General features: G+C 31.1%; 119 protein-coding genes, 6 tRNA genes, 3 rRNA genes, 1 pseudogene and 1 riboswitch (2 of these 130 only partly in view). Of the genes and pseudogenes, 79 read left to right on the forward strand and 50 right to left on the reverse strand.

Translation table 11 applies throughout. The features are described 5' to 3' along the window. The 10 genes from KK2020170_RS12445 to KK2020170_RS12490 form a co-directional block, all read left to right on the forward strand. Positions 1-840: the final stretch of a sensor histidine kinase gene (locus KK2020170_RS12445; RefSeq protein ID WP_221258647.1), read on the forward strand. 858 nt of this gene lie to the left of the window's left edge; 840 of the gene's 1,698 nt are visible here — the last part of the coding sequence; its start codon lies off the left edge, out of view; its stop codon occupies positions 838-840. 161 nt (positions 841-1,001) lie between these two features. Further along, complete coding sequence (locus tag KK2020170_RS12450; RefSeq protein WP_221258648.1) at positions 1,002-1,541, forward strand: hypothetical protein; 540 nt, start codon at positions 1,002-1,004, stop codon at positions 1,539-1,541. A gap of 14 nt (positions 1,542-1,555) precedes the next feature. After that, entirely contained in the window at positions 1,556-2,176 is a 621-nt protein-coding gene (locus KK2020170_RS12455) for a porin family protein (protein WP_221258649.1), read from the forward strand. Positions 2,177-2,195: 19 nt separating this feature from the next. Then, a complete protein-coding gene (locus tag KK2020170_RS12460) occupies positions 2,196-2,351 on the forward strand; it encodes a lmo0937 family membrane protein (RefSeq protein ID WP_221258650.1) in 156 nt (51 codons plus the stop codon). An 11-nt stretch (positions 2,352-2,362) separates the two neighbouring features. Continuing rightward, positions 2,363-2,599, forward strand: a complete 237-nt coding sequence (locus KK2020170_RS12465; protein ID WP_221258651.1) for a YtxH domain-containing protein — start codon at positions 2,363-2,365, stop codon at positions 2,597-2,599. A gap of 6 nt (positions 2,600-2,605) precedes the next feature. Further along, a complete protein-coding gene (locus KK2020170_RS12470; RefSeq protein ID WP_221258652.1) occupies positions 2,606-2,968 on the forward strand; it encodes a hypothetical protein in 363 nt (120 codons plus the stop codon). Continuing rightward, positions 2,949-3,290, forward strand: coding sequence for a hypothetical protein (locus tag KK2020170_RS12475; protein ID WP_221258653.1), 342 nt, complete (start codon positions 2,949-2,951; stop codon positions 3,288-3,290). Before KK2020170_RS12470 ends, KK2020170_RS12475 begins: the two co-directional genes overlap by 20 nt. 10 nt (positions 3,291-3,300) lie before the next feature. Then, positions 3,301-3,951, forward strand: a complete 651-nt coding sequence (locus KK2020170_RS12480) for a DUF6565 domain-containing protein (RefSeq protein WP_221258654.1) — start codon at positions 3,301-3,303, stop codon at positions 3,949-3,951. 41 nt (positions 3,952-3,992) lie between these two features. Further along, positions 3,993-4,457, forward strand: a complete 465-nt coding sequence (locus KK2020170_RS12485; RefSeq protein ID WP_221258655.1) for a lipocalin family protein — start codon at positions 3,993-3,995, stop codon at positions 4,455-4,457. 47 nt (positions 4,458-4,504) lie between these two features. Beyond that, on the forward strand, positions 4,505-5,185 hold the full coding sequence (locus tag KK2020170_RS12490) for a YiaD family glycine zipper/OmpA-like lipoprotein (RefSeq protein WP_221258656.1): 681 nt from the start codon (positions 4,505-4,507) through the stop codon (positions 5,183-5,185). Positions 5,186-5,223: 38 nt separating this feature from the next. Here the strand turns inward: KK2020170_RS12490 and prfA are convergent, their stop codons facing one another. Further along, a complete protein-coding gene (gene prfA / locus KK2020170_RS12495; protein WP_221258657.1) occupies positions 5,224-6,297 on the reverse strand; it encodes a peptide chain release factor 1 in 1,074 nt (357 codons plus the stop codon). 189 nt (positions 6,298-6,486) lie between these two features. Between prfA and KK2020170_RS12500 the strand changes: the two genes are divergently transcribed. The 11 genes from KK2020170_RS12500 (at position 6,487) to KK2020170_RS12550 (ending at position 17,188) form a co-directional block, all read left to right on the forward strand. After that, entirely contained in the window at positions 6,487-8,655 is a 2,169-nt protein-coding gene (locus KK2020170_RS12500; protein WP_221258658.1) for a TonB-dependent siderophore receptor, read from the forward strand. Positions 8,656-8,661: 6 nt separating this feature from the next. Beyond that, the gene (locus KK2020170_RS12505) at positions 8,662-9,210 is read left to right on the forward strand and encodes a PepSY-associated TM helix domain-containing protein (RefSeq protein WP_221258659.1); all 549 of its coding nucleotides are present in this window, start codon (positions 8,662-8,664) and stop codon (positions 9,208-9,210) included. Between the two features lie 79 nt (positions 9,211-9,289). After that, positions 9,290-9,757: a hypothetical protein gene (locus KK2020170_RS12510; protein ID WP_221258660.1), complete on the forward strand. Its 468-nt coding sequence runs from the start codon at positions 9,290-9,292 to the stop codon at positions 9,755-9,757. Between the two features lie 10 nt (positions 9,758-9,767). Next, positions 9,768-10,235: a hypothetical protein gene (locus tag KK2020170_RS12515; protein WP_221258661.1), complete on the forward strand. Its 468-nt coding sequence runs from the start codon at positions 9,768-9,770 to the stop codon at positions 10,233-10,235. A 183-nt stretch (positions 10,236-10,418) separates the two neighbouring features. Continuing rightward, positions 10,419-11,366: a hypothetical protein gene (locus KK2020170_RS12520; RefSeq protein ID WP_221258662.1), complete on the forward strand. Its 948-nt coding sequence runs from the start codon at positions 10,419-10,421 to the stop codon at positions 11,364-11,366. A gap of 55 nt (positions 11,367-11,421) precedes the next feature. Further along, on the forward strand, positions 11,422-11,811 hold the full coding sequence (locus KK2020170_RS12525) for a DUF1801 domain-containing protein (RefSeq protein WP_221258663.1): 390 nt from the start codon (positions 11,422-11,424) through the stop codon (positions 11,809-11,811). Between the two features lie 520 nt (positions 11,812-12,331). Then, positions 12,332-14,002 carry a hypothetical protein gene (locus KK2020170_RS12530; RefSeq protein ID WP_221258664.1) on the forward strand — a complete coding sequence of 557 codons (1,671 nt, stop codon included), beginning with the start codon at positions 12,332-12,334 and terminating at the stop codon, positions 14,000-14,002. Positions 14,003-14,214: 212 nt separating this feature from the next. After that, complete coding sequence (locus tag KK2020170_RS12535; protein WP_221258665.1) at positions 14,215-14,601, forward strand: hypothetical protein; 387 nt, start codon at positions 14,215-14,217, stop codon at positions 14,599-14,601. 169 nt (positions 14,602-14,770) lie between these two features. Beyond that, on the forward strand, positions 14,771-15,463 hold the full coding sequence (locus KK2020170_RS12540; RefSeq protein ID WP_221258666.1) for a DUF4272 domain-containing protein: 693 nt from the start codon (positions 14,771-14,773) through the stop codon (positions 15,461-15,463). Positions 15,464-15,771: 308 nt separating this feature from the next. Beyond that, the gene (locus KK2020170_RS12545; protein ID WP_221258667.1) at positions 15,772-16,155 is read left to right on the forward strand and encodes a hypothetical protein; all 384 of its coding nucleotides are present in this window, start codon (positions 15,772-15,774) and stop codon (positions 16,153-16,155) included. A gap of 508 nt (positions 16,156-16,663) precedes the next feature. Further along, positions 16,664-17,188, forward strand: a complete 525-nt coding sequence (locus KK2020170_RS12550) for a GNAT family N-acetyltransferase (protein ID WP_221258668.1) — start codon at positions 16,664-16,666, stop codon at positions 17,186-17,188. A gap of 249 nt (positions 17,189-17,437) precedes the next feature. Here the strand turns inward: KK2020170_RS12550 and KK2020170_RS12555 are convergent, their stop codons facing one another. Further along, positions 17,438-18,901: an aminoacyl-histidine dipeptidase gene (locus KK2020170_RS12555; protein ID WP_221258669.1), complete on the reverse strand. Its 1,464-nt coding sequence runs from the start codon at positions 18,899-18,901 to the stop codon at positions 17,438-17,440. 101 nt (positions 18,902-19,002) lie between these two features. On the opposite strand from KK2020170_RS12555, the gene KK2020170_RS12560 reads away from it, so the two are divergent. Continuing rightward, a complete protein-coding gene (locus KK2020170_RS12560) occupies positions 19,003-20,064 on the forward strand; it encodes a DUF3810 domain-containing protein (protein WP_221258670.1) in 1,062 nt (353 codons plus the stop codon). Positions 20,065-20,090: 26 nt separating this feature from the next. Here the strand turns inward: KK2020170_RS12560 and KK2020170_RS12565 are convergent, their stop codons facing one another. Further along, positions 20,091-20,447, reverse strand: coding sequence for a hypothetical protein (locus KK2020170_RS12565; protein WP_221258671.1), 357 nt, complete (start codon positions 20,445-20,447; stop codon positions 20,091-20,093). Between the two features lie 79 nt (positions 20,448-20,526). Continuing rightward, positions 20,527-21,831, reverse strand: coding sequence for an NAD(P)/FAD-dependent oxidoreductase (locus KK2020170_RS12570; protein ID WP_221258672.1), 1,305 nt, complete (start codon positions 21,829-21,831; stop codon positions 20,527-20,529). Positions 21,832-21,968: 137 nt separating this feature from the next. Here KK2020170_RS12570 and KK2020170_RS12575 point away from each other — a divergent pair, with 137 nt between their 5' ends. Genes KK2020170_RS12575 through KK2020170_RS12585 form a run of 3 tightly spaced genes read left to right on the forward strand, consistent with a single transcriptional unit; the run spans position 21,969 to position 24,001 of the window. Beyond that, complete coding sequence (locus KK2020170_RS12575; protein ID WP_221258673.1) at positions 21,969-22,463, forward strand: RNA polymerase sigma factor; 495 nt, start codon at positions 21,969-21,971, stop codon at positions 22,461-22,463. A 4-nt stretch (positions 22,464-22,467) separates the two neighbouring features. Further along, complete coding sequence (locus KK2020170_RS12580) at positions 22,468-23,112, forward strand: hypothetical protein (protein WP_221258674.1); 645 nt, start codon at positions 22,468-22,470, stop codon at positions 23,110-23,112. A 10-nt stretch (positions 23,113-23,122) separates the two neighbouring features. Then, a complete protein-coding gene (locus tag KK2020170_RS12585) occupies positions 23,123-24,001 on the forward strand; it encodes a TraB/GumN family protein (protein ID WP_221258675.1) in 879 nt (292 codons plus the stop codon). Between the two features lie 31 nt (positions 24,002-24,032). On the opposite strand, the gene KK2020170_RS12590 is transcribed toward KK2020170_RS12585, so the two are convergent. Beyond that, positions 24,033-24,848: a lysophospholipid acyltransferase family protein gene (locus tag KK2020170_RS12590; protein WP_221258676.1), complete on the reverse strand. Its 816-nt coding sequence runs from the start codon at positions 24,846-24,848 to the stop codon at positions 24,033-24,035. Between the two features lie 60 nt (positions 24,849-24,908). Then, a complete protein-coding gene (locus KK2020170_RS12595) occupies positions 24,909-25,556 on the reverse strand; it encodes an NUDIX hydrolase (protein ID WP_221258677.1) in 648 nt (215 codons plus the stop codon). Between the two features lie 66 nt (positions 25,557-25,622). Between KK2020170_RS12595 and KK2020170_RS12600 the strand changes: the two genes are divergently transcribed. From KK2020170_RS12600 to KK2020170_RS12625, 6 genes are all read left to right on the forward strand, one after another. Then, the gene (locus tag KK2020170_RS12600) at positions 25,623-26,066 is read left to right on the forward strand and encodes a DUF4268 domain-containing protein (protein ID WP_221258678.1); all 444 of its coding nucleotides are present in this window, start codon (positions 25,623-25,625) and stop codon (positions 26,064-26,066) included. A 71-nt stretch (positions 26,067-26,137) separates the two neighbouring features. Then, positions 26,138-26,605 carry a peptide-methionine (R)-S-oxide reductase MsrB gene (msrB, locus tag KK2020170_RS12605; RefSeq protein ID WP_221258679.1) on the forward strand — a complete coding sequence of 156 codons (468 nt, stop codon included), beginning with the start codon at positions 26,138-26,140 and terminating at the stop codon, positions 26,603-26,605. A gap of 5 nt (positions 26,606-26,610) precedes the next feature. After that, positions 26,611-26,991, forward strand: a complete 381-nt coding sequence (locus KK2020170_RS12610; protein ID WP_221258680.1) for a DoxX family protein — start codon at positions 26,611-26,613, stop codon at positions 26,989-26,991. Between the two features lie 4 nt (positions 26,992-26,995). Further along, positions 26,996-27,484: a DinB family protein gene (locus KK2020170_RS12615; protein WP_221258681.1), complete on the forward strand. Its 489-nt coding sequence runs from the start codon at positions 26,996-26,998 to the stop codon at positions 27,482-27,484. Continuing rightward, the gene (locus KK2020170_RS12620; protein ID WP_221258682.1) at positions 27,472-28,143 is read left to right on the forward strand and encodes an NRDE family protein; all 672 of its coding nucleotides are present in this window, start codon (positions 27,472-27,474) and stop codon (positions 28,141-28,143) included. Before KK2020170_RS12615 ends, KK2020170_RS12620 begins: the two co-directional genes overlap by 13 nt. Further along, a complete protein-coding gene (locus KK2020170_RS12625; protein WP_221258683.1) occupies positions 28,140-29,180 on the forward strand; it encodes an ATP-grasp domain-containing protein in 1,041 nt (346 codons plus the stop codon). The genes KK2020170_RS12620 and KK2020170_RS12625 overlap by 4 nt, the downstream gene beginning before the upstream one ends. Before the next feature lie 685 nt (positions 29,181-29,865). Here KK2020170_RS12625 and rrf read toward each other — a convergent pair. The 5 genes from rrf to KK2020170_RS12650 form a co-directional block, all read right to left on the reverse strand. Further along, positions 29,866-29,975 (reverse strand): 5S ribosomal RNA (gene rrf, locus KK2020170_RS12630). Between the two features lie 167 nt (positions 29,976-30,142). After that, positions 30,143-33,015, reverse strand: a 23S ribosomal RNA gene (locus KK2020170_RS12635). Between the two features lie 107 nt (positions 33,016-33,122). Further along, positions 33,123-33,196, reverse strand: a tRNA-Ala gene (locus KK2020170_RS12640). A gap of 86 nt (positions 33,197-33,282) precedes the next feature. Next, positions 33,283-33,356: transfer RNA gene (locus KK2020170_RS12645), tRNA-Ile, on the reverse strand. Positions 33,357-33,443: 87 nt separating this feature from the next. Next, positions 33,444-34,959 (reverse strand): 16S ribosomal RNA (locus KK2020170_RS12650). The 16S, 23S and 5S rRNA genes sit together here with 2 tRNA genes alongside, the layout of an rRNA operon. A gap of 714 nt (positions 34,960-35,673) precedes the next feature. On the opposite strand from KK2020170_RS12650, the gene thrS reads away from it, so the two are divergent. The 4 genes from thrS to rplT all read left to right on the forward strand — a co-directional run bounded on the left by thrS (position 35,674) and on the right by rplT (position 38,893). Beyond that, positions 35,674-37,614 carry a threonine--tRNA ligase gene (thrS, locus tag KK2020170_RS12655; RefSeq protein WP_221258684.1) on the forward strand — a complete coding sequence of 647 codons (1,941 nt, stop codon included), beginning with the start codon at positions 35,674-35,676 and terminating at the stop codon, positions 37,612-37,614. A gap of 34 nt (positions 37,615-37,648) precedes the next feature. Beyond that, a complete protein-coding gene (gene infC, locus KK2020170_RS12660) occupies positions 37,649-38,203 on the forward strand; it encodes a translation initiation factor IF-3 (protein ID WP_255567352.1) in 555 nt (184 codons plus the stop codon). Positions 38,204-38,227: 24 nt separating this feature from the next. Then, a complete protein-coding gene (gene rpmI, locus KK2020170_RS12665) occupies positions 38,228-38,425 on the forward strand; it encodes a 50S ribosomal protein L35 (RefSeq protein ID WP_221258685.1) in 198 nt (65 codons plus the stop codon). A gap of 123 nt (positions 38,426-38,548) precedes the next feature. After that, positions 38,549-38,893, forward strand: a complete 345-nt coding sequence (gene rplT, locus KK2020170_RS12670; protein WP_221258686.1) for a 50S ribosomal protein L20 — start codon at positions 38,549-38,551, stop codon at positions 38,891-38,893. A gap of 329 nt (positions 38,894-39,222) precedes the next feature. Here rplT and KK2020170_RS12675 read toward each other — a convergent pair whose 3' ends face one another. From KK2020170_RS12675 to tgt, 6 genes are all read right to left on the reverse strand, one after another. Next, positions 39,223-40,500, reverse strand: a complete 1,278-nt coding sequence (locus KK2020170_RS12675; protein ID WP_221258687.1) for an asparagine synthetase B — start codon at positions 40,498-40,500, stop codon at positions 39,223-39,225. 57 nt (positions 40,501-40,557) lie between these two features. Beyond that, a complete protein-coding gene (dnaB, locus tag KK2020170_RS12680; protein ID WP_221258688.1) occupies positions 40,558-42,111 on the reverse strand; it encodes a replicative DNA helicase in 1,554 nt (517 codons plus the stop codon). 151 nt (positions 42,112-42,262) lie between these two features. Continuing rightward, the gene (locus tag KK2020170_RS12685) at positions 42,263-43,216 is read right to left on the reverse strand and encodes an acetyl-CoA carboxylase carboxyltransferase subunit alpha (RefSeq protein WP_221258689.1); all 954 of its coding nucleotides are present in this window, start codon (positions 43,214-43,216) and stop codon (positions 42,263-42,265) included. A gap of 61 nt (positions 43,217-43,277) precedes the next feature. Continuing rightward, entirely contained in the window at positions 43,278-44,177 is a 900-nt protein-coding gene (locus KK2020170_RS12690; RefSeq protein WP_221258690.1) for a DMT family transporter, read from the reverse strand. Beyond that, on the reverse strand, positions 44,164-45,249 hold the full coding sequence (locus KK2020170_RS12695) for an LptF/LptG family permease (protein ID WP_221258691.1): 1,086 nt from the start codon (positions 45,247-45,249) through the stop codon (positions 44,164-44,166). The genes KK2020170_RS12690 and KK2020170_RS12695 overlap by 14 nt, the downstream gene beginning before the upstream one ends. A gap of 3 nt (positions 45,250-45,252) precedes the next feature. Continuing rightward, positions 45,253-46,383: a tRNA guanosine(34) transglycosylase Tgt gene (gene tgt / locus KK2020170_RS12700; RefSeq protein WP_221258692.1), complete on the reverse strand. Its 1,131-nt coding sequence runs from the start codon at positions 46,381-46,383 to the stop codon at positions 45,253-45,255. Between the two features lie 184 nt (positions 46,384-46,567). Here tgt and KK2020170_RS12705 point away from each other — a divergent pair, with 184 nt between their 5' ends. From KK2020170_RS12705 to KK2020170_RS12730, 6 genes are all read left to right on the forward strand, one after another. Next, positions 46,568-47,416 carry a transketolase gene (locus KK2020170_RS12705; RefSeq protein ID WP_221258693.1) on the forward strand — a complete coding sequence of 283 codons (849 nt, stop codon included), beginning with the start codon at positions 46,568-46,570 and terminating at the stop codon, positions 47,414-47,416. Between the two features lie 19 nt (positions 47,417-47,435). Beyond that, a complete protein-coding gene (locus KK2020170_RS12710) occupies positions 47,436-48,389 on the forward strand; it encodes a transketolase family protein (protein ID WP_221258694.1) in 954 nt (317 codons plus the stop codon). A 116-nt stretch (positions 48,390-48,505) separates the two neighbouring features. Continuing rightward, positions 48,506-49,021 carry an RNA polymerase sigma factor gene (locus tag KK2020170_RS12715; RefSeq protein ID WP_221258695.1) on the forward strand — a complete coding sequence of 172 codons (516 nt, stop codon included), beginning with the start codon at positions 48,506-48,508 and terminating at the stop codon, positions 49,019-49,021. Continuing rightward, on the forward strand, positions 49,002-49,442 hold the full coding sequence (locus KK2020170_RS12720) for an anti-sigma factor (protein WP_221258696.1): 441 nt from the start codon (positions 49,002-49,004) through the stop codon (positions 49,440-49,442). Before KK2020170_RS12715 ends, KK2020170_RS12720 begins: the two co-directional genes overlap by 20 nt. 8 nt (positions 49,443-49,450) lie before the next feature. Beyond that, on the forward strand, positions 49,451-49,984 hold the full coding sequence (locus KK2020170_RS12725) for a DUF4252 domain-containing protein (RefSeq protein ID WP_221258697.1): 534 nt from the start codon (positions 49,451-49,453) through the stop codon (positions 49,982-49,984). A 3-nt stretch (positions 49,985-49,987) separates the two neighbouring features. Beyond that, positions 49,988-50,521, forward strand: a complete 534-nt coding sequence (locus KK2020170_RS12730; RefSeq protein WP_221258698.1) for a DUF4252 domain-containing protein — start codon at positions 49,988-49,990, stop codon at positions 50,519-50,521. 50 nt (positions 50,522-50,571) lie between these two features. Here KK2020170_RS12730 and KK2020170_RS12735 read toward each other — a convergent pair. The 3 genes from KK2020170_RS12735 to KK2020170_RS12745 form a co-directional block, all read right to left on the reverse strand. Further along, positions 50,572-50,653: transfer RNA gene (locus KK2020170_RS12735), tRNA-Leu, on the reverse strand. 51 nt (positions 50,654-50,704) lie between these two features. Continuing rightward, positions 50,705-50,777 (reverse strand) — tRNA-Lys (locus tag KK2020170_RS12740). A 28-nt stretch (positions 50,778-50,805) separates the two neighbouring features. Further along, a tRNA-Lys gene (locus tag KK2020170_RS12745) sits at positions 50,806-50,878 on the reverse strand. A 134-nt stretch (positions 50,879-51,012) separates the two neighbouring features. Here KK2020170_RS12745 and KK2020170_RS12750 point away from each other — a divergent pair. Continuing rightward, complete coding sequence (locus tag KK2020170_RS12750) at positions 51,013-51,528, forward strand: shikimate kinase (protein ID WP_255567318.1); 516 nt, start codon at positions 51,013-51,015, stop codon at positions 51,526-51,528. On the opposite strand, the gene KK2020170_RS12755 is transcribed toward KK2020170_RS12750, so the two are convergent. Genes KK2020170_RS12755 through KK2020170_RS12765 form a run of 3 tightly spaced genes read right to left on the reverse strand, consistent with a single transcriptional unit; the run spans position 51,520 to position 52,975 of the window. Then, on the reverse strand, positions 51,520-52,014 hold the full coding sequence (locus KK2020170_RS12755; RefSeq protein WP_221258699.1) for a phosphoribosyltransferase family protein: 495 nt from the start codon (positions 52,012-52,014) through the stop codon (positions 51,520-51,522). The genes KK2020170_RS12750 and KK2020170_RS12755 overlap by 9 nt on opposite strands. Before the next feature lie 9 nt (positions 52,015-52,023). After that, on the reverse strand, positions 52,024-52,605 hold the full coding sequence (locus KK2020170_RS12760; protein ID WP_221258700.1) for a methyltransferase domain-containing protein: 582 nt from the start codon (positions 52,603-52,605) through the stop codon (positions 52,024-52,026). Continuing rightward, positions 52,589-52,975, reverse strand: a complete 387-nt coding sequence (locus tag KK2020170_RS12765; protein WP_221258701.1) for an RNA-binding S4 domain-containing protein — start codon at positions 52,973-52,975, stop codon at positions 52,589-52,591. The genes KK2020170_RS12760 and KK2020170_RS12765 overlap by 17 nt, the downstream gene beginning before the upstream one ends. Positions 52,976-53,049: 74 nt before the next feature. On the opposite strand from KK2020170_RS12765, the gene KK2020170_RS12770 reads away from it, so the two are divergent. After that, complete coding sequence (locus KK2020170_RS12770; RefSeq protein WP_221258702.1) at positions 53,050-54,009, forward strand: FKBP-type peptidyl-prolyl cis-trans isomerase; 960 nt, start codon at positions 53,050-53,052, stop codon at positions 54,007-54,009. Positions 54,010-54,056: 47 nt separating this feature from the next. On the opposite strand, the gene KK2020170_RS12775 is transcribed toward KK2020170_RS12770, so the two are convergent. After that, positions 54,057-56,000, reverse strand: coding sequence for a TonB-dependent receptor plug domain-containing protein (locus KK2020170_RS12775; protein ID WP_221258703.1), 1,944 nt, complete (start codon positions 55,998-56,000; stop codon positions 54,057-54,059). Positions 56,001-56,078: 78 nt separating this feature from the next. Beyond that, a riboswitch (cobalamin riboswitch) is annotated at positions 56,079-56,275 on the reverse strand. Between the two features lie 223 nt (positions 56,276-56,498). Between KK2020170_RS12775 and KK2020170_RS12780 the strand changes: the two genes are divergently transcribed. From KK2020170_RS12780 to KK2020170_RS12795, 4 genes are read left to right on the forward strand one after another with little or no spacing between them, the layout of a single operon-like run. Continuing rightward, complete coding sequence (locus KK2020170_RS12780) at positions 56,499-57,626, forward strand: ABC transporter substrate-binding protein (protein WP_221258704.1); 1,128 nt, start codon at positions 56,499-56,501, stop codon at positions 57,624-57,626. Then, on the forward strand, positions 57,626-58,657 hold the full coding sequence (locus KK2020170_RS12785) for an iron ABC transporter permease (protein ID WP_221258705.1): 1,032 nt from the start codon (positions 57,626-57,628) through the stop codon (positions 58,655-58,657). Before KK2020170_RS12780 ends, KK2020170_RS12785 begins: the two co-directional genes overlap by 1 nt. After that, complete coding sequence (locus tag KK2020170_RS12790) at positions 58,657-59,436, forward strand: ABC transporter ATP-binding protein (protein ID WP_221258706.1); 780 nt, start codon at positions 58,657-58,659, stop codon at positions 59,434-59,436. The genes KK2020170_RS12785 and KK2020170_RS12790 overlap by 1 nt, the downstream gene beginning before the upstream one ends. 45 nt (positions 59,437-59,481) lie before the next feature. Next, positions 59,482-60,243, forward strand: a complete 762-nt coding sequence (locus KK2020170_RS12795) for a dienelactone hydrolase family protein (RefSeq protein ID WP_221258707.1) — start codon at positions 59,482-59,484, stop codon at positions 60,241-60,243. 38 nt (positions 60,244-60,281) lie between these two features. On the opposite strand, the gene KK2020170_RS12800 is transcribed toward KK2020170_RS12795, so the two are convergent. Together KK2020170_RS12800 and KK2020170_RS12805 are read right to left on the reverse strand one after the other, a co-directional pair. Further along, positions 60,282-60,851: a pseudouridine synthase gene (locus KK2020170_RS12800; protein ID WP_221258708.1), complete on the reverse strand. Its 570-nt coding sequence runs from the start codon at positions 60,849-60,851 to the stop codon at positions 60,282-60,284. Positions 60,852-60,898: 47 nt separating this feature from the next. After that, entirely contained in the window at positions 60,899-61,624 is a 726-nt protein-coding gene (locus KK2020170_RS12805) for a hypothetical protein (protein ID WP_221258709.1), read from the reverse strand. A gap of 486 nt (positions 61,625-62,110) precedes the next feature. On the opposite strand from KK2020170_RS12805, the gene KK2020170_RS12810 reads away from it, so the two are divergent. Genes KK2020170_RS12810 through KK2020170_RS12825 form a run of 4 tightly spaced genes read left to right on the forward strand, consistent with a single transcriptional unit; the run spans position 62,111 to position 65,947 of the window. Continuing rightward, positions 62,111-63,619 (forward strand): reverse transcriptase domain-containing protein, encoded by a 1,509-nt coding sequence (locus KK2020170_RS12810; protein WP_221258710.1) that lies wholly within the window; start codon positions 62,111-62,113, stop codon positions 63,617-63,619. A 21-nt stretch (positions 63,620-63,640) separates the two neighbouring features. Next, complete coding sequence (locus KK2020170_RS12815) at positions 63,641-65,017, forward strand: DNA recombination protein RmuC (RefSeq protein ID WP_221258711.1); 1,377 nt, start codon at positions 63,641-63,643, stop codon at positions 65,015-65,017. An 8-nt stretch (positions 65,018-65,025) separates the two neighbouring features. After that, positions 65,026-65,418 carry a 6-phosphogluconate dehydrogenase gene (locus tag KK2020170_RS12820; protein WP_255567319.1) on the forward strand — a complete coding sequence of 131 codons (393 nt, stop codon included), beginning with the start codon at positions 65,026-65,028 and terminating at the stop codon, positions 65,416-65,418. Beyond that, positions 65,405-65,947, forward strand: a complete 543-nt coding sequence (locus KK2020170_RS12825; RefSeq protein WP_221258712.1) for an acyl-CoA thioesterase — start codon at positions 65,405-65,407, stop codon at positions 65,945-65,947. Before KK2020170_RS12820 ends, KK2020170_RS12825 begins: the two co-directional genes overlap by 14 nt. Positions 65,948-65,950: 3 nt before the next feature. Here the strand turns inward: KK2020170_RS12825 and mtaB are convergent, their stop codons facing one another. Next, a complete protein-coding gene (gene mtaB / locus KK2020170_RS12830; RefSeq protein WP_221258713.1) occupies positions 65,951-67,279 on the reverse strand; it encodes a tRNA (N(6)-L-threonylcarbamoyladenosine(37)-C(2))-methylthiotransferase MtaB in 1,329 nt (442 codons plus the stop codon). 235 nt (positions 67,280-67,514) lie between these two features. Continuing rightward, on the reverse strand, positions 67,515-69,305 hold the full coding sequence (locus KK2020170_RS12835) for a T9SS type A sorting domain-containing protein (RefSeq protein ID WP_221258714.1): 1,791 nt from the start codon (positions 69,303-69,305) through the stop codon (positions 67,515-67,517). A gap of 174 nt (positions 69,306-69,479) precedes the next feature. Here KK2020170_RS12835 and KK2020170_RS12840 point away from each other — a divergent pair, with 174 nt between their 5' ends. Genes KK2020170_RS12840 through KK2020170_RS12850 form a run of 3 tightly spaced genes read left to right on the forward strand, consistent with a single transcriptional unit; the run spans position 69,480 to position 72,372 of the window. Further along, the gene (locus KK2020170_RS12840) at positions 69,480-71,282 is read left to right on the forward strand and encodes a histidine kinase (protein ID WP_221258715.1); all 1,803 of its coding nucleotides are present in this window, start codon (positions 69,480-69,482) and stop codon (positions 71,280-71,282) included. Between the two features lies 1 nt (position 71,283). Continuing rightward, positions 71,284-72,024: a LytR/AlgR family response regulator transcription factor gene (locus KK2020170_RS12845; protein ID WP_221258716.1), complete on the forward strand. Its 741-nt coding sequence runs from the start codon at positions 71,284-71,286 to the stop codon at positions 72,022-72,024. 42 nt (positions 72,025-72,066) lie between these two features. Then, complete coding sequence (locus KK2020170_RS12850; protein ID WP_221258717.1) at positions 72,067-72,372, forward strand: hypothetical protein; 306 nt, start codon at positions 72,067-72,069, stop codon at positions 72,370-72,372. On the opposite strand, the gene KK2020170_RS12855 is transcribed toward KK2020170_RS12850, so the two are convergent. Together KK2020170_RS12855 and KK2020170_RS12860 are read right to left on the reverse strand one after the other, a co-directional pair. Further along, on the reverse strand, positions 72,373-73,548 hold the full coding sequence (locus tag KK2020170_RS12855) for a GlmU family protein (protein ID WP_221258718.1): 1,176 nt from the start codon (positions 73,546-73,548) through the stop codon (positions 72,373-72,375). Between the two features lie 306 nt (positions 73,549-73,854). Next, on the reverse strand, positions 73,855-74,106 hold the full coding sequence (locus KK2020170_RS12860; RefSeq protein ID WP_072780351.1) for a type B 50S ribosomal protein L31: 252 nt from the start codon (positions 74,104-74,106) through the stop codon (positions 73,855-73,857). A 225-nt stretch (positions 74,107-74,331) separates the two neighbouring features. On the opposite strand from KK2020170_RS12860, the gene KK2020170_RS12865 reads away from it, so the two are divergent. From KK2020170_RS12865 to KK2020170_RS12885, 5 genes are read left to right on the forward strand one after another with little or no spacing between them, the layout of a single operon-like run. Continuing rightward, a complete protein-coding gene (locus tag KK2020170_RS12865; RefSeq protein WP_221258719.1) occupies positions 74,332-74,862 on the forward strand; it encodes a DUF4199 domain-containing protein in 531 nt (176 codons plus the stop codon). Positions 74,863-74,865: 3 nt separating this feature from the next. Then, the gene (locus KK2020170_RS12870) at positions 74,866-75,816 is read left to right on the forward strand and encodes a glycosyltransferase family 2 protein (RefSeq protein WP_221258720.1); all 951 of its coding nucleotides are present in this window, start codon (positions 74,866-74,868) and stop codon (positions 75,814-75,816) included. Positions 75,817-75,860: 44 nt separating this feature from the next. Continuing rightward, the gene (locus KK2020170_RS12875; protein WP_221258721.1) at positions 75,861-77,588 is read left to right on the forward strand and encodes a phospho-sugar mutase; all 1,728 of its coding nucleotides are present in this window, start codon (positions 75,861-75,863) and stop codon (positions 77,586-77,588) included. Further along, the gene (locus tag KK2020170_RS12880) at positions 77,588-79,417 is read left to right on the forward strand and encodes an ABC transporter ATP-binding protein (protein ID WP_221258722.1); all 1,830 of its coding nucleotides are present in this window, start codon (positions 77,588-77,590) and stop codon (positions 79,415-79,417) included. Before KK2020170_RS12875 ends, KK2020170_RS12880 begins: the two co-directional genes overlap by 1 nt. A gap of 60 nt (positions 79,418-79,477) precedes the next feature. Continuing rightward, entirely contained in the window at positions 79,478-80,179 is a 702-nt protein-coding gene (locus tag KK2020170_RS12885; RefSeq protein WP_221258723.1) for a hypothetical protein, read from the forward strand. 347 nt (positions 80,180-80,526) lie between these two features. Here KK2020170_RS12885 and KK2020170_RS12890 read toward each other — a convergent pair whose 3' ends face one another. From KK2020170_RS12890 to KK2020170_RS12905, 4 genes are read right to left on the reverse strand one after another with little or no spacing between them, the layout of a single operon-like run. Further along, entirely contained in the window at positions 80,527-80,982 is a 456-nt protein-coding gene (locus tag KK2020170_RS12890; RefSeq protein WP_221258724.1) for a hypothetical protein, read from the reverse strand. Between the two features lie 10 nt (positions 80,983-80,992). Continuing rightward, the gene (locus KK2020170_RS12895) at positions 80,993-81,727 is read right to left on the reverse strand and encodes a CREC-EF hand family protein (RefSeq protein WP_221258725.1); all 735 of its coding nucleotides are present in this window, start codon (positions 81,725-81,727) and stop codon (positions 80,993-80,995) included. Between the two features lie 44 nt (positions 81,728-81,771). Next, a complete protein-coding gene (locus KK2020170_RS12900; protein ID WP_221258726.1) occupies positions 81,772-84,228 on the reverse strand; it encodes a TonB-dependent receptor plug domain-containing protein in 2,457 nt (818 codons plus the stop codon). 10 nt (positions 84,229-84,238) lie between these two features. Further along, positions 84,239-85,927: a M23 family metallopeptidase gene (locus tag KK2020170_RS12905; RefSeq protein ID WP_221258727.1), complete on the reverse strand. Its 1,689-nt coding sequence runs from the start codon at positions 85,925-85,927 to the stop codon at positions 84,239-84,241. Positions 85,928-86,122: 195 nt separating this feature from the next. Here KK2020170_RS12905 and KK2020170_RS12910 point away from each other — a divergent pair, with 195 nt between their 5' ends. From KK2020170_RS12910 to rny, 3 genes are all read left to right on the forward strand, one after another. Then, positions 86,123-86,413: a hypothetical protein gene (locus KK2020170_RS12910; protein WP_221258728.1), complete on the forward strand. Its 291-nt coding sequence runs from the start codon at positions 86,123-86,125 to the stop codon at positions 86,411-86,413. A 7-nt stretch (positions 86,414-86,420) separates the two neighbouring features. Next, positions 86,421-86,714: a cell division protein ZapA gene (locus tag KK2020170_RS12915; protein ID WP_221258729.1), complete on the forward strand. Its 294-nt coding sequence runs from the start codon at positions 86,421-86,423 to the stop codon at positions 86,712-86,714. Between the two features lie 207 nt (positions 86,715-86,921). Further along, complete coding sequence (rny, locus tag KK2020170_RS12920; RefSeq protein ID WP_221258730.1) at positions 86,922-88,484, forward strand: ribonuclease Y; 1,563 nt, start codon at positions 86,922-86,924, stop codon at positions 88,482-88,484. A 49-nt stretch (positions 88,485-88,533) separates the two neighbouring features. On the opposite strand, the gene xerD is transcribed toward rny, so the two are convergent. The 3 genes from xerD to KK2020170_RS12935 all read right to left on the reverse strand — a co-directional run bounded on the left by xerD (position 88,534) and on the right by KK2020170_RS12935 (position 90,774). Continuing rightward, the gene (xerD, locus tag KK2020170_RS12925; RefSeq protein ID WP_221258731.1) at positions 88,534-89,433 is read right to left on the reverse strand and encodes a site-specific tyrosine recombinase XerD; all 900 of its coding nucleotides are present in this window, start codon (positions 89,431-89,433) and stop codon (positions 88,534-88,536) included. An 87-nt stretch (positions 89,434-89,520) separates the two neighbouring features. Beyond that, positions 89,521-90,042, reverse strand: coding sequence for a porin family protein (locus KK2020170_RS12930; RefSeq protein ID WP_221258732.1), 522 nt, complete (start codon positions 90,040-90,042; stop codon positions 89,521-89,523). A gap of 138 nt (positions 90,043-90,180) precedes the next feature. Further along, complete coding sequence (locus KK2020170_RS12935; protein WP_221258733.1) at positions 90,181-90,774, reverse strand: outer membrane beta-barrel protein; 594 nt, start codon at positions 90,772-90,774, stop codon at positions 90,181-90,183. Positions 90,775-91,176: 402 nt separating this feature from the next. Here KK2020170_RS12935 and aroQ point away from each other — a divergent pair, with 402 nt between their 5' ends. Genes aroQ through KK2020170_RS12950 form a run of 3 tightly spaced genes read left to right on the forward strand, consistent with a single transcriptional unit; the run spans position 91,177 to position 94,555 of the window. Further along, complete coding sequence (gene aroQ / locus KK2020170_RS12940) at positions 91,177-91,599, forward strand: type II 3-dehydroquinate dehydratase (RefSeq protein ID WP_221258734.1); 423 nt, start codon at positions 91,177-91,179, stop codon at positions 91,597-91,599. A gap of 7 nt (positions 91,600-91,606) precedes the next feature. After that, the gene (locus tag KK2020170_RS12945; RefSeq protein ID WP_221258735.1) at positions 91,607-94,078 is read left to right on the forward strand and encodes a DUF5686 and carboxypeptidase regulatory-like domain-containing protein; all 2,472 of its coding nucleotides are present in this window, start codon (positions 91,607-91,609) and stop codon (positions 94,076-94,078) included. Positions 94,079-94,132: 54 nt separating this feature from the next. Then, entirely contained in the window at positions 94,133-94,555 is a 423-nt protein-coding gene (locus tag KK2020170_RS12950) for a hypothetical protein (protein ID WP_221258736.1), read from the forward strand. A 100-nt stretch (positions 94,556-94,655) separates the two neighbouring features. On the opposite strand, the gene KK2020170_RS12955 is transcribed toward KK2020170_RS12950, so the two are convergent. Genes KK2020170_RS12955 through KK2020170_RS12970 form a run of 4 tightly spaced genes read right to left on the reverse strand, consistent with a single transcriptional unit; the run spans position 94,656 to position 97,750 of the window. Further along, positions 94,656-95,420 carry a sulfite exporter TauE/SafE family protein gene (locus KK2020170_RS12955; protein ID WP_221258737.1) on the reverse strand — a complete coding sequence of 255 codons (765 nt, stop codon included), beginning with the start codon at positions 95,418-95,420 and terminating at the stop codon, positions 94,656-94,658. Positions 95,421-95,458: 38 nt separating this feature from the next. Then, complete coding sequence (gene murA, locus KK2020170_RS12960) at positions 95,459-96,769, reverse strand: UDP-N-acetylglucosamine 1-carboxyvinyltransferase (protein ID WP_221258738.1); 1,311 nt, start codon at positions 96,767-96,769, stop codon at positions 95,459-95,461. Between the two features lie 5 nt (positions 96,770-96,774). Then, positions 96,775-97,458 carry a DUF4290 domain-containing protein gene (locus tag KK2020170_RS12965; protein WP_221258739.1) on the reverse strand — a complete coding sequence of 228 codons (684 nt, stop codon included), beginning with the start codon at positions 97,456-97,458 and terminating at the stop codon, positions 96,775-96,777. A gap of 7 nt (positions 97,459-97,465) precedes the next feature. Continuing rightward, positions 97,466-97,750 (reverse strand): DUF493 family protein, encoded by a 285-nt coding sequence (locus KK2020170_RS12970; protein WP_221258740.1) that lies wholly within the window; start codon positions 97,748-97,750, stop codon positions 97,466-97,468. 125 nt (positions 97,751-97,875) lie between these two features. Here KK2020170_RS12970 and KK2020170_RS12975 point away from each other — a divergent pair, with 125 nt between their 5' ends. The 5 genes from KK2020170_RS12975 (at position 97,876) to KK2020170_RS12995 (ending at position 102,380) form a co-directional block, all read left to right on the forward strand. Next, the gene (locus KK2020170_RS12975) at positions 97,876-98,415 is read left to right on the forward strand and encodes an AAA family ATPase (RefSeq protein WP_221258741.1); all 540 of its coding nucleotides are present in this window, start codon (positions 97,876-97,878) and stop codon (positions 98,413-98,415) included. 3 nt (positions 98,416-98,418) lie between these two features. Then, positions 98,419-100,305, forward strand: coding sequence for a RecQ family ATP-dependent DNA helicase (locus tag KK2020170_RS12980; protein ID WP_221258742.1), 1,887 nt, complete (start codon positions 98,419-98,421; stop codon positions 100,303-100,305). Continuing rightward, complete coding sequence (fmt, locus tag KK2020170_RS12985) at positions 100,305-101,252, forward strand: methionyl-tRNA formyltransferase (protein ID WP_221258743.1); 948 nt, start codon at positions 100,305-100,307, stop codon at positions 101,250-101,252. Before KK2020170_RS12980 ends, fmt begins: the two co-directional genes overlap by 1 nt. Before the next feature lie 173 nt (positions 101,253-101,425). Continuing rightward, positions 101,426-101,704 carry an HU family DNA-binding protein gene (locus KK2020170_RS12990; RefSeq protein WP_221258744.1) on the forward strand — a complete coding sequence of 93 codons (279 nt, stop codon included), beginning with the start codon at positions 101,426-101,428 and terminating at the stop codon, positions 101,702-101,704. 115 nt (positions 101,705-101,819) lie between these two features. Continuing rightward, positions 101,820-102,380: a YqgE/AlgH family protein gene (locus KK2020170_RS12995; RefSeq protein ID WP_221258745.1), complete on the forward strand. Its 561-nt coding sequence runs from the start codon at positions 101,820-101,822 to the stop codon at positions 102,378-102,380. Here KK2020170_RS12995 and KK2020170_RS13000 read toward each other — a convergent pair. Beyond that, positions 102,373-103,212: an aminotransferase class IV gene (locus KK2020170_RS13000; protein WP_221258746.1), complete on the reverse strand. Its 840-nt coding sequence runs from the start codon at positions 103,210-103,212 to the stop codon at positions 102,373-102,375. The two genes, KK2020170_RS12995 and KK2020170_RS13000, sit on opposite strands and share 8 nt — an antisense overlap. Before the next feature lie 57 nt (positions 103,213-103,269). Then, positions 103,270-103,662, reverse strand: a complete 393-nt coding sequence (locus tag KK2020170_RS13005; protein ID WP_221258747.1) for an START-like domain-containing protein — start codon at positions 103,660-103,662, stop codon at positions 103,270-103,272. A gap of 157 nt (positions 103,663-103,819) precedes the next feature. On the opposite strand from KK2020170_RS13005, the gene KK2020170_RS13010 reads away from it, so the two are divergent. Further along, positions 103,820-103,893, forward strand: a tRNA-Met gene (locus KK2020170_RS13010). A 115-nt stretch (positions 103,894-104,008) separates the two neighbouring features. Here the strand turns inward: KK2020170_RS13010 and KK2020170_RS13015 are convergent. Next, entirely contained in the window at positions 104,009-105,277 is a 1,269-nt protein-coding gene (locus KK2020170_RS13015) for a tyrosine-type recombinase/integrase (protein ID WP_221258748.1), read from the reverse strand. After that, on the reverse strand, positions 105,274-105,639 hold the full coding sequence (locus KK2020170_RS13020) for a hypothetical protein (protein WP_221258749.1): 366 nt from the start codon (positions 105,637-105,639) through the stop codon (positions 105,274-105,276). The genes KK2020170_RS13015 and KK2020170_RS13020 overlap by 4 nt, the downstream gene beginning before the upstream one ends. A gap of 379 nt (positions 105,640-106,018) precedes the next feature. Between KK2020170_RS13020 and KK2020170_RS13025 the strand changes: the two genes are divergently transcribed. The 4 genes from KK2020170_RS13025 to KK2020170_RS13040 all read left to right on the forward strand — a co-directional run bounded on the left by KK2020170_RS13025 (position 106,019) and on the right by KK2020170_RS13040 (position 107,381). Next, on the forward strand, positions 106,019-106,603 hold the full coding sequence (locus KK2020170_RS13025) for a hypothetical protein (RefSeq protein ID WP_221258750.1): 585 nt from the start codon (positions 106,019-106,021) through the stop codon (positions 106,601-106,603). Positions 106,604-106,605: 2 nt separating this feature from the next. Next, the gene (locus KK2020170_RS13030) at positions 106,606-106,815 is read left to right on the forward strand and encodes a hypothetical protein (protein WP_221258751.1); all 210 of its coding nucleotides are present in this window, start codon (positions 106,606-106,608) and stop codon (positions 106,813-106,815) included. 252 nt (positions 106,816-107,067) lie between these two features. Beyond that, positions 107,068-107,235 carry a hypothetical protein gene (locus tag KK2020170_RS13035; RefSeq protein ID WP_221258752.1) on the forward strand — a complete coding sequence of 56 codons (168 nt, stop codon included), beginning with the start codon at positions 107,068-107,070 and terminating at the stop codon, positions 107,233-107,235. 2 nt (positions 107,236-107,237) lie between these two features. Continuing rightward, positions 107,238-107,381 carry a hypothetical protein gene (locus KK2020170_RS13040; protein WP_221258753.1) on the forward strand — a complete coding sequence of 48 codons (144 nt, stop codon included), beginning with the start codon at positions 107,238-107,240 and terminating at the stop codon, positions 107,379-107,381. A gap of 250 nt (positions 107,382-107,631) precedes the next feature. On the opposite strand, the gene KK2020170_RS13045 is transcribed toward KK2020170_RS13040, so the two are convergent. From KK2020170_RS13045 to KK2020170_RS13060, 4 genes are all read right to left on the reverse strand, one after another. Continuing rightward, positions 107,632-108,255: a recombinase family protein gene (locus tag KK2020170_RS13045; protein WP_221258754.1), complete on the reverse strand. Its 624-nt coding sequence runs from the start codon at positions 108,253-108,255 to the stop codon at positions 107,632-107,634. A 191-nt stretch (positions 108,256-108,446) separates the two neighbouring features. Continuing rightward, positions 108,447-109,103, reverse strand: a complete 657-nt coding sequence (locus KK2020170_RS13050) for an HIRAN domain-containing protein (RefSeq protein ID WP_221258755.1) — start codon at positions 109,101-109,103, stop codon at positions 108,447-108,449. Next, positions 109,104-110,177, reverse strand: coding sequence for a HipA domain-containing protein (locus tag KK2020170_RS13055; RefSeq protein ID WP_221258756.1), 1,074 nt, complete (start codon positions 110,175-110,177; stop codon positions 109,104-109,106). After that, entirely contained in the window at positions 110,177-113,350 is a 3,174-nt protein-coding gene (locus tag KK2020170_RS13060; RefSeq protein ID WP_221258757.1) for a type ISP restriction/modification enzyme, read from the reverse strand. The genes KK2020170_RS13055 and KK2020170_RS13060 overlap by 1 nt, the downstream gene beginning before the upstream one ends. Positions 113,351-113,729: 379 nt before the next feature. Here KK2020170_RS13060 and KK2020170_RS13065 point away from each other — a divergent pair, with 379 nt between their 5' ends. The 3 genes and pseudogenes from KK2020170_RS13065 (at position 113,730) to KK2020170_RS13075 (ending at position 114,564) form a co-directional block, all read left to right on the forward strand. Beyond that, positions 113,730-114,101 carry a hypothetical protein gene (locus tag KK2020170_RS13065; protein WP_221258758.1) on the forward strand — a complete coding sequence of 124 codons (372 nt, stop codon included), beginning with the start codon at positions 113,730-113,732 and terminating at the stop codon, positions 114,099-114,101. A gap of 10 nt (positions 114,102-114,111) precedes the next feature. Further along, positions 114,112-114,402 (forward strand): hypothetical protein, encoded by a 291-nt coding sequence (locus tag KK2020170_RS13070; protein ID WP_221258759.1) that lies wholly within the window; start codon positions 114,112-114,114, stop codon positions 114,400-114,402. 53 nt (positions 114,403-114,455) lie between these two features. After that, positions 114,456-114,564: pseudogene (locus tag KK2020170_RS13075) on the forward strand. 35 nt (positions 114,565-114,599) lie between these two features. Here KK2020170_RS13075 and KK2020170_RS13080 read toward each other — a convergent pair. Then, positions 114,600-114,944: a hypothetical protein gene (locus KK2020170_RS13080; protein ID WP_221258760.1), complete on the reverse strand. Its 345-nt coding sequence runs from the start codon at positions 114,942-114,944 to the stop codon at positions 114,600-114,602. A 308-nt stretch (positions 114,945-115,252) separates the two neighbouring features. Here KK2020170_RS13080 and KK2020170_RS13085 point away from each other — a divergent pair, with 308 nt between their 5' ends. Beyond that, positions 115,253-115,343, forward strand: partial view of a PKD-like domain-containing protein gene (locus KK2020170_RS13085; RefSeq protein WP_221258761.1) — the 5' portion only. It continues 3,965 nt past the right edge of the window; the window shows 91 of its 4,056 coding nt (coding positions 1-91); its start codon is at positions 115,253-115,255; the stop codon falls past the right edge of the window.

A 115,343-nucleotide genomic window follows, 5' to 3' on the forward strand; every position in this document is an offset into this window, starting at 1 on the left:
CTTAGAGTTAAAAGCAAAATGTTCACAACTTTAAATGGAGATAAAATATTAATTGGAGCAACAAGAGATATTACAGAGGAATATGAAAGTACACAAATAATTGAAGAGCGCAATATTGAACTTGAAAAAACTGTAAAAGAGTTAACAGAGTTTAATCATGTAGCAAGCCACGATTTACAAGAACCTTTACGCAAAATTCAAACCTTTATTTCAAGAATTGAAGATAAAGAACTCGATAAATTATCAGATAATGGTAAAGCTTACTTTGATAGAATTAAAAGTGCTGCTTCTAGAATGCGAATCTTAATAGATGATTTATTACAATATTCGCGTACAAGCCGTTCTAAAAATGATTTTGAAAAAGTTAATCTAAACGATGTAATTGAGAACATAGTTATTGAATTATCTGAACCTATAAAAGATAAAAAAGCTACTATTGAAATTAAAAAGCTACCAAAAATAAAAGGAGTTGTTTTTCAGCTCAACCAACTATTTACAAACTTAATTAGTAATAGTTTAAAATATTCGAAAGAAGATATTTCGCCTATAATTGAAATTAATAGTAAAAAGGTCAGTTCTAAAACTGATACTAAAATTCCAGAAAATGATTCAAGAAAATTCTATCGAATCACTTTCACAGATAACGGAATAGGTTTTGAACAAGAACATGCAGAAAAAATTTTCAACTTGTTTCAAAGGCTTCATGGCAAAACAGATTATCCTGGAACTGGTGTTGGATTAGCCATTTGTAAAAAAATAGTAGACAATCACAAAGGGTATATCTTTGCTGAAAGTACACCTGGCGAAGGAGCCACTTTCCTACTTTATTTACCAGCATAAATTAAGGATAAAAAGATTGTAAAAGAGCATTTGTTAAGGTAACAAATGCTCTTTTTTTATTGCCTCTTGTGAAAATTTTATAAGAATGCATTAAAATCTTATAACACAAACGCACTCATCATTTCTGAACTTTGTAATATAAAATTGATAGAAATAGTTAGATGAGATATTTAATTAAAAAAATTGTGCTTTTAAACCTAATGTTGTTACTCTTCATTTCATGTAAAAAAGAAGATAAAAAGAATAATGTGATTTTAGAAATAATTAATGAAGACATTAACAATAAAGTTAATACTCAATTTTTAAACGATATAACAAGTTTAAACTTAAAAATTGTTGGGATTACACAATTAACAAATGATAGTTTATTAGATCAAAAGACAAAAAAAATAATTGCAGATATAAAGATTAATCATATAAAAATGAATAAACGTATAAAATCGATTGCAAAGAAAAATCTAATAATAATTCCAGATACAACATATGAAGAAGGCTTAATTAATATTAATGACAGTTTAGCTAAAAATAGAAACTATGTTTATCTAGTGGCTTTAGAAAAACTGATTAAAGAGGAAGTTGAAGAATATGAATTAATAAAAGAAAATACAAATAATGTTGAAATTGAAAAATTAGCTTCAAATTCAATAGAAGAATTAAACAGTTCACTCAGTGAAATCGATTTTGCTCTAAATAATTACTAATTAAAAAAAATGCTATGAAAAAGAGAATTTTAATTGCCTTATGCTTATTCGGAATAACATTGGCAAATGCACAGGAAACAAACACAAAAACATCGAATGCTAGATTTGGATTTAAAGGTGGTTTAAACTTTACGAATCTTTATGTAGATGAAGTTGATGATACTAATATGCTTACAAGTTTTCATGCAGGTATGTTTGTAGAATTACCATTAACACAAGGAGTAGCAATTGTGCCAGAGGTTAATTTCTCAAGAAAAGGTTCAGAAGTACAAAACACAATTTTGGGAGAAACTTACAAATCAAAATTTAAACTTAGTTATTTGGAAGTACCCGTACTATTAAAATTAAATGTTGTGCCTAATTTTAATTTACATGCCGGTCCTTATTTTGCCTACTTGTTAGATGCAAAAACTGATGTTGTAAATGAGAGTGGAGAAAACGTAAGTACGTTAACTTATGATACTGACGATTTTAACAAACTAGATTATGGTTTATCTGCCGGATTAGGATTCGACTTTAATACAATATCTATAGGAGCTCGTTACAATTACGGACTAAACGATATTGATAAAAATGACAACTTTAATGGTGCTAAAAATAGCGCATGGAACTTGTATTTAGCACTAAAATTTTAACCCTCAAAAATTTAATGCCATGGGAAATTTATTGTATTTAATCGCAATAGTCCTAATTATACTTTGGGCATTAGGACTATACGTAGGAAGTTTTGGAAACTTAATTCACCTATTACTCGCTATAGCTGTAGTAGCTATACTATTAAGAATTATTAACGGAAGTAGAAAAATTTAAAATTTAAAATTATGAAAAATAGTAATGTATTATTAGGAATCTTAGGCGGTGTTGCTGCAGGAGCAATTGCAGGAATTTTATTGGCACCAGACAAAGGTTCTAAAACTAGAAAAAAAATTAAACAAAAAGCCTCAAACATTAAGTCAGATTTACAAACAGAATTTGATGAATTCATAGAAAAAATGGAAGGCAAGTATGAACAGTTAGCCGAAAAAGCAGAAGATATAAAAGAGGCTGCAAAAAAATAAGAAATCATGAAAGATCAAAAAATTGTATTAGAAGAAGTATTTGAAAAAGTTGAAAACTACACAAGAACAACTTTTGAGTTACATAAACTAAAGTTTATTGGTAAATCAAGTTCTGTTGTTTCAATATTATTATTATACGTAACACTTTTTATAATTACACTATTCTTTGTGTCTTTCATCAACATTGCACTAGCCTTATTGGTTGGAAAATGGATTGGCAGTTATTATTTAGGCTTTCTAATTGTTTCGTTTTTTTATCTTTTAATTGCATGTTTAGTTTATATTTTTAAAGATGAAATCTCAAACAAACTTCAAGATACCATTCTTTTAAAAATCTTAATCACACCAGATGAAGAAGAAGAAAAGTAGAATAGAGAAACTCGAAGAAAGAATAGTTATACTTGAAGCACAACAAAAAAGTGATTTTGAAGCGCTTAAAGAACAGCTAGAAATAACTTATGAAAGCCTAAAGCCAACCCATATTGTTTCCAATATTATTGATAACGCTTTAAGCAATAAGAAACTAAAAAATTCAATCTTTAAGATAGGATTGCGTTCAACATTGAGTTATCTCATAAAAAGAATGATTTTTAAAAACTCAAATTCAATTATGAGTAACATAACCTCTTCTATTTTAAAATCTATTATATACAAAAAGGTTCAAACCTTTTTACAATCAAATAATCATTAAAAAAAATGCTATGAAAAATTTAAAATTAACAGTAGGAACTTTATTACTAGCAACTGCATTTGTTGCCTGTGATAACACTAAAGAAAAAGAAGCTCAAAAATTAGTTTCCGAATATACAACTTACGTAGACTCGGTTAGTGATTTAAGTATGGAAAATTCATCATCTAACTGGGATGTTATTGCCGCAGAGTATGATACTAAAAAAATGAAAGCCGAAAGCGCTATAGTTGGTGTAGAAGATAAAACAAAAGCTGAAAATGAAATTGAATCAGCTTCTATGACCTTTGAAACCTATCAAATGGAAGTTCAAAAAACGAAAGCAAAAATGCACAAAGAAGAGTTAAGAAATTCATTGTTTGGAATGAATAAAGTTGGCGATGATATGTCTTTTGCTTGGGTAAACAAAGATAACATTCTAAGTGTGTATGAAAACTTTGTAAATACAGTTAAAGAAAACAAAGACAGTTATTCACGTGAAGATTGGGATGAAATTAAATTATTGTATGAGGCTTTAGACACTCGTAAAAACACGGTTGAAAATGAAGGTTTATCAACTGAAGATAACTTAAAAATTGCAGCTTTAAAAGTAGAATTTAGTCCAATGTACACCGTAAATCGTATGGGAGCAAAAGCTGAAGAAAACAATGAAGCTAAAGAATAATTAAAAGGCTCAATTATGAGCCTTTTTTTAAAATTAATACTATGAAAAATATTGTATTTATAATTATTGCTTCAGTATTCTTCATTAGCTGTAAATCAACATCGGCTGTTGATAATTATGTAGATTATGAAGCACAACGAAATGTAAAAGGAGATTGGATCATTTCAAACATTGAATATCCCAATTCAAATTATATTCAAGTAAATCATTTTGATATTGCTAAGAGCGATTGTTTTACAAATAGTACTTGGAACTTTGTTTCAAACAATAATAAAGGAACAGTAGTTTTTCCAAACAATTGTGCAGCTACTCGAAACATTACTTGGTATATCAATAGAGACGGACAAATGGTTCTGAAGTTTTTAAATTCAGAATCCAGTAGAAAAACAGAAACTGGCTATGTGGTAGATTATATTCCCGTAAATGCTAATTCATTTATTCTAAGAGATAAAGCTATGATTTCAAATAGTACAGTTCAAATAGAAATAACTTTTACACGTATTTAGTCATGAATTCAAATATTCACACATATAAAAAAATAAAATGTATACTAATGAGTAAAAAATTAGCTATACTATTATTAAGTGCAACTATGCTGGTTCAATGTAAATCGGTTAAAAATGCAAATAACACTCAAAAAGGAGCTGTGATAGGTGCTACCGGAGGTGCAATTCTTGGTGGTGTTTTAGGCAATAACCTTGGAAAAGGTGGACGCGGTGCAGAAGGTGCCATCATAGGTGGTGTAGTCGGTGGTATTACGGGCGGACTTATTGGTAGACAAATGGATAAACAAGCTCGTGAGATTGAACAACAATTACCTAGTGCAAAAGTTGAGCGCGTTGGAGAAGGTATTAAATTAACGCTTAATGAAAACTCTGTTAATTTCGATTTAAACAAATCGTCTTTAACCTCAACTGCAAAAGCAAACTTAGATAAATTAGTCGGAGTTTTTAAAGATTACCCAGATACTAATATTATTATCTATGGTCATACAGATAGTACAGGTGATGAAAGTTACAACATGAATTTATCTGTAGATCGAGCAGAATCTGTAAAAAATTACTTGTCGTCTAAAGGATTAGTAAGGTCTAGATTTGAAATCGTAGGAATGGGTGAAACAGAACCTATTGATTCTAATGAAACAACAAGCGGTAGAGCAAACAATCGTAGGGTTGAGTTTGCCATACTTGCCAACAATAAAATGATTGAAGATGCCGAAAAACAAGCACAATAATCATAAAAAAAGCTAGCAAATTGCTAGCTTTTTTATTTTTAGAATACTTCCGATTCTTTTAATTTTTCTGTATTGGCAACAAGCTGAAGTTCATCAATAAACTTCTGAATTTTTCCATTCATAACGCCATCCATATCAAAAATATCCATTCCAATTCTGTGATCGGTTACACGTCCTTGTGGATAGTTGTAGGTTCTAATTTTAGCCGAACGGTCACCAGAGCTTACTTGCGAATTACGTTTCTTAGCGTCTTCTTCTTGCTTTTTCGCTAATTCCATTTCATATAAACGTGAACGTAATACTTGTAAAGCTTTATCTTTATTTTTGTGCTGTGATTTTTCATCCTGACATTGTGCAACTAATCCTGTTGGAATGTGCGTCATACGAACAGCAGATTTCGTTGTATTTACCGATTGCCCTCCAGGACCAGACGAACAGAATAAATCGATTCGAACATCATTCATATCAATTTGTACATCAAATTCTTCCGCTTCAGGTAAAACCATAACAGTTGCCGCCGATGTATGAACACGTCCTTGAGTTTCCGTTTGAGGTACACGTTGTACACGGTGCACACCCGCTTCATATTTCAAAGTTCCGTAAACATCTTCACCTGTAACTTCAAAAATAACTTCTTTATATCCTCCAGCTGTTCCTTCGTTTAAATCTACAACCGAAGTTCTCCAACCTTTAGATTCGCAATAACGTGTGTACATTTTAAATAAATCACCTGCAAAAATAGAAGCTTCATCCCCACCCGTTCCAGCACGAATCTCAACCATTACGTTTTTCGCATCTTCCGGATCTTTAGGAATCAACATGAATTTGATTTCATCCTCTAATTCTGGTAATCTATCTTGTGCTTCGTCTAATTGCATTTTTGCCATTTCAACCATTTCCGCATCCGAACCGTCTGCAATGATTTCTTTAGCCTCAGCAATATTTCCCGTTACATTAATATATTCTTCGCGTTTTTCAACAAGCGCTTTTAAATCTTTATATTCTTTATTCAACTGTACATAACGCTTCTGGTCAGCAATAACATCCGGTTGGATAATTAAATCTGACACTTCATCGAAACGTTGTTTTACATATTGTAATCTCTCTAACATTGTGTTTGATAATTTTAGGAGTGCAAATTTACGTAAAATTCTGTTTACTTCATCTATTACACTTATGGTTTAATATTTTTTTGTAAATCAATCAGTTATAAATTTTATTTAAAATTAATCTAAATAAACTTTGTAGATTAAAAATTCAGTTATATTTTTGCGTCGTTATTTTAAATAAATCTAAATAAAATGAAAATATATTTAACAGCACTAACAACAGCAGTATTCAGCACAATTGGATTATCACAAGAACATTTTGAAGCCAAAAAGGTAGAATTAACTATTGAAAACGACACTGTTAAGGTAAAGAAATACAACTTAAATGAAGTAGTAGTAGATGGCAAAAATAAAGACAAAGAATTAACTAGTGGCAAAGCAAAAATTAAAGAAATGGACTTACCACAAGCTTCTTCAATTGTTACTTCTGAAGTTTTAAAGCAACAACAAGTTACTACATTAACAGATGTATTGAAAAATGCCAATGGTGTATATATAATGGGAACAACTGGTGGTTACCAAGAAGAAATTGCATCTCGTGGATTCAATTTAGGTAGCAATAATACTTTCAAAAACGGTATTCGTTATTACAACGGAATGATGATTGAAACTTCTGGTTTAGAAAAAGTTGAATTCTTAAAAGGTAGTACTGCTATGTTATATGGTAACGTTGCTCCTGGTGGAATTATGAACTTGGTTACCAAGAAACCTAAATACGAATTTGGTGGTGAAGCTGGTTTTGCACAAAGCAGTTTTAATACGTACCAACCTTCTTTTGATGTATACAATGCTATTGGTAAAAACAAAAAAGTTGCTTTTCGTGTAAATGGAAGCTATACCAATGGAGAAAGCTTTAGAAACTTTGTACAATCGGAACGTTACTATTTCAACCCATCGTTTGAAGTTAAGCTAAACGAAAAAACAAAATTATTAGTTGAAGCTGATTATATAAACGATTCAAGAACTCCCGATTTTGGTGCTGGCGTAATTGATTATGAAGTAGTTGATTTACCTCGCGATAGATTTTTAGGAGTAACTTGGGGATATTACGATTCAGAGCAATTCTCGAATACTATAACACTTACTCATAAAATTAACGATGCTTGGAATATTAACTTCATTAATGGTATTCGTTATTTTAAAACTGAATTATTCTCAAATACTCGCCCTAACACAAGTGGTGGAGGTGTTTTAGCTAATGGAGATTGGGACAGAAGTATTCAAAAAGCGGATGCTAAAGACAATTATTTTACACAACAAGCTAACTTAAATGGTTTATTTGCAACAGGAAAAATCGAACATAATTTCTTATTTGGTGCTGATGTAGAAAACTTCAAAAACTATGCAACACGTTATCAAAATGTTGCTTACGATCAAATTAACATTTTTGAAGAATACGATCCTTCATTAGAAGAAGCAATTCCTACTATGACAGCTACAACTTTAACAACTGCTCCAACAAGTCGTTTCGGAGTTTATGTTCAAGATTTAGTTACTTTATCAGAAAAATGGAAAGTATTAGCGGGTGTTCGCTATACGTATCAAGATACTGAAAGTAATGTATTTACATATAGCACAAATAAAAATGAGCCTTCAAATCAATATGATGATGCTTTTTCACCAAGATTTGGTTTAATTTATCAACCAACAAAAAACCACACATTATTTGCGACTTATTCCAATTCATTTGAGACAAATTCTGGACAAGACGAAAATGGTAAGGCTTTAGAACCTTCAATTATTGATCAATATGAAATTGGTGTAAAAAACAAATTCTTCAACAATAAATTAGGATTTAATGTTATTGCTTACCAAATCACAAATGATAAGAATTACCAACAATCGTTAGCAAATAATAACTCCTACAATTACATTAAAGTTTTAGCAGGAACAGTAAGAAGTCAAGGTGTAGAAATCGATGTAAATTATAGTGCTTTCAAAGGTTTCTCTATAATTGCTGGATATAGTTTTAACGAAACTAAATTCTTAGATAGCGAATATTATGTAGAAGGAAGTTTATTACGTTACAATCCTAAAAACACAGCCAACTTAAGTTTCAACTACGAGTTTTTAGATGGTTCATTAAAAGGATTAAGCTTCGGATTAATTAATACGTATTTCGGAACGCGTTATGCAGGTCGTTCTACAAGAGTTCAAGTAAATAATGATTCGAGACAATTAATTTACTTAAGCGATTATTTTCAATCAGATGCTACAGCAAGTTACACTATTAAAAGCTTTACTTTAAGAGCAAAATTGGGTAACATCTTTAACGAATTAAACTATAATGCACACGACGATAATAGCTTAAACCCTATTGCCCCAAGAAACTATTCATTAGCATTAGCTTATAATTTTTAAACAGAAATGAAAGCACAAAAAATTAGAGACTTACATCGCGATTTAGGTTATTTCTATCTTGGATTAATTGTAACATTTGCTTTTTCTGGAATATTAATGAATCACAGAGAACATTGGCATCCAGAAAAAATTACTATCGAAAGTAAACCTGTCGAATTGCAATTGCCTAAAAGTGAAAGTGAAATAACCGAAGAATTTGCTCAAAAAACGGCTAGTGATTTAGGATTAGTTGGAAAAGTTCGTCGCCATATGGTTCGTAAAGGAACTTTAAGAATACAACTAGAAAGTGCTGAAATTGAAGTGGATGTAAAAACAGGTAAAGGCGAAATGGTACAATTCATAAAAACACCTATTGTAAGTCAAGCTATGAAGTTGCACAAAAATACTTCAGCGTGGTGGATTTACTTTTCTGATATTTTTGGAATTTCATTAATTATAATTGCCATAACAGGTGCCATGATGGTAAAACATGGAAAACACATCTTTAAGCGCTACGGTTGGAAATTAACGCTAATCGGAATGCTTTTCCCTATCATTTTCTTGTTAGTTTTTTAAAGTTAAAAATCCCAACTTCTAGAAGTTGGGATTTTTGTTTTTTATTTATATTTGAAATCATATTTTAAAAATTCATTTCTTGAAATATCTCAAAATAATTAGTGTTATTACTTTTATCGTTGCGTTATTTTATTTAGCATTTTACAAAACCGACAAAATAAATATTGAAGGTAATTGGGATCCTGAAGAAATAGTACTTAACAATAAAAAGGTTTTTCCAAATAGTATAATTGATAGTATTTTTAAAGATATTAGTCGAGAGCAAATATCTATAAGCGATTGGACAGATTCTATTTATTTACATCAAGAAAAAATTAGTGCTCATTTTTCAATAAGAAAGGAAAACAATAAAAAGATAATTTCATTATCATCTAATGAAAGGGCTTTGAATGGCGATTTTGAATTAAAAGTAGACACCATATATTTTGATGATAAAAGTTATCAAATTAAAGTTGAAATTCTTTCAGAATCTACTTATCTCAAATTTTATAAGAACTTACATATTTTACCTTGGAAACCTCAAATTCCAAGAAAAGGCCTTCCTTAATTAAACTACCATGAAAAAAAGAATTTCCACGAACTTAAGATGGGTTCGTTTTATACCAGCTGTAGTGTTTATGGCACTTCTATATAGTATTGTAAACTTAATTAACAGCCATAATAGAGAAAATGAAGCACTTATTGGCATTTGCATTTCAGCAATTGTTTGTGTGCTACTTTATTTTATTTTCGACAGTGCTAAAAAAGTTGAATTCGATCAAAATCATATGTTTATTACAAGCAAAAATGGAGAAGAACGTATTCCGCTTAAAAACATTCATGTAATTAAACTGACTTCACTTGAAATTAACAAACGTAAAATGTGGAAAATAAAATATACAGATAACTATGTAACAGAGAAATCTGTACGAATTCTTCCTAGGCTATTCAATAATGAATTTGAAAAATTCAAAGATGCTGTTTATAAAGCCAATAATAAAGTCTTAATTCAAAAATGGACACATACTTTCGATTTCGATCAATAAGCTAAAATATTTTAATAAACTCGAAGCTATGATAAAATTACTTTGCAAGTTAGATAATATACCGAACGTTATGGATTGTAGTATTTTGTTTAACTTTAAACCAGAAAAAAACAAACAGCACTATAATAGAAACAAAAAAACGATGTTATATAGTTAATTATAATATCGTAAATCACAAAAACTATGAAAGCAAATTTTTTAAAAATTGAAAAGCCTTGTGAAGAGAAATGGGAAAATATGACTCCAAATGATAACGGCAGTTTTTGTGATTTATGTTCTAAAAACGTTATCGATTTTACACAATTAAGTCAAATTGAAATCTCAAAAATTCTTTCAAAATCGAAAGGTAACATATATGCTCGAGTTACGAGTGATCAATTAAAAATGCCTTTACTCGATACCAAGCCAACACATGAAATTAATTTCCCTTTTAAAAATGTTGCAGCGGGTATAATGATAGCTTCAACTTTAATTGGATGCCAAAATACTACAAAAGGAAAAGTTAGTGTAGAAACCGAACAAATCGCGTCAACTAACTCTTCAAATCAATTGGAAAACAAAAAAACAAAAACTAAACCAGAACAACCTACTGTACCGAACGTTACTACATTTAAAGGCAAAGTAACTTCTGAAAAAACGGGTAAACCTATTGAAAATGCCGAAATCATTTTTGCTAATGCACAAAAGCAATTTAGAGTATATACTGATTTTGATGGTACTTTTTCGATGGAAATTCCAAATGAATTAATAGACGATGACAATGTAGTTCGAGTTCTTTACTGGAATGCCAAAAAAACGGAAGAAAAAGAATCACAATTTGGTTACCAAGGTGCCGATTACATTTTGACAAAATCCGAATTAAAATCTGATTTCAATATTAAAGCAACAAAGCTCGAAATATATCTTGGAGGTATTATTGGTTATCCTGCAGATTATAGCCCGATTGTATTAGTAAACGGAAAGGAAACCAGTTATAAAGAATTTCAAAAAGCCCAAGAAGGGAAAAAAAGTACGTGCGACATCAACAACAAAGACTTTTTATTTTTTGAATCTAAAGAAGCCATCGCTATTTATGGTAAACGAGCAAAAGATGGGTTATACATTTTAACGGATAAGAAAAGGGATAAGTAACTAGTAATTAGTAACTCATAATTCATAATTCGTAATTTTTAACTACTTTTAAATTATGAACCAAGAGATTGCATATTACCATAACAACCTATCGCCTACCGAAAAAGAAATTTGCGATACGTTATACCACATTATTAACGAAAACCTGTTAAAAGCCGAACATAAGATTTGGCATGCGCACCCCGTTTGGTTTTTAGACGGCAACCCTATTGTAGGCTATAGCAAACAAAAAGCAGGTATACGCTTGATGTTTTGGAGCGGTGCCGACTTTGATGAACCGCAACTTAACGTATTAGGTAAAAAGTTTAAAGATGCTTCGTTGTTTTACACCAACGAAACCGAAATTAACGAAACCGACCTGAAACGCTGGCTACAAAAAGCTACGACTATACAATATGATTATAAAAATATTGTAAAACGTAAAGGTATCTTGGTGAAGTTGTGAATTTATTTTTATATTTGATTTTGTTTGCAAAAACAAAAAAAACTAGTAAACCCTTCGCCAATCTTGCCAATATGGTATGATAGTAGTCCGAAATCTTCGCATATAAACAAGTTAGAACACATTCAGCTAAAGCTGACTTTTGTTGCTATATTTTGCTGCGCTAAATCCCACCCCAAAAGAAATGTGTTCTAACGACCTGCTAAACCAAATTGCTTGGAATATTTGCTATAATACAGCTTTAACTGCCCATCGAGGGAAAACGTGTACTAACATAAGCTAAAAGCAATTTGGCTCTATAATTTTTGCTCCCAATAACCGAAATTTGAACCAATAACGTAAACTACGTTTACTATTGGACAATCAATTATCCGATTGGTAAACGGAAGTCCTTTAATCGGATAATTGCTCAACAAATTTCTTATATTTACGCAAAAATCATAGAACTGCGTTTAGCAGGTCGTTGTAGGCTATATTTGCTCAACTAAACCTTTAATAAATTAGTAACTTAACAACGTTAATTATGAAGAACAAATTCAAATTTTTAATTGCAAGTCTTTCTATTGCAATGTTATTTCTTTCATCCTGCGAAAAAGAAATCTATGATGATGCTATTTACAAATCGCAACAACCACAAAATTTAAGTATTAGTAAAATTAGTTTTAAAGAACTTAAATCTAATAAAAATGTGGTTGAAAAAATTAAAAGTGTAATGACTAAAAAACTGCCAACTTCAATTGCAAATCGTGCAGTTTATAATGAAGATTTTGGGGTTTTAATAGACACTACAAATATTGTTCAAATGACAAGTGCTACTGAACAATCTATAACTTTTAACATTGTTGATTATACTGATTCAACAAAAAAAGAAAACTTAGTGTTAGTTTCTAAAAACGACGGAAACTTTGAAGCTTATATTGCTGAATATAATTTAACGCAACAAGATTTAGATATTTTAGCAAGTGGTGGAACGCTTCAAAATATTCAACCAACAAGTATTTCAGAAATCGAAAACGCTTCTAAAATTGCCGTATCTGGTGCATGTGTTTCTTCATATACCTATACTTATAGCGCTTGCTATAATTCAAGTGGTGATATTATTTTTAATAATGGAGAATTAGGAAATGGTTGTGTTGGAATGGGTTTTGATTATGAAATGCAAGTAATAACTATAGATATGGCTTGTCTTGCAGATGGTGGAGGCGGAGGAACTTCTGGCACATCAGGTACAAGTGGTACAGGTACAAGCGGAACAGGAACCACAGGTTCTGGGCCTACTGGAGGTTCAACTAATACAGGAAGTAACAACCCTAATCCTAATCAAAGTATTTTAGATTTATTTAATACAACTTTTGTACCCTGCACTTCATGTTTAGAATTTAACCAAACTCTAAGCAACTTTTTAGTAGATTTATCTCCAGAACAATTAGAGTATTGGAATGATTTATCAGCATATCCAAGAATTCAACAAACAATTGTTGATTATTTAGAAGCAAATAATAGTTCTACTCAAAGTATAGCATTTGCAATTAATGCAATTGAAGATTTGAACAATAATGAATGTACAATATTACCTTCTGTAACAAATCCATTAGATATTGTTGCTAATTTTGATTCAAGTTTTTTTGGAAGTTATCCAGAAGATCAAATTGAACATGATCATGATGCAATTCAACAACAATTTAATATTATCAGAAGTACACAAGGAAATTTAGCAGCTGTTACTTATTTGATAAATATTTACGATTTAAATAACTTTCGTAATGGCTATTATGTTAACACTAACTACACTATCACTTTTGAAAATGGATTATCTAATGGAGCACATGCTAATGCGATAAGACAGTTTACAAATGGTGTTTTAACTTCATGTAATCTTGAAATTGATACTAATCTATTTTCAATTTCTGATTTTGGATATATAACAAGAGTAATTAAACATGAATTACTTCATGTATTGCAAGGCGAAATTCATGGTCAAACTCAATCTGTTGCCCTTCAAGAATTTCAAGCTTATTACAATCAACTTTTTGGTTTTACCGATTTAAAAAAATTACAAGATGTTGGGATTGTTGAAGGTTTGTTAGATAAATTGATTGAAAATATGAATCAATTAAGTGATTCTGAAAAATTACAAAATAAACGTCAAATAGATTTTATAAAACTACATTATCCTGAATTATGCAAAAGATAATTAAACAATCTCTTTTATATGTATTTATCACTTTTTTTATTTTTGGGTGTAAAACACACACAAGTAAAATTGAAGGTGAGTATTTTAATGATCTAGATTTTGACCATATAAAAAATCTAACAAAAAATGTTAATTTAGATAGTATTAGGTCAAATACCTCTGATTTTTACGACATTGAAATTTGTTCGAAACCAAATAAAAAGGTTTTTAATTTGGAAGAGAAAAAACTATTTTCAATGCAGATAACAAACTATGGAACAAAAGAATTATATCTACCTGAGTGGTTTAGAAATAATAAAGATTATAATAATGTAGAAATGACTTTCGAAATCTATAAAAAAGAAAAAGATAAGTATATAAAATACATTCAAAAAAGAATGAAAACCGACATTTTTAGACATCCAGCAATAAACCATCCAAAAAGAGTTATTTTTGAAACAAACAAAGGTAAACACATAGCTTATGAGAATATATGGTTTGACATTTACCAAAAAATAGTTGATGAAGGTTCATATAACGCAAAAATTTATATTGACCTTTCAAACTTTGGATATTTTAAGATACTTGAAACAGAATTATTTTTTGAAGTAAAAGAATAAATACAGCCTACAACCACAGTTTGTAGCAATAGCGACTTTCAGGATAAACTGAAAGTCGTTTTTGTAATTGTAAAGGTTCATGATTTATTAAAAGTTTTGGTATATTTGATCGCTACTGATACAAGCTGTATAACGTTAGCGCCAATTTTAAAACGACACCAGCAGAACAATGGGAATATTTGACATTTTTAAGAAGCCTAACAACGGAAGCAATCCCAAAACGGCTGAACAGAGAAAGAAACAAACCGAAAAATACTTAAAATCTTTAAACATTCCATTCATTGACCATTTACCATTGATTGAAGAAGAAAGTGAAGTAAAAATCAGGACAGCCCAAGAAATTGCTGAACGAATTTTAGTTTTGGTTTATCTTGCATACGTTTCCGAAGTTCCTGATGAAACAGAAAGCATAATTGACTTTTTAAAAACAAATTCACTTTGGGATAAAGTTTCGCCAGACGAGAAAGAACTATTTCAAAAAGAAGAACTGACAGAACAAGAAACTGCAAATATTTCTTGGCGTTCAGAAGGAGTATGGCTATTGCTTTGGACAATCAAAAAAGTTGACAAACTTGAATTACCGACCGAACAAGTTCAGATACCAGAAATTGTTTCACGACTTCCTGAGTTTCTAACTGACCCGACTGAATTTATTAAAAATGCCAAGGTTAGACGGACAACAGAAATACTTGATGAGTCAGATTTGATTTATAGACTACATTGGGCGACAAGAAACTCTAACTTAAATAATCAACAAATGCCTGCAAATTTGGATTTGGGTATAATAATGGAAAGACATTATGCGATTAATTGGGTAACATTTTACGCCGACGAATGGGACGAAATATCAACAGACACATAATAAAAACTGGTGCTAACAGCCGTTTATTGCAATTGCTAGGCTCGGTGTGTGTTCGGAATTTTCTCCGAAAATTCCACGAGGAGTTTTGTACTTGTAATCTTTTATTATAAATTTACGCAACTGCCACAAGCGGCAACACGTTAGGCAACATTTGAAAAATGACCGAAAACCAAAAAAAATCCGACAGACAATACGCTGCTTATATGGCTCGGAAATTTTTTAGTGGAGCAATTTCAAAGCACCAGATTTTAGACAGTTTTCCTGACTTTGAAAATGATTATAAGATAAAACGACTTTATAATCGGATAATGAATAAGCCGAAAAAAAGCTGGTTGTTTGGAATCTCTGAAACTAAATACCAAACTTTTATGAATGAAACTTATGAACTAATTGACGAGCTCGAAACTGGACGATTGAGATTGGATATTATGAAAAGACTATTTAAGGAATTATGGTTGCATTCGGACAATTGTGCTGAACCTATTGAACATATATGGTTTTCAATTAGTGAAGTTGCTAAATCAACAAATGAATCGAGAGAAGAAATTAGAACGCGATATCTGAATTTTCTAATTGAAAATGGAATTGTGGAATTAGTATCGTGGGAACCATTGAAACATAGATTTACGGAACTTGGGAAAAAGATAAAAACCGAATCTGATATTGAAAATTTAATAAAAAACGTTGCCTAACAATGTATAACCGCAATTACGGCGGATTCGACTACGTCCGAATCCACTCGGAATTGCGAGTGTCAGTGCTTAACCGAATATTAACGCATATTAACCCGTAACTGACGGTTATACGAGACCGTTAGAACACATTCAGCTAAAGCTGACTTTTGTTGCTATATTTTGCTGCGCTAAATCCCACCCCAAAAGAAATGTGTTCTAACGACCTGCTAAACCAAATTGCTTGGAATATTTGCTATAATACAGCTTTAGCTGCCCATCGAGGGAAAACGTGTACTAACATAAGCTAAAAGCAATTTGGTCCTATAATTTTTGCTCCCAATAACCGAAATTTGAACCAATAACGTAAACTGCGTTTACTATTGGACAATCAATTATCCGATTGTTAAGCGGAAGTCCTTTAATCGGATAATTGCTCAGCAAATTTCTTATATTTACGCAAAAATCATAGAACTGCGTTTAGCAGGTCGTTAGTGGCAACCTTAAAAAAAGACACAGTACAGAGAAAATGACTGACATAGAAATACAAAGAGTGACGCTTAATGACATTGACCAATTGCAAAAAATTGGCAGACAGACTTTTTATGAAACATTTTCAGCAGGAAATTCCCAAGAGAATATGACAAAATATTTAGACGAAGGATTTTCCATTGAAAAACTGACGGCTGAACTTAGCGACAACAACGCTGAATTTTATTTTGCTACACTTGACGACAACGTAATTGGTTATTTAAAACTAAACTTTGGACAATCTCAAACAGAACTACAGGACGACAATGCACTTGAAATTGAACGTATTTATGTTTTAAAGGACTTTCACGGAAAAAGCGTTGGACAAATCCTTTACGACAAAGCAATAAAAATCGCAAGACAGAAAAACACTGACTATGTTTGGTTAGGTGTTTGGGAAGAAAATCCGCGAGCAATAAACTTTTACAAAAAAAATGGTTTCGTAGAATTTGACAAACACGTTTTCAAGTTAGGTAATGACGAGCAGACCGACATTATGATGAAACTAAAATTGAAGAACTAATGCGGACAACAAGAAAGGCAGCCACTAACAGCCGTTTTGCAAAAGCGGGGGTTTCGTGCTTCTATGACAGTGAAGTGCTAAATTCAAGCTTTGTGCATCTAATGAAGTTTAGTGCTGAAAATCCCCGCCTTCGCAAAGCCTGGGAACGTTAGAACAGATATTTATGGCTACTCAGCATTTTTAGAGTTCAATAAAAAACTCCCAAGCTTCGCTTGGGAGTTTTACTATCTACTAATTTCTAATCACTAATTACTTCGCTGGAATATTCGCTAAAATTTCCAACACAAATTTCCAATATTTTTGTGCAGAAGAAATGCTTGCTCTTTCATCTGGGCTGTGTGCGCCTTTAATCGTTGGTCCAAACGAAATCATGTCCATTCCTGGATAGTTTTGGCCTAAAATACCACATTCTAATCCAGCATGGCACGCTACAACGTGTGCTTTGCTTCCGTTTTGTTTTTCGTAAATCGCCGTTAACACATCTAAAATCTCCGAATTAGGATTTGGTGTCCAACCTGGGTAACTTCCCGAGAAGGTCACTTCGCATCCCATTAACTCAAACGCAGAGCGTAAGGCATTCGCTAAATCAAACTTAGAACTCTCTACTGAAGAACGTGTTAAACATTCAATTTTTAAGTTGCCACCGCCTACAGTTACTTTCGCAATATTGTTAGACGTTTCTACCAAGTTATCAAAATCGGCACTCATTCGATACACACCATTATGCGCGGTGTATAACGCACGAACCAAATAAAACTGCGCCATAGAAGGCAACACTTTTGCAGGAACTTGGTCTAATTTTTCAATTACAATTTGTAAGTTCGGTTCTGTCGTTTTGAATTCGGCTTTAATATCATTAATGATTTCTTGCATGTCGAACTCAAACGCTTCGTCGTACATTTCGGCAATAATTACTTCGGCAACACTCTCACGAGGAATCGCATTACGTAAACTTCCACCATTGATTTTAGAAATTTGTAAACCAAAATCTTCGTAACCGCTATACAATAAACGGTTCATAATTTTATTGGCATTTCCTAAACCTTCGTGTATTTGCATTCCCGAGTGACCTCCGTTTAAACCTTTCACGGTAATTCTATAACCCACAGAATCCGCTGGAGCGTCTTCTTCGTCATATTCGGCAACAGCCGTTACATCTACTCCACCGGCACATCCAATATCGATTTCATCGTCTTCTTCGGTATCTAAATTCAATAAGATTTGACCTTCTAACAATCCACCTTTTAAGCCCATTGCGCCTGTCATTCCTGTTTCTTCATCAATCGTAAACAAAGCTTCAATCGCAGGATGAGGAATATCAGTACTTTCTAAAATTGCCATTATCGTTGCTACACCTAAACCGTTATCGGCACCAAGCGTAGTTCCTTTGGCACGAACCCAATCACCATCTACATACATTTCGATGCCTTGAGTATCAAAATCGAAAGTTGTATCGTTGTTTTTTTGGTGTACCATATCTAAATGCGATTGCATTACAATGGTTTTACGGTTTTCCATTCCAGCAGTAGCCGGTTTTTTAATGATTACGTTTCCTACTTCATCTTTGATGGTTTCAAAACCTAATTTTTTACCAAAATCCATCATGAAAGCAATGACTCTTTCTTCTTTTTTCGACGGACGTGGCACCGCATTTAAGTCGGCAAATTTATTCCAAAGCGCTTTTGGCTCTAAGTTTCTAACTTCTTGACTCATTATTTTAAGTTTGTTGTTTTTATTACGAAAGGCACAAAGTTACAAAGTATATTTTCTTTGAAATTAGATTTTGAATTATATTTACGATAAAATTGCACACTTTGAAACGAAAATACCTACTTCCTTTATTCCTTATTGTTCAAATCGTTATTGTGAAAACACTTGGCCGTTTTCCAGTATTTATTGAGGAATATTACAGCAAAGGTTGGTATGAAAAAGTTGCTTGGTTCAGCCGAACGATTTTTGGTAGCATTCCGTTTTCGTTTGGCGATATCATTTACAGTGTCTTGATTATTTTATTGATTCGCTGGATTTGGAAGAACAGAAAAGGATTTTTTAAAAATTGGAAAACCAACGGATTGACGGTTTTAAGTTGGATTTCTGTTTTCTATTTCTTCTTTCACGTGTTATGGGGCATGAATTATTATCGTATTCCGTTACATGAAAAACTACACATTGAAAAAGAATACACCGAAGAAGAATTAGTCGCTTTTACCGAAAAGATGATTACCAAAACCAATGCCTTACAACAACAAATTACCGGAAATGATTCTACCGCTGTAAAAGTACCATATTCAGATGAAGAAGTGTTTGCCATGGCACAAAACGGTTATGCTAAACTTCCCAAATCTTTACAAGAATTTCACTACGAGAATGAAAGTATTAAGCCTTCACTTTTACGCTATTTATTAAGTTATATGGGATTTGGTGGTTATTTGAATCCATTTACAAATGAAGCGCAAGTGAACACCTTAAAACCCAACTTTACTTTACCGATGACGACTTGCCACGAAATGGGTCACCAAGTAGGAATAGGCAGCGAAAGTGAATGTAATTTTATTGGTTTTGTGGCGGCAACGCACAATGACGATTTGTATTTTCAATATTCGGCCTATAGTATTATCACTCGCTATTGCTTAGCGAATTTGGAACAAATGGAAGAAGGAAAAGGCAAAGCTTATTTTGAAAAACTAAACAAAGGTGTTATCAAAAACTACGAAGAACACGAAGCTTTTTGGGATGGTTACCACACGCCTATTGATACGTTTTTTGAGTTTTTCTATGACAACTTTTTAAAAGCCAACCAACAAGAAGGGATTATTAGTTACAGCCGTTTTGTGGGATTAGCGATTGGGTATTCTAAAGTTGACAGTGTTCAGTAAACAGTATTCAGTTTTTTGACTCTAAACTATTCCATCTTAAAATGAATTGGAACAAACATTTTAATATTTTGCTGCTTTATTTTCAAATCATCACAATCTAAATTATCGAGAATTTCAGGTTCAATTTTGTCCATATTTTTCAATACAGATTTATTGAATGAAACTAACTTTCCTTCCTTAAAAATTTTAATCTCAATAATATCGCATTCTTTGTTTACAATAAACGAAATTAAAACTCTATCTGATTTAATATCTTTTTCTAAAGCCTCAGAAAACACATCATCAGTTATAACACTCGAACTAAGGTATATAACTTCTTTTTTAACTTCTTGTCCAAAAAAGAATGTAGTTATGAAAAAAGTAAATAATAAATAAAATTTCATAGTAATACTATCTATTAGAACTTATCAAATATTATTTCAAGAATACTGATTACTCAAAACTGAATACTGAACACTAAAACTATATCTCATCACTAACAAAACTTTCAATTTTCTTCTTCTTATACGGACGAATTATTAATCGTGCTTCTCTATCGAAACGAATGTAATTGTACACCCAATTTAAGAATACAACAGCTTTATTTTTAAATCCGATTAGAGAAAACAAATGCACAAACATCCATACAAACCATGCAAAAACACCACTAAATTGAAACTTAGGTAAATCGACTACCGCTTTATTACGACCAATAGTTGCCATTGAACCTTTATCTTTATATTCAAAAGGTTTCATTTCTTTTTTATTGACCAATCGAACAATGTTCTCTGCTAAATGTCGGCCTTGTTGCATAGCGGGTTGCGCCATCATTGGATGTCCTTGAGGATATTCTTCAGAAGACATTAACGCAATATCGCCAATTGCAAAAATAGAATCGTAACCTTCCACTTGGTTGAAAGCGTTTACTTTAATTCTATCCGCTCTTTCAACTAACGCATGTCCGTCTAAACCTGCCACTAATGCACCTTGTACGCCAGCTGTCCAAATTACAGTTGCTGCTTCAAAACTTAAATCAGAATTAGTCATCACCACTTTTCCATCATAACTGGTAACACGAACATTTTTCCAAACTTCAACACCTAAATCAATCAAGAATTTTTCGGCTTTTTCAGAGGCATTTTCACTCATCGTATTCAAAATGCGATCACCACTTTGAATTAAGTTGATTTCCATTTTACGAATATCTAAATCGGGATAATCTTTCGGTAAAATAGCTTTTTTCATTTCGGCTAATGCACCAGCAAGTTCTACACCCGTTGGTCCACCACCCACTAAAACGAAATTCATCAAACTATGTCGTTCGTTAATATCGTTTGTAAGAAGTGCTTGTTCAAAATTCTCTAAAATTAAACTACGGATATTTAATGATTGCGGAATGGTTTTCATCGCCATAGCATTGCGTTCCATTTCTTTGTTGCCAAAGAAATTTGTTTTTGAACCTGTTGCAATCACTAAGTAATCATATTTTAATTCACCTATATCGGCAATTACTTTTTTCTTATCTGTATTAATTTCCTTTACATCGGCCAAACGAAAGTAAAAATCTTCATATTCTTGTACCACTTTTCGAATAGGATACGCAATAGAATCGGGTTCCAATCCTCCCGTAGCCACTTGATACATTAAGGGTTGAAAATTGTGGTAATTGTGCTTGTCTAAAAGGACAACTTGAAGTTTTTTATTACGAAGTTTTTTGGCAAACGATATTCCGGCAAATCCTCCACCTATAATTACTACACGTGGAAAACTACATTGAGGTATGTTCATTTTGTAATACTGATTAGTACTTTCAAAGATACGATTTTGATTTGAAAATTTGTTGATTCGTTAATTTGTAATTCGTAATTTTCAATTCGTAATTTATTTTTTGTAACGAAAAAGAAAAAACTCCTACTTATAGCCATATGAAATCATCTTCAGAAGCAGAATTTGTAAAACAATTACAAGAAAATCAGAATATAATTCACAAGATTTGTCGGTTATATACTTCTGATGAAGATGCTCATAACGATTTGTTTCAAGAGATTACGATTCAACTTTGGAAAGCTTATCCAAATTTTAGAGGTGATTCGAAATTTACTACTTGGGCCTATCGTGTTGGACTGAATACTGCTATTACCTTATACCGCAAAAAGAAAAAAACACTCGACACTATCGAATTTCAAAGTAGTTATCATTTGATTAAACAAGAAGACTACAACTTTGAAGAAGAAGAGCAATTGAAATTATTGTACAGCGCTATTAGCGAATTAAATGACATTGAGAAAGCTTTAGTGTTTTTATATTTAGAAGATAAAGATTACGCAGAAATATCGGAAACTTTAGGGATTAGTGAGGTAAATGCACGAGTAAAAATGAATCGTGTAAAAGGAAAATTGAAAAAAATATTAAATCCGTAAGCGTATGGATGAGTTAGAAATATTAAAACGCGATTGGAAGAAAAAAGAAAATTCTTTTAATCAAGTTAGTGAAAAAGAAATTTATGGAATGCTACACAAACGTTCCTCTTCCATCGTGAAGTGGATTTTAATTATTAGTATTCTAGAGATATTGTTTTGGGTAAGTTTAAGTTTTTTTATGGGCGATGATGAATATAAAAAAACATTAGAAATGTATCATTTAAATAAGGTTTTACCTGTAATTACTTATGCAAATTATATTGTAATTGCCTATTTTATTTACTTGTTTTATAAGAACTTTAAAAACATTAATACTACTGAAACAGTTAAGAAATTAATGCAAAGGATTTTACAAACTCGAAAAACTGTAAAATATTATGTTTGGTACAATTTAGCCATGACGTTTTTCTCATTTATGTTAGTTTTTATTTTTCAATTAAAATATGATCCTAACTTGGAAAAAGCCTACGAAAAAGCTATTGAAAATATTGGCCCGAATTTATTTTATGCCATCTTAATTCTTGTTTATCTGTTAATTAGTGTTGTTGTAGTTGGATTAATCTGGCTATTCTACAAATTATTGTATGGTATTTTAATGAAACGCCTTCACAACAATTACAAGGAATTAGAAAAAATGGATTTTAATTAATTTTTAAAATATGAATCAAATTATCATTAAAGTAACTCAGTTTGTAATCGCAGCAACTTTATTTCTTTTTAGTTGTGTAATTAATGCTCAAAAACTAGACAACACTTTACTTTGGAAGATTTCTGGTAAAGGTTTGGAAAAACCTTCGTATTTGTATGGAACCATGCATGCCGTTTGTGAAACTAACATTGATGATGATGTTTTAAAAGCTTTTGAAGAAACCAATCAGTTGTATTTAGAAGTAGATATGGACGATCCTAATCTTCAAATGGCAATGATGAGTGGAATCCAAATGAAAAATGGAACTACTATTTCATCTTTTTTAAATGAAGACGAAGTAAAATTAGTTGATGGTTTTCTACAGAATAATGTTGGTGTTTCATTAAAAATGGTAGATTCGTTTAAGCCATCTTTACTTTCTTCTATGTATTTACCAAAACTTTTAGATTGCCCAATGAAAGCTGTTGATATGGAATTGATGAATATTTCTAAAGAGCAAAATGAAGAAATTTTTGGTTTAGAAACAATTCAAGATCAATTAAATGTTTTTGATAAAATTCCTTACGATGTTCAAGTAAAAGAATTATTAAAATCTGTAAAATCTGGACTTGCTAAAGACAGAGAAGAAATTCAAAAAATGTTATCAATTTATAAAAGCGAAAACATTGAAAAAATGCTAAGTAACTCTAAAGAAGCTGAAAATAAAATGCTAGCAGATTATGAAGAAGATTTATTGTTAAAAAGAAATAGAAACTGGATTCCTGTTATCGAAAAAGCTGCAAAAGAAAACCCAACTTTCTTTGGTGTTGGAGCAGCACATTTAGCAGGCGAAGAAGGTGTTATAAAACTTTTACGCAAACAAGGCTATACAGTAGAACCTATTCAATAAAAAAAGAGGCGATTTTAATCGCCTCTTTTTTTTAATATTTCCACTGTCTTTCTTTATCTAATTTTGCTTGCTCTTCTAAAACTTCTTCTGGAATAACTTTTAATAAAGAAGGATGTTGTTCAATTGCAAATTCGATTTTTTCAACTAAACTATCAACAGTTTCATTTTCATAGTCAATTTGAAGTGGTTCTTTAATTACGAAAGATTGTAAAATACCTTTCTTTTTAATTCGTAATCCTTTTCTATCAAACGAACGTCTAAAACCATCAATAACAATTGGAACAACAATTGGCTTATGATGTAAAATAATGTGAGCTGTACCTTTACGCACAGGTTTAAACGAACGTGTTGTGCCTTGAGGAAAAGTAATAACCCAGCCATCATTTAAAGCTATTTCAATATTTCTAAAATCAGAAAGTTTAACTTGTTTTTGCTCATGCTTTTCTAAATCCTTTCCTTCTGCTCTCCAAGTTCTTTCTACTGAAATTGAACCTGCATAGGCTAAAATTTTTGGTAATAATCCAGACTGCATTGTTTCTTTTGCAGCAACATAATACATATTCAATTTAGGTTGCCATAAATAACCAACATTCTTAATATTGTTTTCTCTACCCTTTAGGGACGCATTAAAAACATGAAACATTGCAACAACATCAGCAAAATACGTTTGATGATTAGAAATAAAAAGAACGTTTGTTTCGGGTAAGTTTCTTATAATTTCAGAACCTTCAATATGAAGTTCATTAAATCCTCTATATCGTTTATGTGTTAAAGTACCTGCAATACGGATTAACCATTTTTTTAGAAATAATATGTGTCCAAAAGGATTTCGTTTAAATAATCCCATGATTTATAATTATTTGGTAAGGGGTGCAAATGTATAAAAACTTTTTTTTACTAGACAAAGTTAAACACTATTTAAAACAATTTTAATGGTTTCTTTCAACTCACTCATCATCATTGCTGTAGCTCCCCAAACAATGTATTTATCAACCATAAAAGCAGGAACTTCTATATCTGTTGCATATGATGTTGTCATCTTAACTCTTGTAATTCTATTCTCGTCTAAAAACTGAACTAAAGGAAATTCTAAAACTCTTTTAACTTCATCTAAATCTGGAATAAAAGATAATTCATGATGTGAAATCCCCATAAATGGAGACACTAAAAAGTTACTAGGAGGAATATAAATCTTACTAAAAGGTTTAATAATTTCAACTTTATCAGGGGAAACACCTACTTCTTCATGAGTTTCTCGTAATGCAGTTTCTTCAAGGTTTTTATCAGTCAATTCTACTTTACCACCAGGAAACCCTATTTGTGAAGAGTGAACACCTGGATAAGTGTTTCTAACAATTAATGCTAAATGAGTTTCTTTATCTTTTGGATAAAACAACATTAAAACTGCTGCTTCTCTTGGGTTTTTATCTATATAATTTTCCTCTTTTAAAAAAGAAATTCGTTCAAGAGGCGCCATTTTTGCGTGCGCATCTTCTGCTAAAAGCTTTTCTTTTTCTATTTTTGGAATATATTTTATAAAATCTTGAAACTGCATAATTTTAAGTTCTCAACTTATAAAGTTAGATTAAATTTTGAAAATCATCAAATAAAGTAGCTGAAAATGTTTAGTAAGGAAGAAGCAAAACAAATAAAAAGAGCGTTTTGGATAAACTTTGCAGAGGAATATCCTCGCAAATGGTTGTTATATAATACAAAAATTAAAAACCTTAGTTTCAAATTTTACGTAGATAATAAAAAAGCACAAGTATTACTTGAAATTGAACCTGAAGATGAAGAGCTTCGCAAAATTTATTATGAAAAAATTGAATCTTTGAAAACAATTTTACTTGAAGAGTTTATTGAAGATGCAATTTTTGAAAGAAATTACTATTTAGAAAATGGTAAATTGGTCAGTAGAATTTGGGTCGAATTAGAAAATGTAAGTGTAAACAATAAAAAAACTTGGTCTACAATTTTTGATTTTTTCAATGAAAAAATGTCGGCTTTTGAATTGTTTTTTTATGAGTATGAAGACTACATTAAAGATTTAGAAACAAATACGTAAAAATAAGTTTTGTAAAATAGCTAACATTTGTTTAATGCGAGTAATTGTAATTTTGAATAAAATAAATTGCTATGAATAAATTATTAATTATACTAAGTTTAAGTTTTTTAACCTCTTGTAACTCACAAAATAAAAAAACTATGGATTTTGAATTAAAAAAAACAAATGCAGAATGGAAAGCAAAACTCTCTGATGAAGAATATCGAATATTAAGAGAAAAAGGTACTGAAAGAGCTTTTACTGGAGAATATTACGATCATTTTGAAAAGGGAATTTATGTTTGTGCAGGTTGTGGGAATAAACTCTTCGAATCAGACACAAAATTTGATTCACATTGTGGTTGGCCTTCATTTGACAAAGCAATTAAAGGCTCAGTAATATATGAAAGAGATTTAAGCTTTGGTATGGTTCGTACAGAAGTTATGTGCGCAAAATGTGGCGGACATTTAGGCCATGTTTTTGATGATGGTCCTGAAGAAACAACTGGTAAAAGGTATTGTACCAACTCGGTTTCAATTAAATTTATTCCAGAAAAATAAGTATAATGAAAGTGCTATTTTATTGGATAATTCGAATTGTCCCTGCCTTAATAATGCTCCAAACTTTATTTTTTAAGTTTTCTGCTGCTCCTAAAAGTGTTGCTATTTTTTCAAAATTAGGAATGGAACCTTATGGAAGAATAGGAATCGGCATAATAGAATTAATTGCTGCTGTACTAATTTTAATTCCTAATAAATCAAAATTTGGTGCTTTGCTTGGTTTTGGAACAATGGCTGGTGCCATTGCTTCACATTTATTTGTATTAGGCATTGAAGTTAATGACGATGGCGGTAAATTGTTTATATTGGCGTTAATAACTTTAATAGCTTGTGCTATAGTTCTTTTTGAAGAACGAAATAAATTTAGTATTTTTCAAAAAAGTTAATCGTATGCTTGTTATTTCCGTTCAAAACAATCTTAAAGAAATTATTGATTTACTTCATCAATTAACGGATGAACAGTTTTCGTTCAAGCATCATGAATTAAGTAACGCAAGTATTGGCGAACACACGCGACATATTATTGAATTGTATCAATGTTTGATTAGTAATTATAATAATGGAATAATTAATTACGATTTAAGAGAACGAAATCCTATAATTCAAACACAAACATCAGAAGCTATAAAGGCAATTGAAACCATTTTAAACAAAGTTGAGAAAGAAAATAAAAGTTTAAAAATTGAACAAGGTAAAGATGAATGTTTATTATCAATAGAGACCAATTATTTTAGAGAATTACTTTATAATTTAGAACATTCAATACATCATCAAGCTTTAATAAAAGTTGCTATTTTAAAGTTTCCAGAAATTAAAATCTGTGATAACTTTGGAGTTGCCAGTTCTACAATCGAATACCGTTTACAATGTGCACAGTAACTTTTGTACCTACGAATGAAGGATGTATCCTTACTTCAAATAGAGATGAAACTACTTTAAGAGGAAGAGCAATTGCACCAAAAGAATATAATGGAAAACATAAAAATTTAGTATATCCAAAAGATCCTAAAGCAAATGGAACATGGATTGTACACGATTATTCAAATTGTGCAATTCTATTAAATGGAGCAGAAGAAAAACATCATCACAGAAATGATTATCGTAAAAGTAGAGGTTTAATTTTATTAGATATTTTCGATTCAAAAAATGCAATTAAAGAATGGGATGCAATTGATTTAGATAATATTGAACCATTCACTATTGTATTATTCCATCAACAAGAATTATTTCAGTTACGATGGAATGAGATTGAAAAATCAAAAATAAAATTATTAAATACTGAACATCATATTTGGTCTTCGTCTACTTTATATTCAAAAGAGATAAGAGAACACAGACAGTTTTTATTTAATCAACATCTAAAAAAATCTAATTATACTTCCAATGAAATTTTAGATTTTCATCAATTTAAAGATGAAGAAGATACAAATAACACAATTATTATAAAGAGGACTGAACATTTAAAAACTGTTAGTATTACACAGTTTACAATTGAGAATACTCAAATTGAACTAAACTATATTGATTTATACGAATGAATCTTCGATTAGCTTGGCATAAACTAACCCATTGGGAATATTGGCCATACCAAGTGGTGTATACACCTATATATTTTCAATATTTATATTACGCTTTAAGAACACGTTCTTTTTTTTATTTTAATGCCTCTAATCCAACAATTAGAAATGGAGGTTTTTTCATGGAATCAAAAAAAGAAATTTATGATTTAATACCAGAGGCATATTATCCAAAAACTGTTTTGATAAAATCAGGAACAAGTTTAGAAGAAGTAAATGATGTCATAATTAAAAATAAAATTGAATTTCCTTTTATTACTAAGCCAGATATTGGATTACGTGGAACTGCAGTAAAAAAAATTGATACAGAAGAAGACTTAATTAATTATACTTCAAAAGCAAATTTCGATTTTTTAATTCAAGAATTTATTTCATACCCTAATGAAATAGGTTTATTTTATGTAAAATTACCAAACCAAATAAATGGTAAAATTACAGGAATTGTTTCAAAAGAATTCTTAATAATAAAAGGCAACGGAAAGAATTCTATAAAAGAATTACTTTTAAAAGATCCACGATACGAATTTCAACTAGGAGTACTACAAAAAGAATATGGAGATAAATTAAATCAAATTTTACCTGAAAATGAATCTCTTAATTTAGTTCCTTATGGCAATCACTGTAGAGGTACAAAATTTATCGATTTTAGCCATTATATTACACCAAGATTAGAAGAAACCTTTACCCAAATTTGTAATCAAATAAATGGATTTTATTATGGCCGTATGGATATAATGTTTGATTCGTTTGAAAAACTTGAAGAAGGTAAAAACTTCCAAATAGTTGAAATTAATGGTGCAATTAGCGAACCAACACACATTTACGACCCTAATCATTCTTTATTATTCGGTTGGAAAGAATTAATACGTCATTTCCATTACTTATATAAAATTAGCAAACACAACAAAAAAAATGGAGCTACTTATTTGAGTTTTAAAGATGGGGTTTCTGAATTAAAAAAACATAATCAATTTTATAATCGAATATTGAAGTTTTAAAATATACAAAGAAATTCTCTATTTAATTTTTTTAGTATCGTCAGAGATTTGTTCTTTGATTAAAAGTAAACTCAAAATTATAATTATAAATATCCCATAAAATAGTAATCCATACTTTATTAATCCAGTTATTATAAATGTAACAAACCCGTTATAGCGAAGTTTATTTGTCTTTTCAAGTAGATAAGGTATTATGTTGGAATTTTCTAATAAGAAAAAAATTACAATACAACATAAACCAATTATATATTGTTTAACAATTTTTAAATTCCTATTAGTCATAACACGTTTATAATATTGATTTTATGTTTATATAACATTCAAAAATAAACACTCCGTTTAGTTAACGATTTAAATTTAGTGATAAAAATTTTAATGTAGACTCACGCAGATTTAAAATCCATGGAAAAATCAAAAGCAAATTTCTTACATCTTACAGTTATAATCAAAACGCTATAAAAACAAAAAACCTATCATAACTGATAGAGTTTTCAAAAGACTCGAGGGCTTCACCCGACTGAGCGAAGCTAAAGGTGGTGACATACTCTCCTACCGAATGGCAGTACCATCTGCGCAATCGTCCCGAAGTTTCGGGATTAACTTCTCTGTTCGATATCTTTAATTAATTTTTTTCAAAAATTATACATAACAAAAAACCCTATCCAATTGGATAGGGTTTTCAAAAGAAAGGCGGCGACATACTCTCCCACCGGATGGCAGTACCATCTGCGCAATCGGGCTTAACTTCTCTGTTCGGAATGGGAAGAGGTGAGCCCCGACGCAATAACCACCTTAAGTTTTAAGTCTAAAGTTAAAAGTTACAAGTCAAAAAGTATATCTTACTTTGGACTTTTGTCTTTCGACTTTTGACTGCAACCATGGTTGCCAATATCTTAACATACTGAGAAAAGAATCTATTTGATTCAGAAAGAAAGTGTCCCCGCCCTAAAGCGGGGAGACGCGTACATAAGCTTACGGGTTATTAGTACTACTCGACTATGACATTACTGCCTTTACATCTATAGCCTATCAACCTAGTCATCTTCTAGGACCCTTAAAAGAAATCTCATCTTGTGGTGGGTTTCGCGCTTATATGCTTTCAGCGCTTATCCCTTCCCAACGTAGCTACTCAGCAGTGCCCCTGGCGAGACAACTGATACACCAGCGGTTAGTCCAATTCGGTCCTCTCGTACTAGAATCAGATCCACTCAAATTTCTAACGCCCGCAGTAGATAGAGACCGAACTGTCTCACGACGTTCTGAACCCAGCTCGCGTGCCACTTTAATGGGCGAACAGCCCAACCCTTGGGACCTTCTCCAGCCCCAGGATGTGACGAGCCGACATCGAGGTGCCAAACCCCCCCGTCGATGTGAGCTCTTGGGGGAGATCAGCCTGTTATCCCCGGCGTACCTTTTATCCTTTGAGCGATGGCCCTTCCATGCGGAACCACCGGATCACTATGCTCTACTTTCGTACCTGATCGACCTGTATGTCTCTCAGTCAAGCTCCCTTATACCATTGCACTCTACGCACGGTTACCAAGCGTGCTGAGGGAACCTTTAGAAGCCTCCGTTACTCTTTTGGAGGCGACCACCCCAGTCAAACTACCCACCAAGCAATGTCCCCCGAATCATCGGGGTTAGGCCTCAGACAAGCAAAGGGTGGTATTTCAACAATGACTCCACAACGCCTAGCGACGCCACTTCAAAGTCTCCCACCTATCCTACACATCACGTGTCCAAGGTCAATACTAAGCTATAGTAAAGGTGCACAGGGTCTTTTCGTCCCACTGCGGGTAATCGGCATCTTCACCGATACTACAATTTCACCGAGCTCATGGCTGAGACAGTGTCCAGATCGTTACACCATTCGTGCAGGTCGGAACTTACCCGACAAGGAATTTCGCTACCTTAGGACCGTTATAGTTACGGCCGCCGTTTACTGGGGCTTCAATTCAATGCTTCTCCGAAGATAACATCTCCTCTTAACCTTCCAGCACCGGGCAGGTGTCAGGCCCTATACATCATCTTACGATTTAGCAGAGCCCTGTGTTTTTGATAAACAGTCGCCTGGACCTTTTCACTGCGGCCAGCATTGCTGCTGGCGACCTTTCTCCCGAAGTTACAGGTCTATTTTGCCTAATTCCTTAGCCATGAATCTCTCGAGCACCTTAGGATTCTCTCCTCAACTACCTGTGTCGGTTTACGGTACGGGTACTTATCATCTAAGTTTAGAAACTTTTCTTGGAAGCCCTTAGGCACACTATCCCTTTGTCCGAAGACTCCGAGTACTATCGTATCTCACCAAAATCTACGGATTTGCCTATAGATCTTATAGCTACATACTTCAACGAACTATTCCGTCAGTTCGCGGTGCTTTCATCACTCCGTCATTCCATCACAATGATAAGTAGTACGGGAATATTAACCCGTTGGCCATCGACTACTCCTTTCGGATTCGCCTTAGGACCCGACTAACCCTCAGCTGATTAGCATAGCTGAGGAAACCTTAGTTTTTCGGTGTGCGGGTTTCTCGCCCGCATTATCGTTACTTATGCCTACATTTGCTTTTCTAAACAGTCCAGCCAACCTCACAGTCAACCTTCAACCCAGTTTAGAATGCTCCCCTACCACAGTTTCCTGTCCATAGCTTCGGTAGTATACTTATGCCCGATTATTATCCATGCTCGCCCGCTCGACTAGTGAGCTGTTACGCACTCTTTAAATGAATGGCTGCTTCCAAGCCAACATCCTAGCTGTCTAAGCAGGCAAACCGCGTTTTTTCAACTTAGCATACATTTGGGGACCTTAGCTGATGGTCTGGGTTCTTTCCCTCTCGGACATGGACCTTAGCACCCATGCCCTCACTGCTTACAATCATTTACTAGCATTCGGAGTTTGTCAGGAATTGGTAGGTGGTGAAACCCCCGCATCCAATCAGTAGCTCTACCTCTAGTAAACTAAATAAGCGCTGCCCCTAAAGGCATTTCGGGGAGTACGAGCTATTTCCGAGTTTGATTGGCCTTTCACCCCTACCCACAGGTCATCCGAAGACTTTTCAACGTCAACCGGTTCGGTCCTCCACTATGTGTTACCACAGCTTCAACCTGCCCATGGGTAGATCACACGGTTTCGCGTCTACCACTACTGACTAAAGCGCCCTATTCAGACTCGCTTTCGCTACGGATCCAGTACTTAATACCTTATCCTTGCCAGCAACGGTAACTCGTAGGCTCATTATGCAAAAGGCACGCCGTCACCCCAAAAGGGCTCCGACCGCTTGTAAGCGTATGGTTTCAGGATCTATTTCACTCCGTTATTCACGGTTCTTTTCACCTTTCCCTCACGGTACTGGTTCACTATCGGTCTCTCAGGAGTATTTAGCCTTAGCGGATGGTCCCGCCAGATTCACACAGGGTTTCACGTGCCCCGCGCTACTCAGGATACCACTATTCTTATCTTTTCTTACTTGTACGGGACTATCACCCTCTATGGTTAACCTTTCCAGGTTATTCTAATTCAATCCGCAAGAAATATCGTGGTCCTACAACCCCAGCATTGCCGTAACAACACTGGTTTGGGCTAATCCGCGTTCGCTCGCCACTACTTACGGAATCACTTTTGTTTTCTTCTCCTCCGCCTACTTAGATGTTTCAGTTCAGCGGGTTCGCCCTCCTATCGGAGTAATGCATCTTCAATGCATTGGGTTGCCCCATTCGGATATCTACGGATATAACGGATATGTGCTCCTCCCCGTAGCTTTTCGCAGCTTATCACGTCCTTCTTCGCCTCTGAGAGCCTAGGCATCCCCCATACGCCCTTATTTTGCTTATTGTACTTATTTAGCTTTACATTATAAAATGCAAAACTGTGCTTTCTATTCTACTTATTATATTTTTTCTTTTCTCAATATGTCAATGAACGGTTATCCTTTCGGATATGTGGAGAATATCGGAGTCGAACCGATGACCTCCTGCGTGCAAGGCAGGCGCTCTAGCCAGCTGAGCTAATCCCCCATTCTTAAATTCAGAATTATGAATTCAGAATTACGAATTTTGAATTCTCAACTTCCAGAATTTCCTTAAAAAAAACTCAAAAATAGTAGTCCCGGGCAGACTCGAACTGCCGACCCCTACATTATCAGTGTAGTACTCTAACCAGCTGAGCTACGAGACTCTGTATTTTTAGCTTTTTCATTAAATTTTTGAACTAACAGCGAGAGTAAAACTCATCTCCAAACAAACCATCTTATCATTTCTCTAGAAAGGAGGTGTTCCAGCCGCACCTTCCGGTACGGCTACCTTGTTACGACTTAGCCCCAGTTACCAGTTTTACCCTAGGCAGCTCCTTGCGGTCACCGACTTCAGGTACCCCCAGCTTCCATGGCTTGACGGGCGGTGTGTACAAGGCCCGGGAACGTATTCACCGGATCATGGCTGATATCCGATTACTAGCGATTCCAGCTTCATAGAGTCGAGTTGCAGACTCCAATCCGAACTGAGACAGGTTTTATAGATTCGCTCCTTATCGCTAAGTGGCTGCTCTCTGTACCTGCCATTGTAGCACGTGTGTGGCCCAGGACGTAAGGGCCGTGATGATTTGACGTCATCCCCACCTTCCTCACGGTTTACACCGGCAGTCTTGCTAGAGTTCCCGACATTACTCGCTGGCAACTAACAACAGGGGTTGCGCTCGTTATAGGACTTAACCTGACACCTCACGGCACGAGCTGACGACAACCATGCAGCACCTTGAAAGACGTCCGAAGAAAGTCTAGTTTCCTAAACTGTCGTCTCCCATTTAAGCCCTGGTAAGGTTCCTCGCGTATCATCGAATTAAACCACATGCTCCACCGCTTGTGCGGGCCCCCGTCAATTCCTTTGAGTTTCACACTTGCGTGCGTACTCCCCAGGTGGGATACTTATCACTTTCGCTTAGCCACTCAGTTTGCACCGAACAGCTAGTATCCATCGTTTACGGCGTGGACTACCAGGGTATCTAATCCTGTTCGCTCCCCACGCTTTCGTCCATCAGCGTCAATCGTTTGTTAGTAACCTGCCTTCGCAATTGGTATTCCATGTAATATCTAAGCATTTCACCGCTACACTACATATTCTAGTTACTTCACAAAAATTCAAGCCCTACAGTATCAATGGCAGTTTCCTAGTTGAGCTAGGAGATTTCACCACTGACTTATAAGGCCGCCTACGGACCCTTTAAACCCAATGATTCCGGATAACGCTTGGATCCTCCGTATTACCGCGGCTGCTGGCACGGAGTTAGCCGATCCTTATTCTTACGGTACCGTCAAGCTCCTACACGTAGGAGTGTTTCTTCCCGTACAAAAGCAGTTTACAACCCATAGGGCCGTCTTCCTGCACGCGGCATGGCTGGGTCAGAGTTGCCTCCATTGCCCAATATTCCTCACTGCTGCCTCCCGTAGGAGTCTGGTCCGTGTCTCAGTACCAGTGTGGGGGATCTCCCTCTCAGGACCCCTACCCATCATCGTCTTGGTGTGCCGTTACCACACCAACTAACTAATGGGACGCATGCTCATCTTGTACCGTTGGAACTTTAATAATTTGAAGATGCCTTCAAAAGATACTATGAGGTATTAATCCAAATTTCTCTGGGCTATCCCTCTGTACAAGGTAGATTGCATACGCGTTACGCACCCGTGCGCCGGTCTCAAGTTAGCAAGCTAACTCTACCCCTCGACTTGCATGTGTTAGGCCTGCCGCTAGCGTTCATCCTGAGCCAGGATCAAACTCTTCATCGTAGTTTTTAAATATTGTACGATAAGTGCTAGGTTTATTTAATTTCAATTCGCCTTACTCTCTTAATTTTTACAACTTACATCTCTGTAAGTCGTGCTGTCAATCCAATATGTCTATGAACGTGTCTTCTATTCTTTTCGCCTCTCTCTCGATTAGCGGGTGCAAAAGTACAACCTTTTTTTTATCTCGCAAATGTTTTTGAAACTTTTTTTGAAAAAATTTTAAAACCTTACCAAACACTAAAAAAACTAAGAACTCTTACTCACTCTTCCCTTATTTAGGGACGGCAAAGATACTATCTTTATTTCTTACAATCCAAATAAATTTTTAAGTTTTTTAAAACTTTTTTATTTATTCAAACCTCTCTATAAATCCAATGAACTTGCCTTATCAAAGCGGGTGCAAAAGTAGAACTCTTTTCTCAACTTCCAAACTTTTTTTACCCTTTTTTATAAAGTTTTTTTTCTTAAACATAAATATCAATTAGTTACAATTAATCAATTACGAATTAAAAATTACGAATTACGAATCGTTAACAATAAATCGTCTTGAATAGCCCCGATGGTAACGACATCCTTTTTGAAAAAAAGATATAGTGGACAGCGGGAAATCTAACGAACTGAATGGAAATTGTGGTGCTACTTATAAATACACCTATATATATTATTGTATGACTACTGCTAATGTTATATATTTGCACATTTAAAATTTAAGAGATGATTAAAATTACTTTACCAGATGGTTCGGTTAAGGAGTTTGCACAAGGTGCAACACCGATGGATGTAGCTTTGAGTATAAGCGAAGGTTTAGCAAGAAATGTAATTTCGGCTTCGTTTAATGGTACAACTGTTGAAACTTCTACACCATTAACCACGGATGGTTCTCTTATATTGTATACATGGAATGACGATGAAGGTAAAAAAGCTTTTTGGCACTCTACTTCTCACGTAATGGCGCAAGCTATTGAAGAAAAATATCCAAATGCTAAATTAACTTTAGGTCCAGCTATTGCGAATGGTTTTTACTATGATGTTGATTTTGGTGATGAAAAATTTACTGATGCCGATTTTAAAGCTATTGAAGATAGAGTTTTAGAGATTTCGAGAGAAAAACATGAATTTAAAATGCGTTCAGTATCTAAAGCGGAAGCATTAGATATTTATAAAGGTAATGAATACAAAACTGAATTAATTTCAAACTTAGAGGACGGAACGATTACTTTTTGTGATCATTCTAACTTTTTTGATTTGTGTCGTGGTGGACATATTCCGAATACTGGAATTATAAAAGCTATGAAAATTCTTTCTGTTGCGGGTGCTTACTGGAGAGGTGATGAGAAGAACAAACAATTGACACGTGTATATGGAATTTCATTTCCTAAACAAAAAGATTTGACAGAATATCTTCAATTGTTAGAAGAAGCAAAAAAACGTGATCATAGAAAATTAGGAAAAGAATTAGAATTATTCCATTTTTCACAAAAAGTAGGACAAGGTTTACCATTATGGTTACCAAAAGGAGCTGCTTTACGTGATCGTTTAGAGCAATTTTTGAAAAAAGCACAGAAAAAAGCTGGATATGAACAAGTAGTTACTCCACATATTGGTCAGAAAGAATTATATGTAACTTCTGGCCACTATGCTAAATATGGTGCTGATAGTTTTCAACCGATTCATACACCAGCTGAAGGAGAAGAGTTTTTATTAAAACCAATGAATTGTCCGCACCACTGTGAGATATACAATGCAAAACCTTGGTCTTATAAAGATTTACCTAAGCGTTATGCAGAATTTGGAACAGTATATAGATATGAGCAATCAGGAGAATTACATGGTTTAACTCGAGTAAGAGGATTTACTCAAGATGATGCACATATATTTTGTACACCTGATCAATTAGACGTTGAGTTTAAAAATGTAATCGATTTAGTATTATATGTATTTGGCTCATTAGGGTTTGAAAACTTTACTGCTCAAGTTTCTGTTAGAGATTTAGACAATCCTGATAAATATATAGGTAGCGTTGAAAACTGGGAAAAAGCGGAGAATGCAATTATAAGTGCGGCAAAAGATAAAGGACTAAACTATGTAGTTGAAGCAGGTGAAGCTGCTTTCTACGGACCTAAGTTAGACTTTATGGTTAAAGATGCATTAGGAAGAAGTTGGCAATTAGGAACTATTCAGGTAGATTATAATTTACCAGAACGTTTTGACTTAACTTATAAAGGAAGTGACAATGAATTACATCGTCCGGTTATGATTCACAGAGCACCTTTTGGAAGTATGGAAAGATTCGTTGCTATTTTACTTGAACATACTGCAGGAAACTTCCCAATTTGGTTAATGCCTGAGCAAGCTATTATATTGTCTTTGAGCGAGAAATATGAAAAATATGCTCAAAAAGTTTTAAATTTGCTAGAAAATCACGAAATTCGCGCCCAATTAGATAATAGAAACGAAACTATTGGTAAAAAAATTCGTGAAGCTGAAGTACAGAAATACCCATTTATGCTGATAGTTGGTGAAGAAGAAGAAAAAAATGGTACAATTTCTGTAAGACGTCATGGAGATGACGGAAAATCAAACCAGTCGATGACAATTGAACAATTTGCAACAATAGTTCAAGAAGAAATAGACAAAACATTGAAACAATTTTAAACTGAAGTTTAATTAAAATTTTATAGCCATAGCAATTAGAAACAACAAAAGGGGTTTTAAACCCAGAGAAGAAAAAAAGGATGCGCACAGAATAAATGAAAACATTCGTGTGCCGGAAGTGCGCCTTGTAGGCGATAATATAGAACAAGGAGTTTACAAAACTGCTGATGCTAAAAGAATGGCTGAAGAGCAAGAATTAGATTTAGTAGAGATTTCTCCTAACGCTAGTCCTCCTGTTTGTAAAATTATGGATTATGGTAAATTCTTATACCAACAAAAGAAGAGAGAAAAAGAATTAAAAGCCAAATCATCTCAAATTGTTGTAAAAGAAATTCGTTTTGGACCTCAAACTGATGAGCACGATTATGAATTTAAAAAGAAAAATGCTATAAAATTTTTAAGTGATGGCGCTAAATTGAAAGCATTTGTTTTCTTTAAAGGTCGTTCTATCATTTATAAAGAGCAAGGTCAAATTTTATTATTGCGTTTAGCTCAGGATTTAGAAGAGTATGGAAAAGTAGAAAACATGCCCGTTCTTGAAGGAAAACGTATGATTATGTACATTGCTCCTAAGAAAAAAAGTAAGTAAGATAAATATAAAGAAAGGAAGAAAATGCCTAAAATGAAAACAAAATCTGGAGCTAAGAAACGATTCAAAGTTACTGGTTCTGGAAAAATTAAAAGAAAGCACGCTTACAAAAGTCACATCTTAACTAAGAAGTCTAAAAAGCGTAAATTAGCTTTAACTCACTCTACTTTAGTTCACCAAGCTGACGAAAGAAGTGTGAAAGAACAATTAAGATTAGTTTAATAACTAGTCTCGGTTTTAAAAATTATTTAGTAACCCTGGAGTGGGCAACTTTTGAAGTTAGAAATTAGAATTCAGAAGTTAGAAGTGTTAAGTAACCGCCTTACTACAAAAATTTAAAAGATTATGCCTAGATCAGTAAATCATGTTGCTTCAAGAGCAAGAAGAAAAAAAGTTCTAAAACAAGCCAAAGGATACTTTGGAAGACGTAAAAACGTTTGGACAGTAGCTAAAAACGCGGTAGAAAAAGCAATGACTTATGCTTACCGTGATAGAAAGCAAAAGAAAAGAAATTTCCGTTCATTATGGATTATGCGTATTAACGCTGGTGCAAGATTACACGGAATGAGTTATTCTCAATTCATGGGGAAAGTAAAAGCTAACAACATCGAATTAAACCGTAAGGTTTTAGCAGATTTAGCTATGAACCACCCTGAAGCTTTCGCAGCTATTGTAAATAAAGTTAAATAATAAACGTTTGTCTAACCGTTTATCTTACTTATAAAAAAAACCACTCTTTTAGAGTGGTTTTTTTATTTCATTTACTTTAGTAATGATTCCTTTTGTAAAAAGTAGCTTTTATTAAGTAATGATACCCAAATAAACTTTTTTCTACAATTAAAACACTTAAAGTAATTTAATGACGGAAAAAAATCAGTAATAGAATTTTTGTTTTTTCTTCCCCTTGAACATTTTGGACAAGACATTTTTTATAGTTTTAAGTGTCAAATATATTTTTTTAATTAAAAAAAAACAAATTTTTAACAAATAAGTCCAAATTAGTTTATAAATAAAATTAATTAGGTCTTCTGTTTCTTTTTCTTAGCAGCTGGAAAAAGTACATTATTTAAAATTAGACGATAACCAGGAGAATTTGGGTGTAAATCTAAAACTGTAGGTGCATCACCCACTCTATGTTGATAATCTTCTGGATCATGCCCTCCATAATAGGTAAACATTCCTTTTCCAATTGTACCATGAATATAACGAGCTTCACCATTAATCTTACATTCGCCTAATCGCAATACACTACTTTTTATTAAATTTCCATTAAAAGCAGTAGTCTGTCCCATAAAACCTTTGACTAATTGTGTATGATTTTGACACAACATGGTTGGTATAGGATCCCATTTTGCAGAAAAATCCATTAAAGTGAAATAATCTTGTTCAAATGGAACAGTCTTATTTTGTCTATCATTTGTAGTATCAATATTTGAAAATTCATAAACAATTGGGCTTTTCTCTAAAGCAAAGTTTTTAAAAGCAAACGAATTATTAAAGTCAATTTTATCTTGATAATTTGGAGTACTTGTATCACCATCAAACATTGGCTCGCATATATCTACGCCTTCTGCTGACAAGGCAATATCGAAACTATCTGTTGCCGAACACATAGCAAACATAAATCCTCCTCCAATTACATAATCACGAATTTTTTTGGCTACAGCTAATTTTTCTTCAGACACTTTATTATAACCTAATTTATTAGCTAATTTTTCAGCTTCTAATTTCTGTTCAATATACCAAGGTGCATTTCTATAAGCTCCAAAAAATTTACCGTACTGACCTGTAAAATCTTCATGATGCAAATGCAACCATTCATATAAAAGCAATTGATCACTTAAAACTTCTTCATCATACACTTCTGTGTAAGGTATTTCAGCATACGTTAGCACCATAGTAACGGCATCATCCCATGGTTGCAAACCTTTTGGAGTGTAAACGGCAATTTTAGGAGCTTTTTCAAGAACTACAGCTTCCATATTTTGAGATGGACTACTAATATCTTCTAAAATTGAAGCGGTATTCCCATCGGAAAGTATTTCAAATGTTACTCCACGAATTTTACATTCTTTTCTAATTTCTTCAGAATCGGGCATCAAGAAAGACCCTCCACGATAATTAAGAAGCCAATTCACTTTATAATCCTTGGTAAGTGCCCAATAGGTAATTCCATATGCTTTTAAATGATTTTGCTGACCTTCGGCATCCATTGGTATTAAAATCGAAGTAGCTTTACTTATGAATGAAATAAGTAAAATAAATATGAAAATGAAATTTTTAAATCTTGTGTTCATATTTTCAAAGATACAGAAATCTGGTATAAAAAAATCCCGCTGAAACGGGATTATATGTTAAAATGGAACATCAGAATCATCTTCAGAATCATTCATTGTACTTCCAAATGCATCATTTGGCGAAGGATTTGGTAAATTAGGTGTTATAAACGGATTATTATCATCTAAATTCATCTTAGAAGGTAATTCGTCAAAAGGCGAACTAAAATCATCTAAATTGTCAAACTTACCTAAACTTCCTACGAATTTTAAGCGGATATTTTCTAATCCACCATTACGGTGTTTTGCTACAATGAATTCGGCTTGACCTTGCGTAGGCGTTCTTTCTTCATCATCCCATTCATCAATTTTATAATATTCAGGTCGGTAAATAAACGATACAATATCTGCATCTTGCTCAATCGCACCCGATTCACGTAAATCTGATAATAAAGGTCGTTTACTTGAACCACGAGTTTCAACCGCACGTGATAACTGTGAAAGTGCAATAACTGGAATATTTAATTCTTTTGCTAGTGCTTTTAAGTTTCTCGAAATAGTTGAAATCTCTTGCTCACGATTTCCACCTCCTTTAGAATTTCCACCAGCTGTCATTAACTGTAAATAATCAATAACAATTAATTTAATTCCGTATTGAGAAGCTAAACGTCTTGCTTTTGCACGTAAATCGAAAATAGATAACGATGGCGTATCATCAATATAAAGTGGCGCTTTTTCTAAATCTTTCACTTTAATTGATAATTGCTCCCATTCGTGTTTTTCTAATTTCCCTGTACGTAATTTTTCAGAAGAAAGCCCAGTTTCAGATGAAATTAAACGTGTAATTAACTGAACAGATGACATCTCTAAAGAGAAAAAAGCAACTGGCGCTTGGTAATCAATTGCCATGTTACGTGCCATAGACAACGTAAAAGCGGTTTTACCCATACCTGGACGAGCCGCCACAATAATTAAATCAGATGGCTGCCAACCCGAAGTTAATTTATCTAAATCGTGAAAACCTGTTGGAATTCCACTTAAACCTTCTTTATTTGAAATTTCTTCAATACGTTTTTTTGCTTGAATTACTAAACTTTGAGCGGTTTCAGAACTTCGTTTAATATTTCCTTGCGTAACTTCATATAATTTCGATTCAGCAGAATCTAATAAATCGAAAACATCTGTTGTCTCATCGTAAGCATCTTCTATAATTTCTGAAGAAATTTTGATTAAACTTCTTTGAATATATTTCTGTAATATAATTCTCGAGTGAAACTCAATATGAGCTGATGATGAAATCTTTTGAGTAAGTTGAATTAAGTAAAAATCGCCCCCAGCTAACTCTAATTTGGCATTTTTCTTTAATTGCGCTGAAACGGTTAATAAGTCAATAGGTTGCGTGTCATTAAATAACTCAACAATTGCCTCATAAATGTGTTTGTGTGCTTCTTTATAAAAAGCATCTGGTTGTAAAATATCAATCACTTCATCGACCCCTTTTTTATCAATCATCATTGCGCCAAGTACAGCTTCTTCAAGCTCTAAGGCTTGTGGAGGAAGCTTACCTTTCTCTAGATTAATTATAGTAGTTTTATCTACTTTAATAGGGTTTATATTCTTGATATTTTCCATGGTGCTAAGGTAACCAAAATTTAAGTTTTTGAAATTTGACTTATTAAAAAACCTATGTTAATAAACTGTTGAAAACTAAAAATTATTGTTGAAAACATAAAAAAAGTCCGAAACTATAAGATTTCGGACTTTATAGTTCAGTTTTATTGAATTATTCTTTGAATTCACCCATATTAGCGTATTTATCCATTCTTTGAGAAACTAAATCTTTTGTTGATAAGTCTTTCAATTCAGCATATGACTTAGAGATAAATTTTTCAACTGTTTTAAATGTTGTATCTCTATCGTAATGCGCTCCACCAAGTGGTTCTGGAATAATATCGTCGATTAATTTTTGTTTTTTCATGTCTTGAGCAGTCAATTTTAAAGCTTCTGCTGCTTGCTCTTTAAAATCCCAACTTCTCCATAAAATAGAAGAACAAGATTCTGGAGAAATTACTGAGTACCAAGTGTTTTCTAACATGAATACTTTATCACCTACACCAATTCCTAAAGCTCCACCAGAAGCTCCTTCTCCAACGATGATACAAATAATTGGCACTTGAAGACGACTCATTTCGAAAATATTACGAGCAATAGCTTCACCTTGTCCTCTTTCTTCAGCTTCTAAACCTGGATAAGCACCTGGAGTATCGATAAACGTTACTACTGGAATTCCAAATTTTTCAGCCATTTTCATTAAACGTAAAGCTTTTCGATATCCTTCAGGATTTGCCATACCGAAGTTACGGTACTGACGTGTTTTAGTATTGTAACCTTTTTGTTGACCAATAACCATAAACGATTGCCCGTCGATTTTACCTAAACCACCTACCATAGCTTTATCGTCTTTTACTCCTCTATCACCAAAAAGTTCTAAAAAAGTATCACCACATAAAGCACGGATATAATCCATAGTATAAGGACGATTTGGATGACGTGATAATTGAACACGTTGCCAAGCTGTAAGGTTCTTATATATACTTTTCTTAGTTTCTTCTAATTTTTTTTCGATTTGTTTACACGTATTGGTAACATCTACATCAGATTCTTGCCCAATAACCACACATTTATCTAATTGATCTTCAAGCTCTTTAATAGGCATTTCAAAATCTAAATATTCCATAGGTTTTAAATTTGGTTTGTGTTTGTTATTACAAAGATAAACTTTTCAGTTGAAAACAATTCTACGAATTAATTTTTAGTCTTTTCTTTTTTTCAACATTTTTAATAACACCATTCAAAATAACAGTAAGTAATATTATTGTTGCTCCAATGTAAAATTGCGGATTCATTTTCTCTTTTTCTTCAAAAATGAATAATGCTAAGATTATTCCATAAACAGGTTCTAAATTTATGGTTAACATAACAGTATATGGACTCAAATGTTTCATAACAGCAACTGAAGCGATAAAAGCATATGCCGTACAAACTGAAGCCAATATAAATAACCATCCAAAATCTTCCAAAGAAAGCATAAAAAAAGCTTTATCAAACTTAGAAGTTACAGCTAAAAAAAGTGATAAAAATAAAACTCCTCCTAACAATTCATAGAAAGAAATTGTTGATGCATTGTATTCTTTAGCAAATTTACCGTTAATCACTGAAAATAGCGCGGATAAAAAAGCTGATGAAAGTCCTAAAACAATTCCTAACCAATAATCGCCTTCTACTTTAAAAATAATATACAATCCACCAATTACAATTAACCCGAAGAGTACTTCGTACCAAATTACTTTTCTTTTAAAAAAAATAGGTTCTAATACTGAGGTAAAAAAAGCACCTGTAGACAAACAAGCTAATGTTATTGAAACATTTGATACTTTAATTGCTTTAAAAAAAGTAAGCCAATGTAAAGCGATAATTAAACCAGCGAAAAGCATTAATCCTTTAGTCGAATTTTTAAGTGAAAAATCTATCTTTTTAATCTTCATATATATGAAAATTAAAAGAACGGCAATAGACATTCTCCACCATACTAAAGGCAAAGCATCAAGAGAAATTAATGCTCCTAAAACCGCAGTAAATCCCCAAATAAATACAATTAAATGAAGAAGAAAATAACTTTTTAAATTATCGTTTTGCATTTCGCAACAAATAAAAGGCTAAAATTCCGAAAACAATATTAGGTAACCAAACGGCAAACAATGGAGAAATACTAGACTTCTCTGCCAATGTTCCAAAAACTTTATCAAAGAAAATAAAAACAAAAGCTATGCAAATTCCAATTGCTAAATTAATTCCCATTCCTCCTCTTCTTTTCATTGAAGATACTGCAACCGCAATAATCGTAAGAATAAATGCTGAAATAGGTAAACTAAACTTTTTGTACAAAACAACTAAATAGGTGTTTATATTTGAATTCCCTTTTTTTCGCTCTTTATCAATAAAGCTAATTAATTCACCAATAGTCATAGTTTCTGCGACATAAAAAACAGGTGTTAAATCATCGGGTTCAAAGTTATATTTTAGTATTTTTTTATCTGAACTTTCTAAAACATCGTTTAATTTACCAACTTTTCGCTTTTGATAGTTATAAAGGGTATATGACTTTGTTACTTCATTAAATTTAATTCTGTTTGCTTCTGTTTTTTCAACCAAAACATTATCTTCAAACTTTTCATGAACAAATTGAAAACCCGTTTTAGATAAATAATTATAACTATTTACATAGATAATTTCATTTTCACTTATTTGACGAAATATATCAGTAGTTTCCATTGTTTGACTATTACTTCGTCCTTTTAGGTTTTTGTATCTAAAATCATTAAACCCTTTACTAGCGCTTGGTACTAAATAAAAGCCCATTAATAGTGCAAAAATCGATACAACTGTAGCCCCAATAAAGTAAGGCCTTAAAAATCGATAAAAAGAAATTCCAGAACTTAAAATTGCAATAATTTCTGTATTATTTGCAAGTTTTGAAGTAAACCAAATAACCGATAAAAATAGAAATATTGGAAATAAAAGATTAGCAAAATAAACTGTAAAATCGATATAATAAATTACAATTTCAGAAAGAGGAACTTTTCGTTCAATCATTCGGTTTACTTTTTCAGATACGTCAATTACTATTCCAATAGGAATAAATAATATTAGCATTACTGAAAATGTAGCTAAATATCTTTTTAAAATATATTTATCAATTATTTTAAGCATTAATTATAATCTTTGGGCTAATTGTATTACCATTTTATCTTTCCATTCACGGAATGTACCCGCTAAAATTTGACGTCTTGCTTCACGAACCAACCATAAATAAAATCCTAAATTATGAATAGTTGCAATTTGTTTACCTAAATATTCGTTTGCAGCAAATAAGTGACGAAGATAAGCCTTAGAATATTCTAAATCAACGAAAGTGTGTCCCATTTCATCAATTGGAGAAAAATCAGCTTCCCATTTTTTATTTTTGATATTGATAATTCCGTTTGCAGTAAACAACATTCCGTTTCTAGCATTTCGTGTAGGCATTACACAATCGAACATATCAATTCCTAATGCTATATTTTCTAAAATGTTAACTGGAGTTCCCACTCCCATTAAATATCTAGGTTTATCTTCAGGTAAAATAGCTGTAACTACTTCCGTCATTGCGTACATTTCTTCAGCAGGTTCACCAACGGAAAGTCCGCCAATTGCATTTCCTGCAGCTCCTACGTTTGCAATATATTCCGCCGATTGTTGACGTAAATCTTTATATGTACTTCCTTGGACTATCGGAAATAAAGTTTGCTCATAACCATATTTGGCTGGTGTGTTATTAAAATGTGTAATACATCTATCTAACCAACGATGTGTCATATGCATAGAGCGTTTAGCATAACGATAATCACATGGATAAGGCGTACATTCGTCAAATGCCATAATTATATCAGCACCAATCGTACGTTGGATTTCCATTACATTTTCAGGTGAAAAAAAGTGATATGAACCATCAATATGTGATTTAAATTTAACACCTTCTTCTTTAATTTTTCTATTAGAAGATAATGAATAAACTTGATATCCTCCAGAATCGGTTAAGATATTACGATCCCAATTCATAAATTTATGTAATCCACCTACTTTTTCTAAAATATCAGTTTGTGGACGTAGGTATAAATGGTAGGTATTACCTAAGATAATATCTGGATTGATATCGTCTTTAAGTTCTCTTTGATGAACTCCTTTTACAGAAGCCACTGTTCCTACAGGCATAAAAATAGGTGTTTCAATTACACCATGATCAGTTGTAACAACACCAGCTCTTGCTTGACTTTTCGCGTCTTTCTTTAATAAATCAAACTTCATAAACAAAATTTACACGGCAAATATAAAGCAAATGAACCACTTGAAAGTATTTGGCAGAAAAATTTAGAATAGATTTAGTATTTATTTTGTGAATAAATATTACAAAACCTTAATAAGTTCCTGATAAAAGGTTTGTTGAAAGAAAAATTAAGATTTATTTTTGCAAAAATTTTAATTAAAATAAATGAAACCAAACACACAACAATTACAAGATTTAACCATTCAAGTAAGACGTGATATTTTACGAATGGTTCACGCCGTAAACTCAGGCCACCCTGGAGGATCACTAGGCTGTACCGAATTCTTAGTCGTATTATATCAGTATATGATGGAACGCAAACAAGGTTTTGACATGGACGGAATTGGTGAAGATTTATTCTTTTTATCGAACGGACATATCTCGCCAGTTTTTTATAGCGTTTTAGCAAGAAGTGGTTATTTCTCTGTTTCTGAACTAGCTACTTTTAGAAAAATAAACTCTCGTTTACAAGGTCACCCTACAACTCACGAAGGTTTACCAGGAATTAGAATGGCTTCAGGTTCACTAGGACAAGGAATGAGTGTGGCTATTGGTGCTGCTTTAACTAAAAAATTAAATGGTGATAATCATTTAGTTTACAGTTTACATGGAGATGGTGAGTTACAAGAAGGACAAATTTGGGAAGCTGCTATGTATGCTTCTGCAAAAAAAGTAGACAATTATATTGCAACTGTTGATTATAATGGACAACAAATTGATGGTTCTACTGAAGAAGTTCTTTCATTAGGAAATCTTAAGGCAAAATTTGAAGCTTTTGGTTGGGATGTTTTAGAAGTTAAAGAAGGAAATAGTATTGATGCAATTATTGCAGGCATGACGGATGCTAAATTAAGAACTGGAAAAGGAAAACCAGTTTGCGTTCTATTGTATACTGAAATGGGTAATGGTGTTGATTTTATGATGCACACACACGCTTGGCATGGTAAAGCTCCGAGTGATGAGCAATTAGCAAACGCATTATCTCAAAACCCAGAAACTTTAGGTGATTATTAATTCAACACACAACTCAACAATGAAAAAATACGAAAATACAGGCAGTAAAGATACTCGTTCAGGATTTGGAGCTGGTTTAACAGAACTAGGTCAAAAGAACGAAAATGTAGTAGCACTTTGTGCTGATTTAATTGGTTCACTTAAAATGGATGATTTCAAGAAGAATCACCCTGAGCGTTTCTTCCAAGTAGGTATCGCCGAAGCAAATATGATTGGTATTGCTGCAGGTATGACCATTGGTGGAAAAATTCCATTTACAGGAACTTTTGCTAACTTTTCCACAGGACGTGTTTATGATCAAATTCGTCAATCGGTAGCCTATTCTGATAAAAATGTAAAAATTTGTGCATCTCACGCAGGTTTAACATTAGGTGAAGATGGTGCTACACACCAAATTTTAGAAGATATTGGTTTAATGAAGATGTTACCTGGAATGGTAGTTATTAATCCATGCGATTATAACCAAACTAAAGCTGCTACAATGGCTATTGCTGACCATCATGGACCAGTTTATTTACGTTTTGGTCGTCCAAGTGTTCCAAACTTCACTCCTGAAAATGGTGAATTTGTAATTGGTAAAGCCGTTATGCTAAACGAAGGAACTGATGTTACTATTATTGCAACAGGTCACTTAGTTTGGGAAGCATTAGTTGCTGCTGAAAAATTAGAAGAAAAAGGAATTTCTGCCGAAGTAATAAACATTCATACAATTAAACCTTTAGATGAAGAGGCAATTTTAAAATCAGTTGGTAAAACAGGTTGTGTCGTTACTGCTGAAGAGCACAACATACTAGGAGGTTTAGGTGAAAGCGTTTCAAGAACATTGATTACAAACAATCCAGTTCCTCAAGAATTTGTTGGCGTAAATGATAGTTTTGGTGAAAGTGGAACTCCAGCTCAATTAATGGAAAAATATGGTTTAAATGCTGATTCTATTATTAAAGCTGCTGAAAAAGCAATATCAAGAAAATAATTCAATTATTTAAATAATAAAAAAGCCTGAACAAATGTTCAGGCTTTTTTATTATTTTTAAATTACTTGTAACAAATTAAAATTTCATTCGTCTCAACTATAACAATCCAAACCAAATGAAACAACAGGAGTTTATAAATATAATTTCTCCTTTTAAAGACAAACTTTTTCGTTTAGCAAAAAGAATGCTTGTAAGTACAGAAGAAGCTGAAGATGCTACACAAGAAGTTTTAATTCGATTGTGGAACAGAAATGATAATTTAAAATCATACAATAGTGTAGAAGCACTAGCAGTGACAATGACAAAAAATTATTGTTTAGACCAATTAAAATCGAAAAGGGCATCAAATTTGCAAATTGTTCATAATAATTATAGTGACAATAAAGCAAGTGTTGAACGCGAAGTTGAAGGAAGAGACAGTTGGAATTGGGTCGAAAAAATAATAAATGAATTACCCGAACAGCAACGTCTAATCATTCAAATGAGAGATATAGAAGAATACGAATACGAAGAAATTGCAAAAGCACTCGACATGCAAGAAACAGCAGTAAGAGTAGCTTTATCAAGAGCAAGAAAAACAATTAGAGAACAATTAACAGCAAAACATAATTATGGAATCAAGACAAATTGAAATATTGCTGGAAAAATATTTTGAAGGTGAAACATCAATTCAAGAAGAGAGAGAATTAAAGGCCTATTTTTCTTCTACTGAAGTAGCTCCGCATTTAGAGAGTTACACGCCAATGTTTACTAACTTTCAAAAACAAAAGGAATTACAGTTTACTAAAGCCCTACCACTACAACCTAGAAAACAAAATCATGTAAAATGGATAGGTGTTGCTGCAAGTCTTGTAGCTCTTTTTGGAACACTTTTATATTTTAACAACAATGTGACTACAAATCAGGATTTAGGAACTTTTTCTAACCCAGAAGAAGCATTTATAGAAACTCAAAAAGCATTAAATATGGTTTCTACAGAAGTTAACAAAGGAGTTAAAAGCATAGAAGTTTTAAACGAGTACGAACAAACCAAAAAAACAATTTTTAAATAATAAACAAAATGAAAAATTTAATTTTAAGCATAGCATTTTTATTTTCTGCGTCTTTTACTTTCGCACAATCAGTTTTTGATAAATTTGAAGATAAGGACGATGTTACTACTGTAATCGTAAACAAGAAAATGTTTGAAATGATGAGTAAAGTAAAAGTTGACACTCAAGATAAAGAAGTACAACAATACATGAACTTATTAAAGAAACTTGAGAATTTAAAAGTCTTTACTACAGAAAATACAAAAGTAGCTTCTGATATGAAAAGTACTGTAACTAGTTATTTAAAATCTAATCCATTAGAAGAATTAATGAGAATTAATGACGATGGTAAAAAAGTAAATATTTACATTAAATCGGGAGCTTCAGAAAATATTGTAAAAGAACTTTTAATGTTCATTGATACTCCATCTTCAAAAGACAATCAAGCTGTTGTGTTATCACTCACAGGCAACTTCAACTTAGATGAAATTTCAGCTTTAACTGAAAAAATGAGCTTACCAGGTGGAGCTGAGTTAAAAAAAGCTTCTAAAGGAAAGAAATAAAGTATGAAGAAAGTAGTTTTAATATTAGTTGGTTTGTTAGCATTTAGTTGTTCTAACAAGCCAACTTTACAAAAATATTTTGTTGAAAATTCAGAATCAACTGATTTTATCGCTTTAGATTTAGCTCCAAGTATAATTAATACTGAAAAAATTACTTTATCTGATTCAGAAAAAGAAGCACTAAACTCTTTTGAAAAATTAAATGTTTTAGCATTTCAAAAAGATTCAATTAGTGATGAAAAATACAATACTGAAAAAGAAAAAGTAAAAACCATTTTAAAAGACGAACAATATGAACAATTAATGCGTTTTGGAAGTTCAAAAAATGGAGGTTCCGTTTATCTTGTTGGCGAAGAAGATAAAATAGATGAATTTGTTCTTTTTGCAACAGGAGACGATCAAGGTTTTGTAGTAGCCAGAGTTTTAGGCGATAATATGAATCCTAGTAACATTATTAATTTAATGGAAGTACTTAGAAAATCAGAATTAGATTTAGCGCAATTAAAGCCTTTACAAGACGCTTTAGGCAAAAAATAAGGTTAGTTATTAAAAATAAAAAAAGCCGCACATTTGAGCGGCTTTTTTTGTGACCATGATGGGATTCGAACCCATACGTCTTACGACACCACCCCCTCAAGATGGCGAGTCTACCAATTCCTCCACATGGCCAAAATAGATGTAAACAAAAAAAGCTATCCAGAAATGGATAACTTTTTATTGTGACCTGGCTGGGGCTCGAACCCAGGACCCCATCATTAAAAGTGATGTGCTCTACCAACTGAGCTACCAAGTCGATACGTTCAATATTTTTTCAAAATTTGTGACCTGGCTGGGGCTCGAACCCAGGACCCCATCATTAAAAGTGATGTGCTCTACCAACTGAGCTACCAAGTCATTACATTATTTCCTTGAACGCGGGTGCAAATATAAGACCTTAAATTTATTTTACAATGGTTTTTTCTTATAAATTTGTCTTTTTTTTTACCTTTAAACCTTAATTGCTTTATTTATAGCAATTTACTCAAAATATGAAAATTATATTAGCTGGCTACATGGGCTCTGGGAAGTCTACCATTGGAAAAATTCTTTCAAATTTTGTAAGAATTCCCTTTTATGATTTAGATGAAATTATTGAAAAAACTGAAAAAAAATCCATTAAATCTATCTTTAATGATAAAGGTGAAATCTATTTTAGAAAGTTAGAAAGTCAAATTTTCAATCAATTTATTTCTGAAAATGATAATTTCATTTTAGCACTTGGTGGCGGAACTCCGTGTTATGCAAACAATCATTTAATATTGCAAAATGATGATATAAATTCATTCTATTTAAAAGCCAATGTAAACACTTTAACAGAACGACTAATTTTAGAAAAAGAAAATCGTCCATTAATTAGCAATTTTAACAAAGAGGAATTAAATGACTATATTAGAAAACATCTTTTCGATAGAAATCATTATTACTTACAAAGCAAAAATATTATTACGATAGATAATAAATCTATTGAAGAAATTAAAAATGAAATTTTAGCAATTCTATTCTAAGTAAGCATAATTATCATTTTCTTCAAAAACAACCTGAACATGTTCGTGTAAAGAAGTAGATAAAGAAATACCTTTAAAATCTGCTTTTACAGGATATTTTTTATGATTTCTATCTACAAGTACCGCCGTTTTAAATTTCTTTAAAGGAACATCTAGAAAATGTTTTACTCCATAAATTAAAGTAGTTCCTGAATTTAAAACATCATCTACTAAAACCAAACCTTTATTTTGGTAATCGTTTTTAGAAATTGAAGTAGTAATTTCCTTTTGAGGATTTTGTTTATCAATATGCACTTCGCAAAGTGTAATTTTTAAATCAGAGATTTTTGAAAGTTCATTAGCTAACTTTTCAGCAAATAGGAATCCGTTTTTTGCAATTCCAGCGATAATGATTTCATTTTCATCTACAAAAGTCTCATAAATTTGATAACTAATACGAGTTACTTTTTGTTGAATTTCTTCTCTATTTAAAATGATGTTGTGCATGTTGTGTTCTTATTTTTTTTCAAAGATAAAAAAGAGTTCTCTTCCTTCTCTAGGTTTTATTGAATTATATGCTCTTTCTAAAACTTTTAAATTAAATTTTTCTGTAAACAGTTCAATATATTCTTCCTTGCATCCTCCAAAAGGTGGACCAACTTCTGTCAATTCAAAATCAAATAATAAACCGAATATTTTACCTTTTTTACTTAAAAGTGAATACATTTTATCAACATACTTACTTCGCAAATTGGGTTCAAGAGCACAAAAGAAAGTTTGTTCGATAATTAAATCAAATTCATTATTTAGTTCAAAGAAATCACTTTGGATAAAATTATTTTTAAATTCAGGATTTCTTGATGCTAAATTTTCTAATGGTTGTTTTGCGATATCAACTACCCATACATTTTTAAAACCATTAGAAATTAGGTAATCGAACTCGTAACCATTACCAGCACCGGGTATTAAAATTTTTAAATCTTTATTTTCAATTTGATCAATATATTCCTTTAAAGGAATTGTTATTTCACCAACATCCCAACCAATTTCATTAGAAATGTATCTATTTTCCCAAAAATCTTTATTCAAATTCGCCATAACTACCTTCCTCGGTATAATCGTCAATATCCCTTCTATCTTTCTTTGTAGGTCTTCCTGTTCCTTTTGCCCTGTAATGCTCTTTTGATAATTTTAATAATTCTAAATGTTCAAAAGCTTCAAGCGGTGTTGTATCTTTTCTATAGATATCTACAAGTTTTGCACCTATTCTACTTTGAGGAATATCTAAAACCGTTAATTCATAATTAATTTGGTCTTTTCGCAACACAATTTTATCTGTAGCATATACTTCTCGAGACGCTTTTGCAACTTGACCATTCACCGAAACATGTCCTTTTTTAATAGCATCAGCAGCCAAACCTCTCGTTTTAAAATATCGGACACACCACAAAAACTTATCTACACGCATAGAAAAACAAAAAACAATGTTAATATGAATACAAAAATACAGGAAAATTGTATCTTGCGCTAAATTTAATGAAAATGAAAAGATATCAATTTTTTATTGCTATAGTAAGTTTAGTTATTATTACTGTTAGTTGTCAAAAAGAAGATCGAGTTACTGCTCCACCAGCAAGACCTTATGCAGAAGTTTATCCAGAAGACTTAGAAAAAATTGAAGAGTTTTTAGATACACATTATGTAGTTGTTGATTCGGATTATAATACAAATTTTTTTGAAATCGAAGAAGGTGGTACAGAAACACCAATATCTGCAATGCCTGAGTTAGAGTTCAGAAATTTATATGTAGAAGCTCATGATGTTGAATACAAAATTTATTTTTTAAATTTAAGACAAGGTATTGGTGAAAGTGTTACTCGTGTAGATTCTGCGATGGTTGCCTACAAAGGTTTTTCTTTCCAAAAAGCTACAAACACTGAAGTCGTTGCAGGAGAAACTGTAACTACAGAATATACTGCTCAAATATTTTTTGATGAAAGGATTTCACCAATTTGGTTTCAATTAGAAGATGTAATTAGAGGATGGGGAGCAATAATTCCTAAATTCAATACTGGAACAATTACTAATAACCCTGATGGTTCAGTTAACTATAATGATTTTGGAGCAGGTGTGATGTTTTTGCCTTCAGCTTTAGGATATTACAATTCTGCAACAGGAAACATCCCTTCTTATGCACCACTTGTATTTAATTTTAAGTTATATAATCAAAAATCAAGAGACCATGACTTTGATAGAATTTTATCAAAATATGAATATGGTGACAATACAGATATTGAAACTTTTGAAATAGAAGCAAATGATACTGATGGTGATGGACTACCTGATTATTTAGACCCAGATGATGATGGAGATGGTTTTTTAACAAAATCAGAAATTAGATATGAGTCTTCACCTGGAATTTATAGCTATTATGATTTTTCTTCAATTCCAACTTGTAGTGGAGGAACTCTTAAAAAGCATTTAGATCCAGCTTGTAATTAATATTAAAAATCCCAATCTTTCGATTGGGATTTTTTTTAGATAACAATTTAAAAAGTTAAGTTTAAACCTAATTTATAGTTTCTACCTCGTGCATTATATCCAATTGTTTCTTGAAAATATTCATTAAAAATATTTGTAATTGAAGTAAAGACTGAGAGTCTACTTTTAATTAGTTGATAATTTAGATTTGCATTAAAAATTGAACACGAATCTAACTCCACATTTTCAGTGGTAAAAGTGAAAGAATCAAAATAAGCATCATTTCGTTCCGATAAATACTGGTAATCTAAAGACACATTAAACCTATCGCTAGCATTATATTGTAAATTTACATTTACCTTGTGTTTTGGAATATATCTACTAAATTGTTCTTCAACTTGTGTAAAAGTATAATTAGCTTTTGAAATAATTTTTTCAGTAATATCAAGAGTTATGTTGGTTTCAATACCTTTTGCATTAATTTCATTATCGAAATTATCGTAATAAGACATCCAAGTAGTAGTATCCGTAAAAAAGTCTACTTTATTTTGTTCTTGTCTATAAAAACCAACCGCATTTAAAATAATTTTTTTGTTTAACAGTGATGCTTCAAATCCAAATTCAGCAGTAGCATTTTCTTCAGGTTTAAGTTCTTCATTACCATAAGGCCCAAACAATTGATATAAACTTGGAGTTATATAAGCCGTACTATATGATACTAAAACTTTTAATGGAATGTTCTTAAAATTGTAACTCGGATTTACATTATAAACAAAATGACTTCCATAATCGCTATGATTATTTAATCGTCCTCCGATATTTACATTAAATCCATTCTTAGAATTATAAATTAATGTTGCATAAGGATCAAATATATTGAATTTAGCCATTTCATTATTTAGATCAGTATATGCATCTATTTGTTCCATATCGAAATATTGAACTTGCAAACCAGTAACAACATAAAAGTCCTTAGAAATATTGTACTTATTAACTACATCTAAATTTGCATTTCTTGAAGAATAATTATAATTATCTATTCCACCAGCCCAAGTATTCGTTAAAAAAACTTCTCTTTCAATAGTTCCTCCGTTTAGATTTAAATTAAACTCACCGTTTTTATATTTATAAATCGATTGTAATCCTAATCTAAATTGCTCAGAAAAACTTTTATTATTCAAATCATCACTTGATGTTAATGGACCTGAATAACTATTATCAAAAGTATTTCTAATTGCATCATAATTCCCAAATAAATTAAAACTCAATTTGTCATTCCATTGAAAACCTAACTTTTGTAAGACATTTATTCTTGAGAACATATCCTCTTCGTAGTCTTCACCTTCTGCTTCAGAAAAACCTTTGGTTTCAGTACTATTTAAAGAAGTTAAATAACTAAACTTTTTAATTTTTCCATTTACAGAAAAACCTTGAGAAAACGAATTTAAATCTATATCTTTTTTTTCACTATCATTCTGTGTTCCTACATTCCAATAAGCATTACCACTAATGTTCTTTTCTACTGAATTCTTTAAAGTAATATTAATAACACCAGTTGCAGCACCTGTTCCATACAAAACACTTGATGAGCCTTTTAAAACCTCAATTTTTTCAATTTGCTCTACTGGAATCAATCGTAAATCGTATTCTAAATTAATTCCAGATGCATCTACAACAGGAACTCCATCAATATAAATTGCAACTTGACGGTTTCTACCTCCGCGAATGTAAACACCTTGATTTTTGCTATTCGCAGATTGATTTCCATTAATTTCAATTCCAGCAACTTGACTTAAAATTGAACTTAAATTTTGTCCTTGTTTTGCCTTTAAATCTTCAGCAGTAATAACATCAATAATTTTTCCAGATTTTTCCTTTGATTGTTCAAATTTAGTGTCGGAAACCACTACTTCGTTTAACTCATGTATTTGTAATGAGTCTTTTTCTTGTGCAAAAGATAGCACACCAGTAAGCATAAAAAAAACGCTTACCTTAATAAACTTTTGGTTCATTTAGGTTAATTAAAAATTTTAATAATTTGGGAGAAAAGCATAGTTTACCCATACTCAAACTTTTTTTCCCGAAAGTTTGTTACTCTATTGAATTAGGCAGGTCTCCTGGCTTGCGTCTTGTTGTTTGCCTTCTCATTCGTTAAAACGAACAATGGCTAGAAGATAACAACAAGCTTTATAGCTTACAGTTGCGGGTACAGCTCAAGTTTTTCACTTGATTCCCTTTTAATGAAGTGTAAAAAAATACACCTCAACCATAATTCAGGTGCAAATATAATAGAAGTTAGAAGATTTAATTTATTTTTTCTTATTCATTTTTCGCCAAAGCCAAATAAATCCAATTATAAAATGTGCTATAACAATTGTGGCAACAGCTGCCATAAATTCTGGACTATCTTTCATCTTTAAAAATTTTAGGCAAAAGTAACATTTCTTACAAAAACAATAGTAGCTTTTGTTACTAATGACATTTACTCTATTTTTGCTAAAAATATTTTTATGCGCTGGTTGGTTTTAATCTTACTTACTTTACTTACTATTTCATGCAATGAATCTAAGTCTAATCATGAAAAAGGAGCTAATGGAAAAGAACTAATTTCTAACGCAAAAGGTTTATCAATTAAAGATTTTGATACTTTTAAATTGGTAACAGTTACAAATACATTTCCTGAAGCAACAGAAAATTACACTTACGTTTTACATAAAAAGGGGAATAAACTTCCTGATAGTTTGTCTAAATACACTTCTATCGAGATTCCAATTCAAAAAGTAATTGTTACTTCCACAACACATATTCCATCACTTGAAATGCTTGGAGTTGAAAACTCATTAAAGGCATTTCCAAACACCAATTATGTATCATCAGAAAAAACACGTATTTTAATTGAAAATGGAAATGTTCGAGAAATTGGCAACAACCAATCGTTAAACACTGAAATCATTTTAGACATTCAACCTGATGTAATTGTTGGCTTTAGTGTTGATGGTGATATGAAAACCTATAAGAACCTTGAAAGAAATGGTCAAAAAATTATTTTAAATAGTGATTGGACTGAAAAAACACCTTTAGGAAAAGCGGAATGGATTAAGTTTTTTGGAGCTTTATATGACAAAAACGAACAGGCAGATTCAATTTTCAATAAAATTAAAACTGATTATTTAGAAGCGGTTAAATTAGCTAAAAACACATCTTATTCCCCAACAATTATGGCTGGGAGCATTTATGAAGACCAATGGTTTTTACCTCAAGGCGATAGTTGGGCTGCTTACTTTTTAATAGAAGCTAATGGAGATTATTTATGGAAAGATTCTAAAGGAACTGGAAGCTTAGCATTATCTTTCGAATCTGTTCTAGATAAAGCTAAAGATGCTGATTTTTGGATTGGTCCTGGACAATTTACAAGTATTGAACAAATACTCACTTCTAATCCAAATTATAAATATTTTAAAGCGGTTCAAAATAAAAATGTATATTCCTTTAGTTCTAAAAAAGGAAAAACTGGCGGCGTAATTTATTATGAATTAGCACCAAACAGACCTGATTTAGTAGTTAAAGATTTAATAAAAATATTACACCCAAACGTATTACCTGAGTACCAATTATATTTTTTTGAAAAATTAAATTAATGATTAATTCATTCCAACATAAAATATTGTTTTCCATTTTAATTATTCTAATGGTAACATTATTTATTTTCAATATCAGCCTAGGTTCAGTTACTATACCTACAAATGAAATTATTAAAGGGTTAATTGGGCAAAGAATGGAAAAGGAAAGTTGGGAAATCATTCTTTTTCAATTTCGTTTTCCTAAAGCCATTACTGCTGTTTTTGTAGGTTTTGGTTTATCAATTAGTGGTCTGTTAATGCAAACTTTATTTAGAAATCCTTTAGCGGGCCCTTATGTTCTAGGTTTAAGTTCAGGAGCTAGTTTAGGTGTTGCGTTTGTTATTTTAGGTTCAACATTATTACCTGCTACAATTGCCACATTTTTCTTATCAAGTTATGGATTAACTTTAGCTTCAGCTCTTGGAAGCTTTACGGTTTTAAGCGCTGTCTTGATTGTTGCAAAAAGATTAAAAGATACCATGGCAATTTTAATCGTTGGATTAATGTTCAGTAGTTTTACTAGTGCAATTGTTTCCATATTATCTTATTTTTCAACTGCAGAACAATTACAAAAATATACTTTTTGGTCACTTGGTAGCATAAGTAATTTATCGTGGAAAGAAGTTGTTATTTTAATTTTTTTAGTAAGTTTTGGAATTCTATTAAGCATCCTAGTTATTAAACCATTAAATGCACTTTTATTAGGAGAACGCTATGCAAAAAGTATCGGTGTGAACTTTAAAAAAACAAGATTCATTATCATAATTGCAACAAGTGTTTTAGCAGGAAGTATTACAGCTTTAGTAGGCCCAATAGCATTTATTGGTCTAGCGATACCCCATATGGCTAAATTATTTTTTAAAACTAGCAATCACAGTATTTTATTATTCGGCACTTTACTTTTAGGTGGGATTTTAATGCTTATATGTGATAGTATTGCACAACTACCGGGTAGTGATTTAACTTTACCTATAAATGCTATAACTTCAATTTTTGGAGCACCTATAATAATTTGGCTTTTAGTTAGAAAACGTAAAATTCAACTGTAATGAGCAAAACAATTTTACATACAAAAAATTTAACTATAGGTTATACTAAAGGAAAACAAAAAACGGTTGTTCAGACGAATGTTAGTTTAACTTTGAATAGCGGTAAATTAATAGCGTTAATTGGAAAAAACGGAATTGGGAAATCTACATTTCTAAAAACTATTACTGGGATTATTCCACCACTTGATGGAGAAGTTGAATTAAACAACAAAAATATTTTAAGTTTTGAAACCAATGCTTTAGCACAAGAATTAAGTTTAGTTTTAACTGAAGCACTTCCATCTAGTGATTTAACGGTTTATGAAATTGTTGCATTAGGCAGGCAACCTTACACCAATTGGTTAGGAATTTTAACCGATGAAGATAAAGCTAAAATTAATGAAGCAATTGCTTTAACCGAAATTGGAAACTTTATTCATAAGAAACACTATGAAATTAGTGACGGGCAATTGCAAAAAGTAATGATTGCAAGAGCTTTAGCTCAAGACACATCATTAATTATTCTAGACGAGCCTACAACCCATTTAGATTTAGTTCATAAAGTTACTTTATTAAAGTTATTACAAAAGCTAACACACGAGACTAATAAAACCATAATTTATTCTACACACGATTTAGATTTAGCTATTCAAATGGCTGATGATATGATAATATTTACTGAAGACGCAATTTTTAACGACCAACCATGTAGCCTAATTAGTAATGGAGTTTTTGACAAAATATTTCAAAATGAAAATATAATTTTCGATCCAACAATCGGGAAATTTAAAGTAACATAAATTAATAGAACTATTTTTATTATTAATTTTACGAAAACACTAAACATGAAAAAGCTATCTTATTTATTATTTTTTATGACCTTTTTTGTAAACGCACAACTAATCAAGACAACGTATCACGACGGTAATCAAAAATTAGAAGGATTCTTCGTGAAGTCTAAAATTAAAAATCCAAAAAATATTGGTGTTTTAGTTCTTCCTGCTTGGATGGGAATTGATGAACACGCTAAAGAAGTTGCTGAAGATCTATCTAAATTAGGTTATCATGCATTTGTTGCTGATATTTATGGCGTAGACAAACGACCAAACAATACTTCAGAAGCTGGTGAAATAGCAGGATACTTCAAAACCAATTATTCTGAATACCAAAGACGAATTCAATTGGCATTAGACGAATTAATAAAACATGGTGCGAACAAAGACGAGATTGCAGTTATTGGATATTGTTTTGGAGGAACTGGAGCTTTAGAAGCTGCAAGAGGAAATTTAAACGTAAAAGGTGTCGTTTCATTTCATGGTGGTTTAGGTACAGATATTTCAAGAACTCCAGAAAAAATAAATTGTAAAGTACTTGTTTTACACGGTGCTGATGACCCTTACGTTCCACAAAAACACATTTTAGAATTTCAAGAAGAAATGAGAAATTCAAAAGCCGATTGGCAAATGGTTTATTATGCCAATGCTGTGCATGCGTTTACTCATAAAGATTTAGATACCGATAATAGTAAAGGAGCTGCCTACAATGAATTAGCTGACAGAAGAAGTTGGATTGCAATGAAAGAATTTTTTAACGAAATTTTTAAATAAAAAATTAAAAACCCTTTCGATTTGAAAGGGTTTTCTGTTTATAAGTCAAAAGCATTAACCTCTTTTACTACACCAGCTTTTAGTCCTTCTAAATGTATATTTCCAATTCGAATACGAACCAAACGTAATGTGGGAAAACCAACAGCAGCAGTCATTTTACGTACTTGACGAAATTTACCTTCTGTTACTGTTATGGAAACCCAACTGGTTGGTCCGTGACGTCTATCACGAATTCTTCTGCCTTCACCTATATAATCTGGTAATTCTATAATACGCTTAGCATCACAAGGTTTTGTTACATAACGTATACCTTTAAAACCAATTTCAACTCCATTTTGCAATTGCTCTATGGCTTCATCCGTTATTAAACCGTCGACTTGTGCATAATATTCTTTTTCAATAGTTTTAGCTCGAACTATTTCACTCATCATTCCATCGGTTGTTAACAGCAACAAACCTTCCGAATCTTCATCTAATCGACCAATTGCCATCGTTCCTCCCGGAAAAGAAAACAATTCACCTAACAAACGTTTGTTTCGCTTCTTTTCGTAAATAAACTGACTTAAAAAGCCATGCGGTTTGTGCATTACAAAATGTTGGTGATTCATCGCTCGATTTTGAACAATAATACGTTTTTCAATTACCAAATTAAAATTTAGACTTTTGGTTTTGAAGGTTCTATTTTAGAAAAATCAATGTCAGTTACAAAAAATTCTTTTGGTAAAAATTTTTCAGACATTTTTTGGCCAAAATGGTTGAACCAAGTTACCTTTAATAATTCTTTTGGTAATATCTTTTTTGGCTCTCCATCATGATAAAAAAGATCTTTTTGCTCTTCTAACTTATAACCAGAAACAATAAAATCAGGTGTTTGAAAAGTATTATTTATGGTTTCACTTCTTGAATCAAATGATTTTCTTTGTTCAAGCTTTTTAGTTTTAAATTGTACAACTTGACAATAATTATACACATTGAGTTTTTTATAATTTAAAACTTCGTCTAATAAATCTTCCTCTGATTCAATTTTATCATTAGGAATTCTATAAAACTTTAAAGAACTTTCTTTAATAATTTTTTTATTATTTTCATCTATTACAATACAAGCATTTAAAAATGATTCATAAACAAAAATTTCATTAAATTCACTTTTATTACCATTAAAATAAACGCAACAGTATTTAATTAAATCAGCTACTTTATAATCTTTACCTAAATCTTCATGATAAATCTTTTTTTTCTTAGAGTCTTCAAAATGTATTTCTTTAACCAACATTAAAGGAGGAACTTGAGCAGGAAACTCAAGTATCATTTGATAATTTCTAGTTAAAAGAGGATGACTCTTCAGTGTAACAATATCTCCTATATTAAATTTATTACTCATATCATTTTTAAACTTATTATTTACGAAAATATAAAAAATATTTAATATTTTTACACAAAGCAAAGAAGTTCTTTAGTTATTTAAATAAAAACATTTGTTGAGTTATTGTATTTCTGATTAAGAATTAGAAATCACTTAATCAAACCTTAAATATCTTAAGGGTTAATAAATATGTAGATTAAGAAAAGTGAAATTTTCTTTAAATAAACAAATAAATATCGATATTTCTAAGTTTATTAAAAGAAAGGATAGTATAATTTGAGCAATCCTGCCCAGTTTGAGGGAATTCCCTCCAACTTTATTGATTTTCTCAAACAGCTGTAAAGCTGAAATAATTATATTTATCATCTGTATTAAGTTTTCTAACAAAGGTACGTAATGAATCAACGGGAGTCGAGAATTCGGCTAATGACTCAACCTAAAAAGGTGTAAGTTTTTATTTCATAAAAATCCGTGCGAGAACTTCTATTGCTTTTAACATTTAAAATGAAAAAACAAAAAGATTGGTTTAAGGATAGAGGATACCCTCATTTTACAAATAAAACTCCAATTTCTAAAAAAAAAGAAATTAAGAGTTATATAAATGATAAATCAAAAATTACTAAACATTCATTTTCTCCATTAATTTTTAAAGAAATAAAACAGAGAAGGTACAAACTTTCAGATTTTAATGGAGAATTAAAGAGATCTCACAAGAAAATAGACAAAAGAGGTAATATTATATCAAATACAAAGATTAGAGAAATAATGTATGCTACGCATATTGATGCACATATTTATTCTTATTACACACATAAAATCATTGGCCCTAAATATGAAAACTATCTAAATAAAAATAAAGATTTTTCAAATTGTATTTCTGCCTATAGACAAATTTTAACGGAAGATGGAATTAAATACAAAAACAATGTTCATTTTGCTAAGGATGTGTTTGATGAAATTAAAAAAAGAAAAAATTGTGTTGTTTTAGCTTTTGATATTGAGAATTTCTTTCCTTCTCTAAATCATAAATTATTAAAATTAATATGGTCTGAAATACTTGGAACAAAATCATTACCAAAAGACCATTATAATATTTTTAAATCTGCTACACTTTTTTCTTATGTAAAACTGAAAGATTTAAAAGTCAAACAAAAACATTTTGATGAAAAGAAATTAAGTCATTTAAAAAAACTTGGAAAACATACTTTTTACGATGATATAAAAGAACTTATAGAATCAGATATAGTTATTCATAAAAATCAAAAAAAGAAAGACGGAAAAATCATAGGTATTCCACAAGGTTTACCTATTAGTGCTCTTTTAGCCAACATGTATATGTTGCCTTTTGACAAAGCTGTTTATGGTGAATTATGTACAAAATCAAACATATTTTATAGAAGATACTCAGACGATATTATTGTAATTTGTGAAGAAAATCAAACCGAATTCGTTGAATCTTATATCTTAGATAGAATTAAAGACATTAAACTTGTCATATCAAAAGAAAAGACTGAAAAAACAATATTTAAAGAAAGCAACAATAAAATTGAATGTTTTAATTTCAAAAAAGATTCAATTAAAAAAAACATACCTTTAACTTATCTCGGTTTTGAATTTTACGGCGATAAAATTTTAGTTAAATCTAAAAACCTTGCCAATTTTTATAGGGAAATGAAGCAAGCTGTAAGAAGAAAATCTAAAAGAGTTGAAAAAATAAAGGAAAAATATCTTTTAGATGAGGCTCCTATTTTTAAAAGAAAAATTTATAGACTTTATTCTTATAAAGGAGTAAAAAAAAGATTTTTGAAAACTAAAAAAGTAGAATATATAAATGGTGCCCAAAAAGTTCAAGATATAAACAAAAAATTTAGGGGTAATTATATAAAATATATCTATAAGGCATCTGAAGAACTTGAAGCTCCAGAAATTAAAAAACAAATCAAAAACCATTGGAAAATTCTTCAAAAAACTTTAAAAAAATATAATTTTTCAAATGTTAAAAAGGAATCTTAACTTTACAATAAATTTAAAAAAATGAACACAGCCATTATAATCATTGTAGCATTTATTATTGCTCTTGGAATAGGATTTTATCTTGGAAAAATATTATCACAGGCAAACTCAAAATCTACAACTTCTAGTTTAGAAGAGCGTATTAATGGTTTGTTGAACCAAATAGATCAGCTAAAACAACAGTTTCAACAAGATAAAAATCAGTTGGAAAAGAGTTTAGAAAACTTATCTATTGAAAAAGATACGCTTCAAAAAGAAAAAGAAAGTTTAGCCATTCATCTAGCCAAAAAGGAAAATGACTTCGATAATTTATTGGAACGAAACAAAGAACAAAAACAAGAATTAACTGAAGTTCAAGAAAAATTTACTAAAGAATTTGAGCTTTTGGCAAATAAAATATTAGAAGAAAAAACTACTAAATTCACCGAACAAAACAAAGAAAACATGAAAACCATCCTGAATCCACTTCAGGAAAAAATTCAATTGTTTGAGAAAAAAGTAGAAGATACACACAAAGAAAGTATTGACTATCATGCTGCGCTTCGCCAACAAATTTTAGGACTGAAGGAAATGAACGAGCAAATGAGTAAAGAAACCATTAACCTAACCAAAGCATTAAAAGGAGACAGTAAAATGCAAGGAAATTGGGGCGAATTGGTATTAGAACGCGTTTTGGAAAAATCGGGCTTAGAAAAAGGTCGTGAATATGAAGTGCAACAAAGTTTTACAACCGAAGATGGCAATCGTATAATGCCAGATGTTATCATCAATTTACCCGATGGTAAGAAAATGGTTATCGACTCTAAAGTTTCGTTAACCGCTTATGAACGTTATGTAAATGAAGACGATGACACTTTAAAAGCTAATTTTCTAAAAGAACATGTTAGTTCGATTAAAAGACATGTTGAACAATTAGGTGACAAAAACTATCAGGATATTTATCACATGGAAAGTCCAGATTTTGTTTTATTATTTATCCCAATTGAACCAGCTTTTGCAATTGCTTTACAAGAAGACAATACGCTATACAACAAGGCTTTTGAAAAGAATATTGTGATTGTAACTCCTTCTACCCTTTTGGCTACACTTCGTACAATTGATAGTATGTGGACCAACCAAAAGCAACAAGAAAATGCAATTGAAATTGCCCGACAGGCTGGAGCATTATATGACAAATTTGAAGGTTTTGTTCAAGATTTGATCAAAATTGGTAAAAAAATGGACGAAGCCAAAAGCGAATATGGTAGTGCTATGAATAAATTAGTTGAAGGGAAAGGAAACTTAGTTACTAGTGTTGAAAAGCTAAAGAAAATGGGAGCTAAAGCTAAAAAAGCCTTACCAGAAAATATTTTGAAACGTGCAACCGAAAATGAAGAGTTTTTAGAAGAAAATAAATAATTGTTAGTATGGCAAAGCTTAAGAAATTTTTACTTTTTACAGTTCTATTCCTATTCTTAGGATTTATAGGTTATTATAGTTTTGTTTATTATGTTCCTTACAGCGAAGGTGTTCGCTCAGGTGAATTAATAAAAATTAGTAATAAAGGTTATATCATAAAAACTTGGGAAGGAGAAATAAGTCAAGGAATTTCTGGAGCACAAATTTTTAGTTTTTCGGTTGAAGGTAAAAATCAAGAAATCATCAATCAGTTGAAAGACTACCAAGGTATGTATGTAAAAGTTGAATATGTTGAACGTTATCGTACATTTTTTTGGTGGGGAGATACTCGTTATTTTATAACTAAAGTAGAAAGGGAAAATTCTCCACATTTTAATATCAATACTTATGATGAAAAGTAAAACTGTAGCTGCTTCAAAAATTATATTATCTGAATTAATGTTACCTTCCCATTCTAACTTTAGTGGGAAAATTCACGGTGGTTATCTTTTAAAATTAATGGATCAAATTGCTTTTGCTTCAGCTTCTAAATATTCAGGTTGTTATTGTGTTACAGCTTCAGTTGATACAGTCGATTTTTTAAATCCTGTTGAAGTTGGCGAATTAGTTACATTAAAAGCTTCAGTAAATTATGTTGGAAACAGTTCTATGGTAGTGGGAATTCGTGTTGATTCTGAAAATATTCAAACGGGTGTAAAAAAACATTGCAACTCAAGTTACTTCACAATGGTTGCTAAAAATGAATCCGGTAACAACACAAAAGTTCCAACCCTAGAAATTAAAAGTCTGGAAGAAGTAAGACGATTTTTCGATGCAGTTAGAAAAATAAATCAAAAGAAAAAGCTAAAAACCCTTGAAGAAAAATTTGATCATACTTCAGAAGAGTCTTTAGCTTCTTTAAAAAATTACAATGTAATTTTAGATTTATAATTTTTAAACTAATTCATTTACAAATTCAATTCGAACGCGACCTTCTTCATCTATTTTAGTTAGGTTCACTTCGTGTAATGTATTCACTAATTCTGGATTCCAAGGTGCAATTACTTTTACATAGTTTTCGGTAAATCCATGAATATAACCTTCTTTATTTTCACCTTCAAATAAAACGGTTCTAGTTGTCCCAACCTGACTTTCATAAAAAGCTCTACGTTTTTTAACAGAAAGCCCGCGTAACATTTTACTGCGTTTCGCACGAACATTCTTTGGCACTACTCCATCCATTTCAACCGCTTCCGTGTTATCTCTTTCCGAATAGGTAAAAACGTGCAAATACGAAATATCTAAATCATTCAAAAAATGATACGTTTCCAAGAAATGTTCGTCGGTTTCACCTGGAAAACCAACAATAACATCCACACCGATACAAGCATGTGGCATTACTTCACGAATTTTATTCACTCTATCAACATATAATTCGCGTAAATAACGACGTTTCATTTTCTTTAAAATATCGTTCGAACCCGATTGCAAAGGAATATGAAAATGTGGCACAAAGGTTCTACTTTTTGATACAAATTCAATGGTTTCATTTTTCAATAGATTTGGTTCAATAGAAGAAATACGTAAACGCTCTATTCCTTCGACCTCATCTAAATATTGCACCAATTCTAAAAAAGTATGTTCGTGTTTTTTATTTCCGAATTCGCCTTTCCCGTAATCACCAATATTAACACCCGTTAAAACAATTTCTTTAATTCCTTTCGCTGAAATTTCAGCTGCATTTTTCATTACATTTTCCATAGTATCGCTTCGAGAAATTCCTCTTGCTAATGGAATCGTACAATAGGTACATTTATAATCGCAACCATCTTGTACTTTTAAAAACGCACGAGTTCTATCGCCAATCGAATAACTTCCTACATAAAAATCGGCTTCTTCAATTTCGCATGAATGTACTTCACCCATATCGTTTTTAGACAAGTCATTAATGTAATCGGTAATTTTGAATTTCTCAGTTGCTCCTAAAACTAAATCAACACCATCAACAGCGGCTAATTCTTCTGGTTTTAATTGTGCATAACATCCAACAGCCGCAACAAACGCTTTATCATTCTTTTGTAAAGCTTTGCGCACCACTTGTTTGAATTGTTTATCAGCATTATCGGTAACCGAACATGTATTGATTACATAAATATCGGCTACTTCTTCAAAGTCAACACGATCAAAACCTTCTTCTTGAAAATTTCTGGCAATAGTGGATGTTTCAGAAAAGTTTAATTTACATCCAAGCGTATAAAACGCTACTTTCTTTTTGTTTTCCATAAGTAACACTCAATCAATGAATTCGTTGTCAGAAAATTGAGGAGTGCAAAGATAATGCTAATGTGTTAATTTGACAATAAGTTGATGTGTCAATTTTATAAATAAAAAAAGAGTTCCGAAGAACTCTTTCAAAAACAAACCTAACTAAAAATCACCTTAAGCAAAGCGAGTACTATTGTTCCATAGAGAACAAATAGTAAAATCTCTAATCGATATTTTTCTAAAAATTGCATTATTAATGTTTTATAATTTTCTGAATTGATTTAGTCCCATTTGATTCTAATTCTACTAAATAAATTCCAGCATTTAAATTAGAAACATCAACAGAAGTTTCTGAAATATTAGATTTTCCTTGTTTTACAACTTTACCTTCAATGGAATATATAGTGTAATTGAAATCATCCAATTCTGTTTGTAGATTTAAATTTGATGAAACTGGATTTGGATAGATTTTAAAATCAATTCCCGTAAAAGATGAATTACTTAATAAAGAGGTTTCATTTAAAGATAATAAATAAGTGTCGTTACCACCTTGTGAAGTAGCATTTTGAGTCCCAGAATTTGGGTCAAAATCAACGGTGGCAGCAAAACTCCCGAAAAGTAATAATTTACCTGCTGAAATTTTCATATCATTAGTATACACATTATTTGCACCTCCATAACTTCTTGCCCAAATTAAGTCATTAGTACTTCCAGAAAATTTACCAATAAATACATCATTATTCCCATTACTTGTTAACCAGGTATAACCACTTGCAGGATTTAAATCAATATTTTGCCTAAAGTGACCTGAAAAATAGAAATCATTATTATTATCAAATACTAATGCAAAAGGGTGGATATCCCCTCCTGAAACGTAGCTTGAATTAGTTCTAATTGCACCAGCCCAAACATAACTTCCTGTACTACTCAATTTCCATAAATATCCCGTATTTTTATACGTATAAATTGTTGGGGAACCTGATTGAATATGCATATCACTATTAATATTTACAGTACCAGAATTAGGATCAAAATCAACTACTCTTCCTCTAAATGTTCCAATCGCAACAACATTATCATTTACATCAATCGCTATTTCTCGTAAAAAAGTTTCTTGAGTTGAAGCATAAATATTACCTGATATATTATTATCTGTTGTATTTAAAGTTGCTTTCCAAATATAATTTCCAACAGAGGATAATTTTACTATAAATCCAGCAGAAAAACTAGTTTGAGCAGAAACGCTTTGCACACCAGCATTAGGATCAAAATCAGAAGCACCTTTAAAAGTTCCAGCTACAATAATATTGTCTGTACTATCAACTTTTATTGAAGTTCCCATGTTTCCATTTGTATCAGTTGTCACAAATGATTTTGCCCATACGTAATCTAAGTTAGTGTCTAATTTTAACACATAAGCTTCTCCTCCAGAAGTAGTTGTTAATGAATTATTTACACTAATATTTGGATTAAAATCTACTGTTCCTCTATAAATACCGGTTAAAATTAAATTGTTATTAGAATCCACATCCATTGCATTAACAATATCATCACCTGCACCACCAATTGCTTTAGAAAAAGCATATGCTAAATCATCATATTTTACAATAAAAAAATCTTTACTTGTTCCAAAATTATAAACGGCATGGCCATTTTGAGCAGCGCTTGGATCTAAATCTATAATCTGTTCAAAAACTCCAGCAACAGTTGTATAACCGTTATTATCTATTAAAATACTTGAACCAACATCATTTCCTGGCCCACCTATAGATATTCCATTTATAAAATTTCCGGCTGCATCAAATTTTTGAATAAAAATATCAGTACCGCCAACTGCAGTAACATTCAAAGTTCCACTTGAAGGATCTAAATCTAAAGTACCAGAATAGGTGCCTAATGCATAAACATTACCTGATGCATCTGTAGCAATTTTTGTTGCATAATCGTTAGTTGCATTACCTGTTGTTTTAACCCAATCAAAAGTTTGTGAATTTAAATTTACTCCATAAAAAGCAAACATTAATAAAAGTAGAATTCGTTTCATAATTGTAATTTTTAAAGTTTTACAATTCGAAAGTAGTACGATTTAGAGACCTTTAAATATAAGGTTTAATAGTTGCAATCTTTAACTTAATAAATGCATGGATTTGTTTAATTTTTGAAATACTAAAAATAGAAACTTAATTGTACTTTTACTTTGGCAGAAATATATTCATTTATGAGACAATTAATTTCATTTTTTTTAATCATTTCTAATTTCGTTTTTTCTCAAAACAACAAGGATACAGATTATAAATACAACAAAACTATTAAAGTGGCTGAAGTGATTTTTCAAAATTTAGAAAAAGTTAATTCTTCTGATAGTATAAAAAATAAAATATTGGAAGGCATTCGCTTAGTTGATAAATACGAAACAAAAGAAGCAGAAATTCTTTATGCAAAATTATTAACCGAGTTAAGTTGGTGTGAATATCAAAAAAATGATTTTTTAAAAGCCATTGAAATACAATTAAATGCTCAAAAAATATTTGAAAATCATAACGATTTAAGTCAGCTTGCAACCTCAAACTTCAGGTTAGGAAGTTATTACATTAAAATAGGTAGTGAATATAATAACCTTGGTAGTAAAGACGAACGTAAAACAGCGCAACAAGTAGCATTGGGCTATTTAAAACAATCCGTAAAACTTGCTGAAAATATTAAAAATAATGAAAAATACCTTCAAGCACTTGGTGGATTAGCAAATTATTATGTTGCACAAAAAAACATTGATAGTACAATCTATTATAGCAAAATAATGCTACAAAAATCAACTCCTGAAGATTATAAAATGAAAGTAATGGCTAATAATTATTTAGGACTGATGAGTTGTGAAAAGGAAGATTATATTGCAGCCGAAAAATATTTTAAAAATGCAATTGCTGATGCTGAAAAGTCTAATGCAGTATCACTTTTATCTGCAAAAGGAAATTTGGCATATGTGTACATGAAACAAAAAAAATATAAGCAAGCCAAAATAAATGTTTTTGAATTAATTGAAACCAATAAAAAATTAAAAAAACTACATAACATAGGTAAAAATTATGCTACTTTATATGATATTTATAAAGGAGAAAATAAAATCGATAGCGCTTTATATGCGTATGACATGTATTATGTGTATCGCGATAGTGTAGTTGACCAAAAACACAAAGATTTAATTAAAGAATTAAACATAAAATACGAAACCGAAAAGAAAGAAGCTGAAATTACTATTTTGAAACAAAAAGAGAAGATTCAAACTTTCGAATTAGAGAAAAACAAACAATTGTTAACATTTTCTGTAATCGGTTTAATTTTAATCATGTTAACGAGTTTGATTGTATTCTTTTATCAAAAGAAAATTAATACGATTCAAAATTTAGCGTTACGTTCAAAGTTAACACGTTCGCAATTTAATCCGCATTATATAAACAATGCATTTACTTCACTTCAAGCCACATTAATTGAACATGATTTGGATGAAAGTTTAATTAATTATACTTCTGATATTTCTCGCTTTTCTCGCTTATTATTAGAAAGTACTTTTAAAGATGAATGGACATTATTTGAAGAAAAACAAATGATGGAAAATTATTTAAAAACGCAACAACATCGATATGAAAACAATTTTGAATTTACCATTTCTAACAATTTTTCAAATGATGAATTACACCAATATAAATTACCAAGTGCTTTAACACAAACGGTTTTAGAAAACGCAATTGAACATGGTGGTTATCAAAACAATATAGGTGGAAAAATTGAAATTGCAATTCATAAAATGAATAATCAATTTGAGATTGTAATAAAAAATAATAAAATTGGAGACGAAACAAATTCAACTAAAAAAGTAAATAATGAACCGTCGCGTGGTTTAGAAATCACAAAACAACGAATGGAATTACATCAAAAAATTCATAAAACAAAAACAGATTTCAAATTTGAAATGTATGAAAATGAAGTTTTAGTTACATTTGTTTTACCGCTTTTAAACGCTTAACATGAAGGTTTTAGTTTTAGACGATGATAATAAAATCAGTAATATGATTAAATCGCTTTTAGAGAAGTATTTTTCTAAAAGTATTAAACAAATCGATACCGTTTCTAATGTTGAAGAAGCTGTAAAAGCCATTAATGCTGAAAACTATCAACTCTATTTGTTTGATATTCATTTAGGCAATGAAACAAGTTTTGAAATTTTTAATCAAATTGAAAAAACAAAGGCTAAGCTCATTTTCATAACTGGACATGAAAAATATGCGATTAACGCCATAAAACATCAAGCCGTAGATTATATTCTAAAACCTATTAATATATCTGAATTCAAAAATTCAGTTGAAAAAGTATTAGAAAGTATTCTAAAAGAACAAAAGATTGGAAGTGTGAACCAATTTGTCATAAAACAAGAAAACTCATTAATATTAAAAGCTTTAGAAAGCATTAAAATGGTTAAACTTAATGAAGTGGTTTATTTAGAAGCAAGCGGACCTTACACGGAAGTTTATCTAACTAATGGCGATAAAATTACGGTAACCAAACATTTAAAAGATTTCGAAAATAAATTAGAAAACACTGGGTTTTATAGAATTCATAATTCGTTTATTATTAATACGCTTAAAATGATTGGTATTACCAAAAAAGACGGCTATACAGTAGAAATGCAAAACAATAAATCATTGGCTATTTCCAGCAGAAGAAAAGATGATTTTATGCATTTTTTAGAACAAAATTTAGAAATCTAATGTAACCTTTTCAAAATCTTCTCGTATAACTACTAAAAAGTTATGGCTGGAGAAGGTGCAATGTCTCATGCGATTCAAAGCTTAAAATTTAATCGCGCACAAAAAAGAAGTCAACGCAGAGATAAATTAAATTTTACTGATTATCATTCTAATCACGATGATGTTGGTCACGATCCTATAAAATCAACCCCCGAACAATTGGAAGCTATTCGTTTGCGCATGCAAGCTGAAAATAAAAAAAGAAAGAAAACCCAAATTATTTTGGCCATTCTTTCTTTTGTAGTTGCAATATTTTTAATCTATGTTATTAGTAACATGAATTGGATTGGTGTTCAACCCAACTTTTAACTATTCTTTTCTCCACTTTTTAGTTTCTTCGAAAACATGTTCTAAAATGGCAGCATCTTGTTCGCTAAATTCAACGTGACGACGACTCATAACAATTCTTGCCGTTTCAAATGCTTTTTTGGTAATATAAGTTGTAAACCCGGAAGCACCACCCCAAGAGAAACTTGGGACAAAATTTCTTGGAAATCCGCTTCCAAAAATATTTGCAGAAACACCTACAACAGTTCCTGTATTAAACATAGTATTGATTCCGCATTTACTGTGATCGCCCATCATAAGTCCACAAAATTGTAAACCTGTTTTTGCAAAACCTTCGGTTTCATAACTCCACAAACGTACTTCTTCGTAGTTATTCTTTAAGTTGGAATTATTTGAATCGGCACCTATATTACACCATTCCCCTAAAACTGAGTTTCCCAGAAACCCGTCGTGACCTTTATTAGAATATGCAAATAATACCGAATTATTAACTTCACCTCCTACTCTACAATGTGGACCAACAGTAGTTGCTCCGTAAATCTTTGCGCCCAATTTTACTTGAGCTTCTTCGCATAATGCAAAAGGTCCACGAATTAATGAACCCTCCATTATTTCAGCATTTCTACCAATGTAAATTGGCCCGCTTGATGCATTTAAGGTTACAAACTCAAGCTTTGCTCCTTTTTCAATAAAAATATTTTCTGGCGAAATTACATTAACACTTTTCGGTATAGGTTGCGATGTTCTACCTTCAGTAACTAACATAAAATCTTCACGAATAGCAATATCGTTTTTTGAAAAAATATCCCAAGTGTTTTCAATTCGAATACAATCCTCATCATAATCGATTAAATCATATTCATCAAAATCGATATCTTCTTGTGTATCATTCGTATAAAAAGCAATAATTTCTTCACCTGAAATAATCGCCTGATTTTTTTCTAAATTTAAAATCATTTCCACTAAAACTTCATTAGGAAAAAACGAAGCATTAATCATAATGTTTTCTTCCATTTCTACCATCGGATATTTATCCATTAAATATTCCTCCGTTAATGTTGTTGTAGTATAACCTAAGTATTTTTCCCATTTTTCACGAATGGTTAAAATTCCTACACGAATATCAGCAACTGGGCGAGTGAAAGTAAACGGTAATAAAGCATTACGAACCGTTCCGTCAAAAAGTATATAGTTCATTATTTTAGTTTAAAAGTCTAAAGTTACAAAGTTTAAAGTTTTTATTTTAAGAAGCACAAAAAAAGTTTTTATTGATTACAAAACCCGAACAATGCGAAGCATTGTAATCTTTTATGCAGAATAATCTGAAAAAGCTCTGAATTTCAAGACAAAGTCTGCAGAGTTTTTCAGATGGTTTTAAACATAGTTTAAAAATTCCTCATAAAAGTGTCCTTTCTTTTGGTAAAGATTGCTTCGTTCCTCGCAATGACTCAAAAAAAAAGCTTCACAAATTGTGAAGCTTTTCTATATTTTGAAATCCAACGATTATTTGCTGAATTTAGCGTATTTGTTTTTGAATTTATCAATACGACCAGCTGTATCGATAAGTTTAGATTTACCAGTATAAAATGGGTGAGATGTTCTCGAAATCTCCATTTTAAACACAGGATACTCAACACCATCAACTTCGATAGTTTCTTTAGTTTCTACTGTAGATTTTGTAATAAATACGTCTTCGTTAGACATGTCTTTGAAAGCTACTAATCTGTAATTTTCTGGGTGAATACCTTTTTTCATAATGTAAATCTTTTTATTTGTGATTACCTGTTACTCCGCGGCTTTCTTCTCAAAAGGTGTAAGCAACATAATAACCTTTTATTATTAATCGTTTTTATTAGAGAGTGCAAATTTACATTATTTTTTTAATATACAAGCGATAGTGTAACTTTTTTTACTTGATTTATACTAATAGAAGATAAGTAATATTTCTCTTATATTTGTAAAACTAAACAACCAAAAACTATGAATGAAATTGTAAAGAAAAACTCAGTTAAATACGGAATTATTGCCGGAGTATTTGCGTTACTATTAACTTCTACTATGTATGCTGTAAATTTAGAGTTATTTGCTAAATGGTGGATTGGAGTTACAAACATTATTATCTATACCGCATTAGGTATTTTTGCAATGGTTCAAACTAAAAAAGAATTAAACGGAGTTTACACATTTAAAGATGCATTTACCACATATTTTGTTTATGCTGTAATTGGTATTGCAATTTCAATTGCTTTTAATATTATTTTATTTAATTTTATAGATCCAGGTGCAAAAGAAACTCTGAAAGAAATTTCTATTGAAGCTGCTGTATCTATGATGAAGAAGTTTGGAGCTCCTTCAGATGCAATCAAAAAAGCTGTTGAAGATATGAGTAACAGTGATCAGTTTGGAATTGTTGAGCAACTTAAAGGTTCTGTGTTTAGTATTATTTTCAGTGCTATCTTTGCAGCAATATTAGCTGCTATCTTCAAAAGTAAACCAAAAGAACAATTCTAATACATGAATTTATCTATAGTAATTCCATTATTAAACGAACAAGAGTCGTTACCCGAATTATACAATTGGATTAAGAAAGTTATGACTAGTCATAACTTTTCTTATGAAATATGGTTTATAGACGATGGTAGCACTGATAACTCTTGGCAAATAATTGAAAACCTTTCACAACAAGATAACAACGTGAAAGGTATTCGCTTTTTTAAAAATTATGGTAAAAGCCAAGCGTTACATGCTGGATTTGCCAGAACTAATGGCGACGTAATTATTACTATGGATGCTGATTTACAAGATAGTCCGGATGAAATACCTGAATTATATAATTTAATTACAAACGAAGGTTATGATTTAGTTTCAGGATGGAAAAAGAAACGATACGATTCGGTTATTGGAAAAAACATCCCTTCAAAATTATTTAATTGGGCTGCCCGAAAAACTTCCGGTGTAAAATTGCACGACTTTAATTGCGGACTAAAGGCGTACAGTAAAAATGTGGTGAAAAACATTGAAGTTTCTGGAGAAATGCATCGTTACATTCCAGTTTTAGCAAAAAATGCTGGTTTTTCAAATATTGGTGAAAAAGTGGTTATTCATCAAGCTAGAAAATATGGCCAATCAAAATTTGGCATGAACCGCTTTATCAATGGATTTTTAGACTTAATTACTATTTGGTTTTTATCAAGATTCGGCAAAAGACCAATGCATTTATTTGGTGCCTTAGGTGTTTTAATGTTTGTCATTGGTATGCTTTCTGCTGGTTTTATTGGTTTTTCTAAACTTTGGAAATTATACCATCACGAGCCAGCAATATTGGTAACAGATAATCCTTGGTTTTATATTTCTTTAACTACAATGATAATTGGAACACAGATGTTTTTAGCGGGATTTCTAGGTGAAATTATTTTACGTACAAAGAACAATGAAGAACGTTATAAGATTTCAAAAGAAATATAAGTTACTGTAATTCTTCGTAAATTTGCCCTCTTAATTAATTAGAAATGCATATTGACAAACATATATTAGACAAAGTAAACGAGTGGTTAACACCAACTTTTGATAAAAAAACACAAGACATCATAGAAGAAATGATGACTTCTTCTCCTAAAGAACTTGAAGATAGCTTTTACAAAAATCTAGAGTTTGGAACAGGTGGAATGCGAGGTGTAATGGGTGTTGGCACCAATCGAATTAATAAATATACCTTGGGTAAAAACACACAAGGACTTTCTAATTATATGAAGAAAGTTTTTGCTGGTGAAGAATTAAAAGTTGCTATTGCTTACGATTGTCGTCATAATAGTGATACTCTTGCAAAAGTTGTTGCTGATGTTTTTTCGGCAAATGGAATTAAAGTATTTCTTTTTTCTGAAATGCGACCAACACCAGAATTATCATTCACCGTTCGTCATTTAGATTGTCATGCTGGTATTGTCTTAACTGCATCTCACAATCCGCCTGAATACAACGGATATAAGGTTTATTGGCAAGATGGCGGACAATTAGTTCCTCCTCAAGATGGCGAAATAATTCAAGTGATAGAAAGTTTACAATACAGCGATATTAATTTTGATGCCAACGAAAGCTTAATTCAATATATCGATAAAGATTTAGATGAAGCGTTTTGGAAATCAACTGTTGAAAATGCAAGTTTCAACACACCTCAAAATGCAAAAGATAATCTTAAAATTGTCTATACTTCTTTACACGGAACGTCTATAAAAGCTATTCCAAGTGTTTTAGCATTAGCAGGTTATAATGATGTAAACATTGTAAAAGAACAAGCTGAACCAGATGGAAATTTCCCAACAGTAAAATCACCAAATCCGGAAGAACCAGAAGCTTTAACTATGGCAATTGAATTAGCAAATAAAATTAATGCTGATATTGTTGTAGGAACTGATCCAGATTCGGATCGATTAGGAGTTGCTGTTCGTGATTTAGATGGCAAAATGAAATTACTAAATGGTAATCAAACTATGGTTATCATGACGGCTTTTCTATTAGAGCAATGGAAAAGAGCTGGAAAAATTACAGGAAAAGAATTCATTGGTTCGACAATTGTGTCTACACCAATGATGCTTGATTTAGCAGAAGCTTATAAAGTTGAATGTAAAGTGGGATTAACTGGTTTTAAATGGATTGCTAAATTCATAAAAGATTTTCCAGAATTACAGTTCATTGGCGGCGGTGAGGAAAGTTTTGGTTACATGGTTGGCGACAACGTTCGTGATAAAGATGCTGTAGCAGCAATACTATTAGTTTGTGAAATTGCAGCCTTAGCAAAAGCTTCTGGAAGTAGTTTGTTTCAGGAATTAATTAACTTGTCTGTTGATTTTGGTTTTTACAAAGAGCATTTAATTTCAATTACTAAAAAAGGGATAGAAGGCGCTAACGAAATCAAACAAATGATGATTGATTTACGTGAAAATCCGTTAAAAGAAATTGCTAATCAAAGAGTTGTTTGCATTGAAGATTATCAAACTTCAAAGGGTAAAGACTTAATGAATGGAGATGAATTCGAAATTTCAATTCCAAAATCAAACGTTTTGATCTACTATTTAGAAGATGGCTCTAAGATTTGTGCTAGACCAAGTGGAACAGAACCAAAAATTAAGTTTTACATTAGTGTAAACCAACCATTAGATTCTAAAGAGGATTATTTAAAAGTAGAAAAACAATTGGATAGCAAAATTGATGCTATCATTTCAGAAATGAACTTGAATTAATGAAAACAACATTTTTTAAAATAATCCGATTTGCTAAACCTTATAAAAAATTTATTTTTCTAAATATCTTTTTCAATATTTTATATGCTTTATTTAACGCGCTTTCATTTGTGATGTTAATCCCAATGTTAGATGTTATGTTTGGTAATACTGAAAAAGTTTCTGAAAAACCTGTTTACACTACTCTTTCAGAAATAGATAAATTTGGTAAACAATATTTAGATTATACAATCACCCAAGCAAACCTTGAAAAAGGAGAAGAATACGGTTTATTTTTAATGATATGTCTAGTCATCATTACTTTTTTTCTAAAAAATCTGTTTAACTATCTGGCTACTTATAATGTTACTTTTTTAAGAAACGGAACTTTAAGAGATTTAAGAATTGCTTTATATGAAAAGATTATAAGTTTACCTATTAGTTTTTATTCTGAAAAAAGAAGAGGTGATGTTATGGTAAGACTTACGAATGATGTGGGAGAAGTTCAGTTTTCATTTTTATCCATTTTAGAGATTATTTTTAAAGAACCTTTAACCATTTTGTTTACACTTGGAACAATGTTCTTTATTAGTACTAAACTTACCATTTTTGTATTAATTTTCATTCCACTTTCAGGCTTTATAATCTCCTTACTAGGGAAAAGCTTAAAAAGAAAGTCAAAAAGAGTTCAACAAGAAACAGGAATGTATTTGTCTGTAATTGACGAAACATTATCTGGATTAAAAGTTATTAAGAGTTACAATGCTGAGAACACTTTCTTTGATAAATTTTCAACGTCAGCAAACAAGCTTTATCGCTATTCGAATAGTTTATTAAACCGAAACAACATTGCTTCACCATTAAGCGAATTTTTAGGAATTGTTGTAATTGCTACTTTATTATGGTTTGGTGGGCGAATGGTTTTAATTGAAGAATCTTTAAAAGGAACAGATTTTATTGCCTACATGGGATTAGCTTATGGAATATTAACTCCAGCTAAAGCGATTTCAAAAGCAAACTACACGCTAAAATCTGCTATGGCAGCTGCTGATAGAATTTTAGAAATTTTAGAACAAAAAAGTTCTATAACTAATAAAGAAGAAGCTTTAGAAAAGCAAAATTTCGAATCAGAGATTAGTATTCAAAATATCAACTTTAGATATCAAGATGAAAACGTACTGAAAAACTTTTCATTAACAGTTCCAAAAGGAAAAACAGTTGCTCTTGTAGGACAATCGGGTTCTGGAAAAAGTACAATTGCTAATTTACTAACTCGTTTTTACGATGTTAATGAAGGTAGTATTCAAATTGACGGCACTGATATTCGTGACTGGAATATGCATTCATTGAGAGGTTTAATGGGCTTAGTTACTCAAGATTCTATTTTGTTTAACGATAGTATTAAAAACAATCTTTTAATAGGAAAGCCAAACGCAACAGAAGAAGAAATTATAGAGGCTTTAAAAATAGCAAATGCATATGAATTTGTTAAAGATCTACCTGAAGGAATTGAAACTAACATTGGTGATGCTGGTGGAAAACTTTCTGGCGGACAAAAACAACGCTTATCTATTGCGCGTGCTGTATTAAAAAATCCTCCGATTATGATTTTAGACGAAGCAACATCTGCTTTAGATACAGAAAGTGAAAAACTGGTTCAAGTGGCACTTGAAAACATGATGCAAAACAGAACTTCAGTTGTAATTGCTCACCGACTTTCTACCATTCAAAAAGCAGATACAATTGTAGTTATGCAAAAAGGTGAAATCGTAGAACAAGGTAATCATGAAGAACTTTTAGCCAAAAATGGAACCTATGCTAAATTAGTTTCGCTACAATCTTTCGAATAAATTTTATAAAAAAAATTTTACTATCTCCATTTATTACTAAATTTATGGAGATATTTTTTTATGTATATACACAATCCAAATATAAAACTAACAGAGAACGATGAAACAGCCGTTTGGAAATACTTAGATTTATCTAAGTTTCTTGATATGTTGTTATCGGATCAATTGTTTATGTCGCGTTCAGATAAATTTGAAGATCAATACGAAGGAACTTTTAGCGAACCTACCTATGAAGAGATTAAGAAAATTGCGGCTAACAATCCAAAGTTTTTAGATTATTATAAATCGCATCGTGAAAAGGTAGTGATTAGCTCTTGGCACGCAAATGAATACGAATCGTTTGCCATGTGGCAAATATTTACCAAGAATAATGAAGGTATAGCTTTACAGTCAACTATTGGAAGACTAAAAGAAGCTTTGAAACCCGAAAAACATTACGAGCAATACATCGGCGAAGTTAATTATATAGATTACAAGAAAGATTTTATTCCTTTTGATGATACCTTTTTCCCTTTCCTTTTTAAGCGAAAAAGTTTTCAATACGAACGTGAAATTAGAATTATTTCTGATGTTAGTAATACAAACTTAACAATCGATAATGGATTAAAAATTGGAGTTAATCTGAACCAATTAATTGAGAAAATTTACATTCACCCGAAAAGTGAAAACTGGTATAAAAAATTGGTAATCGAATTGGTAGAAAAATTAGGATTCAATTTTACCATTGAAAAATCTGATTTGGAAAGTGATATTCTTATTTAGCAATAAGCAATAAGTACAAAGCAATAGACCCAAAAAAATATTGGAGATAAGCTTAACAATATAAAAATAAAATTTTTTGCTTTCAAAAATCCAATTTCATACATTCTAAATAAGTTAATGATTGAAAAGGCGAAATTTAATAAATGGAAGAAATAACAAAAAAATATTCCAATTTTATAAATCTGATGTAACTCTGAATATCTAAAGCTTCCTATTATTTTACAAAATATCATTGTAAAAACTAGTAAAGTAATTATTAAATAAGAATTTCTTTTTACATTTTCAAACATAGAAACAGCTTGTAATTAAATACATATTGCTCCTTATATATATTTAATATATCTTCTTTAATCTACTTTTACTAAAATACCTTCACTTATTGTGACGTTAAGTTGACTTGAATAAGTATTTCGAAATTTTAAAGTATCAGAATTTACTTTTTTTACTTCCATAATTACTCTAGGTAATTTTAAAGAAATTGAATCTAATTTATCTTTAGGTTGAATAAACTCTTTAATCCTAGGCTGAATAAATACAAACTCACTTAAATAATAAAAGGTCTCACCTTGACTATTATTTATTTTTTCTATAGAACCTTTAATTTCATCAATAGGATTATCTTTATTTTCATATTGATAAATTTCTCTTGTATAATGATTTTCAGACAAGAAAACTAAATTAAAGCTTGCTTCAACAAAAACATTTTCTTTTCTTTTAAAGAAAGCTTTATATGTTCCTTTTAAATCATTTGAATCCGATGATATAAATAAACCAGATAAAAGAAAAAGACAATATTTATACATAAAAAGTGAACTAATTAATCGGAGAATATTCTTCAGCTTGCCAACCGTCTTGTAGTAAATTTACGTAATGATAATGTACTTTATCGTTTTTATCTAAAGCACCATTTTTATTGATATCTTCTATACAACGGAAATACAATCTGTTTAAAGATTCGATAATATTCCAATCGATAACTTCATTTAAATCACCAGAAATCTTAGTAAACATTGTTCCATCAATATTACTCAAATACAACGATTTAATGTCGTTTTGGTCAATTTTTCCATCTTTGTTGGTATCACTATCAACCAAAGTGTACACTAAAATTTGTTTTTTAGTTTTTGCAGCCAAATCGTTTAAATACGTTACGGTTTGTATTTGCACTTTATGCGTGGTTAACGCACAAACATTTGTAGAATCGATATGCTGAAACTTTAAATTATCAAAATAACCTGTTAATTCAAATCGGTTATAATTAGAAATAGCATAACTTACTTGATTGGTTTTACTCGAACCGTATGAAGAACCTCTATAGTTATCATACACGCGCATATCGCCAACAGGATGAATTAAGTATTTTGTCCCTTCCATTAATATTGGTAAATCAGCAATCTTAATAGAAGAGGTATCTACTTTTTGAACTTCAACTGTTGCTGAAGATTCTTTAGATTCTTCATATTTAACTTTCGGTGTTTCTTTTTCTTTTTTACAGCTTAAAAATGAAATCGAGACAATCAATATTAAAAGACTAGAAAGTGTACGCATAATTATACGATTAGTTAACCAAAGATACTAAATTTATTACAAGATTATAATCTTGCAACCAACTTCACATTAAACACTCGAGTGGTCATATAATTTGGAATACCATATTGTGATTTTGTATATACATCGCGTACCCAAGTATTTGTAATTGCATTTTGATTGTTAAACAAGTTGAAAATTTCTAAACCTAGCGACAATTCACTAAATGATCTTAACCAATTTTTACTCGATTTGATACTTTCATCTTTAAATACATATAAAAATCCAGCATCGGCACGGCGATAATCTTTTAATCGAAACTGGTAATCATACGGATCAGCATAGGAAGGCGAACCACCAGGTAAACCTGTATTATAAACCAAATTTAAATACACTTTTACGTTTGGTAAATTTGGCATATAATCTTGAAATAATAAACCAAATTTCAAACGTTGGTCAGTTGGTCTAGCAATATTTCCTTTATTGTTGTAGTTTTCTTCTGTTTTCAAATAGCCAAAACTAAACCAAGATTCTGTTCCTGGCACAAATTCACCATTTAAACGAGCATCAAAACCATACGCGTAAGCTTCTGCATTATTGTCAGCCTTATAACGAATTCTAACATTGTCAATCGTGTAAACATTAACATCAGTCATCATTTTATAATAGGCTTCACTTACTAGTTTAAACGGACGACTCCACATTTTAAAACTGTAGTCATTACTTACCACAAAATGATATGATTTTTGCGCTTTTACATTTGGATGAACAGTTGCCGAAGAATCTCTTAACTCTCTATAAAAAGGTGGTTGTTGATAAACTCCTCCAGATACTCTAAAAAGCATATCTTTTTCCCAATCGGGTTTTATTGCAAATTGCACGCGTGGTGAAAATGCGAATTGCGCTTTTCCGTTTTCAATTTGAGTTTGTACTTGCCAGGAATGCGCTCTAACACCTGCATTTAACCAGTATTGACTAGACCCTATTTCACCTCTATAGTTCCATTGTGCATAACCTTGGAATCGATTTACTTTTGTAAAGTTAGTTCCTCTACTACTAAAAAATGGTGCTAATGGACCAATGTATGGATTATAAGGTTGATCATTTACGTAATCAAGTAAAGGATTTGGCAATGAGAATCCTGCAGAATCAATAACTTCCCACTCTACTACTCTATCTCGTATGTCTTCATGTTGGTATTTTAAACCCCATTCTACCTGAGTATTTTTATTCAATTCATGAAAACCTTTAACTTCAGCGTTAAAAATTAAAGCATCTAAATCGTTACGTGCATGCGTTAATTGTCCGCCAACACCTCTTGTATAGACAACATCTCCAAAAGTATCTGAACCAATGTTGGCATCAACTTCACCTAAACGATATTGAGCCAAAATATCATAATATTCTTGTTCTTTTGTATGATAAACCGAAGAAATAAACTTCAATTTATTCTTTTCGTTATATTGATAAACCGATTTAATTGCTCCAAACATTGTTAAATACTCATCTTTCTCTTGTCCATCATAAACAACTAATAAAGCAATAGGTTCATTTACCGTTCCAAAATTTGTTTGTCGAGATAAAGGCTGATAATGGTATTTATTTTGAGAAATATTTCCTAAGAAACTCCATTGCCATTTTGTTGAGGCATTGTAATTCAATAACGTTTGCACATCCATAAAACGCGGACGAAAATTCGATTCTGTTTCTTGACTATTTACCAATAAACTATTGTCGCGGTAACGAAATCCTGTAATATTACTCCATTTCGTATTTTTTGAAACACCTTCAACAGTTAAACTTCCACCTAATAAACTTGCATCTAAACCAGCTCTGAAACGTTTTGGATTACGATATGTAATATCTAAAACCGAAGACATTTTATCTCCATATTTCGATTGAAATCCTCCAGCGGAAAAATCTACATTTTGAACCATTTCAGTATTCGTAAAACTTAAACCTTCTTGTTGCCCTGAACGAATTAAAAACGGACGGTAGACTTCAATTTCATTTACATAAACTAAGTTCTCGTCATAGTTTCCACCACGCACAGCGTAGGAAGTACTTAATTCATTATTAGAATAAACACCAGGTAAAGTTTTAATAATATTTTCAATTCCGGGGTTTGCACCAGGAATTTTTCTAATAATAACTGGATCGATAGATGTTACTCCTTCGATTCTTTTCTTGCTATTTCCAGTAACAATTACTTCTCCAATTTGTTCAATTTTTGAACTCATTACTGGATTAAACTCAAAATCTTCATTTGGTTTTAAATTTACTTTTATAACTGTTTTTTTGAAAGAAACGTGTGTATACGAGATAGTAATTTCTTCATTTGCTGGAACTTCAATCATATAAAAACCAGTTGCATCGGTTACTGTTCCTGTTTGATTGGTTTTTATGGTAACGTTTTCAATTGGAGAATTAAATTCATCCAACAAAACACCTTTTACTCTAGCCGTTTGGCTAAAAACTAAAGCGCCAAAAAGTAACGCTATATATACAAATAACTTTTTCAAGAATGCTAAATTAAGGATTCATATAAAAATGAGATTCAAATGTAGTTGAATTTTGCAAATCATCGGTAACAATTACTTTAAAATCGTTGCGACCTTCTTTATATTTTTTATCTGCTAAATCATGCACTAACTTTCTTGTTTTATAATCGTATTCCATTAAAATCCACTCACCATTTAAATACGCGTTATAAGAATCTATTCCTGACATGTCATCTGAAATGGAAACACTCAATGTTTTCTGTTTGTTTAAATTCTTTCCTTCAACAAAATTAACATTGAAAATTCTTGGTGGAATTGAATCTTGTGCCAATTTAAAAGTCCCTAAACTTCTTGTTCTAATTGAAAAACGGTTGTCTTTTCTATAGGTTTTATTATAACTTAATCTTACGCCTTCAACAGAAGCAATAAACGTTTTTTTCATTTGTTCTTCGGTTAATCCTTCAACATCTGAAAAAGTTATCGTAATATTTTTATGAACTGGAACAGACTCATCATGTAAATATAAAACATTGTCTTTTACATCAAAATTGATTTTAAAATCATCGTAAAAAGCATTTTCAGGCACATAAACCGAAACATTATTCTTAGTATAATTATTTTCAATTTTAGATTTTAACAAATAAGGTGAAGAATTTTCCTCTTTTTTAAAAACCACTTCTGAAGTCCCGAATTCAATTGGTATAAACAAGTTGGTTTGATGTCCTTCAAAATCATACATCTCTACACGTAGAGTATAACTTGCTCCTGGTTGAGTGTTAATTATCCCTTGCTTTTTATTGTCTTTTAAAACAGATAACGGATAGTCTGAATTAAAAAATAATTTTTGATAACGTTGGCGTTGTTCCTGATACTTACCATAATCAATAAAATTATTAATGTAACGAGACTCATCAAAAGCAAACGTATTAAAATCATAACTAAAATAAAGAACCCCATTTAAAAAAGCTTTAACCTTATACAATCCATTTCTATTATATGGATTTGTACATTTATCCGAGGCATTAATTGCAAAACCAATTTTCCCATTTGCAATTACCTTAGTCGCTAAATAGCTACCGTCTTGTTGTTTATTAAATGACACCGAAATTGGTCGTTGTGATTTATTTACTACAGTGCTATCCATTGGGTAAACCATAACCCCATATAAATCAGGAGCGTGTTTATCTTTTACAAATTTTGTAAATCCGAAATGCAGAGGATTTACAATTTTTTCTGTAGCCGTTTCTCTGAATTCAAAATGTAAATGTGGACCTCCACTTCCTCCTGAATTTCCTGAAAACGCAATTATATCTCCTTGTTTAACAGGTAAATCGTTTGGCTTTGGAAACATTTCTATTTCATAGGATTTTTTATCATAATGATTCTTTTTAATATAATCTTCGATAGCTCCATTTGCACGTTGCAAATGTCCGTAAACTGTGGTATATCCATTAGGATGAGTAATATAAATTGCCTTTCCATAACCATAAGTAGATATTTTTATGCGTGAAATATATCCATCTGCAACTGCAAAAACATCTAATCCTTCACGTTTTTCAGTTTTAATATCAATTCCAGAATGAAAATGATTACTCCTCAACTCACCGAATGAACCCGATAAATCTAAATTTATAGCCAAAGGCGAAATAAAATCTTTCGGATAATCATTTTGAGCAAATGAGATATTAAAAATTAAAACTAAAAACAATAATCTTTTCATAGTTGAGCAAGTCTTTTGGCTAAAATAACAATATTTTAATAACAATTAAAGTGAAAACCTATTTGATTTTACAACTCATTAACTATCAAAATATTATAAAACATCTAACGGTTTTATCAAAATTTGTGAAAAAAAATTGTAATTATTAAAATGTAATGCTAAATTTGTAGGTAACGAAAATGGGTATTATCATTCATGAGTGATTTATCAAAATTAATTGATTCTCTTGAGGTTAAGTTCTTCAAAGTAAATCAGAAAATGATTCAACTGGAAAAGAAAAACACGGAATTAGAGGCTTTATTAGAAAAATCTACTGAGAAAAGCCAGCAGCAAGATTCTGAAATTTCAGCATTAAGAGAGCAGATAGAGCAACTGAAAATGGTAAACGCATTGTTAGGCAGTGACGAAAATAAAAGAGAAACGAAACTCAAGATAAATTCACTAATACGTGAAATTGATTATTGTATAGCACAACTTTCGGATTAAGAAAGACATGAGTGAAAAACTAAATATCAAAATATCTATAGCCGATAGAGTTTATCCACTAACCGTTGATAGCTCACAGGAAGAAGCCTTAAGAAGCGCTTCAAAAAAGATAGATAAAATGATACAACAGTTTGAACAAAGCTATGCTGTAAGAGACAAACAAGATGTATTAGCTATGTGCGCTTTACAATTTGCTTCACAAACAGAGCAAACTAAAATTGACACATCTGAAGACCAAACAAACGCAATAAAACGTTTACAAAGTTTGGATAATAAATTGAGTGAACTTCTTTCAAAATAAATACGTTCTTAACATACATAAAGATACTGCCTACATTAGTATATATTTGATAAACTCAACACTAACAAATTAAAATGGGTGAATCTTCGCAACTATTGTAAGCCCTTAAGTGGGAAACATGAAATGCGAGTTAGCTCAAAACTTGTCTTTACGAGTTTATACAAACACCTAATGTAGGCTTTTTTTATATAATTTTTTAATTTAAATATGGATCCAATAAGTATAATAATCGGGGTTGTAATAGGAATTGCATTAGGATTTGGAATTGCAAAATTTTTAGAAAAAAGCAATGTTTCTAACCTAATCAAAAATGCTAAAAAAGAAGCGGCTTCTATCTTAAAAGATGCTAAAACAGAAGCTGAATCTATTAAGAAAGATAAAATTCTTCAAGCTAAAGAAAAGTTTTTAGAATTAAAAACAGAGCACGAACAAGTAATTCTTTCGCGTGACAAAAAAATTGCAGAAGCAGAAAAAAGAACTAGAGATAAAGAATCACAAGTTTCAAATGAATTAGCTAAAAACAAAAAGCTAAATGATGAATTTGAAGAAAAACTTGCTGATTACAATAATAGAATTGAATTCTTAGAAAAGAAACAACAAGAAATTGAAAAACTTCATAGAAGCCAAGTGGAGCAATTAGAAGTTATTTCTGGTCTTTCTGCTGAAGATGCTAAAAATCAATTAGTAGAAAGCTTAAAAGCTGAAGCTAAAACTTCTGCTATGTCTTTCATTCAAACTACAATGGAAGAAGCTAAAATGACAGCTCAGCAAGAAGCTAAAAAAGTTATTATAAACACTATTCAAAGAGTTGGAACTGAAGAAGCCGTTGAAAACTGTGTTTCTGTTTTCAATATTGAATCTGACGATGTTAAAGGGCGAATCATTGGTCGTGAAGGACGTAATATTAGAGCCTTAGAAGCTGCTACTGGAGTTGAAATTATTGTAGATGATACCCCAGAAGCAATTATCTTATCTTGTTTCGACCCTGTAAGAAGAGAAATTGCTCGTTTAGCACTTCATAAATTAGTTACTGACGGACGTATTCACCCTGCTCGTATTGAAGAAGTTGTTGCAAAAACACAAAAACAAATTGAAGAAGAAATTATCGAGGTTGGTAAACGTACTGTAATCGATTTAGGAATTCATGGTCTACACCCTGAGTTAATTAAAATCGTTGGTCGTATGAAATACCGTTCTTCTTACGGACAAAACTTATTACAACACTCGAGAGAAGTTGCCAACCTTTGTGGAATTATGGCTGCTGAATTAGGCTTAAATGTAAAACTTGCAAAACGTGCTGGTTTATTACACGATATTGGTAAAGTCCCAGAAACAGAAAGTGAATTACCTCACGCAATTTTAGGTATGCAATGGGCTGAAAAATATGGTGAGAAAGACGAAGTTTGTAACGCTATTGGAGCGCACCACGACGAAATTGAAATGAAATATTTAATTTCACCAATTATTCAAGTTTGTGATGCTATTTCTGGAGCAAGACCTGGAGCAAGAAGACAAGTTTTAGATTCTTACATCCAACGTTTAAAAGATCTTGAAGATATTGCTTTCGGATTTACAGGTGTAAAGAATGCTTATGCAATTCAAGCAGGTAGAGAATTACGTGTAATTGTTGAAAGTGAAAAAGTGAACGATGAAATGGCTTCAACACTTTCTTTTGAAATTTCTCAGAAAATTCAAACTGAAATGACGTATCCTGGTCAAGTTAAAGTAACAGTAATTAGAGAAACTAGAGCGGTTAATATTGCAAAATAATCTTCTAATTTATCATACAAGAAAAGGCTCAATTAATGTTGAGCCTTTTTTATTTTCTAGGATGATAATTATTCAAGACTTCTGCGAGGAACTTCCTATCTAAATGCATATAAACTTCTGTTGTTGTTATAGACTCGTGCCCTAACATTAACTGTATTGAACGTAAATCGGCTCCATTTTCGAGTAAGTGTGTCGCAAATGAATGACGAAATGTATGTGGAGAAATTGTTTTCTTTAAACCAATTTTAACAGTCAAATCTTTAATGATTGTAAAAACCATTGCTCTAGTTAATTGTTTTCCTCTGCGATTTAAAAACAAAATATCTTCATGCCCTTTAACAGCTTTCAAATGATTTCTGTAGCCTTCTAAATAAAAATTGATATATTTCTCAGTCAACTTACCTATAGGAACAAATCGTTGCTTATTTCCCTTTCCTGTGACTTTTACAAAACCTTCTTCAAAAAACAAATCAGAAAGCTTTAAACCAATCAATTCTGAAACACGTAAACCACAACTGTATAATGTTTCAAGCATTGCTCTATTACGTTCGCCTTCATTTTTAGACAAATCGATTGCCCCAATTAAACTATCAATCTCTTCAGTTGATAAAGTATCTGGAAGTTTTCGACCAACTTTAGGCACTTCAATTAATACCATTGGTGTATCTTTTCGATAATCTTCAAATACAAGGAAATTGAAAAAACTTTTTAATCCAGAAATAATTCTTGACTGACTTCGAGCATTAACCTCTTTGGCAATTTCATAAATAAATTGTTGAATAATTTCTTCTGAAATATTTACTGGAGATTCCGAGAAAGAATTGCTCTCAAGAAAAGAAACTAACTTTTCAATATCAAATGTATAATTGGCTATAGTATTTTCTGAAAGACCTCTTTCTAAACGCAAATAGTTTTGATATTCTTTTAAATAGGATTGCCAATTATTCATACTCAAAAATAGAAAAGTTTAAACATAAAAAAAAATCCGAAATACAAAGTACTCCAGAATTTTAAAATTAACTTAACTTAATATAATTTAAAAACGATATCCTAATCCAAACTGTAATCCAACATTACCTAAATCTAATCCATCAACATCACTAATATTAGTCAAACCAAAGTTGTAACGAATATCAAAAAACAGTCCAGTCTCTAACTCATAAGCTCCACCAACTCCAAGAGCAATATCAGTTGACTTTGTAGCCTCATCTATTACTTCTTCTTCAGTAGACATTTTAAAAGCAATTTGTGGTCCTGCTTGAATATTAAAATTTTCAGTAATGTAATATTTACCCATGATAGGTAATCTTAAATACGAAATACCAGCATCATCATCTGCACCTTCGGTTGAGTACATTAATTCAGGCTGTACATGAAACTTATCAGAAACTAAAAAATCTACTAAACCCCCAATGTAAAACCCAAACCTAGCATCAGTATTTGCATCTCCCGTTAAATTAGTACTATTTAAACCTGCCTTTAAACCTGGTTTAAACCTTTGCGCATTTGCCGTAATAAAACCAAAACATAACAATGTAATAAGTAAAACTTTTTTCATAATAATAGTTTTAAAGTTTAGTCAAAGGTAAATTAACTAGAAGTAGAACAATAAAAAATCGACAAAATGCTAGATTTTGTCGATTAAAATAAAAAAGCCCCGATAAATCGGGGCTCCTTAATATGATTTAATTACAAATTAGAATTTGTAGTTAACACCAAAAGTTACAGCTCTCCAGTCACCACCGAATGAGAAAGTATTCAATGCTTCAGCACCATCAACATCAGCTTTAGCAGATGCAAAGTTTAAAACACCAACACCAGCTTCGATAGAGAAGTTAGAAGATACGAAATAGTTCATACCAAATCCTAAACCAGCTCCGAAAGCATTAACTTTGTAATCAGCTAATTTATCTTCCATTGAAGCATAATCAACAGCTAATTGACCAAATAATGAAAATTGGTTAGCTGGAGTAAAATAGTAACGTCCAAAAGCACCAACACCAAAACCAGACATATCTTCAGTATCTACTGAAAAACTTTCAGCTTTCTCTGACATATAAGCGATTTTACCACCGATAGCGATGTTTTCTGTTAAGAAGAAACCAACTTGTGGAGCGATTTCAAAAGAAGATGATTTATCTTCATCCATTGAACTTGAAGAAAAAGTTACAGCACCTGTAACAAATACATCACCTTGAGCAAAACCACCGTTTGTAGTTGTTTCTTCTTCTTGAGCGTTAGCAAAAGTAAATCCTAAAATTGCTACTGCAGATAATAAAACTTTTTTCATGTTTAGTTTAAATTTTTAAAGTTATCTGGGGCAAATTTATATGTTTTTTCCAATATACAAACATGATTTTTATCAATTTTAAGCTTTTTTTTTAACAAAAGTATGTTTATAAGTTGTTTTTCAAGGAGTTACAATTCAAATAAAACCTATTTTTTTACATTTTTTTAATACTAATTACTGCAAAAAAGATATTTTTAAGTCACTTTTTCGTACTTTTTTAATTAGAATTTACACTAAAAAAGCATTTTTTACGTTAGCTTTGGCAAACAAACACCTAAAAAGCACTTCAAAGTTATCAAAAAACCATTCATTTGTTGAATGGTTTTTTTATTTTTACTTAAATTTAAGAACAAACAAAAGTTTACTACAACAAAACCTTTCCTTAATTATAATATATCACGAATGAAAGTTCTAATTTTAAATGGACCTAACTTAAATCTATTAGGAAGAAGAGAAACTGAAATATATGGAAACATTTCTTTTGAACGCTATTTTCAAATTGTACAAGAAAAATATCCAAATGTAGATTTACATTACTATCAAAGTAACATTGAAGGTGAGTTAATAAACAAATTACATGAAGTAGGCTTTAGTTATGATGGTATTATATTTAATGCTGGTGCATATACACATACTTCTGTTGGTCTTGGAGATGCAGTTAAAGGAATTCATACACCTGTTGTAGAAGTTCATATCACTAATACCTATTCCAGAGAGAGTTTTAGACATCAATCTTATATTGCAGCAAATGCAAAGGGAGTTATAGTTGGTTTCGGTTTACAAAGTTACGAATTGGCACTTCAGTGTTTTATATTAGAAAATTAGTTTGTTTATGATACCGAAAAAAAAAATAAGCCTTCTATTATTATTAATTAGTACGATTTCTTTTAGTCAAATAAAAGGAATAGTAACTGACACTAAAGGCAACCCTTTACCTTATGTAAATATATTTGTAGAAAATACATATTTAGGAACAACAACAAATGAAAATGGTAATTACGAGCTTAATTACAATACTAAAGGTAATGTTTCTATCATTTTTCAGTATTTAGGTTACAAAACTCAAAAACAAATTTTAACTATAAATGCATTCCCCTATTCTTTCGACGTTACGCTGGAAGAAGAAAATTTTGAATTAAATGAGGTCGTTTTAGTAAATGGAGAGAATCCCGCAAATGAAATTATTCGAAAAGCTATTGCTAACAAATATAAAAATACAGAACGTACCGATAAATTTGAAGCCGACTTTTACTCGAAAGGAATTTTTAGAGCTAAAGATATTCCTGAAAAATTTATGGGTATTGATATTGGCGACTTAGAAGGTAGCTTAGATTCTACTCGTAGTGGTGTAATTTATCTATCGGAAACGGTTTCAAAAATTAAATTTGAAAGACCTAACAATCTTAAAGAAGAAATAATTGCTTCAAAAGTTGCAGGAGACGACAAAGGTTTTAGCTACAACACCGCTCTTAATACTGATTATGATTTTTACAGAAATTATGTAGATTTTGGTGTAAATCTTATTTCACCTTTAGCAGATAATGCGTTTAATTATTATAAGTACCAATTAGAAAGTACTTTTTACGACGATAAAAATCACCTAATTAATAAAATTAAAGTTACACCTAAACGTGACAAGGAACCTGTTTTTGAAGGTTATATATATATAGTAGAAGACTCATGGGCAATTTATGGTGTTGATGTAGATATAAAAGGATATCGAATGCAACAGCCTATTTTAGAAACTATGAAGTTAATTCAAAACTATAGCTATAACGAGAATAATACGCTTTGGGTAAAAAACATTCAATCCTTAGATTTTATTGCTGGAATATTTGGTATGAATTTTACTGGAAAATTTACATATGTTTTCAGTAATTATGAATTTAAAGATCGTTTTGAAAAGAAAACTTTCGGAAAAGAAATTGTAACATTTGCAGAAAATTCAAACAAAAAAGACGACGACTATTGGATAAATAATCGCCAAGTTCCATTAACGGATGAAGAAGTGGTGAGTTATCACAAAAAAGATAGCATTCAAACTAAACGAGAGTCACAAACATATCTTGATTCTATTGATGCTAAAAAAAATAAATTTAAACCGCTAAAAATTCTAACAGGCTACACTTATAATAATAGCTTCAAAAAATGGAGTTTTTCGTATGATGGTTTAACCGATTTTTCTTCAGTTAGTTATAATACCGTTCAAGGCTGGAATTTAGATTCTGGTTTTACTTATAGAAAAAACAATGAAGAAAAAGGAAGCTATACATCTATATCTTCTATTTTTAATTATGGTTTTGCCGAAGATAGATTACGTGTTACTGGAAACTATTATCATCGTTTTAACAATACAAATAGAGCTAATCTTGCTATTTCAGGAGGAAGCGCTGTTAGTCAATTCAATCAAGCTGAACCAATTAGTAAGTTTATCAATTCAGTAAGTACTTTATTCTTTAAAGACAATTACATGAAATTGTATAATAAAGAATTTATAAAAGCAACATACGGACAAGAAGTTGTAAACGGAATTTACCTCAACGGAAGCCTCGAATATGAAAATCGCCGACCATTATTCAATAACACCGATTATGTTTTAATCAAAAATGATGATGATTATTTTTCAAATAATCCGTTAGATCCATTTAATGAAACTTCTGTTCCTTTTGTAAAACACCATTTATATAAAGGTACAATTGCAACTCGAATTCGTTTCGGACAAAAATACATTTCGCGTCCTGATGGAAAATTAAACATTCAAAACGACGATTATCCGGTTTTAAGTTTTAGTTATACCAAAGCTTTTGGTGCAACTAAGAGCAATTATGAATATGATTTTGTTGCAGGACGATTAGATTATGATAAAACCTTAGGTAATAAAGGTGATTTTGCTTTGCGTTTTAAAGCTGGGAAATTCTTTAATGCCGATAACATTTCTTTTATTGATTACAAACACTTTAACGGAAACCAAACGCATGTAAATTTTAGAGGCGATTATTTAAATGCATTTAATTTGTTACCGTATTATAGTAACTCAACTAACGATGCCTATTTAGAAACGCATATCGAACACAATTTTAAAGGTTACATTATGAATAAAATTCCGTTATTGAATAAACTACAATGGAATTTAATTGGAAGTTTACACCAAATAAACGTTCCACATTTTAAACCGTATCAAGAGTTTGCTGTTGGATTTGATAATATAGGTTTTGGAAAATTCCGTTTCTTACGAATTGATTATGTTCGCGCGTATCAAAATGGGTATTTAGGCGATGGTGTAATGTTTGGAGTTCAGTTTTAACAAATAATAATTTATTTTAGTATCTTAGTCTAACTAACCAATACTAAACTAATTATGACAAAACCAAGTACTTCTTTTTGGGTAATAAGTGTAATTGCACTTTTATGGAATGCAATGGGTGTGAAAGCGTATTTAGATCAAGCTTATGTAACAGATTCTTTTAAAGCCATGTACAACGAAGAACAACTCAAAATGATTGCAGAAGCTCCGGCTTGGGCTATGAGTGCTTTTGCTATAGCGGTTTTTGGCGGAGTTTTAGGTTGTATTTTACTTTTAATGCGCAAAAAATTAGCAAAAACCGTTTTCGTTATTTCTTTAATTGGAATTTTAGTTCAAATGTATTACAACTTTTTTGTAATCGATTCCATTGCAGTTTATGGTCCGGGTGCTATGGCAATGCCAATTATGATAATTCTTTTTGCTGTTTTTCTAATTTGGTATGCAAACTATTGTATCAAGAAAAACTGGATTGCTTAAACTTAAAATTATCAGATTTAGCTACGCTGAACTTACGTTTCTCCTTACGTCGGAATGACAAAAAACAAATAAAAAAAGCCTTTCAAATGAAAGGCTTTTTTTATTTTATAAAGATATCGTAACCAAATCGTAGTAAAGTTAGGAATACTATTACCAAAAAGAAAACTCTTATAAATGCATTTCCTTTAGAAATAGCTAATCGAGCACCAATCCATGCTCCTGTTGCGTTACATAAAGCCATGGGAAGCGCGAACTTCCATAATATTTTTCCTTTTATTGCAAATAATGTTATCGAACCAATGTTTGTAGCTAAGTTTACCAACTTTGCATAAGAAGAAGCTTTTAGAAAATCGAAACCTAAAACAGCTACAAAAGCCATTATTAGCAAACTTCCTGTTCCCGGCCCAATAAATCCATCATAAAAACCTATAAATACACAAATTAAAGTAGCATAAACATATTGCTTCTTTACACTCCAATTTTTAATAGAAAATTGTCCGAAATCCTTTTTTATATAAGTATAGATTAACAAACCAACTAATATGAAAAACAAAACGGGTTTCATAAAATCATTATCAACTACCGTTAAAGTTTGTGAACCAATAAAAGCAAATACAAATGAAACAACAGCCATTACTGCAAATAGTTTCCAATTAACTTTTACTTTTTTCAAGTATTGGTAAGTCGCTACACTTGTTCCACTAAATCCAGGAATTTTCAAGGTTCCAATAATGGATGAAATATGAACATTTGGCAAAGCAACCAATGCAACAGGTGTTTGAATTAATCCACCACCTCCTACTATTGCATCAACAAAACCAGCAGCAAAAGATGCTACACAAAGAATTATTAAAATTGTATCCATTTCATAAAAAAAGAGGATTTTAAAAATCCTCTCTAAGTTTATACTCTAACTATACTTGCACCAATTGCACGTAACCTTTCATCTATTCGCTCGTAACCTCTATCAATTTGTTCGATATTTTGAATAGTTGACGTTCCTTTCGCTGTTAATGCAGCAATTAATAATGAAATTCCCGCACGAATATCTGGCGAAGACATATTAGTAGCTTTTAACTGTGATTGGAAATTATGCCCAATTACAATAGCTCTATGCGGATCACAAAGAATAATCTTTGCTCCCATATCGATTAATTTATCTACGAAGAACAAACGGCTTTCAAACATTTTTTGATGAATTAAAACTTCACCTTTAGCTTGTGTTGCTACAACGAGAACAATACTTAATAAATCAGGCGTAAATCCTGGCCAAGGCGCATCAGCAATGGTTAAAATAGAACCGTCAATATCTGTTTTAATTTGGTAACCCTCTTTATGCGCTGGAATAAAAATATCATCGCCTTTTCGTTCTAAAGTAATTCCAAGTTTTCTGAACACATTTGGAATTTGACCTAAATTATCCCAACTCACATTCTTGATTGTGATCTCGCTTCTTGTCATTGCTGCAAGACCAATCCAAGAACCAATTTCAATCATATCTGGAAGAATTCTATGTTCGCAACCACCTAAAGATTCAACACCTTCGATTATTAACATATTTGAACCAATACCTTTAATATTAGCTCCCATAGAATTTAACATTTTACACAACTGTTGTAAATAAGGTTCGCAAGCAGCGTTGTAAATTGTTGTTGTTCCTTCTGCTAAAACAGCAGCCATTACAATATTTGCCGTTCCTGTAACCGAAGCTTCATCAAGTAACATATACGTTCCTTGTAGTCTTCCGTCTATTTCTACTCCATAAAAATGATCTTCTCTTTCGTATCTAAATTTCGCACCAAGATTGATAAAACCTTCAAAATGCGTATCTAATCTACGACGACCAATTTTATCGCCTCCAGGCTTCGGAATGTAACCACAACCAAAACGCGCTAAAAGCGGACCAACAATCATTATTGAACCCCTTAAACTTCCACCTTCTTTTTTAAACGCTTCCGTTTTTAAATAATCAACATTTACCTCATCGGCTTGAAAGGTAAAATCTCCAGGTCCATTTTTTTGAATTTTAACCCCTAAGTTTCCTAATAAAGTTATTAGTTTGTTTACGTCGATAATATCAGGAATATTAGTAACTCTAACTTTTTCTGACGTTAACAAAACCGGACATAAAACTTGTAACGCTTCATTTTTAGCTCCTTGAGGTGTGATTGAACCTTTAAGCGGTTTTCCTCCTTCTATACTAAATGTACCCATGCAGATTAATTTCTTTTATTGTTCTTTTGATTGTTGTTGGTTTTCTTTTTAATAAAATTCTTTTGGTTTGAATTTTTAGGATTATTGTATTGTGATTTGTTTGAAGCCTTCTTGTTCACTTTCATTAAATTTTGAGTATTCGAAAGCTCTTCATTCGTTTTGGCTAAATTAATTTTACCATCAGAAAGCTCTAACAAATGTTCAAAAATCACTTCATCTTCAACCGTTTCTTTATTCCAACTCAAATAACACTTTTTCATATGATTTGCGATTACCAAAATCAAAGCATTTTTCATTTCCCCATCTTCCCATTTTAAAGCAACATCAATCATATACTTTATGTTATTACCATAAAATCGATATTTAGGAAAATTTTGTGGATAGGCTAAACGCTCTGGTCTTTGATGTAATTCTTCACGCGAAGGAATTGGATAAGGCGAATCTACATCTAATTTAAAATCAGACATAATGAATAATTGGTCCCAAAGCTTATGTTGGAAATCTGGCACATCACGCAAATGCGGATTTAAATTTCCCATTACCGAAATAACATATTGAGCTGCTTTATTGCGTTCATTTCTGTCTTTAATTTCAATAACTTGATCAATTAACTTATGCAAATGTCTTCCATATTCTGGAATAGACAATGATTTACGTAATGAGTTATATTCTAATTGTAATTCTTCCATTTGTAAATTATAACGAAATTATTCCTTCAATAGTTGATAATTCTTGGTATTTTTCAATAACTGCATCTGGATTTTTCATATGTACACTTATTGAAACACTCGTGTATTTCCCAGTTTTAGATTGTTGAGTAGTGATTACTGCACCTAATCCATTAAAAGCTGCTTCAACTTCAGCTATTTTATGATTATCTGAAGGAACTATAAATTTATATAAATATTCTGAAGGCCAAATTGAAGTATTTGTTAATTCTTCTTTTAGACGTATATAAAATTCTTCTGTCTTCTTATCCATTTTCATTTGATTGTATGTAGCAAATATACTTTTTTAAGTTCAGAATAAGGAACACTAAAACCATAAATTTCATAAAGTTGAATAGATTTTTAAAAAAAACTATTTTTGCTTTTTTATAATTTAACATGAAGAAGGAAATTATTGTATTAGCTGGCGGACCAAGTTCGGGAAAAACAACATTGATAAATGCTTTAGTTGAGAAAGGGTTTGTTTGCTATCCTGAAATTTCGAGAGAAGTTATTAAAGAAGCGCAAAAACAAGGAATAGATCAATTGTTCTTAGAACAACCTTTGTTGTTTAGTGAACTTTTATTGCAAGGAAGAATAAAACAACATCAAGAAGCACACGATGAAGATTGCAAAGTTGTGTTTTTAGATAGAGGCATTCCCGATGTTTTAGCGTATATGCATTACATAGGCGACAGCTATCCAAAATCGTTTTCCGATGCTTGTGAAAATCATCGTTACCACAAAGTTTTTTTATTGCCTCCTTGGAAAGAAATTTACGTAAGCGACGCTGAACGTTATGAAAACTACGAACAAGCGGTTTTAATTCACGAACATTTAGAGGAAACCTATAGAACTTTTGGATACGATTTAGTTACTATTCCTAAAGATACGATTGAGAATAGAGTAGCTTTTTTACTTCAGCATTTAGCTCAATAATTTATGGCAGAAACGCTACAAATCCTTCAAAAATATTGGAAACACAATTCCTTTCGTGAACCGCAAGAAGCAATTATTCAATCGGTTTTAGAAGGAAATGATACTTTTGCTTTATTGCCAACTGGTGGTGGAAAATCTGTTTGTTACCAAATTCCAGGAATGTTATTCAACGGAATTACGATAGTAATTTCGCCACTTATTGCTTTAATGAAAGATCAAGTGGAAAGTTTGCAACGCAAAGACATAAAAGCTATTGCACTTTTAGGTGGCATTTCAATTGATGAAACTTCAGACTTATTAGACAATTGCCAATTTGGAAATTATAAGTTTCTTTATCTTTCTCCTGAACGTTTGCAACAAGATTGGATTGTAGAACGTTTAAAACAGCTTCCAATAAATCTTATTGCAATTGATGAAGCGCATTGTGTGAGTCAATGGGGACACGATTTTAGACCTGCTTATTTAAACATTAAAAATTTAAAAGAACATTTTCCTAAAATTCCGTTTTTAGCGGTAACAGGCTCTGCTACAGAAAATGTTCAAAAAGATATTGAAACGCAATTGGGTTTACAAAACCCTAAACTTTTCAAAAAATCATTCAACCGCGAAAACTTATCGTATCATATTTTAAAAACGGAAGATAAACTGACTAAGATTCAGCAAATTTTGAAGAAAAATCAGCAATCTTCAATTGTTTATGTAAGAAATCGTCGCGCTTGTATTGAAACTTCAAATCAGTTAAAAGCATTAGGTTTTCAATCGACTTATTATCACGGCGGATTATCGTTTAAAGAAAAAGAAGCCAATCGTTTGCTTTGGATGGAAAATAAAGCACAAGTAATTGTGGCTACCAATGCATTCGGAATGGGAATTGACAAGCCCGATGTAAAAACGGTTATTCACACTCAAATTCCTGAAAATTTAGAAAATTATTATCAAGAAGTTGGTCGTGCTGGAAGGAATGGCGAAAAAGCATTCGGTATTTTAATTACCGATAAAACCGAACTCAATCTTTCAAAAAAACTTTTCATTGAAAATTTAATTTCGAAAGATTTTCTGAAAGACATTTACAAAAAATTAAACAACTATTTCCAAATTGCATATGGTGATGGTTTTAATGAAAGTTTCACTTTTAATCTAAATGATTTTTGTAACAGTTACCACTTCCCTACTTTAAAAACATTTAATGCGCTTCAGTTTTTAGACCGACAAGGTATTCTTACGTTGTCTAATGAAAGTAGTGAGAAAGTAAAAGTTCAATTTATAATTCCGAGTAAAGAAGTTATTCGCTACATCAGTTTACACCAAAATGACGAAGAAATTATTACTTCAATTTTACGAACGTATTCAGGAATATTTGAATCTGAAATTGGCATCAATCCGATATTAATTGCCAAGAAAGCAAAAACAACCGAAGAAAATGTTTTACGCGTTTTAGAAAACTTAGAAAAAGTAAATGCTATATCACTTCAATTAATTAACAATGATAGTTTCATCACATTTAATGAAGTTCGAGAAGACGAATTAACCATTAATAGAATTAGTAAATATCTTGAAAACCGAAATAAAGTAAAATTGGAACAATTCCATAAAATGATTGAATTCGTTGACGATGAAAAAACGTGCAAGAATATTTTATTATTGGATTATTTCGGAGAAAAGAATATTGAATCTTGTGGAAAATGTTCTACCTGTTTGGCCAAAGAGAAAGCAAACCCTAAAACTACAGCTGAACAAATTTTATCCTTTTTAAAAAACAAGCCCTCCAATTCTAAAGAATTAGCCGAAGAATTGAATATCGGAAAAGAAGAACTTATCTTTGCCTTGCAATTATTACTCGATAAAAACGTAATTAATTGTAACGAAAAACAACAATATTTTATAGTATAATGGAAAAATTACGAATCGTATTTATGGGAACTCCAGACTTTGCTGTTGGAATTCTCGACACTATATATACAAATAACTACGAAATTGTTGGGGTAATTACTGCTCCAGACAAACCAGCAGGACGCGGACAAAAATTAAGTGAAAGCGCCGTAAAAAAATATGCTGTTGAAAAAGGTTTGCGCATTTTACAACCAACTAATTTAAAATCGGAAGAATTTTTAGAAGAATTAAAAAGTTTAAACGCTAATCTTCAAGTCGTTGTTGCCTTTAGAATGTTGCCTGAAGTTGTTTGGCGCATGCCAAAATTAGGAACCTTTAACCTTCACGCTTCCTTGTTACCAAATTACAGAGGTGCAGCACCTATTAACTGGGCAATTATTAATGGAGAGAAAAAAACTGGTGTTACCACTTTCTTTATCGACGAAAAGATTGACACAGGAGCCATGATATTACATAAAGAAACTGAAATAGGTAAAAGTGAAACCGCTGGTGAATTACATGATAGATTAATGAACATTGGTAGTGAAGCAGTTATTGAAACTTTATCTCTAATTGAAAATAGAAAAGCTACCACTCAAATTCAAAAAGAAACCGAAGATATTAAAACCGCTTATAAATTAAATAAAGACAATTGTAAAATTGATTGGACAAAATCTGGAGAACAAATTTTCAATTTAATTCGAGGTTTGTGTCCTTATCCTTCAGCTTGGTCATTTATTAAAGATGAAGACAAAGAATGGAATGTAAAATTTTACGATACTTCTTTTAATAAGGAAAACCATAATTACAGTGTAGGAAAAATTATCACAACTAAAAAAGAGATGAAAATTGCAGTTCAAAATGGTTTTATTGAAATTAATAGTCTTCAATTTCCGGGAAAGAAAAAAATGCAAACCCATGAGCTTTTAAACGGAATTCAATTCTCGAAAGAAGCGATTGCTTTTTAAGCCTTACCAGTACTAACATCATCGAAATTAAGTAAAAAACAAATAATGTTATTAACAATTCGTGCTGTTTATTAACATTTCATCGAAAAAACTTTGTAAACTCTTGTGTAGTTCAGTAATACGGCTATATTTGTAGTGTTAATCAAAGTTTAACCAAAATAAAATCATTTATTATGAACAAATCAGAATTAATCGATGCAATGGCAGCTTCTGCTGGAATTACTAAAGCTGCGGCTAAATTAGCTTTAGAATCTTTTTTAGATAACGTAGGTGGTACTCTTAAAAAAGGTGGAAGAGTTTCTTTAGTAGGTTTCGGTTCTTGGTCAGTTTCTAAAAGAGCTGCAAGAGAAGGAAGAAACCCTCAAACTGGAAAAACTATCAAAATTGCTGCTAAAAACGTTGTTAAATTCAAAGCTGGTGCTGAATTAGACGGAGCAGTAAACAAAAAATAATTTTTGTTTATCAAAAATATTAATCCCGACCATGTCGGGATTTTTTTTGCACTTAATCGATTTTTTTTTGATTTTTTCCGATTTTTTTGATAACTTTAAGAAAAAAGATGTGCTTATGATATCAGTTCTACCCAAAAAAGGTCACTTGCTGATAGCCGAACCTTCAATTTTAGGTGATCATTCTTTTAATCGCTCGGTTGTTTTATTAGCAGAACATAATGAAGAAGGCTCTGTAGGCTTTATTCTTAACAAACCTTTGAGTTATACCTTAAATGATTTGATTCCAGAGATAGATGCAAAATTTACCATCTACAATGGCGGACCTGTTGAACAAGATAATTTATATTTCATTCACAACATACCAGATATTATTCCAAATAGTATCGAAATTGCTAATGGAATTTATTGGGGAGGTGATTTTGAAATTACAAAGAACTTAATCAACGAAGGAAAAGTTTCTAAGAAAAATATTCGTTTCTTTTTAGGGTATAGTGGATGGGAAGCCAATCAACTAGAAGACGAACTAAAAGAAAATAGTTGGATTATTTCCGAAAATACTTTCAAATCCAAACTATTAGCAAAACCAGTTCAACATTTTTGGAAAGAAAAAATGAACGAGCAAGGTGGTGAATATGTTTTATTTTCAAACGCCCCGTCAGATCCAATGCTTAACTGAGTAAGATTTGTGCATTTAGTCGTTTAAGAATTTCATTTGAAATAGAAATTTCGAAAGATTTCTTTCTATACTTTGTTATGGGCTGAATTCCAAAAATTGTATTTGTCAAAAATAATTCATCCGCTTTTTGTAGATCAAATGGAGAAATTGACTTTTCTTCAACAACTAAACCTTCTATTTTTTTTGCAATAGCCAATATTTGCTTACGCATAATTCCATTCAAACATCCATCAGAAAGTGGAGGCGTAATTAAAGTATTACCCATTTTCATAAAAACATTTGATTGTAAAGCCTCCACAACATTCTTTTCATCATTTAAAAGCAAACAATTTTTATAATCATTTTCTTCCGCAAAAATACTTCCTGCAATTTGAATCATTTTATTATTTGTTTTCAATGTAGAAAATAGTTGCTTCGTAACGTGAGCGTCTTTATATAATTCAACTTCATAAGCATCATTTGAAATTTGATATTGTGCAGTTTGCAATCCTACGCCAGTAATTAAAAAATCAACTTCTCTAGATTTTGGCGTATACAAACCTCCTTCTTTTCTAAAAACAGAAAAACGAATGCGATACGCATTAGATTTTTCAATGAAGGGAATTAATTTTAAAATTTGCTCTTCTAAGAACTCCATAGTAAAATTCATAGGAATTTCCATTCGACAAATTCGCATTGAAGCCATTAATCTAAAATAATGATCTTCTAAAAAAAGAATTTTATTGGCTTGAATTTTAATTGTTTCAAAAACACTGTCACCAAATAAAAATCCTCTATTATTTTCAATTAAAATTCCTGAATTGTCTTGTATGCTTCCGTTGAAATTTACCATAAAAAAATCCCGATTTAAAAATCGGGACAAATATAACCTTTATAATTGTAATGAATATTAAACAGATCCTAAAACATGCTTTAAATCGGAAATCTGATTTTCCCAAAGCAATTTTGATTCGTCCATTTCATCTTCTTCTGAAAAATCAACAACCACAATTGAAACATCTTTAGTTATATCATCTTCCATTATTTTTAATTCAAAAAAGTATTCTGTATCTGTTCCATCTTCATCTAACCAACGGAATTTTACACGTTCTCCTGATCTTTTTGAAACTAATTTAGCTTTTTCTTCGCTATCGTCCCATATAAATGTGAAAATCTCACCTCTAGAATTTACATTATCGGCAAACCATTCAGACAAACCAGAAGGTGTTGAAATATATTGATATAATAATGATGGCGAGGCATGGATAGGGAATTCTAATTCGTATTTAATTTTTACTTCCATCGTTAATTTGTTTGAGTTTGGAAATATATAGAGAATAATTTTAAAATACAAAATACAAATTGCAAAAAAGGTAAAATATTTTACAAAAAATTATTTGCACTAAAAGGAATTAATTATATATTTGCACCCGCATTGAGAGATGCAATACCGACAAAATGGCGAGGTAGCTCAGTTGGTTAGAGCGCAGGATTCATAACCCTGAGGTCACGGGTTCAACTCCCGTCTTCGCTACTAATAACAAATCCCTAAACAACAATCGTTTAGGGATTTTTTTATTGCTTTATGTTTCATTTTTTTATACGACCTCAACAATTGGAGTGAGGATATGGAGTGAGGAATTTTTGATTTAAGTTCCAAATATTTTTACTTCCAAAGCTGCTTTTTCTACAGCAGTCATTATTGTTGGATCCAAATAATAATCTTTTAAAATTTCATCTGAAGAGTGGTTCGATAATATTTTAGTATCCTTCATCATTACAGAATTAACCCAAGATAAATAAGTTTTTCTAAGGTTTTTTAAACTTACATCCCCTTCAATGTTTGATTGTTCTTTATAGTGGGTGAAAGATTTTGACAGTTTATCCATTATAGTTTTACTAGTCATTTTTCGTTCAGGATACAAAATAAAATTGTTTGAGTTTTTAAATTCTTCATATCCCATTTCTTTTAACAAATCAAATAAGTCTTCATTGATAGGTATGTATTTGAATCTTTCCTGTATTGATAAATTCTTTGATTTGTTGGATCTTTCGACTTTTAAATTTTTGATAATAAAAAGTTTAACTCCATTAATACCTGTATGAATGTTATTCCATTTTAAATCAACTACCTCCTCTCTTCTACCACCCGTTAAAAGAAACAATTTAAAAGCGTTTCCTAAAAACGGATAATACATATTCTTTTTAACTCCATTTTTATAAACTTTATTTGGACTAACTAATTCAATTGAATTAATTATTTTCTCAAATTCCTTTTTCGTTATAGTTTGTGCATTTCCTTTAATTATTGGTTTTGCTACATATGTTTTAAATGGATTTTTCATTTCAATTCCTTCAATATCTATCAAAAACTCAAAAAATGATTTAAGCCCACCCATACATTTATTAAAAGTTTTCGGCGCATAATGATTTTCAGCCCATTCATAAAAATTAGCTACATCTAACTGATTAACGGTATTTATCCTTTTTGTTGAAATGCCATAATTTTTCTTTAAAGTATTTGCAAAATATTCGCAAAACCTAATACATTCAGTCCTATGACCAACACTAACATTTTTTTGAAGATGTTTAAAACGATGATCCCCATTTAAAAATTGATTATATTTTAGAATAGCATCAACAACAGAATATTCATTGCTTATTTCTACATCAGTTTTTATAGTTTGAAAATCATTTTTAATCATTAAGTTTTTAAATTCAATAGCTTCAGCTAGTGCTTCATCATAATTTTTTGAATTTAAAACTTTGGTCTTAACTTTACTCTTGGAACCTGCAACATGAAGCCTAAATCTAAAAGATTGGAATTCGTGATGTTTACATTTAGGATTATCTTTTTTGCATTTATTACAATAAACTTTAATCCCAGCTAATGAGTTCTTTGGTAATTTTAATTTCATGATAGTAATCTGCTTAAAAGTTTTTCTTCTTTAATATTTCTTGGTTTTATCTTAGTTGTTGTTTCAATTTTACAAGGCGTATCGTTAATTTTAGTTAAAACCATATTATAAACCTTAATATCTTCGATATAAAGCATTAAATAATCTTTCCAAGTATTTGGATACTGTTTAATCAAACTTTTTGCTAGAGGAAGAAATATAGCTGTTTCAAAATCAACTTTATAAACCATTTTTGATTTTTTACTTTTTTCAAAAACGGGAACTTGATTATTGCTTAACCATTCAAAAACAGTTTCATTTTTTTTAAATTGTAGGTATTCCTTTACTTCATTAAGAGTAAATATTCCTTTATTGTTAATCACTTGTTACATAACCCAAAGACTCATCTTTTTTAAGCGGGCAGAGTATAACGTTATTTTACATCTAAACCTCCTATCATAAGGAACTAGATTCATCTCAAAAATACTTTAATTTATTCAAAAAGCCAAGAAAAACCTTCAGAATGAAGGACTTGCAGTTTTACCTAAAATTTTTTCTAAATGAATAGGTGCAATTTTGTAATTACATTTTTTTAAAAAAAGTTTCTCAAAAAGTGGTTTTTTTATTTTTTTTTCGGTATAACATGTTATAGGTACAAGTTTTTTTGACTTTTGATGCACTTGTAACTATTTATATATAAATGGATCAGTTTGTTCATTCAAGCCTTGTCCTATTTATGTAAAGTTGATAAATAAAAAGATTATGAATAAAAAAACTATAAATAACAGTTTGTATGAAGTTTTAATAAAATTTCAAGAAAAGAGGGCTAAAATATATTATAATTTAAAAAGCCTTGAAAGGATTACTACCAAGAAGGCTAGAGCATTAAAATACGATATGGCTAGAGTTAAAATAAAATATGAAGGTTTTGAGCACCTATTATATAAAAAAGGAAGAGATTGGAACATTCATTATACTTTGATTAATGAATTTTTACCCAAATACAAGGGACGACGTGAAAGTATTTATGCTGAAAAATGGACAACTGAGTTTAGTTGGAACCTGAAAAACAGTTACGATTATAAGTATCATAATAAGTTAATAGAATTAGTTAAAGCTGATTTAGGTAAAAATAAAATTGGTTTTTGTATTGAAAAAGATGGAAGGGGTTATTATCATGTGCATGGAATTTCTGACGCTTCAATAAACAAAGTTTTAGTTTCAGTTAAAAAAATATTAAGTCAATTTTTAGATAATAGCGAAAATAGAATTAAAGTTGATGAAATTCAAAATAAGTATTGCTATATCGAATATATGAAAAAGCAAGGTGAAATTAAATTTATATAAAAATGGAAAATATACAAATTAGAGATTTTAAATATAATCCTGAATTAAGAAGACTATTAGTTGAATACTGTTTAGTAGTTTATGAAGAAAATGCAATTTTAAATGATGAAAATTTAATTGCAGAATACAATTATCTGCTTGAGAATAACAAGTTAAATGAAATATTTAATTGTGAGTACTTAACAATTAAAACGCTTCAAAATAATGTCTAAGTATCCTGATATATCTGCTACAAATTATTATAATGTCAAATATACATGTAGGGTTCTTCAGAAAAATTTTTTAGTAAAAAAATGATAAAAAACAACAAATTAAAGGCTTTTTTACAGTCGTTAAGCACATTTAACATGTTGTTTATGAGGCATTTGTAACACGTTTGCAAATAAAAATAATGTTGCCAACCTCAGCAAATCGGTTTAAAAAATTAAAAACTTTTTGGTTGGCGTAGAATTTTTTTAAAAAATATGGAAGAAAGAGAACTAATCGGGAAGGTTTCAGTAACGAGAAAAAAAATGGAATTTGAAACGGATCCAATTAAAAAGAAAATATTACAAGCCGAATTACTCAAACTAAATTTGCGATTACAATTATTAAAACAAACTGAAATAATACAAAATTTAAAGGATAAATAAAGATGAAAGAGTATAGAGTTAAAATTTGGGTTAGCGGTCGCAGATCAGAAATTAATGTTAAAGCAAACAGCGGAACAAGTGCGATGAGTATTGCAAAAAGACTTTTTCCAGATAGTAGAGTTATAACTGCACAACAATTAAAATAAAAATACTTTTATAGGTCTGACTTAAAAATCTTAGCAATTTTGTAAATACCATAGAGTAAAAACCAAAACCCAAAAAAGAAAAAGAAGATTCTCCCTGTAGTTTCGCTCAATTTATACAATAAAAAATTTATTATTAAAACAGCTACAATAAATTTCAATGAAATATCACTATTATTATTTTTATTGCTCATTTAGACAGAGTATTGATTTAAACAAATATACTAAATCCCGAAGCAATTCGGGATTTATTTTAAGCTACTAATTTTCTTATTTTTTGAATAGTTCCGTTTGACTTTCCTGTCAGCTTCATTGTATTTCGGACCGATTGACCTTGTTTCAGAAACTTGACAATGTCAGCGTGTTCACTCAATAGTTTTGTATTGTCTTTCTTGCTACCTGTTTTTCTTCCAAGAGCTGAATATCCATTTTCTCGGATAAATTTCTCACGACCTGAGTTTAGACGTTCTTTTATCATACTTAATTCTAAACTCGCAAAAGTTGAAGCAATACTTAACATAGTTTGAACCATTCCATTAATTTCTCCTGTAGGTAAAAGAGTATGAAGTTTAAAGTTATCAATAATAATATTTATTTTGTTTTCATTGCATTTTTCTAAAAATAGAGCAAAAGAAGAAATTTTGCGGGAAATTCTTGAAATTTCTATAGCAATGATATGCTTAACATCGTTTTTAATTGCGTAATCTAAAATTTCAGCATTAACCTCATCATTTTTAGTTCCACTTTTATAATATGTAAATTCCTTAACTATTTTATATTGGTTAGAATATGTTGAGGTTAATTGTTCCGACTGGCGGGAAACGTCCTGACGATTTTCATTCGTAGAACAACGGCTAATAATGATTGCTTTTTCCATGGCTTATAAAATATTATTGTTTATGTCTATTTATAAATCAAAAATAATAAATAAAATTTATAATACAAAATAAATCAAAGAATAAAAATGATACAAAAAAAGTGTATCAAATAAACCGCTTACAGATTTAAAATGATACACTTAATGTTTTGATACAAAATAAAAAGCCTTAAATATTATTTAAGGCTTTTTTATATTACTTCTATTCTTATAAAAGCTCTTTTTAAAATTCCATTTTTTTCTAGATGATGAATTGTAATTTTAAAACCTCCATTCGATTTATAAAATATTTTCGAATGTTTAATTTTAACATATCCAAGAAAGAGATCATCCTTATATAATTTCACTGCGTTTTTATCATAAAGGTTATCAGTTTCTTTTTCAAAACGTAATAGATCACCAACGGAAATTAAGCTAGAATCTATTTTGTTTTTACCTAACCCAGCAATTTCAGAAATGAAAACTAAGCCCTTAATTGGGTTAAAATCGGCTAAAAACTCAAAATTATCAATAGGAATAAGCCCTTGAGTTTTTGCTAGCATATATAAATTATCCTCTTTCTTTTTTTGATCAATTTCCCAAAATTTATAAAAAGTAGACAAATCATTTCTTTCAGATTTTGGAAGACGCTGACTAAAAATCTCTAAAACATTTTCCGTGTAAGATTTTTCTACATCGGGAAAACCTGTATAAGAAATGAATCCATTATCGAATGCTTTTTTTAGATTTTCTTGGATATATTGAAAGCGAACCCCTTCAGTCTTGTTATGTTTAATAACACCAACTGGGATTCTTCTGGTTCCTGGACCTTTTCTCCAAATCAAAAAAATATTTCCGAAAGTCTTCATTTAGATAATTATTGAAACAAGTTGTTCAATGCGCAAAGATACCAATTTTACCATCAATTGCTTTCGCTTTTCACTTAATTTTAAGCTTTGGTATTCGTAAGGTAAATTATTGTCAATATTGTTTATTAAGGTTTTAAGTTTTTCTTCAGTAAATTCTTTTAAAATATTTGCTTTTACTTCTTGAAAAACTTTAGGATAATGATTGTATAAATTAGTTAATAGATCAAAATGTTTTGGCTTTCCTCCTTCAACCCATCTAACCTCAGATCTACCTCTTAAAATATATGATTTTGCTGCTTGATTATCTTTTAAGTATAATTCGATTCTCTCATCTAAAAGTTCTCTACCTAAACAACATCCACTATCATAAATTGGTGAAAAATCAGTTTTAGCAAATAAACCTGTTGTTCTTAATAAATTTGGATTGTTTGATTTTTTTGTTTCATCTGAAAGGGATTGAGCTATCCCTTTTTTAAATTTTGAAAATATTTTTCCAAAACTATTCTTTGTAGCTATTTGATTATCTAATTCTTCAATTATTTCTTTAAATTTAGTTATAAATCCCCAATTTTCTTGATGTCTGTCTGAGTTCCCAATAATAGAATCAAAAATCAACATTTGAATAAAATTTTCTTTATGATTAGATAAATTAAAGCTACTTAAAGCTACTTGAATAAAATCAAAAGTATATCTAGATTCATCAGTTTCAGGATTATATTTGGGATCATAACCTGTCAAATAAGCAATGCCTTCAGATAATAAATTTTCTGAATAATCAATCATCGATTTAGATAAGCAACCAATTTGTTGTTCATCATTTATATCAAACCCAATGTTATAGTCTAAAACATTAAAACCCAACCACTGTCCTACTTTTGAAGCAACTATTTCACTCCAAAATTCTGAAGTGTATTTAAACGTTCCATCATCCATTTTCTTGGAACCTTTAAAAAAATATTCTTTAAAATCTACAGGGTTGATATAAATGTTTTTTGCTCTTGTACCTCCAGTACTTGAATACATTTTTTTATTCCATTGAGTAATATCTGTGTATGTAGCAATGTATTGCTCCATTAAATCTCAATTTTATCAATTTCCTTCATAATTCTATCCGTTTCAGTTAGAGCAACGATAATTTTTTGATAATGTAAAATATCATCAAAGTTTAGTTCTCGTCCTTTTCGGTCTTTTAACCATTTTTGAGCGGGTTGGTAACCACCAATGTAAAAGTTCCAAGCTAGTTCAGGAACGTTTGCAAAGTATTGGTTTTGGTTTATGTAAACATTACCATTTTTGTAAATGGGTTTATCTACAACACAATCGCCATCTTCAGGGAATTGAGTAATGTACTTTTCAACTGTTGGACTTTCCAACAAATGAATTTGACGGATTTCACCACCTAGCTTAACCAACTCCCAAAATGTTTTTACATCTTTTGGATACGGAACTCTAGGAAAATCTATTTTTAAAAATTCTTTATAGGTTTCTCGATAGGTTGGGGAATGTAATACCGCATAGATGTAATCTAATAGATCAATTGGAGCAAAAGTATTTTGAGTTGCTTCTTTTTCATTAGTAAAGTTTAAGCCTAAATTTTTAGAAATTTGATTTACAATTTCCATATTAAGATTTGGAACTCTTTCGACAGAATTTTCAAATGCGGTTTGTTGATTGTCGGTTTCAGGATAAAGATAAAGTGGAAAAATAGCTGATTGAGTAGTTCTTTCTCCACATTTTGTTTCCATAATATTTGAAGAAATATAAAAATGATCACAAGTTTCAGATTTATTACTTCTTGCAGATACTAAACCAATGTTTTCACCTGATAACATGTTTTTCATTACTTTTCTAACTGTTCTCCAAACTAGTTTATCTTCATAAAACACATATCTCACATCAAATGGTCTATAAGATATTTTCTTAATGTATTTTTCTAAATTATTTTCATTTTTAATGTTATCATACCCATCAAGAATATTCCAACCATTTTTTTTCTTTACATTAAATTTGTTGTGTAACAGTTCAGTATTTCTATCTGTATTTTGAAATTCAATAAAAGAATTTAAAAGTTTTTCTTTTGATTCATTAATTACAAATTCATCATGAGCTGTTGTTAATCCAACTCCATTTATTGGAAAGAATTCATTTACAGAAAATCCTTTTTGATAAATTTCATTTTTTTTATTGTCAGTTTTAGAAAATAAATAAAGAGGCTCTTTTAAATCAATATTTTCAAATTTGATAGATTTTAGACTATTATTATTTAAAAATTCATATTTACCTTCTCTAACTCCATATAAATCAAAATGTAAAACTTCAGCTAACTTTTCTTTTTGATTTTTTGATTTTTTTATAAATAAATTAATAGATACACCTTGTTTTATATCAAAAATATTTTGATCGACTGATCCATCTGGAGCTGTTTCCTTTTTATTACTGTTACCATGTAAATCAATGGTGTAAATCTTATCATAAGTTTTCAATAAATTCCAACGCATTCCTCTAAATGTTGGATTGTCTAAAAAACCATGAGGATTAATAAAGGCTAAAATTCCCTCGCCATTTTTATTGATAAAATGCTGTCCAAAACGCATAAATTTTACATAATCATCATTTATCCATTTCGGATTTCTTTCTTTTAATTTTTCTTTGCCTCCAGGTTCTTTTTTATAATCTTCCATTAGGTTCATAATCCATTCTCCTTTGTTGGCACTTTCTCCACTATAAGGAGGATTTCCAATTACCACCATTACAGGTGAATCACGTTTAATCGCATTGGCTTGGTCGGCTTCATCGCTTAGCCAACTACTAAATAAAGTTTGGGTATCGGGGTGCGCTTCTTCAAGCGAGTTGGTTAAAAATATTTTAAAGCGTTGGTCGTCATCTGCTTTGTAACCTGTTTCCGTTAATAGCATGTCCATTTTTAAATGTGCCATGGCGTAACTCGCCATTAACAATTCAAAACCATTTAAACGAGGAATTAAATCTTGTTTTACATATTTAGTCCAAATACCTTGTTGCCCTTCAAATTTCTTGTAAATATGTTTTACCACTTCGGCTAAGAAGGTTCCTGTTCCTGTTGCGGGATCTAAAATTTGTACTTTGTGTACTTCAATTTCTGTTTCAACTTCTTTAATTTTTGAGTTGGCTCCTTTACCTGTTTGGGTAACCGCTTTTTGTTTTATTTTGGTTTTGCTTGTATCGGCTAAACCATTAGGTAAATTAAATTCGGTTTTTAGAATGTCATCAACCGCACGAACTATAAAGTTAACTACAGGTTGAGGTGTGTACCAAACACCACGAGCTTTTCTAAGAGCTGGGTTATATTCACCTAAGAAAGTTTCGTAAAAGTGAACAACGGGATCTTCCTGTTTGGTACTTTTACCAAAGTTTTTCATAATGTCGGCAACATCACTCGCTAAGAAAATGTTTACCAATTCATCAACAATCCAAACCAAACGGGTATCTAAATCAAAACCCGCAATGTCTTGAAATAGTTTACGTAAAAAAGGATTACTCTTTGGGATTAATTGTGAAGCTTCCATACGGGAAAAATCTTCCAAACTAGGATCGTGATAACGAGCTGCAAACATACCATAAGCAATTGTTTGAGCGTATATGTCGGAAAATGCTTTGTTGTCAATATCGTGAATCAACATTTGTTGAAATGAAAGCATTTGAGATTTTAATTGCGAACGTTTTCCTTCTTGATCGTCAAGGTTTAATGATTTCTCAATGATGTCAGCCATTAATCGAGCCTTTCCCGCCATCATTTGAGCCAACTTGTTTGGCGATTTTATAGTTTGTGAAACTGTTTGCGCAAAGTTTTTAATTAAGTGTGTAAACTCATTAAAGTTTTCAGGAATAGCGACAATAGAACCGTTTTCAATTTTTGCAATAGCAATGGTTGTTGTTTGTTCTCCATCTTTATAAAAATGGAAATCCATATAATCGGTAAAAATCAGATTCGACAAACCTGATTTATAGCGATCGAATTGTTCTTTTAATGTTTTACTTTTTAAATCTACACCAATGTCTTTGGCTTCGATGTAACCAACAGGAATATCTTTTTTAGTTAAAACATAATCAGGCGCACCACAATCAACTCGAGCGGGTTCGTTAGTAACCAATACATCGGGTAATATTGCCATGATGAGGTTCTGTAAGTCGCCACGGTAAGAATGTTCTCTTGCATTACCTGTTCTGTAAAGTGTATTTATCTTTTCGATGTATTGTTGTAAAGTCATTTTAGAATAGAATTTGTGCCAAATTAAGACAAAAAAATATAGTATAAAAGCGTTATGAAATCAAAACTCGCTTTTTTGAAACTTAAAAGTAAGAAAATTCTTATTTTGGATTTCCGTAAAACCTATTAAATCATTACTTAAATAAAAAAAGTTGGTTAAAGTTTAAAGTTATATTGTTTTTTTTGTTACAGATATAACTTTCGTTTTTCTTTAGTAAATTGATAATCAACAACATACATTTAAACAAACTTATTTAAATCAAAATTTTAAACTAACTAATCTGAAGCAAAAAAGTCATTTTTCTAGTAGTATCTTTGTAAGGCTAGCGAGTTAAAAAGATAATCGATTATCATAATTATTCATTTAAAAAATTAAAATTATGAGAAAATTAAAAAAACAATTATGTAGAATGGATTTTAGTGTTTTTATTAATATGCTAACTAATGCTGAACATTTTTCTGCTACTTATACATTACTATTAAAAGAAAGTGAATTAAAAGGTTTGGGTTTAAAATCAAACTTGACCACTCTGCCATTTAACTCAGATGGAGTTCAATTCGGACTTTCACCAGTTAATTTATATGTAAATCAAAAAAGTTTGTCATTTTTGGTTTTAGATAACAAAGAACATGGTAAAAGTTATGCTTATATTGAATTCTCATGTATTAAAAATTTAAAAGAATACTATACAAGGGTTCTTGGTGTTCAAGAAGAAAAATTTGAGTTTATGGTTAATTATTCAAAAAATTAAAAAGGCATTTATGAAAAATAAAAAAATAAAAATCATGTTAGAAAATAATTTCACTATAAGTCAGTTGATCGAATTTCTTAAAAATAAAGGTATAGGAATTATAACTAATGAAAGTAGTGTTTTAGGTTTACCTAAAAACAAATATATTGAGCGATACATTTTGGAATATGATAATTCATTTTGGTTGATCTACTCAATAATTGATAATTTTGAGGATAAATGTTACTATACTGATGTTGAAGAATATGATGATAAAATTGACGTTGAAAACGCATTTATAAATTTGGCGAGATTTAAATAAAAATTAGTTGTATGTGGAGTGAGGAATTGGAGTGAGGAAAAGTACTAAAATGTATCGAAAAGTAAAAAGTTAAATTTGTAAACTCTTTAAAAACAAGGGTTTTGAAAAATAAATTCGGTTTTCATAACCCTGAGGTCACGGGTTCAACTCCCGTCTTCGCTACAAGAAAAAGGCTTTAGAAATTCTAAAGCCTTTTTTTATTTTACCATTCTATTGGCCAACCATTTACCTACTCGGTATGCAAAGTAAACTCCGAAAACTAATATGACATTTGTAACAAAAACGTAAATCGTATAAATAAGTTTATCATTTTCAGAATCAAAGCAAAAGTCTTCTAACAAACAAACTTTAACCATTTTCTTTTGAAATTGTGTCATTAAATAACTTATAGATAATAAACCAACCAATACAATTAGAATATATTTCCAATTATTACTTTTTATTTTTTTTCCTGTTGGCTTAAAAACATTTCGTTCTTCTTCTGAACGTACATTATTTTGTAACGACCAAATTACTTTTTTGGCATCATTATCAATATCCATTTTACCTCTATTAAATTTGATTATAAAGTTAAAAAAGATAAATCTTAAAAACCTTCATTTATATCAAAAAACACAAATTGAACCTCAAAAAACTAACTTTTCATCTATTATTGGGCATGTTTCATCGAAAAAAAATTAAGATTTAAGGATTCTGAAAAATATTTTTTTAGCTTTAATTAACGATAAGGAAAAAATAATTTTATTAACAACTCACCCCAGAGTTACATTTTTTAATGTAAGAATTATTCACACAACCTACTTACTTTCTATAGTTATCATTCACTTAAGTCAAATTAAAAAGAAAAACTATGAAAGAAAAGTACTTTTTTATTATTACGTGCTTATTATTTAATGTATTAGCATTTTCTCAAGATTGCACTACTCAAAGAACTATGTCTA

The sequence above is a fragment of the Flavobacterium okayamense genome, assembly GCF_019702945.1.
Taxonomy (GTDB): domain Bacteria; phylum Bacteroidota; class Bacteroidia; order Flavobacteriales; family Flavobacteriaceae; genus Flavobacterium; species Flavobacterium okayamense.

Coding starts and splice junctions, on each gene's coding strand:
- KK2020170_RS12450 (WP_221258648.1), top strand. CDS start 1,002: ATGAGATATTTAATTAAAAAAATTGTGCTTTTAAACCTAATGTTGTTA.
- KK2020170_RS12455 (WP_221258649.1), top strand. CDS start 1,556: ATGAAAAAGAGAATTTTAATTGCCTTATGCTTATTCGGAATAACATTG.
- KK2020170_RS12460 (WP_221258650.1), top strand. CDS start 2,196: ATGGGAAATTTATTGTATTTAATCGCAATAGTCCTAATTATACTTTGG.
- KK2020170_RS12465 (WP_221258651.1), top strand. CDS start 2,363: ATGAAAAATAGTAATGTATTATTAGGAATCTTAGGCGGTGTTGCTGCA.
- KK2020170_RS12470 (WP_221258652.1), top strand. CDS start 2,606: ATGAAAGATCAAAAAATTGTATTAGAAGAAGTATTTGAAAAAGTTGAA.
- KK2020170_RS12475 (WP_221258653.1), top strand. CDS start 2,949: ATGAAGAAGAAGAAAAGTAGAATAGAGAAACTCGAAGAAAGAATAGTT.
- KK2020170_RS12480 (WP_221258654.1), top strand. CDS start 3,301: ATGAAAAATTTAAAATTAACAGTAGGAACTTTATTACTAGCAACTGCA.
- KK2020170_RS12485 (WP_221258655.1), top strand. CDS start 3,993: ATGAAAAATATTGTATTTATAATTATTGCTTCAGTATTCTTCATTAGC.
- KK2020170_RS12490 (WP_221258656.1), top strand. CDS start 4,505: ATGAGTAAAAAATTAGCTATACTATTATTAAGTGCAACTATGCTGGTT.
- prfA (WP_221258657.1), bottom strand. CDS start 6,297: ATGTTAGAGAGATTACAATATGTAAAACAACGTTTCGATGAAGTGTCA.
- KK2020170_RS12500 (WP_221258658.1), top strand. CDS start 6,487: ATGAAAATATATTTAACAGCACTAACAACAGCAGTATTCAGCACAATT.
- KK2020170_RS12505 (WP_221258659.1), top strand. CDS start 8,662: ATGAAAGCACAAAAAATTAGAGACTTACATCGCGATTTAGGTTATTTC.
- KK2020170_RS12515 (WP_221258661.1), top strand. CDS start 9,768: ATGAAAAAAAGAATTTCCACGAACTTAAGATGGGTTCGTTTTATACCA.
- KK2020170_RS12520 (WP_221258662.1), top strand. CDS start 10,419: ATGAAAGCAAATTTTTTAAAAATTGAAAAGCCTTGTGAAGAGAAATGG.
- KK2020170_RS12525 (WP_221258663.1), top strand. CDS start 11,422: ATGAACCAAGAGATTGCATATTACCATAACAACCTATCGCCTACCGAA.
- KK2020170_RS12530 (WP_221258664.1), top strand. CDS start 12,332: ATGAAGAACAAATTCAAATTTTTAATTGCAAGTCTTTCTATTGCAATG.
- KK2020170_RS12540 (WP_221258666.1), top strand. CDS start 14,771: ATGGGAATATTTGACATTTTTAAGAAGCCTAACAACGGAAGCAATCCC.
- KK2020170_RS12545 (WP_221258667.1), top strand. CDS start 15,772: ATGAATAAGCCGAAAAAAAGCTGGTTGTTTGGAATCTCTGAAACTAAA.
- KK2020170_RS12550 (WP_221258668.1), top strand. CDS start 16,664: ATGACTGACATAGAAATACAAAGAGTGACGCTTAATGACATTGACCAA.
- KK2020170_RS12555 (WP_221258669.1), bottom strand. CDS start 18,901: ATGAGTCAAGAAGTTAGAAACTTAGAGCCAAAAGCGCTTTGGAATAAA.
- KK2020170_RS12565 (WP_221258671.1), bottom strand. CDS start 20,447: ATGAAATTTTATTTATTATTTACTTTTTTCATAACTACATTCTTTTTT.
- KK2020170_RS12570 (WP_221258672.1), bottom strand. CDS start 21,831: ATGAACATACCTCAATGTAGTTTTCCACGTGTAGTAATTATAGGTGGA.
- KK2020170_RS12575 (WP_221258673.1), top strand. CDS start 21,969: ATGAAATCATCTTCAGAAGCAGAATTTGTAAAACAATTACAAGAAAAT.
- KK2020170_RS12580 (WP_221258674.1), top strand. CDS start 22,468: ATGGATGAGTTAGAAATATTAAAACGCGATTGGAAGAAAAAAGAAAAT.
- KK2020170_RS12585 (WP_221258675.1), top strand. CDS start 23,123: ATGAATCAAATTATCATTAAAGTAACTCAGTTTGTAATCGCAGCAACT.
- KK2020170_RS12590 (WP_221258676.1), bottom strand. CDS start 24,848: ATGGGATTATTTAAACGAAATCCTTTTGGACACATATTATTTCTAAAA.
- KK2020170_RS12595 (WP_221258677.1), bottom strand. CDS start 25,556: ATGCAGTTTCAAGATTTTATAAAATATATTCCAAAAATAGAAAAAGAA.
- KK2020170_RS12600 (WP_221258678.1), top strand. CDS start 25,623: ATGTTTAGTAAGGAAGAAGCAAAACAAATAAAAAGAGCGTTTTGGATA.
- msrB (WP_221258679.1), top strand. CDS start 26,138: ATGAATAAATTATTAATTATACTAAGTTTAAGTTTTTTAACCTCTTGT.
- KK2020170_RS12610 (WP_221258680.1), top strand. CDS start 26,611: ATGAAAGTGCTATTTTATTGGATAATTCGAATTGTCCCTGCCTTAATA.
- KK2020170_RS12615 (WP_221258681.1), top strand. CDS start 26,996: ATGCTTGTTATTTCCGTTCAAAACAATCTTAAAGAAATTATTGATTTA.
- KK2020170_RS12620 (WP_221258682.1), top strand. CDS start 27,472: ATGTGCACAGTAACTTTTGTACCTACGAATGAAGGATGTATCCTTACT.
- KK2020170_RS12625 (WP_221258683.1), top strand. CDS start 28,140: ATGAATCTTCGATTAGCTTGGCATAAACTAACCCATTGGGAATATTGG.
- thrS (WP_221258684.1), top strand. CDS start 35,674: ATGATTAAAATTACTTTACCAGATGGTTCGGTTAAGGAGTTTGCACAA.
- rpmI (WP_221258685.1), top strand. CDS start 38,228: ATGCCTAAAATGAAAACAAAATCTGGAGCTAAGAAACGATTCAAAGTT.
- rplT (WP_221258686.1), top strand. CDS start 38,549: ATGCCTAGATCAGTAAATCATGTTGCTTCAAGAGCAAGAAGAAAAAAA.
- KK2020170_RS12675 (WP_221258687.1), bottom strand. CDS start 40,500: ATGAACACAAGATTTAAAAATTTCATTTTCATATTTATTTTACTTATT.
- dnaB (WP_221258688.1), bottom strand. CDS start 42,111: ATGGAAAATATCAAGAATATAAACCCTATTAAAGTAGATAAAACTACT.
- KK2020170_RS12685 (WP_221258689.1), bottom strand. CDS start 43,216: ATGGAATATTTAGATTTTGAAATGCCTATTAAAGAGCTTGAAGATCAA.
- KK2020170_RS12690 (WP_221258690.1), bottom strand. CDS start 44,177: ATGCAAAACGATAATTTAAAAAGTTATTTTCTTCTTCATTTAATTGTA.
- KK2020170_RS12695 (WP_221258691.1), bottom strand. CDS start 45,249: ATGCTTAAAATAATTGATAAATATATTTTAAAAAGATATTTAGCTACA.
- tgt (WP_221258692.1), bottom strand. CDS start 46,383: ATGAAGTTTGATTTATTAAAGAAAGACGCGAAAAGTCAAGCAAGAGCT.
- KK2020170_RS12705 (WP_221258693.1), top strand. CDS start 46,568: ATGAAACCAAACACACAACAATTACAAGATTTAACCATTCAAGTAAGA.
- KK2020170_RS12710 (WP_221258694.1), top strand. CDS start 47,436: ATGAAAAAATACGAAAATACAGGCAGTAAAGATACTCGTTCAGGATTT.
- KK2020170_RS12715 (WP_221258695.1), top strand. CDS start 48,506: ATGAAACAACAGGAGTTTATAAATATAATTTCTCCTTTTAAAGACAAA.
- KK2020170_RS12720 (WP_221258696.1), top strand. CDS start 49,002: ATGGAATCAAGACAAATTGAAATATTGCTGGAAAAATATTTTGAAGGT.
- KK2020170_RS12725 (WP_221258697.1), top strand. CDS start 49,451: ATGAAAAATTTAATTTTAAGCATAGCATTTTTATTTTCTGCGTCTTTT.
- KK2020170_RS12730 (WP_221258698.1), top strand. CDS start 49,988: ATGAAGAAAGTAGTTTTAATATTAGTTGGTTTGTTAGCATTTAGTTGT.
- KK2020170_RS12750 (WP_255567318.1), top strand. CDS start 51,013: ATGAAAATTATATTAGCTGGCTACATGGGCTCTGGGAAGTCTACCATT.
- KK2020170_RS12755 (WP_221258699.1), bottom strand. CDS start 52,014: ATGCACAACATCATTTTAAATAGAGAAGAAATTCAACAAAAAGTAACT.
- KK2020170_RS12760 (WP_221258700.1), bottom strand. CDS start 52,605: ATGGCGAATTTGAATAAAGATTTTTGGGAAAATAGATACATTTCTAAT.
- KK2020170_RS12765 (WP_221258701.1), bottom strand. CDS start 52,975: ATGCGTGTAGATAAGTTTTTGTGGTGTGTCCGATATTTTAAAACGAGA.
- KK2020170_RS12770 (WP_221258702.1), top strand. CDS start 53,050: ATGAAAAGATATCAATTTTTTATTGCTATAGTAAGTTTAGTTATTATT.
- KK2020170_RS12775 (WP_221258703.1), bottom strand. CDS start 56,000: ATGAACCAAAAGTTTATTAAGGTAAGCGTTTTTTTTATGCTTACTGGT.
- KK2020170_RS12780 (WP_221258704.1), top strand. CDS start 56,499: ATGCGCTGGTTGGTTTTAATCTTACTTACTTTACTTACTATTTCATGC.
- KK2020170_RS12785 (WP_221258705.1), top strand. CDS start 57,626: ATGATTAATTCATTCCAACATAAAATATTGTTTTCCATTTTAATTATT.
- KK2020170_RS12790 (WP_221258706.1), top strand. CDS start 58,657: ATGAGCAAAACAATTTTACATACAAAAAATTTAACTATAGGTTATACT.
- KK2020170_RS12795 (WP_221258707.1), top strand. CDS start 59,482: ATGAAAAAGCTATCTTATTTATTATTTTTTATGACCTTTTTTGTAAAC.
- KK2020170_RS12800 (WP_221258708.1), bottom strand. CDS start 60,851: ATGAATCACCAACATTTTGTAATGCACAAACCGCATGGCTTTTTAAGT.
- KK2020170_RS12805 (WP_221258709.1), bottom strand. CDS start 61,624: ATGAGTAATAAATTTAATATAGGAGATATTGTTACACTGAAGAGTCAT.
- KK2020170_RS12810 (WP_221258710.1), top strand. CDS start 62,111: ATGAAAAAACAAAAAGATTGGTTTAAGGATAGAGGATACCCTCATTTT.
- KK2020170_RS12815 (WP_221258711.1), top strand. CDS start 63,641: ATGAACACAGCCATTATAATCATTGTAGCATTTATTATTGCTCTTGGA.
- KK2020170_RS12820 (WP_255567319.1), top strand. CDS start 65,026: ATGGCAAAGCTTAAGAAATTTTTACTTTTTACAGTTCTATTCCTATTC.
- KK2020170_RS12825 (WP_221258712.1), top strand. CDS start 65,405: ATGATGAAAAGTAAAACTGTAGCTGCTTCAAAAATTATATTATCTGAA.
- mtaB (WP_221258713.1), bottom strand. CDS start 67,279: ATGGAAAACAAAAAGAAAGTAGCGTTTTATACGCTTGGATGTAAATTA.
- KK2020170_RS12835 (WP_221258714.1), bottom strand. CDS start 69,305: ATGAAACGAATTCTACTTTTATTAATGTTTGCTTTTTATGGAGTAAAT.
- KK2020170_RS12840 (WP_221258715.1), top strand. CDS start 69,480: ATGAGACAATTAATTTCATTTTTTTTAATCATTTCTAATTTCGTTTTT.
- KK2020170_RS12845 (WP_221258716.1), top strand. CDS start 71,284: ATGAAGGTTTTAGTTTTAGACGATGATAATAAAATCAGTAATATGATT.
- KK2020170_RS12850 (WP_221258717.1), top strand. CDS start 72,067: ATGGCTGGAGAAGGTGCAATGTCTCATGCGATTCAAAGCTTAAAATTT.
- KK2020170_RS12855 (WP_221258718.1), bottom strand. CDS start 73,548: ATGAACTATATACTTTTTGACGGAACGGTTCGTAATGCTTTATTACCG.
- KK2020170_RS12860 (WP_072780351.1), bottom strand. CDS start 74,106: ATGAAAAAAGGTATTCACCCAGAAAATTACAGATTAGTAGCTTTCAAA.
- KK2020170_RS12865 (WP_221258719.1), top strand. CDS start 74,332: ATGAATGAAATTGTAAAGAAAAACTCAGTTAAATACGGAATTATTGCC.
- KK2020170_RS12870 (WP_221258720.1), top strand. CDS start 74,866: ATGAATTTATCTATAGTAATTCCATTATTAAACGAACAAGAGTCGTTA.
- KK2020170_RS12875 (WP_221258721.1), top strand. CDS start 75,861: ATGCATATTGACAAACATATATTAGACAAAGTAAACGAGTGGTTAACA.
- KK2020170_RS12880 (WP_221258722.1), top strand. CDS start 77,588: ATGAAAACAACATTTTTTAAAATAATCCGATTTGCTAAACCTTATAAA.
- KK2020170_RS12885 (WP_221258723.1), top strand. CDS start 79,478: ATGTATATACACAATCCAAATATAAAACTAACAGAGAACGATGAAACA.
- KK2020170_RS12890 (WP_221258724.1), bottom strand. CDS start 80,982: ATGTATAAATATTGTCTTTTTCTTTTATCTGGTTTATTTATATCATCG.
- KK2020170_RS12895 (WP_221258725.1), bottom strand. CDS start 81,727: ATGCGTACACTTTCTAGTCTTTTAATATTGATTGTCTCGATTTCATTT.
- KK2020170_RS12905 (WP_221258727.1), bottom strand. CDS start 85,927: ATGAAAAGATTATTGTTTTTAGTTTTAATTTTTAATATCTCATTTGCT.
- KK2020170_RS12910 (WP_221258728.1), top strand. CDS start 86,123: ATGAGTGATTTATCAAAATTAATTGATTCTCTTGAGGTTAAGTTCTTC.
- KK2020170_RS12915 (WP_221258729.1), top strand. CDS start 86,421: ATGAGTGAAAAACTAAATATCAAAATATCTATAGCCGATAGAGTTTAT.
- rny (WP_221258730.1), top strand. CDS start 86,922: ATGGATCCAATAAGTATAATAATCGGGGTTGTAATAGGAATTGCATTA.
- xerD (WP_221258731.1), bottom strand. CDS start 89,433: ATGAATAATTGGCAATCCTATTTAAAAGAATATCAAAACTATTTGCGT.
- KK2020170_RS12930 (WP_221258732.1), bottom strand. CDS start 90,042: ATGAAAAAAGTTTTACTTATTACATTGTTATGTTTTGGTTTTATTACG.
- KK2020170_RS12935 (WP_221258733.1), bottom strand. CDS start 90,774: ATGAAAAAAGTTTTATTATCTGCAGTAGCAATTTTAGGATTTACTTTT.
- aroQ (WP_221258734.1), top strand. CDS start 91,177: ATGAAAGTTCTAATTTTAAATGGACCTAACTTAAATCTATTAGGAAGA.
- KK2020170_RS12945 (WP_221258735.1), top strand. CDS start 91,607: ATGATACCGAAAAAAAAAATAAGCCTTCTATTATTATTAATTAGTACG.
- KK2020170_RS12950 (WP_221258736.1), top strand. CDS start 94,133: ATGACAAAACCAAGTACTTCTTTTTGGGTAATAAGTGTAATTGCACTT.
- KK2020170_RS12955 (WP_221258737.1), bottom strand. CDS start 95,420: ATGGATACAATTTTAATAATTCTTTGTGTAGCATCTTTTGCTGCTGGT.
- murA (WP_221258738.1), bottom strand. CDS start 96,769: ATGGGTACATTTAGTATAGAAGGAGGAAAACCGCTTAAAGGTTCAATC.
- KK2020170_RS12965 (WP_221258739.1), bottom strand. CDS start 97,458: ATGGAAGAATTACAATTAGAATATAACTCATTACGTAAATCATTGTCT.
- KK2020170_RS12970 (WP_221258740.1), bottom strand. CDS start 97,750: ATGGATAAGAAGACAGAAGAATTTTATATACGTCTAAAAGAAGAATTA.
- KK2020170_RS12975 (WP_221258741.1), top strand. CDS start 97,876: ATGAAGAAGGAAATTATTGTATTAGCTGGCGGACCAAGTTCGGGAAAA.
- KK2020170_RS12980 (WP_221258742.1), top strand. CDS start 98,419: ATGGCAGAAACGCTACAAATCCTTCAAAAATATTGGAAACACAATTCC.
- fmt (WP_221258743.1), top strand. CDS start 100,305: ATGGAAAAATTACGAATCGTATTTATGGGAACTCCAGACTTTGCTGTT.
- KK2020170_RS12990 (WP_221258744.1), top strand. CDS start 101,426: ATGAACAAATCAGAATTAATCGATGCAATGGCAGCTTCTGCTGGAATT.
- KK2020170_RS12995 (WP_221258745.1), top strand. CDS start 101,820: ATGATATCAGTTCTACCCAAAAAAGGTCACTTGCTGATAGCCGAACCT.
- KK2020170_RS13000 (WP_221258746.1), bottom strand. CDS start 103,212: ATGGTAAATTTCAACGGAAGCATACAAGACAATTCAGGAATTTTAATT.
- KK2020170_RS13005 (WP_221258747.1), bottom strand. CDS start 103,662: ATGGAAGTAAAAATTAAATACGAATTAGAATTCCCTATCCATGCCTCG.
- KK2020170_RS13015 (WP_221258748.1), bottom strand. CDS start 105,277: ATGAAATTAAAATTACCAAAGAACTCATTAGCTGGGATTAAAGTTTAT.
- KK2020170_RS13025 (WP_221258750.1), top strand. CDS start 106,019: ATGAATAAAAAAACTATAAATAACAGTTTGTATGAAGTTTTAATAAAA.
- KK2020170_RS13030 (WP_221258751.1), top strand. CDS start 106,606: ATGGAAAATATACAAATTAGAGATTTTAAATATAATCCTGAATTAAGA.
- KK2020170_RS13035 (WP_221258752.1), top strand. CDS start 107,068: ATGGAAGAAAGAGAACTAATCGGGAAGGTTTCAGTAACGAGAAAAAAA.
- KK2020170_RS13040 (WP_221258753.1), top strand. CDS start 107,238: ATGAAAGAGTATAGAGTTAAAATTTGGGTTAGCGGTCGCAGATCAGAA.
- KK2020170_RS13045 (WP_221258754.1), bottom strand. CDS start 108,255: ATGGAAAAAGCAATCATTATTAGCCGTTGTTCTACGAATGAAAATCGT.
- KK2020170_RS13050 (WP_221258755.1), bottom strand. CDS start 109,103: ATGAAGACTTTCGGAAATATTTTTTTGATTTGGAGAAAAGGTCCAGGA.
- KK2020170_RS13055 (WP_221258756.1), bottom strand. CDS start 110,177: ATGGAGCAATACATTGCTACATACACAGATATTACTCAATGGAATAAA.
- KK2020170_RS13060 (WP_221258757.1), bottom strand. CDS start 113,350: ATGACTTTACAACAATACATCGAAAAGATAAATACACTTTACAGAACA.
- KK2020170_RS13065 (WP_221258758.1), top strand. CDS start 113,730: ATGAGAAAATTAAAAAAACAATTATGTAGAATGGATTTTAGTGTTTTT.
- KK2020170_RS13070 (WP_221258759.1), top strand. CDS start 114,112: ATGAAAAATAAAAAAATAAAAATCATGTTAGAAAATAATTTCACTATA.
- KK2020170_RS13080 (WP_221258760.1), bottom strand. CDS start 114,944: ATGGATATTGATAATGATGCCAAAAAAGTAATTTGGTCGTTACAAAAT.